Annotated in this window: 96 protein-coding genes, 1 tRNA gene, 4 pseudogenes and 3 other annotated features (2 of these 104 running past the window's edge); of the genes and pseudogenes, 16 read left to right on the top strand and 85 right to left on the bottom strand. The window is 40.6% G+C overall.

Going from position 1 to position 115,343, the window contains the following annotated elements; genetic code table 11:
• The 4 genes from KFE17_01365 to KFE17_01350 all read right to left on the bottom strand — a co-directional run.
• Positions 1 to 609: the 5' portion of an ABC transporter permease gene (locus KFE17_01365; protein QUO32439.1), read on the bottom strand. 276 nt of this gene lie to the left of the window's left edge; the window shows 609 of its 885 coding nt (coding positions 1-609); its start codon is at positions 607 to 609; the stop codon falls past the left edge of the window.
• A complete protein-coding gene (locus KFE17_01360; GenBank protein ID QUO32438.1) occupies positions 606 to 1,577 on the bottom strand; it encodes an ABC transporter permease in 972 nt (323 codons plus the stop codon). The genes KFE17_01365 and KFE17_01360 overlap by 4 nt, the downstream gene beginning before the upstream one ends.
• Positions 1,578 to 1,645: 68 nt before the next feature.
• Positions 1,646 to 3,358, bottom strand: coding sequence for a hypothetical protein (locus tag KFE17_01355; GenBank protein QUO32437.1), 1,713 nt, complete (start codon positions 3,356 to 3,358; stop codon positions 1,646 to 1,648).
• A gap of 588 nt (positions 3,359 to 3,946) precedes the next feature.
• Complete coding sequence (locus tag KFE17_01350; GenBank protein ID QUO32436.1) at positions 3,947 to 5,479, bottom strand: ABC-F family ATP-binding cassette domain-containing protein; 1,533 nt, start codon at positions 5,477 to 5,479, stop codon at positions 3,947 to 3,949.
• 443 nt (positions 5,480 to 5,922) lie between these two features.
• Between KFE17_01350 and KFE17_01345 the strand changes: the two genes are divergently transcribed.
• Complete coding sequence (locus tag KFE17_01345) at positions 5,923 to 6,534, top strand: TetR/AcrR family transcriptional regulator (protein QUO32435.1); 612 nt, start codon at positions 5,923 to 5,925, stop codon at positions 6,532 to 6,534.
• On the opposite strand, the gene KFE17_01340 is transcribed toward KFE17_01345, so the two are convergent.
• The 6 genes from KFE17_01340 to KFE17_01315 all read right to left on the bottom strand — a co-directional run bounded on the left by KFE17_01340 (position 6,531) and on the right by KFE17_01315 (position 13,095).
• A complete protein-coding gene (locus tag KFE17_01340) occupies positions 6,531 to 8,816 on the bottom strand; it encodes a DNA internalization-related competence protein ComEC/Rec2 (protein ID QUO32434.1) in 2,286 nt (761 codons plus the stop codon). The genes KFE17_01345 and KFE17_01340 overlap by 4 nt on opposite strands.
• A gap of 11 nt (positions 8,817 to 8,827) precedes the next feature.
• Complete coding sequence (locus tag KFE17_01335) at positions 8,828 to 9,766, bottom strand: GerMN domain-containing protein (GenBank protein ID QUO32433.1); 939 nt, start codon at positions 9,764 to 9,766, stop codon at positions 8,828 to 8,830.
• Positions 9,767 to 9,780: 14 nt separating this feature from the next.
• On the bottom strand, positions 9,781 to 11,259 hold the full coding sequence (locus KFE17_01330) for a two-component sensor histidine kinase (protein ID QUO32432.1): 1,479 nt from the start codon (positions 11,257 to 11,259) through the stop codon (positions 9,781 to 9,783).
• On the bottom strand, positions 11,216 to 11,902 hold the full coding sequence (locus KFE17_01325; protein QUO32431.1) for a response regulator transcription factor: 687 nt from the start codon (positions 11,900 to 11,902) through the stop codon (positions 11,216 to 11,218). The genes KFE17_01330 and KFE17_01325 overlap by 44 nt, the downstream gene beginning before the upstream one ends.
• Positions 11,903 to 11,922: 20 nt before the next feature.
• Positions 11,923 to 12,555: a helix-hairpin-helix domain-containing protein gene (locus KFE17_01320; protein ID QUO33578.1), complete on the bottom strand. Its 633-nt coding sequence runs from the start codon at positions 12,553 to 12,555 to the stop codon at positions 11,923 to 11,925.
• A 108-nt stretch (positions 12,556 to 12,663) separates the two neighbouring features.
• On the bottom strand, positions 12,664 to 13,095 hold the full coding sequence (locus KFE17_01315) for a DMT family transporter (GenBank protein ID QUO32430.1): 432 nt from the start codon (positions 13,093 to 13,095) through the stop codon (positions 12,664 to 12,666).
• A gap of 239 nt (positions 13,096 to 13,334) precedes the next feature.
• On the opposite strand from KFE17_01315, the gene KFE17_01310 reads away from it, so the two are divergent.
• Entirely contained in the window at positions 13,335 to 14,546 is a 1,212-nt protein-coding gene (locus KFE17_01310; GenBank protein QUO32429.1) for an argininosuccinate synthase, read from the top strand.
• Between the two features lie 93 nt (positions 14,547 to 14,639).
• Here KFE17_01310 and KFE17_01305 read toward each other — a convergent pair whose 3' ends face one another.
• From KFE17_01305 to KFE17_01285, 5 genes are read right to left on the bottom strand one after another with little or no spacing between them, the layout of a single operon-like run.
• Positions 14,640 to 17,534, bottom strand: coding sequence for an SMC family ATPase (locus KFE17_01305; protein ID QUO32428.1), 2,895 nt, complete (start codon positions 17,532 to 17,534; stop codon positions 14,640 to 14,642).
• Entirely contained in the window at positions 17,531 to 18,691 is a 1,161-nt protein-coding gene (locus KFE17_01300; protein ID QUO32427.1) for an exonuclease SbcCD subunit D, read from the bottom strand. The genes KFE17_01305 and KFE17_01300 overlap by 4 nt, the downstream gene beginning before the upstream one ends.
• Positions 18,688 to 20,697 (bottom strand): hypothetical protein, encoded by a 2,010-nt coding sequence (locus KFE17_01295; protein QUO32426.1) that lies wholly within the window; start codon positions 20,695 to 20,697, stop codon positions 18,688 to 18,690. Before KFE17_01295 ends, KFE17_01300 begins: the two co-directional genes overlap by 4 nt.
• Positions 20,672 to 21,574 carry an ABC transporter ATP-binding protein gene (locus KFE17_01290; GenBank protein QUO32425.1) on the bottom strand — a complete coding sequence of 301 codons (903 nt, stop codon included), beginning with the start codon at positions 21,572 to 21,574 and terminating at the stop codon, positions 20,672 to 20,674. The genes KFE17_01295 and KFE17_01290 overlap by 26 nt, the downstream gene beginning before the upstream one ends.
• The gene (locus tag KFE17_01285; GenBank protein QUO32424.1) at positions 21,571 to 21,942 is read right to left on the bottom strand and encodes a GntR family transcriptional regulator; all 372 of its coding nucleotides are present in this window, start codon (positions 21,940 to 21,942) and stop codon (positions 21,571 to 21,573) included. The genes KFE17_01290 and KFE17_01285 overlap by 4 nt, the downstream gene beginning before the upstream one ends.
• A 279-nt stretch (positions 21,943 to 22,221) precedes the next feature.
• Here KFE17_01285 and KFE17_01280 point away from each other — a divergent pair, with 279 nt between their 5' ends.
• Positions 22,222 to 23,778, top strand: a complete 1,557-nt coding sequence (locus tag KFE17_01280) for an ABC-F family ATP-binding cassette domain-containing protein (GenBank protein ID QUO32423.1) — start codon at positions 22,222 to 22,224, stop codon at positions 23,776 to 23,778.
• A gap of 102 nt (positions 23,779 to 23,880) precedes the next feature.
• Here KFE17_01280 and KFE17_01275 read toward each other — a convergent pair whose 3' ends face one another.
• On the bottom strand, positions 23,881 to 24,285 hold the full coding sequence (locus KFE17_01275) for a hypothetical protein (protein ID QUO32422.1): 405 nt from the start codon (positions 24,283 to 24,285) through the stop codon (positions 23,881 to 23,883).
• A complete protein-coding gene (locus KFE17_01270; GenBank protein ID QUO32421.1) occupies positions 24,275 to 25,141 on the bottom strand; it encodes a hypothetical protein in 867 nt (288 codons plus the stop codon). The genes KFE17_01275 and KFE17_01270 overlap by 11 nt, the downstream gene beginning before the upstream one ends.
• 199 nt (positions 25,142 to 25,340) lie before the next feature.
• Here KFE17_01270 and KFE17_01265 point away from each other — a divergent pair, with 199 nt between their 5' ends.
• Together KFE17_01265 and KFE17_01260 are read left to right on the top strand one after the other, a co-directional pair.
• Positions 25,341 to 26,000, top strand: a complete 660-nt coding sequence (locus KFE17_01265; protein QUO32420.1) for a DUF4004 family protein — start codon at positions 25,341 to 25,343, stop codon at positions 25,998 to 26,000.
• An 18-nt stretch (positions 26,001 to 26,018) separates the two neighbouring features.
• On the top strand, positions 26,019 to 26,765 hold the full coding sequence (locus KFE17_01260) for a hypothetical protein (protein ID QUO32419.1): 747 nt from the start codon (positions 26,019 to 26,021) through the stop codon (positions 26,763 to 26,765).
• 105 nt (positions 26,766 to 26,870) lie between these two features.
• Here KFE17_01260 and KFE17_01255 read toward each other — a convergent pair whose 3' ends face one another.
• The 24 genes and pseudogenes from KFE17_01255 to KFE17_01140 all read right to left on the bottom strand — a co-directional run bounded on the left by KFE17_01255 (position 26,871) and on the right by KFE17_01140 (position 47,947).
• Positions 26,871 to 27,356 (bottom strand): adenylate kinase, encoded by a 486-nt coding sequence (locus KFE17_01255; GenBank protein ID QUO32418.1) that lies wholly within the window; start codon positions 27,354 to 27,356, stop codon positions 26,871 to 26,873.
• 22 nt (positions 27,357 to 27,378) lie between these two features.
• Entirely contained in the window at positions 27,379 to 28,311 is a 933-nt protein-coding gene (cysK, locus tag KFE17_01250) for a cysteine synthase A (GenBank protein QUO32417.1), read from the bottom strand.
• A 58-nt stretch (positions 28,312 to 28,369) separates the two neighbouring features.
• Positions 28,370 to 29,419: an FAD:protein FMN transferase gene (locus KFE17_01245; protein ID QUO33577.1), complete on the bottom strand. Its 1,050-nt coding sequence runs from the start codon at positions 29,417 to 29,419 to the stop codon at positions 28,370 to 28,372.
• A 69-nt stretch (positions 29,420 to 29,488) separates the two neighbouring features.
• Positions 29,489 to 30,061 (bottom strand): NUDIX hydrolase, encoded by a 573-nt coding sequence (locus KFE17_01240; GenBank protein ID QUO32416.1) that lies wholly within the window; start codon positions 30,059 to 30,061, stop codon positions 29,489 to 29,491.
• An 8-nt stretch (positions 30,062 to 30,069) separates the two neighbouring features.
• Positions 30,070 to 30,492: a DUF2871 domain-containing protein gene (locus KFE17_01235; GenBank protein ID QUO32415.1), complete on the bottom strand. Its 423-nt coding sequence runs from the start codon at positions 30,490 to 30,492 to the stop codon at positions 30,070 to 30,072.
• A 15-nt stretch (positions 30,493 to 30,507) separates the two neighbouring features.
• Positions 30,508 to 30,927, bottom strand: coding sequence for a hypothetical protein (locus KFE17_01230; GenBank protein ID QUO32414.1), 420 nt, complete (start codon positions 30,925 to 30,927; stop codon positions 30,508 to 30,510).
• A gap of 21 nt (positions 30,928 to 30,948) precedes the next feature.
• Positions 30,949 to 31,512, bottom strand: coding sequence for a TetR/AcrR family transcriptional regulator (locus KFE17_01225; protein QUO32413.1), 564 nt, complete (start codon positions 31,510 to 31,512; stop codon positions 30,949 to 30,951).
• A 4-nt stretch (positions 31,513 to 31,516) separates the two neighbouring features.
• Positions 31,517 to 32,173, bottom strand: a complete 657-nt coding sequence (locus KFE17_01220) for a hypothetical protein (GenBank protein QUO32412.1) — start codon at positions 32,171 to 32,173, stop codon at positions 31,517 to 31,519.
• A 162-nt stretch (positions 32,174 to 32,335) separates the two neighbouring features.
• The gene (locus tag KFE17_01215) at positions 32,336 to 32,689 is read right to left on the bottom strand and encodes a GNAT family N-acetyltransferase (GenBank protein QUO32411.1); all 354 of its coding nucleotides are present in this window, start codon (positions 32,687 to 32,689) and stop codon (positions 32,336 to 32,338) included.
• A gap of 296 nt (positions 32,690 to 32,985) precedes the next feature.
• Positions 32,986 to 33,498 (bottom strand): adenylate kinase, encoded by a 513-nt coding sequence (locus KFE17_01210; protein QUO32410.1) that lies wholly within the window; start codon positions 33,496 to 33,498, stop codon positions 32,986 to 32,988.
• Positions 33,499 to 33,562: 64 nt separating this feature from the next.
• On the bottom strand, positions 33,563 to 35,314 hold the full coding sequence (locus KFE17_01205) for an ABC transporter ATP-binding protein (GenBank protein QUO32409.1): 1,752 nt from the start codon (positions 35,312 to 35,314) through the stop codon (positions 33,563 to 33,565).
• Entirely contained in the window at positions 35,301 to 36,971 is a 1,671-nt protein-coding gene (locus KFE17_01200) for an ABC transporter ATP-binding protein (protein QUO32408.1), read from the bottom strand. Before KFE17_01200 ends, KFE17_01205 begins: the two co-directional genes overlap by 14 nt.
• Positions 36,972 to 36,985: 14 nt before the next feature.
• Positions 36,986 to 37,264 (bottom strand): annotated as a pseudogene (locus tag KFE17_01195) (MerR family transcriptional regulator).
• A 278-nt stretch (positions 37,265 to 37,542) separates the two neighbouring features.
• A complete protein-coding gene (locus tag KFE17_01190) occupies positions 37,543 to 39,339 on the bottom strand; it encodes an ABC transporter ATP-binding protein/permease (GenBank protein QUO32407.1) in 1,797 nt (598 codons plus the stop codon).
• On the bottom strand, positions 39,339 to 41,282 hold the full coding sequence (locus KFE17_01185; GenBank protein ID QUO32406.1) for an ABC transporter ATP-binding protein/permease: 1,944 nt from the start codon (positions 41,280 to 41,282) through the stop codon (positions 39,339 to 39,341). The genes KFE17_01190 and KFE17_01185 overlap by 1 nt, the downstream gene beginning before the upstream one ends.
• Before the next feature lie 106 nt (positions 41,283 to 41,388).
• Entirely contained in the window at positions 41,389 to 42,543 is a 1,155-nt protein-coding gene (locus KFE17_01180; protein QUO32405.1) for a HAMP domain-containing histidine kinase, read from the bottom strand.
• Positions 42,527 to 43,222: a response regulator transcription factor gene (locus KFE17_01175; protein QUO32404.1), complete on the bottom strand. Its 696-nt coding sequence runs from the start codon at positions 43,220 to 43,222 to the stop codon at positions 42,527 to 42,529. The genes KFE17_01180 and KFE17_01175 overlap by 17 nt, the downstream gene beginning before the upstream one ends.
• A 58-nt stretch (positions 43,223 to 43,280) precedes the next feature.
• A pseudogene (locus KFE17_01170) lies at positions 43,281 to 43,409 on the bottom strand (helix-turn-helix transcriptional regulator).
• Positions 43,410 to 43,874: 465 nt separating this feature from the next.
• On the bottom strand, positions 43,875 to 44,330 hold the full coding sequence (locus KFE17_01165; protein ID QUO32403.1) for a helix-turn-helix transcriptional regulator: 456 nt from the start codon (positions 44,328 to 44,330) through the stop codon (positions 43,875 to 43,877).
• Between the two features lie 97 nt (positions 44,331 to 44,427).
• Positions 44,428 to 44,757: pseudogene (locus tag KFE17_01160) on the bottom strand (MerR family transcriptional regulator).
• Positions 44,758 to 44,979: 222 nt separating this feature from the next.
• On the bottom strand, positions 44,980 to 46,182 hold the full coding sequence (locus KFE17_01155; protein ID QUO32402.1) for a tyrosine-type recombinase/integrase: 1,203 nt from the start codon (positions 46,180 to 46,182) through the stop codon (positions 44,980 to 44,982).
• 82 nt (positions 46,183 to 46,264) lie between these two features.
• Positions 46,265 to 46,444 (bottom strand): helix-turn-helix domain-containing protein, encoded by a 180-nt coding sequence (locus KFE17_01150; protein QUO33576.1) that lies wholly within the window; start codon positions 46,442 to 46,444, stop codon positions 46,265 to 46,267.
• A 4-nt stretch (positions 46,445 to 46,448) separates the two neighbouring features.
• Positions 46,449 to 47,531: a replication initiation factor domain-containing protein gene (locus tag KFE17_01145; protein QUO32401.1), complete on the bottom strand. Its 1,083-nt coding sequence runs from the start codon at positions 47,529 to 47,531 to the stop codon at positions 46,449 to 46,451.
• A gap of 86 nt (positions 47,532 to 47,617) precedes the next feature.
• Positions 47,618 to 47,947, bottom strand: coding sequence for a hypothetical protein (locus tag KFE17_01140; protein ID QUO32400.1), 330 nt, complete (start codon positions 47,945 to 47,947; stop codon positions 47,618 to 47,620).
• Positions 47,948 to 48,197: 250 nt separating this feature from the next.
• On the opposite strand from KFE17_01140, the gene KFE17_01135 reads away from it, so the two are divergent.
• A complete protein-coding gene (locus tag KFE17_01135) occupies positions 48,198 to 48,881 on the top strand; it encodes a helix-turn-helix domain-containing protein (protein QUO32399.1) in 684 nt (227 codons plus the stop codon).
• 733 nt (positions 48,882 to 49,614) lie between these two features.
• On the opposite strand, the pseudogene KFE17_01130 reads toward KFE17_01135, so the two are convergent.
• The 3 genes and pseudogenes from KFE17_01130 to leuS form a co-directional block, all read right to left on the bottom strand.
• Positions 49,615 to 49,833: pseudogene (locus KFE17_01130) on the bottom strand (helix-turn-helix transcriptional regulator).
• Between the two features lie 307 nt (positions 49,834 to 50,140).
• Positions 50,141 to 50,386, bottom strand: coding sequence for a hypothetical protein (locus KFE17_01125; protein ID QUO32398.1), 246 nt, complete (start codon positions 50,384 to 50,386; stop codon positions 50,141 to 50,143).
• Positions 50,387 to 50,415: 29 nt separating this feature from the next.
• Positions 50,416 to 52,839, bottom strand: coding sequence for a leucine--tRNA ligase (gene leuS, locus KFE17_01120; GenBank protein ID QUO32397.1), 2,424 nt, complete (start codon positions 52,837 to 52,839; stop codon positions 50,416 to 50,418).
• A gap of 75 nt (positions 52,840 to 52,914) precedes the next feature.
• Positions 52,915 to 53,145, bottom strand: a binding site (T-box leader).
• A 216-nt stretch (positions 53,146 to 53,361) separates the two neighbouring features.
• Between leuS and KFE17_01115 the strand changes: the two genes are divergently transcribed.
• On the top strand, positions 53,362 to 53,784 hold the full coding sequence (locus tag KFE17_01115) for a hypothetical protein (GenBank protein ID QUO32396.1): 423 nt from the start codon (positions 53,362 to 53,364) through the stop codon (positions 53,782 to 53,784).
• A gap of 100 nt (positions 53,785 to 53,884) precedes the next feature.
• Here the strand turns inward: KFE17_01115 and KFE17_01110 are convergent, their stop codons facing one another.
• From KFE17_01110 to KFE17_01045, 14 genes are all read right to left on the bottom strand, one after another.
• Positions 53,885 to 55,411, bottom strand: coding sequence for an LTA synthase family protein (locus KFE17_01110; GenBank protein QUO32395.1), 1,527 nt, complete (start codon positions 55,409 to 55,411; stop codon positions 53,885 to 53,887).
• 43 nt (positions 55,412 to 55,454) lie between these two features.
• Entirely contained in the window at positions 55,455 to 57,050 is a 1,596-nt protein-coding gene (locus KFE17_01105) for a CvpA family protein (protein QUO32394.1), read from the bottom strand.
• Between the two features lie 70 nt (positions 57,051 to 57,120).
• Positions 57,121 to 57,924, bottom strand: a complete 804-nt coding sequence (locus KFE17_01100; protein QUO32393.1) for a shikimate dehydrogenase — start codon at positions 57,922 to 57,924, stop codon at positions 57,121 to 57,123.
• A gap of 82 nt (positions 57,925 to 58,006) precedes the next feature.
• Entirely contained in the window at positions 58,007 to 59,065 is a 1,059-nt protein-coding gene (gene aroB / locus KFE17_01095) for a 3-dehydroquinate synthase (GenBank protein QUO32392.1), read from the bottom strand.
• Positions 59,066 to 59,069: 4 nt separating this feature from the next.
• Positions 59,070 to 60,083: a 3-deoxy-7-phosphoheptulonate synthase gene (gene aroF / locus KFE17_01090; protein ID QUO32391.1), complete on the bottom strand. Its 1,014-nt coding sequence runs from the start codon at positions 60,081 to 60,083 to the stop codon at positions 59,070 to 59,072.
• 87 nt (positions 60,084 to 60,170) lie between these two features.
• Positions 60,171 to 60,427: a binding site (T-box leader), on the bottom strand.
• A gap of 52 nt (positions 60,428 to 60,479) precedes the next feature.
• Positions 60,480 to 61,928 (bottom strand): polysaccharide deacetylase family protein, encoded by a 1,449-nt coding sequence (locus KFE17_01085; GenBank protein ID QUO32390.1) that lies wholly within the window; start codon positions 61,926 to 61,928, stop codon positions 60,480 to 60,482.
• Between the two features lie 167 nt (positions 61,929 to 62,095).
• The gene (gene ilvB / locus KFE17_01080; protein QUO32389.1) at positions 62,096 to 63,775 is read right to left on the bottom strand and encodes a biosynthetic-type acetolactate synthase large subunit; all 1,680 of its coding nucleotides are present in this window, start codon (positions 63,773 to 63,775) and stop codon (positions 62,096 to 62,098) included.
• A 12-nt stretch (positions 63,776 to 63,787) separates the two neighbouring features.
• On the bottom strand, positions 63,788 to 65,455 hold the full coding sequence (gene ilvD, locus KFE17_01075) for a dihydroxy-acid dehydratase (protein ID QUO32388.1): 1,668 nt from the start codon (positions 65,453 to 65,455) through the stop codon (positions 63,788 to 63,790).
• A 30-nt stretch (positions 65,456 to 65,485) separates the two neighbouring features.
• Positions 65,486 to 66,595 (bottom strand): 3-isopropylmalate dehydrogenase, encoded by a 1,110-nt coding sequence (leuB, locus tag KFE17_01070; GenBank protein QUO32387.1) that lies wholly within the window; start codon positions 66,593 to 66,595, stop codon positions 65,486 to 65,488.
• Positions 66,596 to 66,810: 215 nt separating this feature from the next.
• Entirely contained in the window at positions 66,811 to 68,091 is a 1,281-nt protein-coding gene (gene ltrA, locus KFE17_01065; GenBank protein QUO32386.1) for a group II intron reverse transcriptase/maturase, read from the bottom strand.
• Between the two features lie 229 nt (positions 68,092 to 68,320).
• On the bottom strand, positions 68,321 to 69,616 hold the full coding sequence (gene ltrA, locus KFE17_01060) for a group II intron reverse transcriptase/maturase (GenBank protein QUO32385.1): 1,296 nt from the start codon (positions 69,614 to 69,616) through the stop codon (positions 68,321 to 68,323).
• Between the two features lie 1,146 nt (positions 69,617 to 70,762).
• Positions 70,763 to 71,071 carry a preprotein translocase subunit YajC gene (gene yajC / locus KFE17_01055; protein QUO32384.1) on the bottom strand — a complete coding sequence of 103 codons (309 nt, stop codon included), beginning with the start codon at positions 71,069 to 71,071 and terminating at the stop codon, positions 70,763 to 70,765.
• Positions 71,072 to 71,167: 96 nt separating this feature from the next.
• Positions 71,168 to 72,301, bottom strand: a complete 1,134-nt coding sequence (gene tgt / locus KFE17_01050) for a tRNA guanosine(34) transglycosylase Tgt (GenBank protein ID QUO32383.1) — start codon at positions 72,299 to 72,301, stop codon at positions 71,168 to 71,170.
• Between the two features lie 20 nt (positions 72,302 to 72,321).
• A complete protein-coding gene (locus KFE17_01045) occupies positions 72,322 to 74,013 on the bottom strand; it encodes a L,D-transpeptidase/peptidoglycan binding protein (protein ID QUO32382.1) in 1,692 nt (563 codons plus the stop codon).
• A 195-nt stretch (positions 74,014 to 74,208) separates the two neighbouring features.
• Between KFE17_01045 and aroC the strand changes: the two genes are divergently transcribed.
• From aroC to KFE17_01020, 5 genes are all read left to right on the top strand, one after another.
• Entirely contained in the window at positions 74,209 to 75,318 is a 1,110-nt protein-coding gene (gene aroC / locus KFE17_01040; protein QUO32381.1) for a chorismate synthase, read from the top strand.
• Positions 75,319 to 75,411: 93 nt separating this feature from the next.
• Positions 75,412 to 76,485: an ABC transporter ATP-binding protein gene (locus KFE17_01035; protein QUO32380.1), complete on the top strand. Its 1,074-nt coding sequence runs from the start codon at positions 75,412 to 75,414 to the stop codon at positions 76,483 to 76,485.
• Between the two features lie 10 nt (positions 76,486 to 76,495).
• Positions 76,496 to 77,377, top strand: a complete 882-nt coding sequence (locus tag KFE17_01030; GenBank protein QUO33575.1) for an ABC transporter permease — start codon at positions 76,496 to 76,498, stop codon at positions 77,375 to 77,377.
• Positions 77,377 to 79,263, top strand: a complete 1,887-nt coding sequence (locus KFE17_01025) for an extracellular solute-binding protein (protein QUO32379.1) — start codon at positions 77,377 to 77,379, stop codon at positions 79,261 to 79,263. Before KFE17_01030 ends, KFE17_01025 begins: the two co-directional genes overlap by 1 nt.
• Before the next feature lie 15 nt (positions 79,264 to 79,278).
• The gene (locus KFE17_01020) at positions 79,279 to 80,160 is read left to right on the top strand and encodes an RluA family pseudouridine synthase (GenBank protein ID QUO32378.1); all 882 of its coding nucleotides are present in this window, start codon (positions 79,279 to 79,281) and stop codon (positions 80,158 to 80,160) included.
• Between the two features lie 83 nt (positions 80,161 to 80,243).
• Here KFE17_01020 and KFE17_01015 read toward each other — a convergent pair whose 3' ends face one another.
• The 6 genes from KFE17_01015 to KFE17_00990 all read right to left on the bottom strand — a co-directional run bounded on the left by KFE17_01015 (position 80,244) and on the right by KFE17_00990 (position 87,489).
• Positions 80,244 to 81,911 (bottom strand): nucleoside kinase, encoded by a 1,668-nt coding sequence (locus KFE17_01015; GenBank protein QUO32377.1) that lies wholly within the window; start codon positions 81,909 to 81,911, stop codon positions 80,244 to 80,246.
• A 15-nt stretch (positions 81,912 to 81,926) separates the two neighbouring features.
• Positions 81,927 to 82,721, bottom strand: coding sequence for a Nif3-like dinuclear metal center hexameric protein (locus KFE17_01010; GenBank protein QUO32376.1), 795 nt, complete (start codon positions 82,719 to 82,721; stop codon positions 81,927 to 81,929).
• 5 nt (positions 82,722 to 82,726) lie between these two features.
• Positions 82,727 to 83,425 (bottom strand): SAM-dependent methyltransferase, encoded by a 699-nt coding sequence (locus KFE17_01005; protein QUO32375.1) that lies wholly within the window; start codon positions 83,423 to 83,425, stop codon positions 82,727 to 82,729.
• An 8-nt stretch (positions 83,426 to 83,433) separates the two neighbouring features.
• On the bottom strand, positions 83,434 to 84,552 hold the full coding sequence (gene rpoD / locus KFE17_01000) for an RNA polymerase sigma factor RpoD (GenBank protein ID QUO32374.1): 1,119 nt from the start codon (positions 84,550 to 84,552) through the stop codon (positions 83,434 to 83,436).
• A gap of 60 nt (positions 84,553 to 84,612) precedes the next feature.
• Positions 84,613 to 86,388, bottom strand: a complete 1,776-nt coding sequence (gene dnaG, locus KFE17_00995; protein QUO32373.1) for a DNA primase — start codon at positions 86,386 to 86,388, stop codon at positions 84,613 to 84,615.
• A 96-nt stretch (positions 86,389 to 86,484) separates the two neighbouring features.
• On the bottom strand, positions 86,485 to 87,489 hold the full coding sequence (locus KFE17_00990) for a deoxyguanosinetriphosphate triphosphohydrolase (protein QUO32372.1): 1,005 nt from the start codon (positions 87,487 to 87,489) through the stop codon (positions 86,485 to 86,487).
• A 200-nt stretch (positions 87,490 to 87,689) separates the two neighbouring features.
• Between KFE17_00990 and KFE17_00985 the strand changes: the two genes are divergently transcribed.
• On the top strand, positions 87,690 to 89,039 hold the full coding sequence (locus KFE17_00985; GenBank protein QUO32371.1) for an MATE family efflux transporter: 1,350 nt from the start codon (positions 87,690 to 87,692) through the stop codon (positions 89,037 to 89,039).
• 41 nt (positions 89,040 to 89,080) lie between these two features.
• Here KFE17_00985 and pap read toward each other — a convergent pair whose 3' ends face one another.
• From pap to infC, 7 genes are all read right to left on the bottom strand, one after another.
• A complete protein-coding gene (gene pap / locus KFE17_00980; protein QUO32370.1) occupies positions 89,081 to 90,592 on the bottom strand; it encodes a polyphosphate:AMP phosphotransferase in 1,512 nt (503 codons plus the stop codon).
• A gap of 66 nt (positions 90,593 to 90,658) precedes the next feature.
• On the bottom strand, positions 90,659 to 92,488 hold the full coding sequence (locus KFE17_00975; protein QUO32369.1) for an ABC transporter ATP-binding protein: 1,830 nt from the start codon (positions 92,486 to 92,488) through the stop codon (positions 90,659 to 90,661).
• A 6-nt stretch (positions 92,489 to 92,494) separates the two neighbouring features.
• Positions 92,495 to 94,267 carry an ABC transporter ATP-binding protein gene (locus KFE17_00970; GenBank protein QUO32368.1) on the bottom strand — a complete coding sequence of 591 codons (1,773 nt, stop codon included), beginning with the start codon at positions 94,265 to 94,267 and terminating at the stop codon, positions 92,495 to 92,497.
• 149 nt (positions 94,268 to 94,416) lie between these two features.
• Positions 94,417 to 94,501, bottom strand: a tRNA-Leu gene (locus KFE17_00965).
• 193 nt (positions 94,502 to 94,694) lie between these two features.
• The gene (gene rplT, locus KFE17_00960) at positions 94,695 to 95,051 is read right to left on the bottom strand and encodes a 50S ribosomal protein L20 (protein QUO32367.1); all 357 of its coding nucleotides are present in this window, start codon (positions 95,049 to 95,051) and stop codon (positions 94,695 to 94,697) included.
• A gap of 30 nt (positions 95,052 to 95,081) precedes the next feature.
• A complete protein-coding gene (gene rpmI / locus KFE17_00955; GenBank protein QUO32366.1) occupies positions 95,082 to 95,279 on the bottom strand; it encodes a 50S ribosomal protein L35 in 198 nt (65 codons plus the stop codon).
• Positions 95,280 to 95,334: 55 nt separating this feature from the next.
• Complete coding sequence (gene infC, locus KFE17_00950) at positions 95,335 to 95,829, bottom strand: translation initiation factor IF-3 (protein QUO32365.1); 495 nt, start codon at positions 95,827 to 95,829, stop codon at positions 95,335 to 95,337.
• 370 nt (positions 95,830 to 96,199) lie between these two features.
• On the opposite strand from infC, the gene KFE17_00945 reads away from it, so the two are divergent.
• Positions 96,200 to 97,651 carry a L,D-transpeptidase/peptidoglycan binding protein gene (locus tag KFE17_00945; protein QUO32364.1) on the top strand — a complete coding sequence of 484 codons (1,452 nt, stop codon included), beginning with the start codon at positions 96,200 to 96,202 and terminating at the stop codon, positions 97,649 to 97,651.
• Between the two features lie 147 nt (positions 97,652 to 97,798).
• Positions 97,799 to 99,154: a sodium-dependent transporter gene (locus KFE17_00940; GenBank protein QUO32363.1), complete on the top strand. Its 1,356-nt coding sequence runs from the start codon at positions 97,799 to 97,801 to the stop codon at positions 99,152 to 99,154.
• 111 nt (positions 99,155 to 99,265) lie between these two features.
• Here the strand turns inward: KFE17_00940 and KFE17_00935 are convergent, their stop codons facing one another.
• From KFE17_00935 to gltX, 9 genes are all read right to left on the bottom strand, one after another.
• The gene (locus KFE17_00935; protein ID QUO32362.1) at positions 99,266 to 100,129 is read right to left on the bottom strand and encodes a DegV family protein; all 864 of its coding nucleotides are present in this window, start codon (positions 100,127 to 100,129) and stop codon (positions 99,266 to 99,268) included.
• Between the two features lie 80 nt (positions 100,130 to 100,209).
• The gene (locus KFE17_00930; protein QUO32361.1) at positions 100,210 to 101,565 is read right to left on the bottom strand and encodes a spore germination protein; all 1,356 of its coding nucleotides are present in this window, start codon (positions 101,563 to 101,565) and stop codon (positions 100,210 to 100,212) included.
• A gap of 60 nt (positions 101,566 to 101,625) precedes the next feature.
• Positions 101,626 to 102,144, bottom strand: coding sequence for a deoxyuridine 5'-triphosphate nucleotidohydrolase (locus KFE17_00925; protein QUO32360.1), 519 nt, complete (start codon positions 102,142 to 102,144; stop codon positions 101,626 to 101,628).
• A 27-nt stretch (positions 102,145 to 102,171) separates the two neighbouring features.
• Positions 102,172 to 102,660 carry an anaerobic ribonucleoside-triphosphate reductase activating protein gene (gene nrdG / locus KFE17_00920; GenBank protein ID QUO32359.1) on the bottom strand — a complete coding sequence of 163 codons (489 nt, stop codon included), beginning with the start codon at positions 102,658 to 102,660 and terminating at the stop codon, positions 102,172 to 102,174.
• A complete protein-coding gene (nrdD, locus tag KFE17_00915) occupies positions 102,660 to 104,780 on the bottom strand; it encodes an anaerobic ribonucleoside-triphosphate reductase (GenBank protein QUO32358.1) in 2,121 nt (706 codons plus the stop codon). Before nrdD ends, nrdG begins: the two co-directional genes overlap by 1 nt.
• 164 nt (positions 104,781 to 104,944) lie before the next feature.
• A complete protein-coding gene (locus tag KFE17_00910; protein QUO32357.1) occupies positions 104,945 to 105,718 on the bottom strand; it encodes an ATP-binding cassette domain-containing protein in 774 nt (257 codons plus the stop codon).
• Positions 105,705 to 106,592: an ABC transporter permease gene (locus tag KFE17_00905; protein ID QUO32356.1), complete on the bottom strand. Its 888-nt coding sequence runs from the start codon at positions 106,590 to 106,592 to the stop codon at positions 105,705 to 105,707. Before KFE17_00905 ends, KFE17_00910 begins: the two co-directional genes overlap by 14 nt.
• A gap of 50 nt (positions 106,593 to 106,642) precedes the next feature.
• Positions 106,643 to 107,665, bottom strand: coding sequence for an ABC transporter substrate-binding protein (locus tag KFE17_00900; GenBank protein ID QUO32355.1), 1,023 nt, complete (start codon positions 107,663 to 107,665; stop codon positions 106,643 to 106,645).
• 135 nt (positions 107,666 to 107,800) lie between these two features.
• Positions 107,801 to 108,053: a binding site (T-box leader), on the bottom strand.
• Between the two features lie 105 nt (positions 108,054 to 108,158).
• Positions 108,159 to 109,811 (bottom strand): glutamate--tRNA ligase, encoded by a 1,653-nt coding sequence (gene gltX, locus KFE17_00895; GenBank protein ID QUO32354.1) that lies wholly within the window; start codon positions 109,809 to 109,811, stop codon positions 108,159 to 108,161.
• A gap of 195 nt (positions 109,812 to 110,006) precedes the next feature.
• Here gltX and KFE17_00890 point away from each other — a divergent pair, with 195 nt between their 5' ends.
• Positions 110,007 to 110,894 (top strand): methyltransferase domain-containing protein, encoded by an 888-nt coding sequence (locus KFE17_00890; GenBank protein QUO32353.1) that lies wholly within the window; start codon positions 110,007 to 110,009, stop codon positions 110,892 to 110,894.
• A 124-nt stretch (positions 110,895 to 111,018) separates the two neighbouring features.
• Here the strand turns inward: KFE17_00890 and KFE17_00885 are convergent, their stop codons facing one another.
• From KFE17_00885 to KFE17_00865, 5 genes are all read right to left on the bottom strand, one after another.
• Complete coding sequence (locus KFE17_00885) at positions 111,019 to 112,449, bottom strand: cation:proton antiporter (protein QUO32352.1); 1,431 nt, start codon at positions 112,447 to 112,449, stop codon at positions 111,019 to 111,021.
• A gap of 96 nt (positions 112,450 to 112,545) precedes the next feature.
• Positions 112,546 to 113,019: a GNAT family N-acetyltransferase gene (locus KFE17_00880; GenBank protein QUO32351.1), complete on the bottom strand. Its 474-nt coding sequence runs from the start codon at positions 113,017 to 113,019 to the stop codon at positions 112,546 to 112,548.
• Between the two features lie 32 nt (positions 113,020 to 113,051).
• Positions 113,052 to 114,359, bottom strand: coding sequence for a serine dehydratase subunit alpha family protein (locus KFE17_00875; protein QUO33574.1), 1,308 nt, complete (start codon positions 114,357 to 114,359; stop codon positions 113,052 to 113,054).
• Positions 114,360 to 114,428: 69 nt separating this feature from the next.
• Positions 114,429 to 114,842, bottom strand: coding sequence for an EamA family transporter (locus KFE17_00870; protein ID QUO32350.1), 414 nt, complete (start codon positions 114,840 to 114,842; stop codon positions 114,429 to 114,431).
• Between the two features lie 46 nt (positions 114,843 to 114,888).
• On the bottom strand, positions 114,889 to 115,343 hold the end of the coding sequence (locus KFE17_00865; GenBank protein QUO32349.1) for an AI-2E family transporter. The gene runs 949 nt beyond the window's last position; 455 of the gene's 1,404 nt are visible here — the last part of the coding sequence; its start codon lies off the right edge, out of view — the gene reads right to left on this strand; the stop codon is at positions 114,889 to 114,891.

Below are 115,343 nucleotides of genomic sequence, written 5' to 3'. Positions count from 1 at the left end.
AATATGTTTTCGTATGATTTCACTAGATGACATTCCCATTGCTTGAGCAGCCATTATATAATCATTATCTTTCATAGATTTCACTTCTGTTCGAACAATCCGAAACAAATTAGGCCACATCAAACATCCTATCATGACAACAAGTTTAGAGGTTCCTGGTTCCAGCACTGCAATAATAGACAATGCAATTACAAAAAACGGAAGACACATGATAGCATCTGCAATATGTGATAAAATAGAATCAATAATCCCTCCATAATAACCAGATAGTGTTCCTAATAACGTTCCTAGAATCAACTGAATAGTCATAGCACAAATTCCTACCAACAACGATGCTCTACCACCATATAACAAACGTGTTAGAATATCTCTTCCAACATTATCAGTTCCTAGAAGATGTGCTTTTGACGGCTTTTCCCTCATACAAAATAAATCTGTTGCGTCAAACTCATATGGTGCAAGAATAGGAGCGCAAATAGATATTATAATTAGCAGTAGTAAAATGAATATACAAAACATAGCCATTTTATTATGTAAAAATTTATAAACACTTCGGTATTTATAAAAGAACTCCTTATCTATCATCGTATTCTTTTTCATAATAATCATCCTCTATAATTCTTAAGTTTTATGTGTGGATTAAAAATTGCTCCCAAAATATCTGCAAATAAATTCATTCCTACTACCATAATTGCTATGAACATTGTAACTCCCATCACAACAGGATAGTCTTTTGCTAAAATAGCTTCATAGCTAAGTCTTCCAATTCCAGGCCAACTAAATATAGTTTCTGTAAGAACTCCTCCTGAAATTAATGTTGGAAACTGCATTGCAAATAATGTTATCACGGAAACTAATATATTTCTGAATCCATGAATCCAAATAATTCTTGTTTTTCCTAAACCTTTAGATTTAGCAACATACATAAAGTCTTGGTGAAAAATATCATTCATATATGCTCTAACATAACGCATCATTGCAGCTGATTGTATTATTGTTAAAGCACCTACTGGTAATATCATATGCTTCATTATATCAATACACTGCATCCAACCACTATAATGACTTCCTGCGGTAATAATTCCACTTGGTGGTAGTAAACCTAAATCATAACTAAAAATTTTTATCAGCAAAAGTTGTACAAAAAAAGAGGGAATTGAAAATAAAACAAATGATACTCCCATAATTATATAATCAAATAACGTATTTTTTTTGTATGCTGAATATACGCCTACTATACAAGATAAAACGGTACTTAAAATAAATGCAGTTCCCGATAAAATCAAAGAGTTTTTCATTCTACTTTGAATCAAATCTGTAACGCTAACTTTATACTGTAATGAATATCCTAAATCTCCAACAAATACTCTTTTTATCCATTTAATATATTGTTCTGGAATCGGATCATTATACCCCAACTCTTCCATTCTTCTTTCTATATATTCTGGATCTGTATTTGCAGAAATCATTCCATCAAATGGATTACCTGGTTGTAATTGAATAAGAGTAAATATGATAACAGAAACAATTAAAAGAATAATTATCGAAGTACCCATTCTTTTTAAAAAATATAACACTTATTTTCTCCTTAATTAAAGCGTAAAGTAAATTCCCATATATAATATATGGGAATTTACTGGAAAATTTATTTTTCTGGAATAGTCCAATTATACACGTTATAGAAAATGTTAAATGTATATGGGGAAAATCCTTCAGTACCTTTTGGATATGCATACATATTATCTTGCACATATAAGAAAATCATAGGTGCTTCTTCGCTAATGATAGAAGCTACCTTGTTATAATACTCTTTACGTGTATCTTGATCATTTGTCTCATTTGCTTTAATAATTAATTCATCTGCCTCTGGATTCTTAAATGCATCAAAATTGAAACTATACACACCAACCTCATCAGTAGAAGCTGAAGAATGCCACCACATTTCAATATCTGGATCTTCTCCAAATTGGCATCCCATAGTATAAAAATCAAAGTCATGATTTTTTACAGATTCTTCCCAAACAGTCATAAATTCCATAGATTTAATATCAATATGTACACCAATTTCTTTCCATGCTTGTTGTACAATTAAAGCAACTTCCTGTGAAATTGGCTGATTAGACGGTACTTTATATGTAAAGGATAATTCTATCCCGTCTTTATTTTCAAGAATACCATTTTCATCACTATCTTTATATCCAGCATCCTTTAAGAGTGATTTTGCTTTTTCTAAATCATATTTACGATTTACAGTTATGTTTTCATCCGCTTTAGCCCATCCAGATGGTAAAAATGGCGCTTCCAAAGTAGTAGCTCTTCCTTCTAAGATTTTGTCTACAATTTGATCTCTATCTAAAGCATAAATTAAAGCTTCTCTAAGTGCTTTATCTTTGAAAACATCTTTTCTCATGTTAATTCCAATGTACTGGTAACCATGTGATGGAAAACTTTTAACCTCCATTCCAAACTCACTTTTGATGGTTTCTAGTTCATCTGTTTTAACATCTTTTACACCAGCAATATCAATTGTTCCATTTTTATACTCTGCAATAATACTTTCTACAGAAAGTATTTTCATAACTAAATGCTTAGTTTTAGGCTCCCCAAGAAAGAAATCTTCATTTGCAACTAAATTAACATGCTGTCCTTCCACATACTCTTCCATTTTATACGGACCTGATCCAACAGATTGTTTCATTAAATCAACAGCAGCATCAAATTCTCCAACTGGAACTTTTTCCCAAATATGTTTTGGAATAATACCACGTGTTACAAAATCAGAAAATAAAGGTGCATAAGTTTTATCAAAATTAATTTCGATATTATAGTCATCAATAACTTTAACACCTTCCACATGATCTGCAGTCCCATTATGACGTGCTTCTGCTCCTGTAATAGTTGCATAATTGCTGTAACATGTACCTGTAAAATCTGGATTCATAATACAATCAAGTGTAAATGCAACATCTTCTGCTGTTATAGGTGTTCCATCATGCCATTTAGCATTTTCTCTCAATTTAAATGACATCTTTAAGTCACTAACTTCATAAGATTCCGCTAAATACGGTTGAAATTCTCCCTTATCATTCATCTCCAATAAAGATGCATACAACATACCAGCAATATCTTGATCTGTAGATTTAGATGCAATTACAGGATTAAATACTCCTGGCACGTTATCTGCTACTCCTACAACAATCGTATCACTAATACCTTTTGTTTCTTCCTGCTTCGTTTCTTGTTTTACAACTTTTTCTTTTTTTAAAACTTCTCCCTCTTTTGCCGTACCTCCACACCCTACTGTTAATGCGGCAATCATCGCAATACTTAATAGCGATACTACAATTCTCTTTTTCACTTTAGAATCCTCCTATTTTTTATGAAATACTAACAACTGACATATTATCATAATCTTTTTATTTCAACAAATTGATTATAATAATAAAATAGATGTATTTATTTGATATATCTATCTTATTTATAAAAAACTTGAAAAATATATCGTTCTTTTAGAACAGTTTGCAGAGAATGAGCAAAACCTAACGGATCGGCTAAAAAAATCTGAAAAAGAAACATTTACAATAATCAAAAAAGAAGTTATCTTAGAATATAAATAGTACAGTCAAAACGAAAATTCCTTATAAAAAACTTATGGTACAATATAGGTGCCGCACTGAAGGAAGCTCTCATTATGGCGAAGCACTATGAAAAACAATTTAAGCTGAATGCAGTCCCGTATTATCATGATCACAAAACTTAGGACTGCAAGACTGCACTCCAAACTCATGAATTAGTCAGCAGACATTATTACGATGACTGAAAGAGCTACGCGAAGGATACCATTACAAACAAAACGGCTACATAACTCATATTTACTGGGTTTGTAGCCGCTCTTTCATTTTTTAACTGTCAAAGATGGTCTATCTTACACCAGAATCCGCCCTTCTTACAAGCATGTTTTTGAAAGTCCTTCTTCCGTAAGCTCATATACTGTGTCACACACCTCACGAATATATTTCCGATCATGAGAAATGCTGATAATTGCTCCTCCAAATGTTTTCAACGCATTGCGGACCACCGGTCCTGACAGCGGTGAAATATTGCGTGTCGGTTCATCCAGAATCAGCACCTCACTGCCGTCAAGATTCATTTTCATAAACAGTAGTTTTGCTTTCTGACCTCCGGAAAGTTCTGATGTCTGATGTTCCATCTCTTCCCGGGTATATTTCATGCTGCCAAGCCATGAACGTATTCTTGTCTGTTCTTCTTTATCACCGCTTCGGGACAGAAATTCCACCGGCGTCTTTCCATCTTCCAGAAGTTCCTCATATTTTTGCGGCATATAAGAAACCTTCAAATCGGTTCGCTTTTGCAGATGTTCCCAAATCCTTTTAAGAAGTGTTGATTTTCCGACTCCATTCCTGCCTACGATTACCACTTTCTCACTTCCATCTATCCGAAGCTTCACGTCATTTGCAAGTATTCTTTCTCCCACTTGAAGATGCGGAAGTACAAAATCAATCACCGTCTTTCCATTTGGAATAGAAATCTTTCTATCAAAAGCAATTTCAATTGCTTCCTCCTTCTCCGGTATTTCTGTCATCTGCTCTTTCTCCCGCTCAAATCGCCTTCCCATTGACTTTATGGAATGCATTTTCTTCTTCAGCAAACGTCCTCCGGATGGATTCTGACGGCTGATTGCATTCTGCTGATGTTCCACCTTATTATAAATCTGCTGATATCGCTCCATTTGTTTTTGATGATCGCACCGTTCTTTTCTGGCTATCTGCATTTGATGTGCAAATCTCTGCTCTCTGTCCAGACAGTACTTCCGGTAAGACATGCGAGCTACCGTATACACCGGCACTGTCTTCTTTCGCAGTTGCTCGAAATGAATAATTACATTTGCCGTATGCTCAATCAGCATTTCATCATGAGAAATATACATCACCGGACACTTAAGCTCCTGAATAAATTGTTCCAGCCATGCAATTGCATCCAGATCCAAATCATTTGAAGGCTCATCGAGAAAAAACACATCCGGCTGTTCCATCAAAAGTCTCGCAAGCTGTATTTTTACCTTTTCCCCTCCGGACAGCGTTCCCATCTTCTGATCTGAGTAAAAAAGTTCCCCGGACACCCCAAGTCTTCCTGAAAGCCGAGACAACTCTTTTGGCGTCAGTAAAAATAACTGCCCCTCTTCTGCTAAATAGTCGTACACGGTTTTCTCTGCATCTTCTGCTGAAAGTTCCTGCGGGAGATACCCAAGCTTCATTCCTCCTCTGTTAATTTCACCTTCATAACTAACATAATCTGTTTCTTCTTCCCGGCAGATCAGCTTCAGAATTGTAGATTTTCCATTTCCTTCCTCGCCAATCAATACCGCTTTCTCTCCTTCATTTAACACAAAGGAAAAATCTTTTATGATTACTTTTAAATCTTTCTTATGCGTCACGGTCAGTCCTTTTATCTGCAACATTCTACTTGCTCCTTTCTTAACAGCAAAAGAAAGAGTCTGCTCCGCTCCGGAAACAGACTCTTCTGATCTGACACGCATCTTCTGTTATACAGACAGGTGCTTTCACAAACCTGCCTCTTTTGCACTTCCTCTCAGGAAAATACGAAAATAACAATGCGTAAATGACATTCAGATAGTATGGATTCCGGCAACAGAAACAAACTGCATTCTTATGCAGTCATATAACGCTCTTCTGTTTCCTTCATTTGTCATACTATCGAATAATCATCTTCACACCTGCCTTTTCGCACATTTTCCTTTTTGTGCATACTCTTTTTTCATTCTATGAAACTTACTCCCGTTTGTCAAGCAAAAAAGCAGGAAAAGAACTGACTTTTAGTCATTTTCTATTGACTATCGTTCTTTCCGATCTTATAATAGAACACGATAAGGAGGAAATCATCATGGGAAAAATTGAAATGAATAAGCAGGAAAAGGCGTCGCGTCTCTTAAAAAGCGCATACCAGCTTTTTCTCAAACAAGGGATTGAAAAGACAACCGTTTCTGATATCACTCACAATGCCGGTGTAGCAAAGGGAACTTTCTATTTATATTTTCAGGATAAATATCAAGTACGAGACTGCCTGATCGCCCATCATGCCGGCGTCCTTTTTCGTTCTGCCTGTGAGGCTCTGATGAAAGAAGATCTTCCGGAATTTGAAGATCAGATTATCTTTCTCGTTAATTATACATTAGAAGAACTCGGAAAGCATCCGGAACTTTTAAATTTTATTTCCAAAAATCTCAGTTGGGGAATTTTTCATAAAGCGCTGCTTTTTGCCCAGCTTCCACAGCCGGAAGTTGACTGTCTCTCACTGTATGATGCTCTTATACACAGCAATCCTGATATTCATTTAAAAGATCCTGATATCATGCTTTTTATGATCATTGAATTGGCAAGCTCTGTCAGCTACAGTACCATCTTACATAATGATCCGATCCCTTTTGAGAAGCTGCGTCCTTATTTGAACATGAGCATCCGAAGTATCATCCACAATCATCTGATTACAGATTAATTTGGGACAAATACTTCTATCGTAGTTTTTCTTCCATCTGTTTTCACAGTTAATGCGCCCGATTTCGCTGTATTATAGACCGGAATCCCAAATGATTTTAGACGTTTCAACAGCTTTGGATGCGGGTGGCCGTAAACATTTTCAATTCCGGCAGAAATAAGAGCCAATTTGGGCTTTGTCTGTTCGAGAAACTGTTCCGGTGTGGAATGCTCTGATCCGTGATGAGCGGTTTTCAGAACAGTTATTTCCGAAAGCTTTCCTGATTGACAGAGTAATTCTTCGCCTTTTCCTTCCACATCTCCTGTCAACAGCATGGAAAACGTCCCATAGCTCAGATGCATGACAAGCGATGCTTCATTTGTCTCCCACTGACTCTGTTCCATTCCCGGCTGCAGACACAAAAGTCTGCATCTGCCATCTGCAATCCCTCTCCCCGGATGAAATTCGCCTACCGGTATATGTTTCTTGAGCGCTTTCGCCGCCAAATGACTAAGAGCCTCATTTTCCCTCCAGACAGCCGGAAGCATGAACCGTTCTATCTTAACACCTTTCATTTGTCTTTCCATCATTTCTTCCACTCCACTATAATGATCACTATCCCCATGTGTAATCATCACATAATCCAATGCTCTTACTCCCCTGGACAACAAAAACGGTTCTATCCGATATTTTCCTACTTGTTTTAGATCCGTACTCCCACCATCTACTAACAAATGTTTGCCTGAAGGCGTCCGTATATAAATGCAGTCTCCCTGCCCCACATCCAGAAGTGTAACTTCCAAATTCCAATCAAACTTTCTGAAATTCGTTATGCAAAGAATCACTGCTGCCGCAAGTATTACCGCCATTCCTGCTGTCTGCCGGATTGTTTGATTCTTCTTACGTTCACGCCGTTCTATCTTCCCGGATACAAACGAAAGCAGAAATAAAATACTGTAATAACCTATGATTTGCCACATCCCCGGTTTCCCGCAGATCATTCGCGCCCCAGGAAGTTCCATGCACCACTCGCCAAGCAGCTGATAACATTGCAGAATCATCCGACAGACAGACAGGCTAATACTGCTGAGCCACTCACACAGAAAGGCAAATGGAACTATGGAGGCAAATATCTCTCCTGCAAGTTTCAAAATACTTCCTCCAATGGCTCCTCCCATAAGTATCGTCAAGAGTGGGATTACAATTAGATTTAATATTACCGAATATGGTGGAAATTCATAATAAAAATATAACATCACCGGCAAAAGAAATAACTGCAGCCCGAGACCTCCCATAAATGCATTAACACTCTTCCTGTTTCCCCGGTAAATACGTCTAACTACCGGTGTCATTACTAAAATCCCAAGAATTGCTCCATACGACATCAGAAAAGAGGCATCCTTTAAGTAAAGAGGTCTCCAGATGACTGTAACGGCTGCCGCCGCAAAAAGCGCAGTAACAAGATCATAAGAGCGTCCGACAATATCTGCACCAATTCGAATAGAAAGCATCAGCACTGCCCTAATTACAGACACTGAACTGCCCACCATCAGCATATAGAGCACAAGAATTGCCATACTCATTGCACCGGCCAGGGAAAAAGGACATCCAGCCTTTCGCAAAATCTGATACATTCCAAGTCCGATGAAGGAAACATGAAGGCCCGATATCGCCAAAATATGTCCTATTCCATTTTTCTGATAGAGTTCTTTGATGTTTGGATCCAGATTTGTTTTTTCTCCTGTAAGTATCGCAGCAAGAATTCCTCCTGCCTCTTTTCCTGCTTTCTCGATTAACTGCTGATTCCACCTGCTCCTTACACCAGCCAGCCATGTTAAAAGTTTCCCGTATGGTGCAGGCTTTGCTTTTATCTCTATCTTCTTTTCTGCAAAAACAGAACAAAGAATCCCCTGTTTTTCATAATAAAAGTCCTGCGCAAAATTGCCTGGATTGCGCGCACTTTCAAATAACTTTATTTTTCCTTTTCCTTTAATTTTTGCTCCAATTGGAATTTTTGTAAATGATTTGTCATATATGATACAGGCTTTGACCGGAATCTTGAATTGATCCTTCCTTTCCGGATCAGCCTGCAGCTGAACTTGTTTTAGATAAATGATTTGATTTGTTTCTTTTTGTTCGACACGGTATGCCATTCCTGTTACCGTACACGTCTCAAAGGAGGCTAGTTTTCTTAGAGCGATCCAGGAATCCTCCGGGATTCCTGATATCACTCCTGCTTTTACTAATATCCCCGTGACACATAAAAAGATAAGGCATACCATACATAATGGTCTTCCTCGCATAAAACCTCTTTCTATTTCGATCCTTCTACAATATCCAGATCCATAGAAAATGGCCGATCAAGCGGAATCGATCCCTGAAACACCTGATCTCCGGAACCGTTGACCGAAATCTGTACTTGAGATACACTGCCGGAATCTATAATGGAATTTACAATCGACATGATTGCTACCTTAGGCTGGACCTGATAGGTCCCGCTTAGAAACGTCTCGTCCAGATTCACATAACAAACGCCGTCTCGTACCGCCACACTTAAAATCTTCAGTTCCTTCGGCAGCGTTCCTGTCATTTTACTGTTCGACGGTCCTTCCACCAACTGTTCCAACACTACTTTTTCAAGAGAAGTATTGCTGTTATATGGAATCCTTACCCGCTGCTCCACAAGCTGATCTCCATTTTCATTTCCAAAATATAAATTTAATGTTGTTGCTTTATAAGAATGCAGAGCTGAGCCCGTATCCTTCAGAAAGTCTGACGAACGCATCTCGCCAATCTCTTTACCGTATTTATCTTTTAGCGGAACCTGATCTACCGTAAACACAACAGAGTCAATCCCTTCAATCTGCACCATTGTCCGAACAATGGCTTCCCGCATTAAGACTTCTGTCACCGGATCCATTTGCATATATTCGCTGTTAAAATCAAGTCCCAGAATCTTCTGCTCATTCGTAATCCCGGTAATTCCCTGAACCGTAATCATTTCCGGAATTGCAGCCTGATATTCAAGAGAATCCGGGTTTTCCTTCATTTTCTTCAGAATTGTTTCCACTTCCTGTCCGGCAGTTGCTTTTTTTGCTTCATAGGGAACGCTTACAATCCCGGTCTGGTCCATGTTCACATAAAAGATGCTGCGGTCTCCTGTTCTCTGCTTCTCCTCTTTTTTACATCCGACTGCTCCAATTGCAAGCAGAATCCCAAGACACACGGCAGCAAACCGATAATATTTTCTCAAATGTCTCTCTCCTTTTATGATTTCTGCGTAATGTACATCAGCGGAATCCGAACCGTAAACGTAGTTCCCTCGCCAGGCTTACTGTACACCTTAATAGCTCCGCGGTGCATCACAATGGCATTGCGCGTAATTGCAAGACCAAGCCCTGTTCCGCCAATCTTCCGGGAATGAGACTTATCTACCCGGTAGAATCTCTCAAAGATATGATCCTGCGCCTCCTCCGGAATTCCGATACCGCTATCAACTACTTTTACATAAAAATATTTGTGATCCGCATTCAGCGATACATGTACAAATCCTTCATCTATGTTGTATTTGATTGCATTTTCTACCAGATTGGAAAAAGCAAGCGACAGCTTTACCTCATCTACCTCTGCCGTTACCGGACGAAAACTCTCAAAAACTACCTCAATATTTCTTGTTGCCGCAATTGGACGAAGACGTTTCAAAATCCGTTCCAGCAATTCATTGATATTTTCCGGCTTAATATTCAAACCGGAAGCAGTTTTATCCATTTTTACAAGGGAAAGAAGATCATTGATAATCTTATTCTCCCGCTCAATTTCCTCTGCGATATCTCCCATAAATTCCTTGTAGTATTCTACCGGAACATCCTCCTGTGCCAGGAGTGAATCTGCAAGCACTTTCATAGAGGTCAGAGGTGTTTTCAGCTCATGGGAGACATTGGAGACAAATTCCTGTCTGGAATCATCTACCACCTTCTGTCGTCCGATCATTTTATTAAATGCATCCGAGATCAACTCTGTCTCTGTGTAGGCATTTTCATGCAGATTACATGATTCATCATAGCCTTCCGTTACTCCTTCAATTGCCCTGGAAATCCTTCCAAAAGGCCGGACAAGTACAGCTGCAATCAGTACCGCAATCCCAATCAGTAAAATAAATACTGTGATCGCTACGAGATTCGCTCTCCCTTCAAGTATCTCCGCACCATCTAAAATCGCATCAATGGAGACGGTTACCAGCATAACGCCTTCAACAGCCCTTCTGTTGTTCTGCAGAATCGGAGACGTTACTTCAATATATCGATTCTTCATATCATAGCGATTCGTTCCTTTCCCGCGAAAGCACTTAATCACATCACTGGATGCCAGTGTTTTTCCCTGATCTGCCTCATATGTATCTTTGATGATCTGAAAATGATCATCTACGATCATCACACGGCCATTATAAATATTAGAAAACTGCAGTAATTCTGCATTAATCACTTCTGAGTCCATATGTTCCATATAGTCTGCATTGTCAAGCTGATCGCAAAGAATCATGCTTTGATTCTGAAGCTCCGATATTTTTAGTGAAACTGCTCTTTTCTCATAATTGCTGAGAATCGTTGCTTTCAAAATGAGACAAGGAATAATGCCTACCGCTACAAGCATAACAATAATCCGAAAGCGAAGACTCTTTAAAAATCGTTTCCGGAATACAAGCTTATCCCCTAAAATAATAACCAACTCCCCACTTTGTATGTACATATTTTGGTTCACTCGGATTCTTTTCAATCTTTTCTCTCAGTCTCCTGATATGAACGTCCACTGTTCTCGCATCTCCCGGGTACTCATATCCCCACACAAGATTCAAAAGATTCTCGCGGCTGTATACTTTATTCGGATTTGCCGCGAGAAGTTCCAGCAGATCAAATTCTTTTGCCGTCAGATTCATTTCTTTTTCTGCAATAAAGACTCTCCTGCTGTCACGGTCAATCGTCATGTCGCCCTTCACAAGCGTCTTCTCTTCTTTCGTCTGTTCCCGCTTATTCATCCGGCGCATAATCGCTTTCATCCGTGCTTTTACTTCTAATATGTTAAATGGTTTTGTGATATAGTCATCTGCTCCGTATTCCAAGCCGAGAATCTTATCCATATCATCGCCTTTCGCCGTCAGCATAATGATCGGAACATCTGAATATTCCCGGATCGTCTGGCATACTTCAAATCCATCATGCTTTGGAAGCATGACATCTAACAGTATGAGATCATACTCATTTTCTTTTGCATACATCAATGCTTCCTCCCCATCATATGCACAGTCTACTTCCATCCCTTCCTGCTCTAAGCTGAAACGGATTCCCTTCACGATTAACTTTTCATCATCTACCACTAAGATTCTTTTCCCCATAATGCGTCTCCTTTATCTTATTATGTGACTGTAATATCGTCCTTTATCTTTTGGAATACACCTTCTTTAATCCCCTCAATCTTCATCAGTTCTTCGATAGACTGAAAACCTCCCTGTTCCTCGCGGTAACGGATAATGCTTTCTGCTTTTGCATCTCCGATTCCGGGAAGTGTCATAAGCTCATCTTTCGAAGCGTGGTTCAAATCCACTTTTCCATCTTCTGCCTGTCCGGATCCCTCACTCTGTGCAGCAGGCGACATCGCGTTCCCTGTATCCGCTTCCTCTTTTGTCGGCACATACAGCTGCTGCCCATCTGTTACAAGAGCCGCCTGATTCAGATACGCAACTGCTGCAGACGCTGTCATTCCTCCGGCAGCTTCCACCGCATCAAAGATACGGCTTCCTTCCGAAAGTTCATAGACTCCCGGATGATTCACAGCCCCGCACACATGAACAAACACGGTCAGCGGAGCTTTTGCTTCTTCCGCATGTATTTGTGTATCTTTATTTTCCTCTTCTTCAGAAGAGACTCTCTCCTGCTCCTGAGCTTCCTCCTCAATCAAAAACGGCTCCATTCCTTCTTTCTCACTGCCGCACCCAGTGCCTGCCAGCAGACAAAGCGCCAGAACTATCAAACTGCTGATTCTTATCATTTGTTTCTGCATCTTTTTTCCTTTCATTCTCCCGAACGTCCAGATGCCCCTTAGATGCTGTACATTTTATTATAACAACTCTATTACAAAAGCTCAACGGCAACTTCACTATTTCCATTGGAAAATCATAACCCCTGCAATTGCCAGCGCCATTCCTATTGCCTTACGCCATTCAAATTGTGCCTGCTCTACTCCAAACAGCCCAAAAAGCTCTATGAGATGCGCTGCCAAAATCTGCGACACAACTATTAGAAGCACGGCCCTTGCCGGACCAAGCTGTTTCATACTTGCAATAACCGTCCAGGTAATTCCGGCTCCGATTACACCTCCAACCAACATAAAACGAGGCTGTACCTTTGTAAGCGCTGCAATACTGTCTCTTCCGGTAAAGAGCCATACTGCCACACAAGTAAGAAATGCGCTAAACTGTACCCATCCATTACTTACCCACATCCCTGCCGTTTTTGTCACTTCTGTATTAAATACTCCCTGTACACTCATCAACGCTCCTGAAATCAATGCGATAATCCATCCTGCCATATACTGCTCATCCTCCTTTTTTTAAAGTATAACCAATCTTTCTCCTGTTTATCGCATTTGCTTCCCTTAATATTATCCGCAAATCCTTTCGAACTAATTTTTATTCATAATTATTGTGTATTTTTGATTATTTATAAGTTTTTATTATTTTTTTCAAAAATATATTGCATATTTATGAATTAAGTTGTATATTATATTCATCTTTTAAAAAGATTACATTTTGTAGGAGGATATAGATTATGAAAGAAAAAGTTGTACTGGCATATTCCGGCGGATTAGATACAACCGCCATCATTCCATGGTTAAAGGAAAATTTTGACTATGAAGTTATTTGCTGCTGCATTGACTGCGGACAGGGCGAAGAACTGGATGGACTGGAAGAACGCGCAAAGCTCTCCGGCGCATCTAAATTATATATTGAAGATATTACCGATGATTTTTGTGACAATTATATTGTACCGTGTGTGCAGGCTGGCGCTGTTTATGAAAATAAATACTTACTCGGAACTTCTATGGCACGTCCGGGCATCGCTGCCAAGCTTGTAGAAATTGCTAAAAAAGAAGGAGCTACTGCTATTTGCCACGGTGCTACCGGAAAAGGGAATGACCAGATCCGTTTTGAACTTGGCATCAAAGCCCTTGCACCGGAACTAAAGATTATCGCCCCATGGCGTATGACCGATCTATGGACAATGCAGTCCCGTGAAGAAGAAATCGCTTATTGCCAGGAACATGGCATCGATCTTCCATTTGATGCGACACAAAGCTATAGCCGTGACCGTAACTTATGGCATATCAGCCATGAAGGACTGGAACTGGAAGATCCTGCCGCAGAACCAAACTATGATCACTTGCTCGTTCTCGGCGTCACTCCGGAGAAAGCACCTGATGAACCGGAATATGTGACAATGACATTTGAAAAAGGTGTTCCAAAAAGCATCAACGGCGTAGAAATGAAAGTATCTGATATTATACGCAAATTAAACGAACTTGGCGGAAAACACGGCATCGGTATTGTAGACATTGTGGAAAACCGTGTTGTTGGCATGAAATCCCGCGGTGTTTACGAGACTCCTGGCGGAACCATTCTTATGGAGGCACATCAGCAATTGGAAGAACTTGTATTAGACCGTGCAACTTACGAAGTAAAAAAAGAAATGGGCAATAAACTGGCACAGGTTGTTTATGAAGGAAAATGGTTTACACCACTTCGCGAAGCAATTCAGGCTTTCGTCACGACAACTCAGGAATATGTAACAGGAGAAGTAAAATTCAAATTATACAAAGGCAATATCATCAAAGCCGGAACAACTTCTCCATACTCACTGTACAGCGAATCTCTTGCAAGCTTTACAACCGGAGAGCTCTATGATCACCATGATGCAGAAGGCTTTATTAACCTTTTTGGACTTCCATTGAAAGTCAGAGCTATGATGCAGCTGAATCAGTAGTTTCTTTCATCTTACAAAATATAGAACCCCCATCTGATATGGATTCCATACTCCATTTCAAATGGGGGATTCTTTTAGAATCTATCAAGATTTCTACAGTTCCCAGTGCGCCCTGCTTCCATTTTCTCCTTTTTCTATAAAAAGTTTGCGATCAATCTGCTCCTTCAATTCATTGACATGAGAAATAATTCCTACAAGCCTCTCATCTCCTGCCAGCTCATTTAATATCTGAATTGCCTGATTGCGGGATTCATCATCGAGAGAACCAAATCCCTCATCAATAAACATGGTATCCAGCCGTATTGCTCCGGCAGTATTCTGAATGATATCTGCCAGACCAAGCGCCATAGCTAACGCTGCCAAAAAAGATTCTCCGCCGGAAAGCGTCTTGACATCCCGAACCGAATCATTCAGGAAGCTCTTTACATCCAGATCAAGCCCTGACTGCCCTTGATTGCCCAGATTGGAAATTTCCCGGCACTCCAGATAAAACTGTTCAAAATTCATCCTCACAAGACGCTTATTGGCAGCATAGATGACCTGTTTAAAATACTGACGCTGCACATACGTTTCAAAGTCCAGTTTGACACTTCCACTCAGGGTACCATTCGCCGTTTTATTCAAATCCTGCAATAGTTCATATTCTTCTTTCCGGCTGCCGATTTCTTTCCAGTATCGTTCCAACTGCTCAAACGCCTGCTCATTCTGATGATTTTGACTGCACTTCTTTTGGTAAATGCGTTCCTGTATTTTTCTCTGTTCCTGAAGCTGTCGAAGTTCTGCTTGCATTGCTTCTGTATCTGTGATTTGTTTTCCGGAAGCCTGCTCCTGAAGCGAAGTTAACATTCCTTTTCTCTCTGCCTGCTCTTTTTCAAACCGACGCACCCATGCTTCATTTTCCCGAATCTTAGGAATCAGATGCGGCGCCTCTTCTTCATATATGGCTTCTGTTATCTGATACGTTTCCAGAAGCTGTTCATACTCCGCTCTCGCCTCTCCTGCCAGATGTTCATATCGCTCAAGCGCTTTTTTCCCCTGTCCAAAAGCGCCTTCCCTCTCCCGAAGCGTCTTCTCTGTTTTCTGCATCGCTTCTTTCCAGCGCGCTTCCTCTTTCTGAAGCCCTTGAAGCTGATTCTGAAATACTTCTTTCTTCTCCTGCAATTCATCGAATAAGAAACGCATCTGCTGCTTTTGTTCCTGCTCCCGTTCTTTTGCCTGCTTCCACCCGGCATTCAATTCTGTTTGATATGCATGATTCTCCAGTGAGAACTGACCATCCATCAGTTTATTTCCCCGCTCCAGAGCCTCCTGCTTCTTTCCTTCTGTCCGGGATTTGACCTGCAGATACCGATCTGTTGCATCAGATACTTCATGCTCGGCAGCTTCTCTCTGCTTTTTCGCCTGTTCTACCTCTAATTGTGTCGGAGCCTGTGCAGACAGCCTGCATTTGGAAGGATGTTCTTTGGAGCCACAGACCGGACACGGCTCTCCTTCCTTAAGCTTACTTGCAAGAATACCTGCCTGTTCTGCTATAAAATCAGTAAAAACGGAATCATATACGCTTGAAATTCTCCGGTAGCACCAGCTCTTCTCTTCCAAAACCTTCTGTGCCTCTGCTTCCTGTTCTTGAAGTTTTTTCAATGTTTTCAATTCCGCGGCAAAAGCTTCCAGATCCTCTCTCACTTCCTGGCAATGTTTTGCCTCTTCCTCTGCTTTTCTGAGCAGATGATAATAATCCGGAATTTCCTGCTGCAGCTCAAGATCGCTCAGGACGCTTCTGCTGCCATTTTGCCTTATTTCCTTTTGCAAATACTGGAATTCTTTTTCTGTATGCTCCAGTTCGCTGATTCTTTTCAGAAGCTCCGGCTGTTCCTTTTCCAGACGCTCACTCCACATCTTCGCCGTTTGCCTCTGTTCCTGCAGCTCATTCTGAAGGATAACGATTTCTTCTTCCATCGTTTTCAAATGTGCTTTCATCCGGAATACTTCCCGGTCACAGCTTTGTTTTATTTCAGCCTTTCCCTGAATCTTTTCCAGAATCTGTCCCCGATTCCACGCTTTTTTCCGAGATTCACATTCATCCTGCCGCTGCTGCAGCTTTTTGTACGCCTCTAACGCTTCTGATAATTTCCGGCACAGCATATTATCTGCTTCTGCCTGTTTTAACACTCCGCTCTTTTCCATTAGATCAGACTCTAATTTTGCCCGCTCCTTTGCAAGCATTTGCTCTGCTTCTCTTCCCTCTTTCACAATTTTCTTTAACAGCGGTCTAACCATTCCCGGATCATAGATTTTTTGCCGGCACAACTGTACCCAGTCCGCATCCTCACTGTCAATCCGTTCCACTTCCCGGATACATGCATGTTCCACTTCCATCAGTGAATCCCCAAGCTGCTTCGTTTTCCGTTTTAATTCTTCCTGTACCTGATGATAAAGATTCGTACGAAATATTTTAGAGAAAATCGCCTTGCGCTCTTTGGACTCTGCGTACAGCAGACGAAGAAAATCTCCCTGCGCAATCATGGCAATCTGCGTAAACTGATTGACATCCAGGCTAATGAGTTCCTGAATCTTCTCATCTGTCTCCCGCTTTTTGCCGGGAAATATCTGTCCATCCGGAAGCATCAACTCAGCGCTCGCTGCCTCTTTTACGAGTTTCTGACTTCCGTCTGCAGCTCTTCGCTTACTCGCCCGCCAATACTCCGGATTCCTTCGAATCTGATATTTCTGCCCCTGATAGAGAAAATGATATTCTACAAAAGTCTCCGCCGTATCTTCCGCATACAGACTCCTCATCATAGATCCCTGACGCTTCCGTCCGCTTGTTTCCCCATAGAGCGCATAGGTAATCGCATCAAACACAGTCGTTTTTCCTGCGCCGGTATCCCCTGTGATCAGAAAAATTCCATGAGATACTTTCGTAAAATCAATTTCTTCCCGCCCTGCATAAGAGCCGAACGCCGACAGAATCAATTTCAGCGGTTTCATGACCTTTCGTCTCCTTTCGCCTGTTCAAAAATCTCTTCCATAATCTGTTTTTGTTTCTCATTCAATGTTCTTCCGTGCAGCTCTTCATAAAATCCCTGGAAAATTTCAAACGGTCCTGCCATTTTCAATTCTTCTTCAAAGGATTCCAGCGTCCGCTTCGTCCTGCTGTTCTCTATTCGGATTTCCAGCAGATGCGGATAATAAACACTCAGCCGCTCTTTCGGCCGATATGGTTCTGTCTCATCTGTCAATGTCACACTGACGTAGTCTTCCTGCACCTTTCCCTGTGCTTCTTCCAGAAGTTTTACCAATGTTCCTTTTAACCGGCGCACATCTCTAAGCGGATGAAGCGGAAGTACTGTCAGCTCCGGCAAGCTTCCTTTTTCTTTCAGTTCTACCATCAAAAGCCCTTTCTTCTGCTTTTCCTCACTGACAGAATATTTCAGCAGCGTGCCGCAATACCGTATTTTCTCTTCTCCTACCCGCTGCGCCCCATGTAGATGACCAAGCGCTGCATAATCAAAGGCTTTCACTGCATCTGCACAGACATTGTCAATTCCTCCGATGGAAAATGTCTCTGAGTCACAAGTTTCCGGCTGTTCTTCCGAACTCCCTGTAAAAAACTGATGTGCTACAAGCACATTCCTGGCCTCATTAGAAAGCGTTTCCCGCTCCAGAAGCTTTCTGACCGCCGCATCATAACTCTCCGGTATTTCCCCTTGAAAAACTCCTTTTACATATCCCGGTTTCAGAAATGGCAGAAGATAAAAACAGACTTCCCCATAGCAATCCCGAAATGGAACTTTTACAATCCATTCCTCTTCTGACTGCGGAGGCGTTCCAACAAGATAAATCTGATTGTTTCGCAAAATCTCCCCCGCAAATTCCAGTCGTCTGGCAGAATCATGGTTGCCGCTAATTGCAAGCACGGGAATGGATAGTTTCGAAAGTTCCGTCAAAAAATGGTCAAAAACAGTCACCGCCTCTGCGGACGGGACTGTTTTATCATAAATATCTCCGGCAATGACAATTGCATCCGGCCGAAGCTGTCTCGCATATGAGACAACCTCTGCCAAAATCACTTCCTGATCTTCTTTTAGGTTATAAAAATGAAGCTGCTTTCCTATGTGCAGATCGGATAAATGAAAAAATCTCATAGCAAATCCTCTCCTCCTGCCCTTAGTTCATAATTACTTGTATTACCGTCTTTCCATACAACCGATAGCATCTTGTTCTCCACAAATGCATCTGAGTCATACCAGATAGTTCCAAATGCATACTTATTCAAGTATGGGAAAAGCCGATGAATCTGTTCAGAATCTGTAATGATCTCGCGATTTACATTTTCTTCTCCCTCTTCGTAAGTCTCTACCGTTATAGACAGAATTTCCTCCGGCTGGTAAGATTGGTTCAGCTCAAATCCCGCTTTCTTTAAATATTCAATCACACTGTCAAAGCTATCGTAGATTGTAAAATACTCGGTTGTAAAAACATCCTTTTCCGGAGCAGAGGAATACGCAACCGAAAGTTCTCCTACCATATGTTCATGGATCAGCTGGCTAAAATTAGCATTTTGCAATTCTTCTGCATATAATGCAAAAAGTTCATGAAGCTCTTTTTCATCAAACTGCAGCTGAATCTCATTCGTACGAAGATCCTGCACCGTTCCATCCTGCATCGTGCACTTCAGAAAGTCATCCAGATCACAGAGTTTCTGGACATATTCTTCCTGATTCAGCATTTTCTTTGCAAATGCTCTCAGGCGTTCTTCTTTTTCATAGTAAGTACGGTAAATCTTTCGCCCATTTTCCAAATGGTACATAACACTGATCCGAAAAATCTCACTATCGTATTGATCTGTCATTTTTCTTTCTGTCTGCTTAGAGACAATCTGACGAATCTCTTCATACATTTCCGGTGTCACGGCAGTCTCCATATGATCTAACTGAAGCTGTTCTGCATCCCGATAATGCTCTCCTACGCCTCCATAATACTTCAGTATGCCATCAAACTTGACAGCCATTCCTGATAACTGCGATTCTTTCGGGAGATAACTGTCATATCCCGGCAGATCATAGTGAAAGACAGCAAGACAGCCTGCCACAAGCAGCACTGAAATCACTGTTGTCAGCCGAAGCTTAAAAAATTCTGCCGAATCCATATAATAACTGAATGAGACTGCAAAGCTGATGATGACTGCTGCCATCAGACAACTGATCACAAACCACTGATTATTCTCTGCACCGTTCATAAAAACGATCAAACCACAAGCCAGCGCTCCCGGCACCGCAACTGCAATTTTGATGATTCCTTCCATTTTCCTAAATGCAATCACTCGTTCCGCTGCTTCCGCCGGTCGGAATCTGGCACAGATCAACAGCAGAACATAAATTCCAACAATCACTGCAAAAATTCCCAGATACCAGGCAACATCAAATACGTTTTCACGGCCTGCCACTTTCCCTTCCAGCATATAAGCTTTCACTGGTGAGAGAATCGCTCCAATTCCATCCAACGGTAAAAATGTAGCGAAATATTTAATACAGAGCTGCTGAATAACAAAAGATACCAACATTCCATAAGAAAAGAATCCAACTGCCAGAACAGCTCCTGCCAAAAGTTTCCCGGTCAAGAACATCGCAAGCACTGTTAGCGTGTAAAACAGTAGAAAGAATAACATTGTCACTAACATTGTACGTCCATACCACAATCCTGCCTTCGCTATCTGAATCTTATGACGCACACCAACAAGAATGACGAGTCCGTAATTAACGATATATGGAATGATAAACATCAACGCCCCGCTAATGTAGCGCACAGTCATAAAACGACTTCGCTTTACCGGAAGTGCGTAGTAAAAATCTGTTTTTTCCACAGAATGTAAATAAGAAAATCCCGTCATTCCGATGACCAGCGCACAAAATACTGTCACAGCTCCTGTCATCCCATTACCGGCGCCGACCAGTTCCCGAAACCAGATTGCCATGTCTGTTTCTGTAAATGGGGGCAAAATCTCTGATGCCCACTGAATTTTATTCTCTGTCTGAATAAGCACTGATACCGGAAGCGCAATCATCAAAAGCACAGCAGTCAAAAGAGGAACCCATCCTCTTGTCCGGGCATCTCGTTTCATCATCTTAATATAAGAAATCTGTGATTCCATATCCAGCAACCTCCGTCTCGCTAATAAATATCTCCTCAAGAGAAAGCGGCAGGACTTCCGCAAAGAGCGGCTTTCTCGATTCGATACAGTCCAGTATCTCCATACTTGTTCCCCGTGCTACAATCGTCAGAAGAGATCCCCTCTTCTCTGTCTGAAGTACATCCAGCTCTTTCAGTACCTCTTCCTCATCCAGGCTGTTATTCAGCACACACTGCACCTTGTGAATATGAAACTTCATTTCTTCCAGATCTTTCATAAACAGAATTCCACCCTGATGCAGAAGTCCCACATGGTCGCAAATATCCTCAAGCTCTCTCAGATTATGGGATGCGATTACCGGCGTAAAATCTCTCTCCATAACTTCTGAAGCAAACAGACTCTTAACTGCCTGACGCATCACCGGGTCTAAGCCGTCAAATGTCTCATCGCAAAACAGATATTTCGTCTTCGTACATGTTCCAAGCAATACGGAAAGCTGCTTCTTCATTCCCTTTGACAATGTTGTGATCCGCCGTTTCATATCAATATGAAATTTCTCTGCCAGATGATTAAATTCTTCTTTATCAAACTTCTCATACAGTTCTGCATAATAGTCCCGCATAACCGCCGGAGTTGCATTGGGAAGAAAGTAAGCCGTGTCTGCCAGAAAACAAATCTCCGATTTTGCTTTCGGATTTTCAAATACCGGCATTTCATCAATGAAGACGGTTCCACTGTCCGGTTTCAAGACACCGCTTAAAATACGCAAAAATGTACTTTTGCCAGCTCCATTGCTTCCAAGCAATCCAAAAATATGTCCCTCCTGAATGCTTGTCGTTACACTGTCAAGCGCTTGAATTTTATGAAATTTCTTACTCACATCGTTAACCTTAATCATCTCATCCCCTCCTTCCAGCATTCCTCTAACACCTCTTGATACTCTTCTTTTGAGATTCCAATTTCTCTTCCATAAGAGATATACTGCCGGAATTTACAAAATAATTCCTGTTTCTTCTGTTCTCTCAATCCGCTGCAATCTGCAACATAATTTCCACGTCCTTTTACCGAGTAAATAAATCCCTGCTGTTCCAGTGCCGCATACGCTTTCTGGATTGTATTGGGATTGATGGACAGTTCTACCGCAAGAGAACGGACGGAAGGCATCTGTGAATCAGGGGCAAGTATTCCCTTCATGATCAATACCTGAAAGCGATCAATAATCTGTTCATAAATCGGTTTTCGGTTTTGAAAATCAATTGTGATCATGCAAAATGCTCCTTCCCTTTCTCATTTATCACTTTATCGCTTCAACTGTACTATCATTATTAGTACACCATTTCATTTTACTTGAAAACAATTCTTTTGTAAAGAAATATCCCCTGCACTCACAAAATTTTCATTGGAATCACTGAATCTTAACATTCACTTGTATCATACTTGCAAAGCGGCTCCAAATCCTGTACAATATCCACTGAAAATTACCGGTTTCCGGTACTGTCCGGACCAATATTTCTATACAGATATCTATACAAAAGGAGTTTCCAAATGAGTATTTTAAATGTTGAACATCTGACTCACGGTTTTGGCGACCGTGCCATTTTCGAAGACGTTTCCTTCCGTCTTTTAAAAGGAGAACACATTGGTCTGGTAGGAGCCAATGGAGAAGGAAAATCTACCTTTTTCAAAATTGTAACGAACCAACTTCAACCAGATGAAGGAAAGATTGAATGGGCTAAAAATGTCCGTGTAGGTTATCTGGACCAGCATACTGTTCTAACAAAAGGAATGACGATCCGAGAAGTATTAAAATCCGCATTTTCTTACCTGTTTGCGCTCGAAGAAAAAATGAATCAGATCTGCGATGCGCTTGGCGATGCATCGCCGGAAGAGATGGAACTTATGATGGAAGAGCTTGGCACCATTCAGGATACACTGACACTGCATGATTTTTATGTAATCGACTCAAAAGTAGAAGAAGTTGCCAGAGCTCTTGGCATCCTTGATCTTGGACTTGACCGGGATGTTACCGATCTTAGCGGCGGCCAGCGCACAAAGATTCTGTTGGCAAAACTTCTTCTGGAAAAACCGGATATCCTTCTTCTGGACGAGCCGACAAACTATCTGGACGAAGAACATATTGAATGGCTGCGTCGTTATCTGACGGAATATGAGAATGCATTTATTCTCATTTCTCACGACATACCGTTTCTCAATAGCGTTATTAATATTATTTATCACATGGAAAATCAGGAACTGAATCGCTATGTAGGCGATTATGATCATTTTCTTGAAGTTTACGAAGTGAAAAAAGCTCAGCTGGAAGCAGCTTACCGCCGCCAACAGCAGGAAATCAGTGAACTGAAAGATTTCGTTGCCCGCAATAAGGCAAGAGTATCTACCAGAAATATGGCCATGTCCCGCCAGAAAAAACTGGACAAAATGGATCTCATTGAACTTGCCGCCGAACGTCCAAAACCGGAATTTCATTTTAAGATTGGGCGCACACCGGGCAAATATATTTTCGAGACAAAAGATCTTGTCATCGGCTACGATGAAGCATTAAGCAAACCGCTTACACTCTCTATGGAACGTGGTCAAAAGATCGCCCTCGTTGGAGCAAACGGAATCGGAAAAACTACTCTTCTAAAGAGTATTCTTGGACTCATTGAGCCCCTTCGCGGATCTGTGGAGCTTGGAGAAAATCTTCAGATCGGATATTTTGAACAGGAAGTAAAAGGCGACAACAAAACAACCTGTATCGAAGAAATCTGGAGCGAATTTCCTTCCTATACCCAGTACGAAGTCCGTTCTGCTCTTGCAAAATGCGGTCTCACCACAAAGCATATCGAAAGCCAGGTCCGCGTTCTTTCCGGCGGCGAACAGGCAAAAGTCCGCCTCTGCAAAGTCGTTAACCGCGAAACAAATATCCTGCTTCTCGATGAGCCTACAAACCATCTGGATGTAGATGCCAAAGACGCGCTTAAAAAAGCACTTCAGGAATATCGCGGAAGCATCCTTCTGATCTGTCACGAGCCGGAATTTTACCGGGATGTTGTGTCAGAAGTATGGGACTGCACGAAATGGACGACAAAAGTATTTTAATGATTCCTATATTCAATTATTCAACAAAAAAGTGTGCCAGATTGCTTTCATTCCAGCTTGTCTGGCACACGTTTTATTTTTCCCTTCCTGTTTTTAGCCGGATCATTCTATCTGCTTCGGGGCATGCTGCATAACAAATTCTGTCAGAATTCTCGCTGACTCTCTCTTGAGCGGACAAACCCGATTATAGTAAGCGTAATAAATCAGCATAGACCAGTATATCTCGAATCCTCCCTTATCAAATTCCCCCTCCTCAGGGAAATATCCCGCACACCCATTTGTATAACCGCCAAAATAAAAATATTCCCAGTGAAGATTCTGGCTGAGATTCAATGCAAATTCACACATCACTTCATTTGCTACGCCACAAATACAACCTTCTCCCAGAACAAAATACTGCACTTCCGTCACATCAAGCTGCTCTCGTACATTCTCCTCCCGAAGTTTCTTAATTTCTTTCAGCCAGCTCTGTTCTTCTGCTTTGCATCCTTCTTTTTCAAGCTCCAACCCTCATATACTCCGGAATTTCCGAATACAGATGCACTTGTTTGGAATACATCGCCAGCTGCTGAATCGGATGCGGAGTCATGTATGCTATCACCTTCCCTGTCTGTATGTAGATTTCTTCAGCCATATCATTAAGAGCAGTCTCACTTCTGATAAATTCTTCTCCCGCAGCATCTGTCGGTGTCAGCCGGGACTGAAAATACTTAGGAGCAATATTTCCTGATGCTCCCTGTGTAACCATAATCTGGCAATGATATTCTTCTTTCATCCGTTTTCGAACTGCTCCAAAATAATCCGGAGAAATAAGATAATTATCCTGCTTCAGTACATTGGCATGAGCGGTTAAACGAAGCAGTATTAAAAGCGGTTTCCCTGTCAAGTCTGTTACAAGCAAAATGCCTGCCCGCCTGTCTACCGAAAATCCTCCTTTTCTCTGATTGACTCCAATATCTACTATTGCATTTCCCCATACCGCCTGAATCGGGCACATATGATTTAATGTCCGATCAAGACAATTGAGCACCTGAGCAAAAACAAACCTTAAATAGCGTTTCTCCAACATTTCATCCGGAGCGGAATGCGTATGAGAAAAGCAGATCATTACTTTCTCCGGCAAAACTCCAAGTTTGACAGAAACCTTCTCCCGAAGCTCCTGCGCTTTTATTTTCGAAAATCCAATATGGTCAAGTGTAATAAGACAACAGATTTCCTCTTTTGATTTCCACACTGCTGTCTGTACGAGAAGAGGGCTTTCCACTCCCTGAGACCATTCATCCTCTCTTGAAAATCCAAGTGTCCTTACCGGATATGTCGGTGTAATATCAGCTTCTGCACAGCCAAACATAACTTCTTTCATTGCTTTCCTCCTCATTACCTGCTGCTAAATCATCCGTGTACAAAATCATAATGATATTTAATAAATTACAGTATAATACATTTTTCATCACAAACATACTATTTTTCCAAAACGCTCTTTACAACAAAACAATGTTATGCTATTATAATCACATGAATAAAACATTGTTTTATCACATAACATTTCAGGGGGTATGATGATGGAGATTTCAAAAAAAGATTTGCTGCAAGTTACTGGCATCTCCTACGGACAGCTCTATCGCTGGAAACGCGAAGGCCTGATTCCAGAAAACTGGTTCGTAAAGCGCCCAAGCTCTACCGGACAGGAAACTTTTTTTCCAAAAGAATTGATCTTAAAGCGGATTCGGGCAATCCAGAAGCTGAAAGACCATTATTCTCTGGAAGAACTGGCTAATCTTCTCGCGCCGGAAGTAACCAACCGCATATTCAGCGAAGAAGATCTGGAACAATTTCAGGAAGTGGATATTGATGTGGCTGCTGAATTCATGGATCAGCTTGAAAAGGATACTTTTCGTTTCATTGAAGTGCTGATTATGATTATTTTCAGTGACTGGAAGAAAAAAGAACTGTTAGATACTGCTCAGCTTACAAAGCTTATTTCCCACTCTGCTAAAAATGCATCCCAAATCGAGAATGTAGAGCAGGAGCTGCTGCTTCTGAAAATCGGACAAGATTATTACAGCCTATTTGTGGAATGTACCGGGACAGCAAGTCAGTTTCAGTTTGATTCCCGCATTGAAATTGCAGACCGGGTATCGCTTCAGGAACTGAGCAGCAGCATAAAAGTAACTTACAAAGATACATTTTCATTTACTTTCGATGAAGATATTGAAGAATAAATTCAGGAGGACAACACTATGACAAAAGATCTTAAAATCAGTGGAAGCGGAACAATTTTTGCCGGAGAATATGACACCATCGGTATTTCCGGAGGCGCCTCGATCGATGGTGATATTACATTTGACACTCTGAAAGTTTCCGGAGGCTGTCACACAAATGCACCTTGTATCCTGAAAGGTACGGCACTGCGTATCAGCGGATCATTGAAGGCTTCCGGCGAACTTCAAGTGGAAGACTGTCATATATCCGGATCTTGCAAGCTGACCGATTGCGAAGTACACGGAAATACACTTCATGTCAGCGGAAGTCTGACAACTAACCGGAACATAAAAGTAAAAGAATTAAAATCTTCCGGCAGTATCAAGAGTAATAACGCCAAAATTTATGCAGATTCTATTCTCATTTCAGGCTCTTTTGTAAATGATGATGAAATTAATGCAGATGATATAGAATTATACGGATCTTCAACGCTAAACGATGTATTTGGAGAACACGTTCGCATTGGCATTGTGCCAAAGAATTGCCACGTTCTCTCCTTCCGTCTCTTTTCTTCTGAAAAGCGACCGGTTCATCACGTCAAAAATATTGAATGTACACAGCTGGAAGCAGCTTCTCTCCACTGTGAATCTATTAGTGCAGAAACCATCGAACTCAGTAAATATTCTGTAGTAGATCACATCCAATGCGATGGCTCTCTTGTCTATGACAGCACTTGCAAAATCGGTACCGTCGAAGGTACTTGTACGCAGTCTGTAAAAGAGTAACCTCTTTCCTAATTTGTAAAAGTCAGGCATGACATGATGATTCATAACCTCTTTCTTCTCATGCCATGCCTGTTCTTTTTTCATAATAATATTATCGAATTCGAATTAAATGTACGAGAACTTTTCCGCTTCATCCCGCGACTTGAAAACAATAATTTCTTTTTCTGTTTCATATTTCTTTAATAACTCATAGATGACCGGAATCTGATCTTTCGGAAAATCTAAAATCCATTGCCGAAATTCTTCATCAAACTCCGTTTCCACCCACGGCATATCTTCCCGCACTGTTCCAATACGCGCTTTTGCCCCTTCCAGACATATTTCCAACGGATAATCAAGGAAGAACACCGTATCACAGGCATCCAGACGACATTCCATCGTACGGAGATAATTTCCGTCAATGATCCAGCTATCCTGCTGAATAATTTCTCTCAGTTTCGCATCAAACTCTTCTTTCGAAACCGTCGTCCTGTCCGCCTTATGCCAGATCTGATCAAGATAATAAAGAGGAAGTCCTGTCATTTCCTTTAATCTTCTTGCAAAAGTGCTTTTTCCTGCTCCGGGGCACCCAATCACTACTATTTTTTTCATTTTGTCCTCCGTGTGCTGCCTTTTACTTTTCAAACAATTCTGTCGATAAATATCTGTCTCCGGTATCCGGCAAAATCACTACAATCCTCTTACCCTCATTTTCCGGACGTCTGGCAAGCTGAAATGCTGCTGCCGCTGCTGCACCGGAAGAAATTCCCACAAGAATTCCTTCCTGCTTTCCGATTTCTCTTGCCACCGAAAATGCTTCTTCTGCCGTAATACAAATTATCTCATCGCAAATATCTGTATCCAATACTTCCGGAATAAAACCTGCTCCGATTCCTTGAAGTTTATGAGGTCCTGCCACCCTTTTTGTGAAAAACGGCGCTTCTGCCGGTTCTACGCCAACAACTTGAATCTCCGGATTTTGCTGCTTCAAATATGTTCCAGTTCCGGTAATCGTTCCACCGGTTCCAATCCCTGCCACAAAGATATCCACTGTTCCTTCTGTATCTTTATAGATCTCCGGTCCGGTATGTTCAAAATGTGCTTTTGGATTTGCCGGGTTAACGAACTGTCCTGCAATTATTCCACCCGGAATTTCTTCCGCCAATGCCTCAGCCTTGTCAATTGCTCCCTGCATTCCCTTTGCACCTTCTGTCAAAATAACTTCTGCCCCATAAGCCTTCATAATCTGCTGCCGCTCCACAGACATTGTTTCCGGCATCGTAATAATCACCCGATACCCTTTTGCCGCTGCCACCGCTGCCAATCCAATTCCAGTATTTCCAGAAGTCGGTTCAATGATAACAGAATCTTTCGTAAGCTTCCCGCTTGCTTGTGCCTCTTCAATCATCGCCTTCGCAACACGGTCTTTCACAGATCCAGCTGGGTTTAAATATTCCAATTTTGCCAGCACCTTCGCTTTTAAATCTAGTTTTTTCTCCAGATTTGTCAGCTCCAGTAACGGCGTATTTCCAATCAGCTGATCTGCACTTGTATAAATCTTTGTCATATTGTATCACTCTCCTATCTCCTATAACTGGTTTTTGTTATTATAGCATATTTCGGTATTATTTCACATATGTCAACGGTACTGCCTGCTCAAACCCATCACTGAAATGTACTTCCCCGTCTTCTGTGATAAATACTGCCTGTACATTCTCCAAATGATTGACAAGCTCCAACCCTTTTTCCAGTCCCAGCGAAAAACATGTTGTACTTAGTCCATCTCCTTCTGTTGACAAATCTGATATAATGGTTACAGCAACTAAATCATTTTCATACGGATATCCTGTCGCCGGATTTAAAATATGATGATAACGTTTTCCATCTTTTTCAAAACAACGTTCATAAATCCCGGAAGACACAACCGATTTGTCTTTAATAGCCGCAGTCGCAAGTGTTTCATTTCTATCTGCAAATGGTTTTTGAATTCCAATCTGAAACGCATCTCCATTTCTCTTTTCTCCGATGCAGAGAATATTTCCTCCCAGATCAATAATCCCATGTTTTACTCCATGTTCCACGAGAAATGTTTTCATTTTATCGGCAATGTATCCTTTGGCAATTGCTCCCAGTTCAATCCCCATACCTTCCTGTGCAAATCGAATCTTATTTCCATTTAATTCTACTTTTTCATATCCCACCAGTTTTCTTGCTTCTGCCAGATCAGCTTCGCTTGGAACTCTGTGTTCTTCCGAAGTAAAATCCCACAAAGATGAAACTGGTTCGATTGTAATATCAAACGCTCCTTCTGACAACTGACTGTAGTACAATCCTTTTTCAATCAGTTTTGCACATTCTTCTGAAAGCACATAATATCCATCTTCTTTTGGTAATGTCCCTTCATTCAAGCGATAAATTTCGCTGTCTTTTCTTGTCCGGCTGAATATTTTTTCATACCGGTCACAAAGCTCCATAACCTGAGAAAGAAGTGGCTCCTCCTTTGAATCATAAAGTGTTACTTTCACAACCGTATTCAGTTTAAACTCACTTACACTGATCGGTTCCTGCAGCGACTTTTGTGATAAAAAGAAGATAAGAGCAGCTGTTAACAAAACCGCAGCTATCACTCCTGCAAAAACACTTTTTTTCGGCTTTTGATCCCGCCGTCTCTTCATCGCCATACTTGTACCCTCTTTTCATTTTCCTGTCAGCAATCTCTTTCTTCTTATAAATCAACATACATGCTACAGTTCATTTACTTTGTTACATAATTTCGCGTAGATTCTTTCTACAAACCATGGTTCTGTAGATTTTTCTCCTATTTCCTCTATCGCTATCCATCCGATTTGACTGTTTTCATCTTCTTTAATTCGAATCGGGCTATTTGTGTCTGCTTCTAATAAATAGGTCACATTTAAGTGCAAATGTGACGGTACATATTCCCCTCTTTTTTCATGTCCGGAAACGGTCAGAATTTCCAGAGAAAAAATATCATCACAAATAAATCTTGCAGTTTCCAAACCACTTTCTTCTCTGATTTCCTTCAAAACTACTTCTTTTAAATCTGCATTTCCGTCAGCATGACCTCCAAGCCACGCCCAGGAATGATAAATATTATGATATGCCATTAAGACTTTTTTGCGCTCTTGATCTACAATCCAGGCTGAAACTGTCATATGTGCATTTTTATTATCTCTCGTTAAAATATGTTCTGATTGAGAAATGCATCTCAAGATTTCTTCTTTATCTTTTTCCTCTTGCTCATTGAATGGCTGATATGTCTCTATCTCTTTCTTTAAATCTAATAGTGTTCTCACGTTTCCTCCTAATGAGCCTTCTTACACAGCTCTTTTTTTATAGAAAATAATAACATCACAAGCGCAGTCATCATTCCGATATGTGATAATCCGGCAAATCCTGAAAGCATTCCATTTCCCATTTTCCCAAGATCAATCCCAAGTACCTGGACAATTCCTCTCACAAGCATTAAAATCGTCATAGCCGGAAGCACAATGTTATAAAGTATAAAGAATTTTTTAAAAAGTGAATTCTGTTCCAACTCTGTTATCTTTGCAAATACTGCTGCCATAAGAAATACGAACGTTCCCAATACAAGCAAATGCACATGCAGAACACCTAATGTTGTTGGTTTCGTATAACCATTCCATTTTGTAAATTCACGGTAGAAAACACCGCCTGCCATTGCTAAGATAAAATAAATAATAGACGTATTCATTATTTTTTTCATTCGTACATTTCTCCTTTATCTTTTTTTCTTAAATATTTTTATATAATTCCAGGTAAACAAAACTCCTGCCATAAAAAGAGCTGCCCCTAGTCCTGTATAAAACACTGCAATAAAACGATCCGGTAAAAGCCGGAATTTTCGAATGATGATTCCAAAACTAATCATAAAAGCCATAATCAAAAATGACTTCAGATCGAAGAATTTGTAAAACAACTGTAATTCCTCTTCAAATTCATGAATCCGTTTCGTATGCTTTATTGTTAATTTATGAAACACCATAAACCAAAACACAAGAAACACCATAAGCGTTATTGCATAATTAATTATTATACGATATTCCGCATATGTTTCCAAACCGATCCGCAGAACATTAAAGCCCGCAATCATCCATACGATGCCTGCCAAAAGCAAAAGATTCTGTTTCTTTACCTTCATGCCTGCTCCTTTCACAAAAAACTATTTTATCTCATATAAGTAATTTTTTATAAATTCTAAAAATATTTCTTCTTCCTGATTTTCCAGCAGCACTGCCAAAAACAGTTTAAATATGTAATTTACAAAAATTTCCGGAGTCATTTTATCTGTAAATGCCCCTGCCCGTATCTGCTTATCCTGCTCCAAAAGAGATATCATCTGTACTTTCAATTCCAGAAAGTATTTTTCCATGACTCTTCGCCCTTCCGGCTTTTCTCCTGTTGTAAAGTGTAATGCATGCATAGAAAAAAACTGTGGATAACGGTCTCTGCTGTTTTTTACCGCCTGGAGCAACGTCTTCATATACTCCAAAATATCTTCACAATTTTCCAAACAAGTTCCCACCTGAAAAATATCTTTCCACACTGCTTCTACTGCTGCCGACATCAACTCTGATTTTGAAGCAAAATAATTGTACAATGATCCTACTGCGATCCCACATTGTGCAGCAACTGTTCTCATATTAATCGCTGAAACACCTTTCTCTGCGATGATTTCGCGACTCTTATCCAGTATCTCTTCCTTTGATGTTACTGTTTTGTTCATGCTTCTATTTCCTCATATCTTGATATCCGATCAGAACTGTCCATACATACGCACAGGTCTTTGGAATCATCAACATTCCAATTACCGGAATCGTATCTGCCCATAATACAACCGGGATATAAAATCCAAAACTCAGTACGATTGTAAGCCACATAAATCGAAATGCATGATCTTGATTTTCTTTTGCACTTTTATAAAAAATAATAATTACGATAAGTCCTAATAATGCGAATGGAATATTTCTATAGATTCCCCAGGAAAGCGGTGCTTCTGCTGACGTCCATCTATTTTGCGGAAACAAACAAAGAATCACTCTTACCGCTGCCAGTAAATAAACAGCCCATGTCAATTTCTCCCTTCCTTCTATATGATAACGTAAACGCCAAACATAATAAAGCAAAATATAAAAAACTGTCATTGTGATAGAAGTAATAAGCTTTCCAACGCCTAGCGGAACTGTATAATTATCAAGCCCCGTTGTACAAAGTGCAATTGCTCTCGGAACTAAGTGGAAAGAATCACCCACGCCTAATGTCACTGCCATAATTCCAAACAGCTTATACTGCATATTTCCTCTACATTTCTTAATCATCAGTATTCCAATTGTAACAACACTGACTAAATAAACAACATCAAATAATGTCTCTGCGATTGCCTGCATATTTTTTTCCTTCTTTCTATTATTTTTATTATTGAACATTGTTCATTTTAGTGTAACGTAAAAAATTTGTCAAGAATTTCTTGATTTCTTACATAACATAGTTTTTTAAGCTGAGAACATTAACATACAGTGTCTTTCATATGTTTCACACTGCAAAACCTCTTACCTAGTCATAATATAATATGGTTCTCCCGATATTTTGTGAGTGACAGTTCTTTCAATAGAAAATCCCAGTTTTTTATAGAGCGAAATGGCACGTTTATTAAAACAAGCCACCGTTAAACGTAATGATATATCCGGTGTCTGTTCGGTCAAATGTTTTATCCCACATAAAAGAAAATCATATCCCATACCTTTGCCACATAATTCCGGATGCATCCCCAAGCCGATATCTAACTTATCCTTTGAATAGCTAAAGCAATCTTTTGTCGGAATGCGGGCTGATTTTCCTTGACAGAAATATCCTACTAATTTGTTATTTTGATCTGTGCAAGCAATATAATCGCCATTAAGCAATTCCTCAATTGTTTCCGCGTTCTGTTCAAAGCTATATATACTATACTCATTCTCATATGTCCATTGTGATATTCCAAAGCATATTTATGTGTCATTCTAGAAATAGAATATATCATATCTCAAACTCTTTTCATCTTTTTTGTCGGTTGAAACGACTGGAGTTCTCCTATCGCCTGTTTGCATAACAATTTATTCTGCATATAAAGAAATTGAAGCAGAATATAATCAAATTACCAGAACTTCCTCTGCTCTTACAGTCAATCCAAAAACTGTCTGCTAAAAACTTAAATTTGTCTTCATAACTCAATATTTATATTATACTGATCATCAACAAGTACAATATTGGCATTATGCTTTTTTGCAAGTTCCGAAAACTGCACATTATCTTCTAAAACACTTTCCATAGTACACCAATCATCATCTATACGATTTTCTACAGCACTTGCGTATTTTTTTATATCGTCAAAATGATTTTTAATATAGTTTTCACTCATCACAAGACAATAAAATTTGATATTATCAATATACTCCTCTGTAAAATCCTTTTTCCAATCGAAAGGAATATATCCACCTTCAATAACAAGATTTTGCTTGTTTTCTATGGCTGTTTTTATCATTTCACGAATAATAGGCCACATATATGTTTCAAGTTCGGCATCATCTTCAGGTGTGAGTTTCGTGTAACCACTACGAATTAAACCCATTTTCAAATGGTCTATTGAAAAATAGGGATATTTATATTTTTCAAGTAATTTTTGAGCAAGTACTGTTTTGCCTGTATGTGATGCTCCTGTAATTAAAACAATCATCTCTTATCCTCACAAGTTTATATAAATCTGCTTATCAATTATATGCAGTAACTACATAGATAAATTAAGTTAACCTTTCTATATGCATGGCACTATTATCCTTATACTCATACCAACTAAGCTGTGCCTTCCAAAGTTTCTGGTAGAGAGAATCCGGAGTTTCCAACAATTCTTCATGAGTACCCTGCTCAACAATCGTTCCATGATCAAGTACAAACACACGGTCGGCAGCTTTTGCGATGCTGAGTCGGTGTGAAATAACAACAAGCGTATTCTCTTTACCTGCCTGACGGAATATAAAATCATTCAATTCCTTCTCATATAGCGGGTCGATGGCAGAGGTCGGCTCATCCAGCACAAAGAAGTTTCCTCCATGATAAAACGTCCTGGCCATCGCAAGCTTTTGCCACTGACCGCCGGACAGGTCTGTCATTCCAAATTCCCGACCGAGGATCTCATTTTGTGGAATCTGATCAAGATCCATTTCCCTGAGAAGTTCCTCTGCAAGTTTCCTATCCTTCAACTCTAATTCCTGTGGCGCTATATTTTCCAGAAGTGTTAGCTCATAGCGCTGATGTTCCTGGAACATGACAGAAAATGCATCGGAAATTTTCCCTTCTGCTCTTCCCTCTGTGACAGACAGTAATCCTGTCAGCAACTTGGAAAGCGTCGTTTTTCCGGCACCATTTACCCCAACCACTGCTACCTTCTCCCCGGCATGTATTGTAAAGTCCAGATTGTGAAGCACTGCTTCTTTCCCTGTCGGGTAAGTAAATCCTGCATGGTCAAATGCAATCTTTCCGGTCATTTCCGAACAGCGTATTTCATCTTCGCTGTCCATAAATAAGAAAAATGGCTTTACCATCATACGGAACTGCGAGAAATATCCAAGATCTGCAAACAACTGTGCATACTGGTTCTGCAGCTGCAGTGTCGTGGATATCGCGACCATAAATTCAGCATAGTCAATCGAACCATGGAAGAAAAGCCACCCCGCCAGCACATAGACCCCTGCTGTTGCCGAAGCGCGCACAAGCATCAAAAGTGTGCGGATCTTCAGCACCTGTTTCTCCACTTCATATTCTTTTTCTCGCAAAGTATTTGAGGAATCCTTCCATTTATTAATCAAAAACTCGCTGCTCTCATACACAAGCCGTTCCTTTGCATAACGGATATCAAGTACGCAAGCCCTGCGCTCTTTCTCTTCTTTTGCAAGAGATGCAAGTAGTGTACGCCTACGATTTTTCAAAATACCCTCACTGACATTTTCCAGAAGTGCGGGCACTGCCGTCAACACAATAAGAAGAAAAAATATCGGATGGATTGTTGCCGCATAGCCAGACAAAAGTATGATCGACAGCGCTGCGCCAGACAGCGTAATCACACATTCCACAACCCGATAAACATTAATACTGGCGACTTTTGCCTCCCACAATCTATTATAAAATGACGGTGTCTCATAGTAACTCATCGGTATTTTTCCGCATTTTTCGTGAAGCAAAAGCTTCGTCTTCTTCTCAAATTCTAAAAGTCCACCAAACTGGACTGCTACCCGCTCATAATAAATCGTATATCCCTTCATTAGAAACAAATAGACACCGTACAATACAACTGGCAAAAGAAGTTCTGCAACCGGCTGAGTCCCAAATACTGTGTGCTCAGCAAACTGGTAGATGCGACGGCTGATCTGGATACCGATAACCGGAAGGATTGCCAGAAACAGATGTACAAACACCATCCCGGTAAAATGCCGCGGCATCAGTTTTGCTCCCAGACCGATGCATCTTGTTACGGTCTGCTTACTATTTTGTTTCATTCACATACATCTCCTTCTGTGTCTGATAAAGCTTCCGGTAAATACCATCCGCACGCATCAATTCTTCGTGACTTCCGTATTCTGCAAGACGTCCCTGATCCAACACAAGGATCTCATCCATCTGACTGATTGCACCAAGCCGGTGTGTGATAAACAGTGTTGTCTTCTCGCGAAGAACCTTCTGACTCTTCACATAAACATCTCGTTCAGAAATCGGATCGAGGCTTGCAGTCGGTTCATCTAAAATGATAAAGTCCGCATCTGACAGAAACACTCTTGCAACTGCAAGCCGCTGTAACTGTCCTTTTGATAGCAACGTTCCTTCTTCTGTCAGAAGTGTAAGCGGCGTATCAAGACCTTGCTTCAGGCCACCACACTCCAACATATCAAGCACTTCCAAAAGTTTTTCATCCGCCAGTGACAAATCATTTCCCATCAGAAGGTATTCTCTTACTGTCACCGGATAAATTTGAAAGTCCTGAAACAACGCTGTCTTCTTCCATGCGCTGCCATAGAGTATTCCACCGGTCGGCTCATAGAGATCCAAAAGCAATTTTGCAAGCGTTGTCTTCCCAGCTCCGTTCACCCCAACAAGTCCATAATGTTTTCCTCGCTCAAAAGTAAAAGAAATATCTCTTAGTGTATCCTCCTCATTTCCATCGTACCGAAAATGAAGATGAGAAAGAGATAACGAACTGTATTCCTCTTTTGTCCTCTGTTTCTCTCGCGGCACATATGCTAAAAATACTGCTAATTCCTTCTGGAGTCCACGAAATTCTCGAATTGGAAATACACTCTCGGCACACTTGGAAAGCTCATCAAGCACCCGTGCAATCATCTCCGTGATTGCCGTATAAGTGCCAAGAGTCATTGTCGCCAGTGTCTGCGGCAAAGCAAAATAAAACAGAGCAAAAACAGTAATCCCAATTAAAATACTTTCAAGCAAAACCTGGCCACGGAATCTAGCAAGTCCACTCTTTTTATTCACTCTGGCCGCCCGGTCAAATTCTTCTGAAAATCGTGCATCCATCGCCTCTGACGTACCGTAAACACGGCGCTCATAAGCATATTCACGTTTGATCTGCAAATCAGAGATATAATTAAACCGACGCGCAGCCTTCATATAACGCTGCCAGAAACCAAATGTATTTTTTGTGGCACGCACATTAACATAAAATGCGGCACAAATCAGAGCCGCTAACATAAAAATGACCAGAAACGACGTATTTCTCATAAACCATAACAGTACTGCCACAGACAGTCCAAGCTCCATCCAGCATACCAATGCATCTGTATATTCCAACGATTTTTTAAAGTATTCTTCTGATCTTCGGATCTTTTCCTGTGTATCCTGCTGTTCCAAAACACAGAGCGGAAGTTTCTCACAGACACGCATAACTGCCTCCGGCATTTTCGCCTGACAACTTCTCGTCACGCGAAGCCGTACTGCTATCTCAAATATGTGTAACAGATTCTCGATAAAAAATAAGGACACAATCCATATAAAATCTGTCATAATCACTTTGGCAGAAGCGGCATACACAACGTGGTCGATTAAAAAAAACCTACAAAACACTTCTGCCAGAATCACGATGTAAATGCATACATTCATAATAATTAATCTTAAATGCGACTGTTTAAAAAAATTTCTATTCATACTATACACCTTAACAATTGATTCCGTTTCATTTCTAGCATCATTTTCTGTGTTTCAAGAATCTTACGATTATCACTTTCAGAATCCTTCATAATTACTTTTATTTCTGACAATGGAACTTCCAGTTCTCGAAAACACATAATCTGACGTAATTTTTTCAATGAGCTTTCATTATATAAACGGTATCCTGCTTCTGTTACTTTAGCAGGCTTTAACAAATCAATTTCATCCTAGTATCGCAATGTTCTTATGCTAATTCCAGTCAATTCTGATACTTCTTTCACTGTTTTCATAAGTCCTCCTTTTTTTCATCATAAGCGTTACGTTACTGGAGAGTCAAGATGTTTTTTCTATTTTTGAAAAAAAGTAGATTTCCATTCTGATTAATTACCGTACGTGCAAAAGGATTTATAAGAAAATCCTCTTGCTGTTGTTTGACCGATAAAGCAGTCATAGAAAAATTATTTGATAACCATTCAAGAATTTGCTTGAAAATTCGCTCTTCGTTGTCAGAAAATTCAATTACTAATACTTTCCCATAACAAACACCGCCTTTTCATTTGCCACAATCTTATTTCCGTAATGCAATATTGGGACGAGTATTTATCAGCTTTCTGTTTATGACGGCATTGATTAGCAGTATTACAAGACCAGAAATCAGAATCGTTGTAACAAACTCGACAACGCTCAAATTTATAGCGATATGATATAATTGGGCTATAAGTTGCATAGCAATGAGCAAGAGAGAAGAACTAACAGCTACTAAAATTGTTAGCAATATGTTTTCACTCACAATTATTTTAGATACCATATTTTTCTGGAATCCAAATGAATATAATAGCCCAACCATTTTGTAGCGGGTTGACTGCATTTTAATTAAAATAATGATAACAATAAACATTGCAACGAACAAAATCATGCAAGAAACAACCATAAATAAAGTCTGAATTTTTTCAAAAGTGTTTTGCATAGTTTTTACCTGTTCAGAAGCATTTTCACTTTGAATTTTTTCTTTTGCAAGTTCATCACTTACAGCAGCAATATTTTCAAAATCTTTTACATCATAACTGACAGAATAGTATGTTTCATCATCTAACCCTTTGTAAAACTCTTTCTCTATATCTGAACTGACAAAAAAATCATCATAGCCTGCATTGTAAATTCCGCCGACGTTTAAAACATATTTTTTAGATTGATATTCTAAAACGATTTCTTTCCCGATTAACTCATTGATTTTTGAATTAAATTTTTTTGCCAAGCTGGGTGTAAGAGCAATTTCTTTTTTATCATTTTGTGGCATTGTACCATAAGACATAGATTCTTTCGCTTTTGGCATAGGATATTTCTCAGTCATTGTTTCAGAATGAGTTCCCATTGACAAGGTGACATTCTCAATTTTATACTGCTTATATACATTTTCCAGCCTGTCATCCATAGTTAATCTTTTATAAATATCGTTCTTCTCATCGTTTTTAATATATCCATTATTAAAAGCAACATTTTTTTCTTTAAAATCCGAGATTGATTTTTCTATGATATTTCCAGATGATAATGAAAATATCATACATAAAATGCCAATAGAAAATATACATGAAACAAGCAAATACTTTATCCATGATGTTTTAAAATTTTTACAGGCTAATTTAAAGTGAGCGACTTTCTTGGGTGGAGAAAGTGTCATATCCTCTTTTAATGTTCTGTCGGCTTCATCTAAAGTTTTTTGTACACAGATTTTTTTATCCTCAATCGTTATGATTTCATCTGCGTAATCACAAATATGCCGGTCATGAGTAATCACAAGCACAAGTTTTGTTTTGGATATTTCTTTCAATATTTCCATAATTTCTGTTGACGTTTTTCTATCAAGCGCTCCTGTTGGTTCGTCTGCTAAAATTACTTGAGGATTTTTTATCAAAGCCCTAGCAATCGCAACTCTTTGTTTCTGACCGCCAGACAAATTCTGCACTTTTTCATCTGCCTTATCAGATAAACCTATTTTTTGAATCAATTCTTTTGCCTTCTGTATATCCTTTTGCGGATTCTCACTTTTTAGGGCACATGGATATACAATATTCTCTATGACAGAATACCCATTCAAAAGGTGGTAGTCTTGAAAAATAAATCCCGTATAGTCTTTTCTGTAATTGCATAACTCATTTTCGGATAAGGTATTCAGTTCGACATTATCGACTAATATTTTTCCTGCATATTCGCTATCCAGACCAGCAATCAAATTCATTAGGGTTGTTTTTCCACAGCCGGATTCCCCCAGCAGGCATACCAATCCTTTGTTGGGGAAACTATATTCTGCATTTTGAATCACGGTTGTATGCCCGTATATCTTTGTCACATTTTTTAGTTCAATCATTATCGTTCACCTGTCTTAAATGTCTTTAAAATACTTGTTGTTTCGCAAACAATTTCTGTAATAATATAGCTCAAAATGGTTACACCGACAAATAAAAGAATCGTGATTCCTATATTTTCAAATGAAAGAATTGGTGTTTTAAATATCTTATTACTTGCTATATTGATAAGCGGAGAAAGGAGAATCGCTATTGCACAAGAAAATACCATTTGCACGAATGTTTCAAACAGATTCAGCTTTCTAAGGTTTCCATTTGAGAATCCGCTGACTTTAAAAATAGCATATTCTTTTTTCCTGAGCATACTGGTAATCAATGAAATCGCACTGACCATGACAAGGACAAGAGCAATAATCAGAGAGTTTGCTGATGAAGATTGCTCACTTGATTGTGAATTTAAGCGTACTAAATCTTCTATAAGTTCAAAATATCCCGTAGGAACCAACCCAGCTTTATTCAATTCATCTTTTATAGCAATTAAATCTTCTGGTGTCTTTACTCTCATTAAAACATTTAAATTCTGTGTATCTTTTGTACTCTGTGCTAATAATTCTTTCAAAGCTGACTTACTGAAAAAAAAGGAATCATCTATGGAATATTCAGCTCTTTCTCCCTCGTAATTTGTAACCATCGTAGAATCAATTACTCCCACAATTTCCGCTTTTACAGAAACAGGTTTAAATGATGGGGTATCTCCTTGCCACTCTGTTATCTCTCCATGAAAAGTAACTTCTTTTCCAAGAGCTTCCTTTGCTGTAATTCCCATGTTTTTTACTAAACTTTCTGGGACAACAATCTCATTACTTGAGCCAGTTCCCATTCTTCCTGCAATAATCTTGTTTATGACAGGGACATTGCCAGAACTTTGCACGGAATAATTCTTTCCAGAATCATCAATAGTGATATTATCAAACGGCTCAACATACGTAATAAATTCTATTCTATCATCATTTTGGTATTTTTCATAAATTCCATTTACATTTTGGTCCACATCAACATTTGGGTTATCATTTTCTTCGTCTCCTGTCCCTACTGCACCTGTAAACGAATTGTATAATGATATATCCAACACAGAATCTCCATACACATCAAATATTTCATCAAAAGCAGACTCACTTGTCGATTGTATGCTGTCTGTTGCTGTTGTTAACAAAAAACATACTCCAATCATTAAAGAAAGAGCTGAAATCAAGAATCTACCTTTATGTCCAAAGATATTTGATTTCATAATAGAAAAAATATGTTCAAAAGGAAGCACCGTTTTTTCTATGCTGATAGATTGTTTACGGGAATCTTCTCCTGTATTATTCGAAGAAATCAGTTCTCCTTTATCTAATTCAAATACCGTATCTTTTGGAAGAATATGAGAAGTATCATGTGTTACAATAATCACTGTCCGAGTCTTTGAAATTTCTCTCAAAATTTTCATAATATCCTTTGATGTTTGTTTGTCTAAGGCACTGGTTGGTTCATCTGCTAAAATAATCTGCGGATTCTTCATTAACTCTCTTGCAATGGCAACTCTTTGTTTTTGTCCGCCAGAAAGGTTCTTTACCTGTTGGTTGACTACATTTTTCAGTTTTAAATCACAGATAAGTTTTTCAGCCTGTTTTCTGTCGATCACGCTTTTTAACTGTGTCGGTAATAGAATATTGTCCAACACAGTAGAATCTTCTAACAAGTTAAAATCCTGCCATATAAAGCCAAAAGTATTGTTATATAAATAACTTTTTTCTTTTTGGCTTAATTCTCTTATATCCTTTCCGTATATAGACACTTTTCCGCTGTATTCATTATCAAATCCAGACATAATCTTCAACAAAGTAGATTTTCCACTTCCAGAAGCTCCTATGATGAAATTCATTCCGTTTTGGGTTGAAAGTGTTACATTATTTAATGCTGTGTTCTCTCCGTATTTTTTGGAGATATTTTCTAATTGAAACATTTTTTATAGACCTCCTGCTTTACTTTTACACGGACATTATACAATACTGAGTGTTAAGTTCCTGTTAAGAAAAAAGATTTTGAGCAACCTCAAAATCTTTAAAATCTTATTCACATAAAGGAAGTTCTACTGTAAAACAAGTCCCTTGTGGATTATTATTAGAAACGGTTATTGTTCCATCATGTTTTTCAATAATTTTTTTAACAATGGATAGCCCTAAACCAGCACCACCCATTTCACGGGAACGGGACTTATCAACACGAAAAAATGGCTCGAATATTCTTTGCCTGTTTTCTGCTGAAATCCCGATTCCTGTATCACATATCTGAACAGTTGTATGGTGTTGATTTTGCTTGGCAGAAATATAGATACTTCCTTTCTCCTCATTATAGCGAATACTGTTCTGTATCAGATTATAAAAAACACGGTATAATAAATCCACATTTCCATAGATTTCAACATTTTGTAAATCTGTGGAAATATAAATATTCTTTTGAGCAGTCATATTAGAAAAATCCAGTAGGATATTTTCTACCATATCCGATACAAGAAAATATTCTTTTTCCTGTACAATGTCTGTATTAGTAATTTCCAAAATTGTTTGTATAATTTCAGATAAACGTATCAGTTGATTTTTTTGATTCAAAATCAATTCTTTGTATTCTGCCGGTGTATGATTTTCTCTTTTTTCAAATACGTCTATTTTAGTTTTCATTATGGTTAATGGTGTTCTTAATTCATGTGCTACATTTCCAGAAAACTGTTGTTGAAATAAAAATGCTTCCTGTATTCTGTCTGTCATTTTATTGAATGAAACGGTCAGTTCCGCTATTTCATCATCACTGTTTGGAACAGAAAGTTTATCTGAAAGGGTAGAAACAGTACTATTTTTAATCCTATCATTTAATTTGGCAAGAGGTAATAAAATACTTTTAGAAAACAGATACATCATGCTCCCACCAATCATAATGATAAAGAGCATGTATAAAAAACTATTTCTGTAAAAGTTATCAATGATTCGTTGCTGGCTTTCCATATTTTCTATTGATTCACTTATGTCCATTGCTGGTTGTTGGCTTCCTATTTGATTTTCTATTTCATTTATATTTTGAGCAGGTGTTGTAATCTGTGCAACTTGAGAAGCCATTTGCGTTGCGGAATAATTCATAAGCACAGTAAGTCCAATACAGCATATAACTAGAATAAAAACCGTAATACCTACAAGTCTTGTACGGATAGAAAACTTATTCAACCATTTCATTATCCTTTGTCCTCTCTTTCAAATAATAACCTGCCCCCACTTTTGTTTCTATTAAATCATAAGTTAGCAGACTTTTTATTTTCTTCCTTAATGAAGCAATGTGAACTCGAATCGCACCACTAAAGCTGTTTGCATTACTATCCCATACATGGTCTATCAGTTCTTCTTGACTGATAATTTTATGTGGATTCAATAAAAAGTATTGCAGAATAGAAAACTCTTTTTTGGTAAGGTTTACTACCTCATCATTTATATAAACTGTCTGCTTTGATATGTTCATTTTTAATTTGTCATAAATCAAAATATTATTTTGTTGAACAAAATTTCTTCTCAGCAGATTTCTGATTCTTGCTTCAAGTTCTTCAAAATCAAAAGGCTTCGTTAAATAATCATTTGCACCATTATCCAATCCATGAACCTTGTCAGAAACCGTATTTCTGGCACTTAAAATCAAAACCTTTAATTCTAAATCAAATTTTCGAATCTGTTGCAAAACATCTAAACCGTCCATTTCTGGCAAATTTAAGTCTAGGATAACTAAGTCATATTTTTCTACAAAGCATATTTCACAAGCTGTTTTCCCATCATCACAGGTATCTACAGCATAACCATCTAATCTAAGTCCCTCTGCTATTGTCGATTGCAATTCTTTTTCATCTTCTACAATTAAAATTCTCATACAAATCACCTCAAATAATTATTATACAGATATGATGTTAAATTTCAGTTAAGAAACTAGAAACTCCTCGTTCCCATTTGCTTACGGCCTTGTCAGTAATATGTAAATATTCTGCCAGTTCTCTTTGAGACATATTTCTTTCCTTTCTCTTACTTGCAATAAAGCGGCCTGTTTTCATAGCATCCATAAGTCCCCTACTTTCATCTCATAATATATCGTAAACTGATAAATCAGTAAATCAACTGGTAGTTTACTCTTTCGTATGTTTATCATCTGCGATTATTTCATCAACTTCAATAAAACACTTTCCTCTTTCTGTACTTTTAAGAAAAACCAAACCATCTTCAAATCGTTCTGACAACCATGCTTTTTTAAAGATACTTGAATATAGCAAGACCTTGATTTCTGCATATGGAAATACCTATCATAACATCTTCCGGGTCAATTCCCGGCATCAGTCCACCAATAGACACAAACCCAATCCGATCTGCAGAAATGCTGATCAAAGCTTTTCTAAATCAACACCAGCAACTCTTCCATCTCTTTTTCTCCACTAGTAACAGTTGCTGCCGTAATGATTTTTTCTTCTGTCATAGCAATATGAGTCTTATATCTAAAGAAAAAGGTATCGCCTATGCCTTGGTCCTTGACATCACTGCATTTCTCTCAACTTTTTAGAAGCTATGAAATTACAAAAAAATGCTACCGCTACAATAATAAAGCAAATGATTGTACACCATTCAGGTACTCTCATATCTAATTGCACTCTTAGCAAAATCGTGATTGCTAAAAATACAGCTCCCACAATTTGTATAAAGTCTAATATCTTTTTTTGAAGTGTCTGTAAATACTTTTTCTCTTTTATTCTTTCAGATTTCCATATTCCATAATTTTCTTGAATATCATTTACATCTTCATCTGATATGAGTTCGTCCATACTTACATCTAGCTCTAATGCCAGTTTTTTTGCCGTAATCAAATCCGGACATCTTGAACCATTTTCCCAACGACAAACTGTCTGCCTTGAAACATATAACTTATCTGCCAGTTGTTGCTGAGTGAGATTTTTTTCTTCTCTGAATTTTTTGATGTTATCATTTAATGCCATACTCTATACCTCCCTTTCATTCACATCATATAACGATAGAACCAAAAATAAAAGTACCAGTATGTATTTCCTTTGTTTCCATTTTGGTAACATCTGTTTATTCCAAATTTTCTACACCATAATATCGATATATCGCTGAACCAATGTATTTTGTAACCCCTTTTCCGCACTGTTTATCTGTGGCTTCTTCCAACTGAGAATGATTCAAAATTCGTCATCTCCTCCCCTTTCAACACATCAGAAATCCATTCGATAATACCATTCAAATGATTCCGTTTCATTTCTAGCATCATTTTCTGCGTTTCAAGAATCTTACGATTATCACTTTCAGAATCCTTCATAATTGCTTTTATTTCTGACAATGGAACTTCCAGTTCTCAAAAAATATAATCTGACGTAATTTTTTCAATGAGTTTTCATCATATAAAATGTTTTTATCACAAATTCAATAAAACCGTCCTTACTTTTACAAATGAGAAATGACGCAGATAACAAAAAAGATGTCCTTATTCCTGTAAACAGGATAAGTCCATCTTTTCTGTTATCTGCACTGCCTATTTCTGCACAATATTTATATCTACTCAAAAATGTTGATTTTACGCTGTTTTTCTCTATCTATCTTCTGATTTACTCCATTTTTACTCCAATTTTAAGCCAATATTTTCAGTTCGGCTACTTCTTCTTTTTTCTTTTCTTCTGAGACGTGCGTGTATAAATCAGTTGTCATTGCTAATGTGGAGTGCCCTAAGAGTTTCTGCACTACCTGTTGGTCTACTCCATTTTCATAACACCTTGTAGCGTATGTATGTCGCAGAGTGTGACAGGTAAACAGTTCAAATATCTTCGGCTCTCTCTTTTCTTCCTTTGCCAATTCAATCTCTATTACATTGATTTTTGCCACATAGTCTTTGATTGCACTATTGACGTTGTAATAATAAACGGGCGAACCGTCCGAACAGGTAAATACCAAGTTTTGAAATTCTTTATGCTGTTTCCATATCGAGCGTTTCCACATCTTCTGCTCTGTCTGCTTTATCTTCTGATTTTGTAAAATCTCATACACTTCATCTGTCATAGGAATAACACGATTACTGGATATGGTTTTTGCAGTTGTGTAGAAAAACTTTGAACCCTCGACGGGACTGGAAGCCTTTGAATAATGAATTGTCTTATTGATTGTAATTTCTCTTTTTTCAAAGTCACAATCTTCCCATTTCAGCCCAAGCACTTCTCCAATCCGACAACCTGTTGTCACAGCAAATTTCAGAACATTGATATGTATATAAGAAGAAGCAAATGTAAAGAATTTCTTCTGTTCCTCTCTTGTTAATACACGTCTTTCTTTTTTCACTTTTGGGGGCATTTCCACAGCAATACAGGGATTTTTTCTAATATATTCACTCAATACTGCTTTATCAAACATATCACTCAGCATAAATCTGATGTTCGACACCGTTCCATGTGCAAGACCGCTATCTATCAATTCATTTATGAATTTTTGAACATGATATGTTTTAATGTCCTGCAAATACATCTTTCCGATAGAGTTCTTCACTCTTGCGTTATAGTAACTGTGATTTTTATATATCGTAGTCATTTTAACTGTTTTCTTCTTATACAACTCCGTCCACGTTACATACCATGCGTTTAAAGTGATACTTTCGCCGTTGCCATTCAAACCATGTTCATCTTCATAAACCGCTTCTCGCAACTTCCGTTTTAATTCATTCAGTTTAAAATCATAAAGCGTTTTACGTTTTCCTGTTTTACTTGTAAATCTTGCAATATAGCGTCCATCTGCTCTCTGTGAAATTCCCTTACCGAGTTCTTTTCCTTTTAAATCTTTACCCATACCAACTTTCCTTTCTTCTACTGAAAGAAATATGGTAAAGTAAATATTTCAATTTTCATTATATCCACACCCCATTTTCTTTTCAAGCCCTTTTGCATTGATATTCCAGCCATTCATCAAGTAATTTCTTATTTGCATACAACCGATTACCAATGCGTACTGTAAATCTATTTTTCGGATTGTTCAACAGTTCTCTTGCCTTTGTTTTCCCAATCCCCATATACTCACAAAATTCATTTATATTTAGTAATGCTTTCTCGATACGATTACCCCTTTTCCTCTAATTTTCTTGCTTTTATGTAATCATCATACAACTGCTTCTGTGTGATATTCATTTCTCCATTTGCTACGAGATTACCGATATAATCTCTCTGCTCTATCTTCCCAACCTCTGCAAACAGCTTCAAAGACGGGGCAACATACTTTTCCAACCACTCCCATACCTTTTGCAGACTTTTCTTCTGTGGTTGCATGGTAAGTTTCACCTTGCCTATATTTTTCATCAGTTCCGCCCACGCTTGATAGGTTGGATAAAGCCTTTTTCGTGTTGTCATGCTGTCTGTCGGCTTTTCTAAAAATCGTATTTTGCTGTTCAACACTTCCATTGCCAGTCCTGCCACATCTCTATATCTCAATAATTCCTGTACTACACTTACCGCCATTTCCTGCCGAAATCTCAACTCATATCTATTCCAATTTTCGTCTAATTCTGTTCCATACTTTTTATTCTGTTCATATCCCTTTTCATAAAATACCAATCTCAAATTACTGGCTGAACTGCCGAGATAAAGACTGCCACCTTTACTCTGAAACACTTCCTCTTTCAGTTCTCCCGAATCGTGAAAATCTATATCCCTTAGTTTTGTGGAAAGCAATCCCTCTTTTGTCCGCATAATCAAATCGGGAATACTCAAATACGGTTTTCTATCATCTATCGCTAAATCAATCCGAGGAAAATTGATGTGATACTGACAAACTCTGTTTAAGAAATCAAACCATGTTTCCTCATTGAGTTGTAAAAAATTCTCATAGTTACGACAGCCTTTCCCACTCATTAAAATCTGAAATCCTTGATACTGTGCATTTCCTGTTGGTTTTAGTACCTTGATATTATCAAAGATTGCCACAACCTCATGTCCTGCAATCCCTTTTTCATAGCCTGTTACCGTCATAAGTTCCAAAGGTATTCTCAACACATCTTCTATGACTGCTTCTAACGGAACTTCCTTAATGGTTATCTGACACCAATCTATCAAGGCACTTAATTCTTCTTTCTGCCGTATTACTCCCCTGTTAGTGTAGGGGAGTTCTGGAAGAAAACTTCCGCTTCTTTCTTCCAAATTTATCAAACCTCCTTATCTGCAATGGCGTTGCCATTGCCCTGCCCTCAACCTGCCGTTTGGTACGTCAGAACGAGGACAGGAACTTTGACCGCCTACATATTTTTATTTGGAACAGGGCGAATACCCTTACAGGTAATCTTCTCCACTAATACAGGAAAGTTTCCTCTCTGCACATAAGGGGCATAAACTGGTTCTTCCAGTTCCACCACAGCATAAGGCTCAATCTTCGGAAGTTCCGTTGCTTCCAAGCGAATATCCACGCTGTTCCCAAGCTTCATACTTCCAAGATGAAGTTTTAAGGCTTCCACTTCCTCTGTTTTCTTCTTACTGTCTTTATCATAGCGGTAACAGTTATCCGCACCCATAAAACGAAGTTCTCCAAAGGCTTCTTTTACCTGTTCTTTTGTCAATGTTATCTGCATACACGTTCCTTTCTCCCCGTTGAACCGATAGGTCAGTTTCTCATATTTTCATTTTCCTATTACGACGTCGTTTTTTGTTCAGTTATTTCTGAACTTAATCGTATATTAGCACAGTCATATTCGTTTTGCAATAGAAAGTTTAGTTTTTTATAAACTTTTTGTTTTCATTTTTCTGAACTTGTGGTATAGTGTCCTTAGATGATAAGATATGAGAAGTTATAACGAGATATGGAAAGAGAGGGTTTTTCAGATGAATACAATCGCAGAACGGATTAAATTTGCCATGAAAGCAAAAAACAAGAAACAGGTGGATATCGTCAAAGATACCGGTATCAGCAAAGGAGCGTTCAGTTCCTATCTTTCGGGACAGTACAACCCAAAAGCCGATAAAATGGAATTGATTGCAGACTCTTTAGATGTAGACTTGCGGTGGCTTTACGGACAAAATGTGCCTATGGAACACACAAGCCAAAGTGACAACACTCTGCAATATGTCTTTTACAACAACTCCTGTTCCGAATATCTTCTTGATAATTTAGACGATATCTATATTGCCATGATGACCCAATACGCCGCCCTCATTCCACGCTTTTATGTTCTTGTCAATCGTGCTGGAAATGCAATGCACATACTGCCATTATTTTTGAAAGAGGATAGTTCCGAGTTCTATGAATGTCCGTCTGATTTCTTCTATTCCGACAGGCATACTATTTTTACAAGAGATTTTGAAAGCATTCACATGGTATTAACAACAGCCACAATTTACTATTATGGAATTGATACAAAAACCTATGAACCGAAAGTTACCAAACTTTCCTACTCACAGACTGACGATTGCTTCTATATCGACAATGAAGTACATGATTGTCACATAAAAGCATTTGAAAAAGAAGTGGTAAAAGAAGCACTTTACTTAAAACACAACGCCCAATAACAGACAAGAGGACTTGCAAGGCTTCTGACCTTTCAAGTCCTCTGCTGTATCATGGTTCTGTTGTCTATGTCCGTTCCGTCAAGGACTGCCCTACGGCGTATCGGCTTCGCCTTGTTCCTTGACCTCACTACTTTCTCAAAATTATCACTGCCAGTTTCCCAATACTTGATTTTTTTTAGTTTAGTGCTTAAACAGTAAGTGAACAAAAACTATAAATTAAAATCGCTTATTTATTGATAGAGTCCCACAATTCCAATGCTCTATTGATAATCGGAAGAATTTCTTCCTTTCTATTTATCAACAAATTATTCATGTGTGTTTTTTGTACGTCTGTTAATTTTTTAGATGTATCAATTTCATTCCCTTTTTCGTCTATTTCAATTTCTCCCGGATATAATGCCAAAAATATTTTTCTATTCTCATCAATGTTTATAGTAATGTCCATATCCCCTTTACGAGCAGTAAGCCAAAAATTATTAGTATCTAATTCATATTTTCCAATAGATTTAGGCGTTACCAAATAATCAACACCATCTTCTGTCAAAGCATAATTTCCTTGATATTTTTCAACGAAATTTTCATTTAATTCTTTAGTGAAACCAGCACGCTCAACACTTTTATACATATTATTGTGTTGAACTTTACAGATACCGATATATGCACACCCCAAAATCCCAACAGTTAAAACACCTGCTGTCAAACCTATAAATGCCTTTTTGTAAACTTTAAAGTTGTCAATTTTTTTAACCATGACCATATCCTCCTTTAACAAAGTATCTAGCGAAACATCAAATTCATCGCTAATTTGAACAAGCGTTTGTAAATCAGGATAACTTTTTTGATTTTCCCAATTAGAAACCGTTTGTCTTGTTACATGAAAGATTTTTGCAAAATCTTCCTGTGTCATATTTCTTTTTTTCCTTATTTCGATAATTTTTGCACCGATATTCATCTTGTTACCTCCTTCGAGTTATATTATTAGGTCCATAGCAAAAAAAAGCTAGCAACCTACCTTTACACACCTAAAAAAAGTAGCGCAAATAATCTTTGACAGGCGAAAATTCAAGGTTTTTCACATATTTATAATCGATAACAAATAGCAAATCATATTTCACATCTTTTTTCTAATCAGATACTAGAAAAAGCCCTATAAAGAGTTTTATCACTTGCTTACGCTTATACTCTTGATAGGACTTCTTGTTTGTCCACATCTTTTAAATGTTACTTGCCCTGATTTCATTTATATTTTGTTTATCATATCATATTTTGTAATTATTCACACCATCATAATCAGAAAAAATGACGCAGATAATGTTTTCACTACCTACGCCATTCCCCATTACACTTTTGAAATATTTACTCCATTTTCTTTCAACTTTTACTCCAAATTTACTCCATTTTAAAAATCTGTTACGATATTTTGCGGTATTCTGCGATACCTTTTCTTTGAAGAAAAATTTCTGCAAACCTTGATTTTCAGCGAACTTTTCAATATTTCCAAGCACTTTATTCTGTTGTGAGATTTTCTCTCAAATTATTTCTGCACAATGTTGATGATCTTCTTCGGAACATAAATTTCTTTTACAATTGTTCCTGTTAATTTATCTTTGATAGCCTCTTTTCCGGCTGCGATCGCATCTTCTTTAGAAGCATCTGCCGCAATTGTAACGATTGCTCTTGTTTTTCCGTTAATCTGTACCGGAACTTCAATCTCATCGTCTTTCATTGCCTCTTCATCATAGGTCGGCCATCCTGCATGGAATACACTTCCTTCATTTCCAAGCTGCTGCCAGATTTCTTCTGCAAGGTGCGGTGCAAACGGAGCAAGGAGTACTGCAAGTGTATTTAATGTTTCTTTGTCTACTCCGCCCTCTTTCTTCGCAATCTCAATCAGTTTATTATTATATTCCATGAAACCGGAAACAACTGTGTTAAGACTGAAGCTTTCCAGACGTTTTGTGATCTCACATACCATTCTGTGGCGTGTTTTAATCATTTCTTTTGATGCTGTCACATTTTTCTCTTTGCTGTCCATCACGAGGTTCCATACTTTGTTTAAGAAACGATAAACGCCGTCGATTCCTCTGTCATCCCATTCTGCATCTAATTCCGGCGGTCCTACAAACAGCTCGTACATTCTCAAGGAATCACATCCATAATCTCTTACAAGATCATCCGGAGAAACAACATTTCCTTTTGATTTACTCATCTTAATGCCGTTCTTTCCTGTGATCATACCCTGATTAAACAGTTTGTGGAATGGTTCATCAAAGTCAACTACTCCGATGTCATGCAGGAATTTTGTATAGAAACGTGAATACAGTAAGTGAAGTACCGCATGTTCTACACCACCGATGTACATATCAACCGGAAGCATTTCATCTGCTTTTTCTCTGGAAACAAGCTGCTCTTTATTATGCGGATCTACATAACGGAGGAAATACCAGGAAGAACCTGCCCATTGCGGCATTGTGTTTGTCTCGCGTTTTGCAGGAGCTCCACATACCGGACAAGTTGTATTTACCCAGCTGTCGATTGCGGCAAGCGGTGATTCTCCTGTTCCTGTCGGCTCATAGGAATCTACTTCCGGCAATGTCAGCGGAAGCTGATCTTCCGGAACCGGAACATTTCCACAATGCGGACAGTGAATGATCGGAATCGGTTCTCCCCAGTAACGCTGACGTGAGAATACCCAGTCACGAAGCTTAAAGTTCACTGTTGCACGTCCAAATCCACGCTCTTCAATCATATGCGGCGCTTCTTTTTTCAGCACAGCTGATTCCATACCATTCCACTCACCGGAATTAATCATGATTCCGGAAGCTTCTGTGTATGCTTCTTCCATATTTTCAATTTCTTTGCCATCTTTTGCAATTACCTGAATGATCGGAATGTTGAATTTCTTTGCAAATGCAAAGTCACGGTCATCGTGTGCCGGTACACACATAATCGCACCTGTACCATAATCAGCAAGTACATAGTCAGACAGCCAGATTGGTGTTTTTGCTCCGTTTAACGGATTAATTGCATAGCTTCCTGTAAATACACCTGTCTTTTCTTTATCCTGAAGACGATCTACATTTGATTTCATAGAAGCATCGTAAATATACTGTTCTACTGCCTCTCTTGTCTCATCTGTTGCAAGTTCTTTTGCAAGTGCGTGTTCCGGAGCAAGTACCATAAATGTCGCTCCATGCAGTGTATCCGGTCTTGTCGTATAAACTGTAATCTTTTCGTCTCTTCCCTCTACCTGGAAATCTACTTCTGCACCATAGCTCTTGCCGATCCAGTCTGCCTGCATCTTTTTCACTTTTTCCGGCCAGTCAAGCTTATCAAGGTCATTCAGCAAACGATCTGCATATTTTGTAATCCGCAGCATCCACTGACGAAGGTTCTTCTTTGTCACTTCTGAACCACAACGCTCGCATTTTCCATTGACAACTTCTTCATTGGCAAGGCCTGTCTTACAAGACGGGCACCAGTTAATCGGGAATTCTTTCTCATATGCAAGACCATTTTTAAACATCTGCACAAAAATCCACTGTGTCCATTTATAAAATTCAGGATCTGTTGTATTTACTTCTCTGTCCCAGTCATATAATGCTGCGATTTCATTAATCTGGCGTTTAATATTTTTTACATTTTCTGCTGTGGAAATTGCCGGATGAACCCCCATCTTAATTGCATAGTTTTCAGCCGGAAGTCCAAATGCATCCCATCCCATTGGATGAATGATATAATAACCCTGAAGTAATTTATAACGGCTCCATACATCAGAAATCACATATCCTCTCCAATGTCCTACATGAAGACCATTTCCTGACGGATATGGGAACATATCCAGACAATAATATTTTTCACGTTTTCCATTGGCGTCTTCTTTGATATTTACCGGATTCTTTTCCCAGTTTTCACGCCATTTTTTCTCAATTGCCTTATGATTATAAGGTGCTGCCATGATTTTTCCTCCTTCTTCCTTATCCACAACACCGGCGGAGTCCTTTTCCTTAATAAAAAAAGACTCTCATCTCATTCAAGAGACGAAAGTCACAATGATTCCGCGGTACCACTCTAATTTATCTGCACGAAACAGATACACTTACATTTCTATAACGGGAAATCCCGCTTCCGGCTACTGTACATATAGAACGGTTCACCGAAAGAACTCCGAGGTGAGTTCAAAATCTGCCTCTGCTGTCTCACACCTTCCGACAGCTCTCTGAAAGATTAACAGCTCTCTACTATTCCTCTTCAACGTTTATTCGATATATTTTTTGATAAACTATATTTCATTCTAACATATGCCTGCTATTTGTCAAGCACTTGCTTGTAAATTCCTCGTTTTCTGACGTTTCCTCAAAAGTACGCCCAATATTTTTGTTCAGTTTTCTCAAATTTGTGGTTGTTTTAAGCAGACATTTAGTGTATAATATACATATCTTGTAAGAGACGATAAAACAACATAAAGGAGATTACGATTATGGTTAATTTATTAATAGGACCGAAAGGCACTGGAAAAACACAGATTATGATTGATCTCGCTAACAAAGCTGTAAAGGACTGCAATGGTAACGTCGTATTTATCAAGAAGAGCCATCAGGATACTTTCAACTTATCTTTCGACATTCGTGTTATCTGTATGGACGATTATGCAAAGGTTACAGGAGCTGATGCTTATCTCGGATTCATTTACGGTATGCTCAGCGCGAACCATGATATTGAAGCAGTTTTCATTGATGGATTATTAAAACATTCCGGTATTTCATCTGATCACATGCCTGCATTCATTGAAGAATTGAAAAATATTTCTAAGAATGATAACGTTGACTTTTATGTAAGTCTCTCTGCTGAGAAAGACAGTCTTGCCGGAGTTGACATGACAGATTGTACACTTTTGAATTAATTTCAATATTACATAAGATGAGGAAGACATTCATCCCCTGAATCTCTTCCTCATTTTTATTACTGTTTTTCGTACATCTTTTTTCTAAAACTTTCTACTACTACTGCGCTTCTTCCGGCACAACAATCTCCTCTGTAAACCTTCTCCAGAATTCTGATTCATCTTTTGCAGTTTTCAGTGCATTTGATAATTTATGTACTCCTATCTGTTCCGCCAGTGTCTTTTCTCCCGAATACAGATTTGTTCCAAGTCCAAGCTGATTTCCTTCAATTTCTACACCAAGACTCGCCAATGTTGTCGGAAACATATCCATCGCAGTAAATTTGCGGAACGTTGTTTCTTCTGCCTCGATTGGAGAATTTAAAATCGTGTTATATAAAGTACGCCGATAGTCCGGATCAATCGTGCTGCAAAAATCTGCATCCATTGTCCGATGATCTCCTGACAGAATTACTGTTGTATCTTTATAAAATTCCTGCTGTCGAATCCATGCCACAAAATCCGCCACCTGGCGACTTGAACAGGACAACACGGTTCCATACTGATCTGCTCCATATTCCCACCTGCAGAGCGGACATGGCCACCCATTTTCTTTATGTGTGTCTACCGTCAGCATTGTGAAATTAAATGGTTCTTCTTCTGCCGCCAGTTTTGTAAGCTCTTCTTTCGCATATTCAAAAAGCCTCTGATCTTCATATCCCCACCAGACACGGTAATCTATTGGAAATTTCTTATTGATCAGTGCTGTCGAATAATCATAAATTTTGTAATTACCATGCTGTGAAAAATATTGCAGTCTTCCTCCAAAAATCGCATCTGAACCAATAAGTAATTCCTGCTGATAGCCTTCCTGTTCAAGAATATTCCCAAGACTCCATACTTTCGGAAAAAATACTTCCTGCACATTCATAGCATTTCGCGCAATCGGAATCAATAACGGCAGCCCCGATGTTTGTGCAAACATGGATGCAACTGTCCAGCGTATTCCTTCTACTTCGTATGCTCCTCCTACTTGATCTGTATGGGAAAAGTTTAGATTTTCTTCTGCCAGCGCGGTAAGTTCCGGAATATAATTGATATCATATGCCCCTCCATCCAGCTTTGACATATAGGTATTTTCCATTGACTCCAGGAAAATATAGATTAGATTTCTCTTTTTCTTCGGAAAATTAAGCTTTACATTCCTCGGATCCACATAGTTCTCCGCAATCACATCCGGATGCGCTTTTTGTTCCTCCTGATATTGCTCATATGGAAAAATTGTTTTAATTTTACTGCATTCTTCCGGAACAATATAAAATGAACTGCACAAAATACAGATGCCAAGCACACCGGCAATAAACCGATGTGCCCTTATAGAAATCATAATTGTCAGTACAATTATCCCAAAAATAATTACCGGAGGCACCACATATTGAAATAAATTCTGCAATTCTTCTGTCAGAGATGTCTCTAATGGCACTTTTAGTTGAAATACCATCTCTTCTATCGAAACATCTCCCCAGCGCTTTGCAAACCATTTCTGAGTCAGACTGACAGCTCCAATAGCGATTCCCCCACATACTGCCGCTATAGCTGCCATAAAATAGCCAACTCTCTTAATCGCTTCCTTTGTCTTTTTTCTCAAGACAGATTCCTCTCATTTCTCTTCGTTTTAGCGTTTTTTACAACTAATTTATCTTTATTACCGTATGGAGTTCTTCACCTTCTTTGTATTCTATATGAAGTTCATCCCCCACATTATAGCGGATAATTCCAATAAATTCATTTACTGCCACATCAAAAATATCTTCTGAACCTTCCAGCATAATATAGTAATGTGAATTTCCTTCCACAACGCTTTGTGCAATCTTTGTAATCTTTCCGGTAAGCTCTTTTACTTCTCTTGTATCTTCTGTTTCTTCTTTCACTCCATTACTTACAAGAAGCTGATGATACTGTTCCTCACACGCAGAAACCGTATCTCCAATAGCTACAAGCTGATATTTCTGTACATTTACCATCGCATATTTTTTAACAAGTCCTGCATCATCTTTCAATGCGATAAAGTATGTCGGCTCTCCGGAAATGTTTAACAGAAGCGGAAAGGTAGCTCTGTATTTTAAGTTCTGAACCTGACCTTCTGCGGAAGATTGTGCCGATTCCTCTGTGGCGCCTTCCACCGGATAGAATTTTGTCTCCATTGTACGCTGATTCATCAAAACAAATCCAACATTCGACTGGTCTCCGCTGACAGAAGTTACTCCTGTATACACCCATACGTCATCATCAATTGCCAGATAGTTATATCCTGTCGTTGTCTTCAGGCAGTCTTTCTGACCGAGGATACTGTTAAAATAACCGTGTTTTAATGCGCCATAATAATCATACAGACGAATCAAAAGATCTGCAGAATATGCATGGTCAATCCATTGTGGAACCTCGTCAATCTTATAATCTTTTGTTTCTCCCGTTATTGCATTGCAAAGCACAACGCGCCCTATCGTCTCTCCTCCAAAAAGACCGATGTTATATTTCTTTACCGGACATACCCAGTACGGTGTTCCTTCCTCGTCAATCTCGAAACTAAGTTCATCAAAAATATACGTCGGATAGCGGAAACGTAAATGACGGTAAATATTCCGGTTCAAATGTTCACTTGTGGAATACTTCATTCCCTCGTCCAGCTTTACAAGTTCTGTCGTCTGGCTGGCCATATCAATTTTAATATATGCCGGGATTCCTGTTTTCCAGTTGGTAAACCATTTAATAGTATTGGCATAACGAAGCGGCGATACTCTGACCGGACGGTTATTATAATTAATCTGGCTATAGATCTCATCTACTTCGTACTGAGATACCATGTCTACCATACTTCCCATCTTACGGTTTCCGAGCAGTTTAGCAGAATCTTTGTCAAGAATTGGAATCTGGTCAAAAGAAAGTTCTTCGATATCTTTCGTAAATTTTCCTTCCTCCACGTTCAAAAGCTTCTGATACTTCTTCGCATTAATAATCGGTGAAGACAAAAGGCTTCCGACAAGAAAAACAACCACAACAGCTCCGATCAAACCGATCATCAATTTCATCATTTTTGACTGTTTCACTTCTGAAGGGCTAATACGCTTACGGACAGCATAAATTACCGTCACGACTGCGATTCCAAAGATAATAAAATACCAGAAATCAACAGAATGAATATTTACTGCCGGAAGACTGACATAGTAATATACAAATCCGGCTATCAGAAGTGCAAGCACACTTAAGATCTTTGTTTTTAGTTTCATATTTCATTTCCTCCCTTATATGAGGCAATTATACAAGATAATCCTATGAAAATCTACGGTCACACCGAAACTAAAACCGTTTTTCTAAAAATTTAATAATTTCCTCCCCTGCCTCGGAGCAGATCTCTGTTTCCAACCAGATTTCTTCTGACCGGATTGCCTGATCAACTAACATTGACAGACCGGATACTGTCTGCAGCCCGGCTTCTTTTGCAAGGCGCAAAAATTCCGTCTCCAGCGGATTGTATACCATATCTGCTGCAACACGATATGCTTTTATCTGTGATGCTTCAACAACACTTTGACCGGTATTTGGATACATCCCCACCGGCGTCGTATTCAAGATGATATCCCCTCCCGGAAGATCTTCCAGCGTACAGATATCCACTTCCGGAAAATATGCTTTGATTGCTTCTGCCTTCTTTGGATTACGCACCGCCAGCGTTACCGATGCCGCTTCGCCCTGTAAAAAAGCATATACCGCAGCTTTGGCAGCTCCACCGGCTCCAAGCAGCGTCACATTTGCTCCCTTTAATGCAACACCGGCACGTTTGAACATATATAAGACACCTATATAATCTGTATTATATGCATATACCTGACTGTCTTTTTGTTTCAGCGTATTCAATGCCCCAATATTTTTCACATCTTTATCCGCAATCACATAAGGCAGTAACGTTTCTTTATAGGGAATTGTCACATTCAGTCCAAGATAGTCTTCCCGGAGCATTCGGGGAATTATCTGATCGGTCTCCTCTTCCGGCACTTCCAGAAGTTCATATGTTCCCGTCATTTCTTGTTCCTTTAGTAAGTATTCATGAATTTCCGGAGACAAGGAATGCCCCAGCTTCTTTCCAATTAATCCCAGTTTCATTTTTTCACCTTTCCCCTGACTGTCTTTTCAAAAGCACTGTCTCATTTGTCACATTTTACCATTCCTCTTCGGAGTCATTTTGCTAGATCACTCCTGCCTCATGAAAGAATTCTGCCTCTGTCGGATAGACGAAGCTTTCTCCGATTTCTTTCAAAAGTACTAAGTTCAAACAATGATTCAAATTCTTTTTATCATGTTTTACTGCTGCCAACAACGCTTTCATCTCGATTCCACATTCTGTCGGAAGCCCATATTGCTTAAGCGCATCTCGGATCTGCTCTGCACAGCCTTGCTTTGTCATACCTCTTTCTTCAGATAATTTCGTAATCTGATACATCCCAATTGCCACCGCTTCTCCATGACTTTCCCGCTCATAATGGTAATATTGCTCAATTGCATGCGCCAGCGTATGACCAAAGTTCAAAAGCATTCTTTCTCCTACATCAAATTGATCTTGCTCAACTACTTGACGTTTAATATCTACACAGCGGAAAATAATCTCCGTCATATATGGCTTCAATCCTTCAAAAGATCCCGCTTTCCGGATGGTATGAAATAACTGACAGTCCTTAATACAGCCGTATTTGATAACTTCTCCCATTCCATCAATCAAGTAACGTTCCGGCAATGTATCAAGCACATCCGGATCGATCAAAACAAGTTTCGGATGATAAAAAGCTCCCACAAGATTTTTTCCTTCCGCCAGATCCACTGCTGTCTTTCCTCCTACAGAAGAATCCACCTGTGCCAAAAGTGAAGTCGGAATCTGCACATACGGTACGCCCCTCATATAAGTTGCTGCTGCAAATCCGGTTAAATCACCCACAACGCCTCCTCCAAGCGCAATCACAAGATCGCTTCTTGACATTTTTGCTTCCAACATCGAACTGTAGATACCTGGAAGCGTCTGAAAGCTTTTGGACGGTTCTCCATGTGGAATAATTGTCTGAAAACATTCATAATGCTCTCTTAATCCCCGGAGCAGTTTTTCTCCATAAAGTGCAAATACCGAATCATCAGACACTACCATAATCTTTCCTTTTGGAAATATCTCCGCAATATACTTTGATGCTTTTTCCAAAATTCCACGCTCTATTTCAATCGGATAACTCTGTTCTCCAAGATGAACTTTTAACTGCATTTTACTACACCTGCTTTCCTACTACCGGAGCAATCTTTGTGATTGCCTGAATCAGTGCATCATATTTCTCTGGTTTCAATGACTGTGCGCCATCGCAGAGCGCATTCGCCGGATCATTATGCACTTCAATCATCAGTCCGTCTGCTCCTGCTGCTACAGCTGCCTTTGCCATTGGTTCCACCAGCCACCATTTGCCTCCCGCATGACTCGGATCAATAATAATCGGAAGATGAGTCATGCTTTTGATTACCGGAATCGCCTGCAGATCTAACGTATTTCTTGTATAAGACTCAAATGTCCGAATTCCACGTTCACAAAGGATTACATTTTCATTTCCCGCAGCCATTATATATTCTGCTGCCATAATCCACTCTTCATAAGTTGCATTTAATCCTCGTTTCAAAAGAATTGGACGTTTTGTCTGTCCAAGATGTTTCAACATATCGAAATTCTGCATATTTCTTGCACCAATCTGGATTAAATCTACTTTTTCATCGAACAACTCTAAATGTTCCAGCGACATCAGCTCTGTCACAATCGGAAGTCCGGTTTCCTTTCTTGCAGTACAGAGGATTTCTAACCCTCGCTCACCCATTCCCTGGAATGCATACGGACTTGTGCGCGGTTTAAATGCCCCGCCTCGCAGTAAATTCGCTCCTGACTTCTTCGCTGCTCTCGCAATCTCAATTACCTGTTCTTCAGATTCTACGGAACATGGACCTGCAATCAGCGCCAGATGATTGCCTCCTACTTTGACTCCACTGACATCAATCACAGAATCCTCCGGATGAAAAGCTCTGTTTACTAATTTATATGGTTCCTGCACATGCATAACCTTTTCCACACAAGGTTCTACTTCAAACAGTCTGGAATCCACACTTGTCGTATCTCCAATACATCCGATAATCGTCATTCCTTCTCCGATTACTGTATGTGTTTTCAAACCTTTTGCTAACACTAACTGTTCTACATGTTTTACTTCTTTTTCTCCTGTCCCCGGTCTTAATACAATAATCATTTTTATCTTCTCCTTTGCTTTGAAAATTTTATACAAGTTTCTGTCAACTCTCTCAAATGCGAAAAAACTCCCGCCCTCCTGGTTAAACCAGAGGGCGAGAGTCATAAATCCTTCGCGGTTCCACCTCTTTTTACAGATTCTTCACAAAATCTGCCTCATGAAGTACGCTGTTGATTCACAGATAATACTTCTGCAAGATAACGGCTGCAGCCGGAGATGCCTACTGTTGTTTCAGCACTCTACTCCAAGAGGAATTCGATATCGTCTGCTGTGTCCCGCTTCCACCACCCGGAACTCTCTGTATCAGCCTCTCAATATCTACTATTTCTTTTCATCGTATTTGAGAGCGGATATATTATTTTTTACAATAGTACATTGTTTTGAGCCATTTGTCAACTACTCTTCATTCGGATAGAATGAGTAATATTCTTCGCCATTCTGAAGTGTGATTCCTCTCGCTTCTGCCAATTCCTCAATTGTCACAAGCTGGTATCCTTTATCCACCAGCTGTGGAATGGCTGCAATCGCTGCATCAATCGATTCTGTATGAATATCATGCATCAGAACAATATCTCCATCCCCGGCCTCGTTCATAATGCAGGCAACCGTCTGATCCACATTTCTTGTCTTCCAGTCAAGTGTATCAATAGACCACATTCCAAGCGGCATTCCGGCATTCGCACGAACTTCGTCATTCTTCGCTCCATAAGGCGGGCGGAGAATCGTAGCCCCATGCCCAATATAGCTCGTCAACAGATCATTCACTCCGCCAATCTCTGCCTGAATTCCTGCTGCATCTAAATGTGTCAGCTGTGGATGAGACATTGTGTGGTTGCCAATCTGACACCCTATCGCTTCCATCTTCTGAACCGTCGCCGCAACATCAACTCTGCTGTTCTGAAGTCCTGTTCCTGTCATAAAGAATGTTGCTTTTGAATTATACTGTTCCAGCACATTCAAAAGTTCCATTGTGCGTTCTCCTGGGCCGTCATCAAATGTCAGCGCCATCATTGGCCTTGTCAGATCAAGGGAACTCTCTTTTGATTTAAGCTTTCCGTCTTTTGCAAAAACACAGTCGCTTGCACCAATATGTTTCTCCCCTGTTACCATCTTGGCTTCTCTGTCAAAATAGTATGTATCTTCTCCAAGCTTAACCCAGCCGACAGCTGCTTTTCCATCCTCCTGAAGATAGTACTTTGCTCCGTCGCGTTCCTGCCAGCCTGTCTGCATCACACCTTCTTTATCAAACAGGTATTGTGCATTCTGAATCGTCTGCCAGCCTGTCACTTTATTTCCTTCTGTATCAAAATAATACATCTTGCCTTTAGAAGGAATAAAACTGTCGGTTACATACGCTCCTTCAAGATTCTTAAACTTATCGCCGTCCCACTCGCCATATTTATTCTTTACCGTCAGAAGTCCATCTTTTGTATACACTTGAACTTTTCCAAGCCATTTGTTGATTAGTGCGTTCTCTAACTCTTTCGAAAGCTTAACATCTACCGGAAATTCTCCTTCTGTTACGCCATCGGCATCACACTTCAATTCAATTCCTTCACCGCTTTTCAGCTGTTCCGCCAGATCCTTCACAGTCATATGTGTCTTCTCGTCAAGTACAGTATCTCCGTCTCCTTCAATCTCTACCTGAACTCCAAGCGCAGGCATCTCTGCTTCCTGAAGCATGGATTCCGCAGGTCCTGTTACTTTAACTCTGGTAAACTTTTCCTTGCTTGCAGCTGCTGCCGTATTGCACAGCAAAATTACCAGTACCAGTAATGCTGCAAGGCCCATCTGGCGTCTGCGTAAAAAGCGTTGTCTCCTTCTGTTTCTAATCTGACTTTCCATCTGACTGTATCTCCTTCTATAAAAATCCTCATCTCCTTTTTTATTATATCGAATCTTGTCAGATTAAGCAATTACTCTAATTCTTAAAACTCTGTCAAATCCCTTAATATCTTCTTCAAAATTTCTTAACATTTTTCAGCAATGACCATACATAGCTGACAACACATTTATAGCTGTTCCATATCTTCTTCACTAAACACTTCACTGATTGCCGCGCCCGGAGCTACCATAGGCCATACTTTCTCATCTGCATCAATCTGACAGTCAATCACTACCGGCCGTCCAAGTGTCAGCGCCTTCTGAAACGCTTCCTGAAATTCTTCTCGCGTCGCCGCACGCATTCCTTCTGCTCCCATTGCCTCTGCAAGCTTTACAAAGTCTACCGCATCATTCAGTACAGTTGCCGAATAGCGTTTTTCATAGAATAAATTCTGCCATTGACGTACCATCCCAAGTACATGATTATTCAGTACAACTTGAATAATCGGAATATGATATCTTGCGGCCGTAGCAATCTCGTTCATATTCATTCGAAAACACCCATCTCCTGCAATATTGACAACAATCTTCTCTTTCACACCAAGTTTGGCGCCGATTGATGCCCCAAGTCCGTATCCCATTGTTCCCAGTCCGCCGGAAGTCAAAAATGTGTGTGGTTTCGAATATTTATAAAACTGCGCCGCCCACATTTGATTTTGTCCGACTTCTGTCGTAATAACAGCCTCTCCCTTTGTCTGTCGGTAAATCTCTTCCACAACATACGGACCGCTCAATACTTCCGGATGATATGTCAGCGGATATTTCTTTTGATACATCTGAATCCGCTCAATCCATTCATGATGATCCTGCTGTTCAAACCGTTCATTTAATAATCTCAGAACTTCTTTTAAATCCCCTGAAATACTGGCATCGGTAATAATATTTTTATCCACTTCCACCGGATCTACATCTATTTGAAGAATCTTCGCTTTATCTGCAAATTTAGCTGCATTTCCGGTAACACGGTCACTAAATCTGGCTCCTGCAACTACAAGCAGGTCACACTCACTCACACCATGGTTAGAGGTTTTTGTGCCATGCATTCCAAGCATTCCCGTATAGAGTGGATCTGTTCCCGGAAAACCGCCCTTTCCCATCAGCGAATCACAAACAGGCGCATCCAGTTTATGTGCAAATTCCAAAAGCTCCTCAGAAGCTCCTGACAGAATTGCCCCGCCTCCCACGAAAATGTACGGTCTTTTGCTATCCTTCAGCATCCGGATTGCTATATTGATATCTTCTTCTGTAATATGTTCCGTTACCGGCTTAATCTCTTTTCTTTCTGCTTTCACATATTCTGCTGTCTGAGCTGTTATATCCTTTGGAATATCAATCAATACCGGACCCGGACGGCCGGTTCTTGCGATCTCAAAGGCTCTTCGGATCGTATCTGCCAATTTCGCCACGTCTTTGACAATATAATTATGTTTTGTGATCGGCATTGTAATCCCTGCAATGTCAATTTCCTGGAAACTATCTTTTCCAAGCAGACTCACTCCTACATTACAAGTAATCGCAACGACTGGGATGGAGTCCATATAAGCTGTTGCAATTCCTGTTACCAGATTTGTAGCGCCCGGTCCACTTGTGGCAAAACATACGCCAACTCTTCCTGTTGCCCTTGCATAACCGTCGGCAGCATGAGCCGCTCCCTGCTCATGCGACGTTAAAATATGAGTGATTTCATCACTGTGTTGATAGAGGGCGTCATAGACATTCAAAATTGCTCCTCCCGGATACCCGAAGACCGTATCCACCCCCTGTTCTTTCAGACATTCTATTACTATTTCAGCTCCTGTCAGCTTCATAAACCTTTCCTCCTACTTTGGTATTTCAAGCACTGCTCCGCGGTTTCCGCTTGTCACAAGCGCGGCATATCTTGCCAGATAGCCGGTTGTTACCTTTGGTTCTCTCGGCTTCCATTCTCTTTTTCTTCGCTCCAGTTCTTCTTCTGTGACATCCAATGTAATGCAAAGTCCCGGAATATCAATGCGAATCATATCTCCTTCTTCCACAAGTGCGATCGGTCCTCCGACTGCCGCCTCCGGAGAAACATGTCCGATGGATGCTCCTCTTGATGCCCCGCTAAAACGTCCGTCTGTAATCAATGCCACACTGGAGCCAAGTCCCATACCCGCAATTGCAGATGTTGGATTCAGCATTTCTCTCATCCCCGGTCCGCCTTTTGGTCCTTCATAGCGGATCACTACCACATCTCCAGGTACGATCTTTCCGCTCTTGATTGCAGAAATTGCATCCTCTTCACAGTCAAATACTCTTGCCGGACCTTCATGTACCATCATTTCTTCTACAACAGCAGAGCGCTTCACAACACTGCCGTCCGGAGCCAGATTTCCTTTTAATACAGCAAGCCCTCCCGTCTTACTGTACGGATGTTCCACCGGCCGAATGACTTCAGGATTTTTATTAATGCATCCTGCAATATTTTCTCCGACAGTCTTCCCTGTCACTGTCATACATTCTGTATGAAGCAGCTGCAGTTTATTCAATTCATTCATAACTGCATACACACCACCTGCCTCATTTAAGTCCTCCATATACGTCGGACCTGCCGGTGCAAGATGACATAAATTCGGTGTACGCTCACTGATCGGATTCGCAAAATCAATTTCAAAATCCATTCCAATCTCATGGGCAATTGCCGGAAGATGCAGCATACTATTCGTTGAGCATCCAAGCGCCATATCTACTGTCAATGCATTTAAAATTGCTTCTTTTGTCATAATATCTCTCGGACGGATCTGCTTACGGTAAAGTTCCATTACCTGCATTCCGGCGTGCTTTGCCAGACGGATTCTCTCTGAATACACCGCAGGAATCGTTCCATTTCCTTTCAGTCCCATACCAAGCACTTCTGTTAGACAATTCATACTGTTAGCCGTATACATTCCAGAGCAGGAACCACACGTCGGGCATACTTTACATTCAAATTCTTCCAGCTCTTCATCATTTATCGCACCTGCCGCATGTGCTCCTACTGCTTCAAACATGCTGGACAGACTTCTCTTCTCTCCCTTTACACGACCTGCAAGCATCGGACCGCCGCTGACAAAGATGGTTGGTATATTAATTCTGGCTGCAGCCATCAAAAGTCCCGGCACATTTTTATCACAATTCGGCACCATAACAAGTGCATCAAACTGATGTGCCATCGCCATCGCCTCTGTGGAATCTGCGATCAGGTCGCGTGTTACAAGGGAATATTTCATTCCGGTATGTCCCATGGCAATTCCGTCACAAACAGCAATCGCCGGAAAAACAACCGGTGTTCCTCCTGCCATAGCGACGCCCATCTTCACGGCCTCCACAATCTTATCCAGATTCATATGACCTGGTACAATTTCATTATAGGAACTTACAATCCCGACAAGCGGTCTTTCTAATTCTTCTTTCGTATATCCTAATGCATTAAATAAAGAACGGTGCGGCGCCTGCTGCACTCCCTTTGTTACAGTATCACTTCTCATTGATATCTTCTCCTCACTCTGTATCTATTTCTATTCAAACGATTGCTGTTTTATTTGACTGATCTCATCACAGATCAAATCTCCCATTTTTCTCGTTGAAACCTGCTCTTTGCCTTCTGACATAATGTCAATCGTCCGATAACCCTTCTGAAGTACACGCTCTACCGCATGCTCAATTGCTGCTGCCTCTCTGTCAAGATCAAAACTGAAACGCAGCATTAACGCAGCTGAAAGGATTGTCGCAATTGGATTGGCAATGCCTTTTCCTGCAATATCCGGTGCAGAACCGCCACTCGGTTCATATAAACCGAACTTTGTCTCATTCAGGCTTGCGCTTGCAAGCATACCGATCGAACCTGTAATCATACTTGCCTCGTCAGATAAAATGTCTCCAAACATATTCTCGGTCAGGATCACATCAAATTGCTTTGGATCTTTGACAAGCTGCATAGCACAATTATCTACAAGCATATGTTCCAGCGTCACATCCGGATATGCGGCAGCAACTTCTTCCACGATGTTTCTCCAGAGTCTGGAAGAATCCAGTACATTGGCTTTGTCCACGCTTGTAACTTTCTTCCGCCGCTTCTGCGCCACTTCAAAGGCTCTGTGTGCGATTCTTCGTATCTCATACGCATGGTAGGTTAACGTATCATGTGCCGTCAGCTCCCCATCTTCCATCTGTGTTGCACGCGCTCCAAAGTAAAGGCCTCCTGTTAATTCGCGCATAATCATCAGATCAAAGCCGCCTGCTGTAATTTCTTCTTTCAGCGGACATGCTTCTTTTAATTCATCATAAAGCACAGCCGGTCTGAGATTTGCGAAAAGATTCAAAGCCTTTCGAATTCCAAGAAGTCCCGCTTCCGGGCGTTTTGACGGTTCCAATTTGTACCACGGCGATGTTTTCGCGTCCCCTCCGATCGATCCCATTAACAGTGCATCACACTGCTTTGCACAATGAACCGTCTCTTCTGTCAATGGTATGCCATATGCATCAATAGCGGCTCCTCCCAGCAACAGTTCTTCATACTGCAGTTCATGTCCAAATACTGTTCCAATTATCTCAAGCACTTTCACTGCCTCTGCAACGATCTCAGGACCGATTCCATCTCCTCGAATAATACCAATATGTAACTTCATTTCACTCATCCCTCCTGCTGTTGTCTGATTATTATTTTATAATGATACTCTATTCTTATATGAAATTCAAGCTTTTATCCGCGAAAAATAGAGTGCGTTCGGTATTTTTATTTTTCCGGAAAATATAATCGAGTAGGAGAAATTTCTCATAAATGAGAAATTTCGACCTCTCACACCACCGTGCGTACGGTTCCGTACACGGCGGTTCAATCAACTTAACATGTAACACACCTTTCGGTGTAATAATCTAACATAGAGATTAGTCCAAATGAGGCTAGTCTCTTATTGCTTATTGCTTGGCTTACATCAGATGCACGACAGACTCTTGCATAGCCTTTGGCATATGCCGTCCTCCACGCTGCCCATCTGGGCACTCCAAGTTTTATTAGGTTCTTTGCACGATTCTGTGGTGTTTTCCAATGTTTCCAAATACATATGCGAAGTCTGTATCTGATATTTCCATCTAACTTTTTGCATAAGGTTTTCATACTACCTATCTTGTAATAGTTAATCCACCCTCTAATAAGCTGATTCAGTTTCTCTACTTTGTAACTGTTGCTAACGCTCCAACTACGGCAAGTGAGTTCCTTCATTCTCTTCTTGAACTTCGCAACTGATTTTGCATGTGGTTTCGCCTTAAACTGATGTGCTCTTGTATCAAAGTAGAATCCAAACCCAAGGTATTTAAGCCCCCTTGGTCTATCTATTTTGCTCTTGGTCATGTTGACCTTAAGCCCTAGTTTCTCTTCAATAAATCGTGAGATATTTCTCATAACTCTTTTGGCGGACATTTCACTTCCAACCATGATGATACAGTCATCTGCGTATCTTACAAAGTTAAGTCCTCTCTTTTCCATTTCTTTGTCCAGTTCATTTAACATGATGTTTGCCAGCAGTGGTGAAAGGTTTCCCCCTTGTGGTGTTCCCATAATAGAATCCTCATACTCATCGTCAATCATGATTCCACTGACAAGGTATTTTCTGACAATAGAGATTACATCTCCATCTTTAATGGTTCTGCCTATGATAGTCATAAGCTTGTCATGGTTTACTGTATCAAAGAACTTTTCCAAGTCAATGTCTATAATCCAGTCGTTACCGTCATTCACCATGTCTAATGCTGTCAGAATTGCCTGCTGTGCACACCTATTTGGTCTGAATCCATAACTATGATCATGGAACTGTTCTTCATAGATTGGTGTTAAAACCTGTGCAATAGCTTGTTGTATAAATCTATCTGTTACTGTTGGTATTCCCAGATTTCTGACACCGCCATCAGATTTTGGTATCTCCACTCTTCGTACTGGTTGAGGTTTATATTTTCTTGTCCTCAATTGCTCCTTAATGATTTCGCCGTTCTTTGCAAGGTGTTCTTTAAGTTCTGTGTACTCCATTCCGTCCACTCCCTCTGCACCTTTATTTCGTACGACTTGCTGATACGCTCTATTGAGGTTCTCACTAGAAAGTATCTGCTCCATTAGACTACTTTTGTCCATGCGTTCTTTCCTTTCCGCCTCGCTTGATTTGACCACCCTTTCCCCGATTGGTTACGGCAGATGTTGTCATTTCTGCAACACGAGACATACTCAAACTGATTGATTGTTCGCCCCTTTGCTCCATCTCCATTACAGAGACTTCCTCACTGTCGGATAGGAAAAGTGCTTTGCAACACTTCTCCCTCCTAAGAACGGAGCGTGCGACTTTCACCGCACTCCGCTCACGCATTTATAACGCATAATAACCTATTTGCGCGGCTTTATTGGAACGTATGGCTTTGCGTCTTTTACTGTCCCTATTCTTTTTTCTGTTTTCAAAATATTCAGCGTCCAGAAACGGATTAGTATTCAATCTCAACTGAGGATAGCGAATGATTGGCATGTCGTTCATGTAAAAGAGTACATTTCTGTCTGATTTAAAACTCCAATCCCTCCCTTTATGGTGCTTCCAGTATTTATTGACAATCCAGCTTTTACATTTATTCGGATGTCTCCTTTTCGCCCATTTCCACAGCATCTCCCATGTAGTGTGGTCTATTTGACTAAAGGTTTTTTTGGAACATGCTGAATGGTGGTACTCAGCCCATCCTCTTATTATCTGATTTAATTGATAGATCAGACTTTCTTGTGTACTGGTTTTGTTTTCCTTGATTACTTCACTGATTGTTTTCCTAATCTTGCGAATAGACTTATTTGATGGTTTAATAATTAGCTTCCCATTGTATTTTCTAAAGTTCCATCCTAGAAAGTCGAATCCCTCGTGGATTGATGTCAGTTTTGTCTTTTCTTCTGATAGAATCAACCCTCTTTTACCAAGAAATATCTTCAGCATCTCTTTTATGTCCTTCAATGTTTCTCTGTCCGATGCCGTCACAATGAAATCATCTGCATACTTTATTAGATGTACCTTTTTTTCATTATTCTTGACACTAATGGTTCCCTTTGTATTGCTCCAATACTTTTGTTTAATCAGATTTTCCATTCCGTCAAGCGTCATATTCGCCAAAGTTGGCGAGATGATTCCTCCCTGTGGGGTTCCGTCTGTAGTAGGATACAATTCTTTATCATACACATATCCACACTTCATGAATTGTTTGAGTATTTTTGCATCCATCGGAATGTTTTCCTCTAGCCATTTATGACTGATGTTGTCAAAACATCCTTTTATATCTCCCTCAAGTATCCATTGTGGTGAATCCTTTCGGCATAAAATGCTAAACCCATACGCCATTGCATCTTGAGTACCTCTGTATTTTCGGAATCCGAATGATACTGTATCTGCAAGCGTCTCTGCGACTGGCTCTAATCCCAGTAACTGCAATGCCTGCATCGCCCTGTCTTTCATGGTGGGGATTCCTAGTGGACGTTTCTCCTTTTTCCCAAACTTTTCTATGTAGATTCTTCGCAATGCTGATGCTCTGTAACCATTAGTCTGCAACGTTGTAATAGCATCCCCTTTTTCCTTTTCTGTTTTCCACACTTTTCCGTCAATACCTGGCGTATTCTTCCCTTTGTTTGAAATCACACGTTTGACTGCTAACGCCTTTCCATAGAATGAATGTGTAATCAAGTATTGTAATCTTCTGACTAAACGCCATTTGTTCTCTTGCACAGCCTTTACAATCCGAATCTGCAATCTATTAATGTATGTTTCCGCCTGTTCCCAGTTTATCTGTTTCCATTTGACTTTCTGCATCAGTATCGTCCTCACTTGTGTGTCATTGAACCTAATACTTTCATAAATATCAGATTTTTCATGTAATTAAATACGTGTTGGAAGTCTGCCACCTTTCGGTTAGGACAAATCTTGAATCCCTATTTCGTACATTACATACGAACTTTCGCTTTTTCCAACATCCTCTGCCTCCTACGTATTGTATCTTTCTCTCAATTGACCTACCCTTAAAGGGAACGTATGAGGTTTACCTTGTTTCGCTACTTTAATAATTATGATGTACTTAGATTCTGTCTATAGACCGGAGGTTCTCTGTCTTTCTCTCTGTAGCACCATAGTAATTACCACAGCCTTGACCTCACGCCTTTTGGCTCAGGTGTTTCAACCACTTTCACCTGTTCATGAGTGACGACCCTTACAACAGTTCACATTTGTTAATCATATACATCTTTCCCTCGCAATAGAGCAGATGTGGTTTCCACTTTTCTCACTTTGTCTCGGTTGCTTCACACCGTTCATTTCTTACTAGGCATTTACCGATAGGGATACTACGAGAAAGAAGTAGCAGCATTTCTGCAATTAAAGTAACGACTTTCAAGTCGCACACTATGGGCTCGGCTGACTTCTCACAGTTCGTTGTTACTAGGCTAATGAAACCTCTGTGAGACCTCCACGCTTAAGGTGCACGCTCTTTCCTCTCATCTATCCGCCACATTTACTCGTACTTCCAGCAACTTTTGGACTTCATCTTCTTTCGCAGACTTATCCGTATTTCCGAGCCTTATATGTGATTTCTGTCCGTCGGATCAAGAGTTTGCCTACTGCTTCCTTCAGATTCCACCTCACGATGGACACCCTTGCTGTTCAGCTATACACTTCCTCGTTACCTAGGCGTGTTCGGGACTTACACCCGTTAGAGCGCGCCCATGGCGCGCAAACGAAAAGAGCCTGTCCCTGATCGGTACAGACTCTCATCTTCTTAAGTATTCTTTTTTCCTATGCTCCCGGTTTCTCCACCTGCATAATTGCAGCCTTCTGCATCGGGATACGGCAGTTCTTGTTGTTACCGAATTCTACGATGACATCTGTTTCAGAAATATCAATTACAACACCATAAAATCCGCTTGTAGTCAATACTGTATCGCCTACTTCCATATCAGCGATCATCGCTGCCAGTCTCTTTTTCTCTTTTTTCTGTGGACGCATCAATAAGAAATACATGATTCCGAAAATAGCAACATACATTAAAATAATCGGAAATAATCCCATTGTTCCTCCCTGTCCTGAAGCTAATATACCTTTCATTTTTCTTCCTCCTAATTGGCTTTAAAATTGGCATTACTACTAATATACACAAGTTTTACTGTTTCATCAAGCAATTATTATGACTTTATAGAAAATTTATGCTTCTTTCTGTTCAAACCCTGCTAATTTTGCCTTTTTATAAGACTGATACCGTCCTTCTTCAATCGCCTGACGTATTTCTTCCATCATATGATTATAGAAATATAAATTATGAAGAACGCAAAGACGCATTCCAAGCATTTCTCCCGCCTTCAAAAGATGTCTGATATAGGCTCTTGTATAGCTTCTGCACGCCGGACACTGACAGCCTTCCTCGATCGGCCGTTCATCCAGTTCATATTTCTTATTAAACAAGTTCATCTTTCCATGATTTGTATAAACGTGTCCATGCCTTCCATTTCTGCTAGGATACACACAGTCAAAGAAATCTACGCCTCTTTCTACTGCTTCTAAAATATTTGCCGGAGTTCCCACTCCCATCAGATAAGTAGGCTTATCCGATGGTAAATACGGTACAACTGACTCTAAAATGCGGTACATTTCTTCATGTGTTTCTCCTACTGCGAGTCCTCCGACAGCATATCCATCCAGATCAAGTTCTGAAATCTGCTTCGCATGTTCAATGCGAATATCATCATAAATCCCCCCCTGATTAATACCAAAGAGAAGCTGATTTTTATTAATGGTGTCTTCCAGTGAGTTCAGACGCTGCATCTCTGCTTTACATCTTGCAAGCCACCTTGTTGTACGGGCAACTGAATTCTCCATGTATTCTCTTGTCGCCACGCTGGACGGACATTCATCAAATGCCATTGCAATCGTAGATGCCAGATTAGACTGAATCTGCATGCTCTGCTCCGGACCCATAAAAATCTTCCGGCCATCCACATGAGAATTAAAATAAACACCTTCTTCTTTAATTTTACGAAGTTTTGCCAGAGAAAATACTTGAAATCCGCCGGAATCTGTCAGAATCGGACGATCCCAATTCATGAACTTATGAAGACCGCCAAGTTGTTTGACAATTTCATCTCCCGGACGCACATGCAGATGATACGTATTTGATAATTCCACCTGCGTCCCAATCTGACGGAGATCATCTGTAGAAACAGCGCCTTTAATTGCTGCAATCGTTCCTACATTCATAAATACCGGAGTTTCAATCACTCCATGAACTGTCTCAAGACGTCCTCGCTTTGCAAGACCGTCTTTTTTCAATAAATGATACATAAATTACTTAACCTCTTTTTCTAATAGTGCATGATTACCGGAACACCCACATAAATCATATCATACAAGGTAGCTGCCCCGTTATATGTCATGTTAATGCATCCGTGAGAACCATAACCGTCTTTATACCGGGTGCCGCCAAAGGAAGACTGCCATGTGGCATCATGAAAGCCGATTCCCGTCCATGTGACACGCATCCAGTAACTTACCGGCGTCTCATATTCCGGTTTCCCATTTTCCTGTATCTCGCCTTTTAATACTTTATTTCTCATCTTTTCTAAAATAGAAAAAATTCCAGCCGGCGTCGCATGTTTTGGATCCGGTTTTCCCGTAACTACATCAGCCTCAAACGCACTTGCGCCATCGACAATATACCACATATGCTGTGCAGACAAATCCACTTCAATAAATGTATTTCCCCAGTCATTTGCTGCATGTATCACAGCTCTCTGACTATATTCCGGCTCTCTTGTTACCTGTTCACTTCTTGTAATATTCCCAATCAACGCCTCTATCTCTGCTTCCTGGTTGATTTCCCAACCATAAGAACCACCTGATACCTGAGCTGTCTTTCCTGCCGGCGTCTGAATTGTTCGTGTTGTGCCTACTGTATTATATCTTGCCGCCAGATCAGCGACATAAGCTGCTACCTGTTCTCTGTTTACCGCAACTGCCATATTCGCATCGGCAGCAAGCCACTGTGAGATCAGGGTTCGATCCACAACTTCTGTATTCGGGTTCAAGTCATAAGTGATTGCTGCATTCAAATAGCTGTTCATCGTATCTTTCGCCGCTACAACCTCCTGAGACTGTGATGTAAACTGCGGTTTTGCATAACATCCTTCTGATTCCATTTCAAGCATCGGCTGAAACTGATGAATCGCCTCTGCCACTTTTGTACGGAATACTTCATCATTGACCTGTGTTCCATATGTTTCAGGCTGAATTACATATTCTGTTCCATTAAATACCGGCACAGCTGAAACAGGCGGTGTCTGATTCTCCGGCTGCATGATCGTCAGTGATGTAATCTTCTCATTCAGAGCATTTTCATCATATTTTACCCCGATGCTGGTCTGAACTTTATCTTTCTTCCAAAATGCCTGCGGCCATAGAAATGGATTCTGTTTCTCAAGATACTTTTTCAGTTCTGTGCCCGGCTGATATTTCAGACCGATTTCGGAACCTAAAATCTGTTCCTGTCCTCCATCCAGTTCTTTCAATGTCAATGTGTAACCACTTACCTGAGATTCCATATACTTTTCCACATCTGCAACCGTTTTCCCGGAAAAATCTTTTCCGTTGATCTCTGTAAAAAAGTAGTAGTGCTCCTGAAAATAAAAAGCAGCTCCAAAATAAACTGCCAGAAGCACACCCAAAATACTTCCTACAGTAATCCCGATAATCTTACGCCGTTTTTTTCGTTTTTTATAATTTTCAAGCTCTTCTTCATATGATTCTTCTTCGTCTGAAAACTCATCATCTTCCTCAGAATCATCATAATCCTCTTCATATTCTTCTTCCTCAGAATCATCGTACTCGTCTTCATACTCATCTTCCTCAGAATCATCGTACTCGTCTTCATACGCATCTTCCTCAGAAGCATCGTATTCGTCTTCATACGCTTCCTCAGAATTGTCGTAATCATCTTCATGGGCACGCCAATTCTGATCTATATCTTCTTGAGATTTTATATCTTTCTTCTTGCTCATGCGGTACTCTCCTTACTATTTCTGTCCATATGCGGTCATTATAATACGAAAAAAACGAAAAGTACAGTCCAAAATAAGGATTGCCTGTTTTTTTATCATCTTATATAATGAATGTAACATTTTGTTACAAACATGTCATTTACATACAATATTTGTCAATTATTCGAAAAATATTACTTCAGAAAGGATGATTTTATGTCTGGATCAATTTACGGACAACTTTTTACAATTACAACATGGGGAGAATCCCACGGAGCCGGCATTGGCGTCGTTATTGACGGCTGTCCTGCCGGACTTCTGCTGGAAGCCAGCGATATTCAACACTATTTAAATAGGAGAAAACCCGGTCAAAGTCGTTTTACTACTGCAAGAAAAGAAAATGATTCTGTAGAAATCCTCTCCGGCGTTTTTGAAGGCCGCACAACCGGAACTCCCATCTCTCTTCTTGTCAGAAACACAGATCAACATTCCAAAGATTACGGCAATTTAAAAAACTGCTATCGGCCCGGACACGCTGATTACACCTTTGACAGCAAGTTTGGATTCCGGGACTATCGCGGCGGTGGACGTTCTTCCGGACGGGAAACAATCGGTCGTGTCGCTGCCGGCGCTATTGCCGCCAAAATTCTTAAAGAATTGAATATCCACGTTTGTGCATATACGAAAGCAATTGGTCCTGTTGTGATCAAAACATCCGAGTATGATTTCTCACAGCTTGGAGAAAATCCTCTTTATATGCCGCATAAGGAAAAAGCTATCCTGGCATCGGAATATCTTTCCGACTGTATTTCCCGTCAAGATTCCTGTAGCGGAATTATTGAATGCCAGATTACCGGAATGCCTTCCGGTATTGGCGATCCTGTATTTGAAAAACTGGATGCGAATCTGGCTAAGGCAGTTCTCTCTGTCGGGGCGGTAAAAGGATTTGAAATCGGAGACGGCTTTACAGCAGCCTGTGCAATGGGAAGTGAACATAACGATTCTTTCTGCTCTGAACCGACAGAATCCGGACCAAAAATTTCCAAACGGACAAACCATTCCGGAGGAGTGCTTGGCGGAATGAGCGATGGCAGTACCATTTGTTTCCGGGCTGCTGTAAAACCGACGCCATCGATTTCACATCCGCAGAAGACAGTCACTGCATCCGGTGAAGAAATAGAGCTGAGTATTCATGGAAGACATGATCCGATTATCGTTCCAAGAGCTGTTGTCGTCATAGAATCTATGGCCGCTATTACTGTTCTTGATGCGCTTTTGAAAAATATGAGCTCCCGCATGGATTCTTTGCTTCGTTTCTATCAGTAATGCTTGCATTTTTCGACAAAACATATATAATTTAAGAAGATTATTCAGAACAGTCAGACATTTGACATATTATCATGTACAGGAGGGTATCACGTGGCGAATAAATTAATTGACATTGTTAATATTTCTAAATCTTATGGGGATAATCTTGTCCTCGATGAATTGAATCTCTACATCCGGGAGAATGAATTTCTGACTCTGCTTGGACCGAGTGGATGTGGAAAAACAACTTTACTTCGAATTCTTGGCGGATTTGAAACTCCGGACTCCGGAAAAGTTATTTTCGATGGCAAAGACATTACGAATCTTGCTCCGAATAAACGTCAGCTGAATACCGTATTTCAGAAATATGCACTCTTCACACATATGACAATTGCTGAAAATATTGCTTTTGGATTAAAGATTAAAGGCAAATCGAAAGCCTATATTCAGGATAAGATTAAATATGCATTGAAACTTGTAAACCTGGATGGATTTGAAAACCGCTCTGCCGACTCTCTAAGCGGCGGACAGCAGCAGCGAATCGCCATTGCAAGAGCGATTGTCAATGAACCAAAGGTACTCCTTCTTGACGAACCTCTCGGCGCTCTTGACTTAAAACTTCGCCAAGATATGCAGTACGAGTTGATCCGACTGAAAAATGAACTTGGAATCACTTTTATTTATGTTACCCATGATCAGGAAGAAGCCCTTACCATGTCCGACACCATTGTTGTCATGAATCAGGGCTATATTCAGCAGATCGGTACACCGGAAGATATTTACAATGAACCGGAAAATGCTTTCGTGGCAGACTTCATCGGTGACAGTAATATTATTTCAGGACGCATGATCCGAGACCGCCTTGTTAACATCCTCGGCGCAGATTTCGAGTGTGTTGATACCGGATTTGGACGCAACCGTCCGGTCGATGTTGTAATTCGCCCGGAAGATATTGATCTCGTCAAACCAAACGAAGGCGTTATTAACGGAATTGTCACACACCTGATTTTCAAAGGTGTCCACTATGAGATGGAAGTCTCTGCGAACAATTATGAACTGCTCGTCCACAGTACCGATATGTTTCCGGTTGGTACAGAAGTTGGAATCCGAGTAGATCCATTTGATATCCAGATTATGAACAAACCGGAATCTGAAGATGAGGAGGCTGTAAACATTGAAGAATAACGAAACCGCTATGAAAAAAGATTTTTTTTCCGATCGGGTTCGGGAGATTTTTCTTCGCTGGAAAAATGAATGCGGAAAAAACAAAAAGAAATATCTCGCCGGCCCATATCTGTTCTGGTCTGTCTCTTTTACGATCATCCCGTTGTTGATGATCTTCTATTACGGACTGACCGATGCAGACGGTGCATTTACGTTCGCAAATATTGCTGAGATCACGACTCCGGAGAACTTGAAAGCGCTCGGTCTTGCGCTCCTGCTCTCTCTTATCAGTACCTTGATCTGCCTGATCCTTGCCTATCCGTTGGCAATGATTCTTGCGAATTCCAACGTAAATCATACAAATTTTCTTGTGTTGATCTTCATCCTCCCAATGTGGATGAATTTTCTTTTGCGTACGCTTGCATGGCAGACACTGCTTGAGAAAAACGGTGTCATCAACAGCATCCTCGGATTCTTCCACCTTCCGGCGCTGGAAATTATTAATACGCCTTATGCAATCATTCTCGGTATGGTATATAATTTCCTGCCGTTCATGGTATTGCCAATCTACAATGTTCTCGTAAAGATTGACAAAGATGTTATCCACGCCGCAAAAGATCTTGGCGCCAATAACGTACAGACATTTTTCAAAATCATTGTACCCCTCAGCCTCCCGGGCATCATCAGCGGAGTTACAATGGTATTTATTCCTGCACTGACAACTTTCGTCATCTCCGATCTTCTTGGCGGAAGTAAAATTCTGCTCATCGGCAATGTCATTGAACAGGAATTTAAGCAGAGCAGTAACTGGAACGTGGGAAGCGGACTTTCCATTGTACTGATGATCTTCATCCTCATCAGTATGGCCATCATCGGCAAATACGATAAAGACGGGGAGGGTACGGCATTCTAATGAAAAAAATATTACAGAAAACTTATTTAGGAATTATTTTCTTTCTTTTATATGCACCAATCGTCACATTGATGATTCTTTCATTTAATAATTCCAAAACCCGCGCAAAATGGGGCGGCTTTACCGGGAAATGGTACGTTCAGCTCTTTCAGAATGAACAGATCATGAATGCGCTCTATACCACACTCATCATTGCCGTACTGGCAGCCGCAATTGCCACAGTTCTCGGAACAATGGCTGCCATTGGAATCCAGGCTATGAAGCAGCGGAGCAAAACGATTACACTTGGTATCACAAACATTCCAATGCTTAACGGTGAAATCGTAATGGGAATTTCTCTCATGCTGCTTTTTATTGCGGGACGTATCAATCTCGGATTCGGTACAATCTTAATGTCACATATTACTTTTTGTGTTCCTTATGTTGTACTTAATGTGCTTCCGAAATTAAAACAGACAAGCCGTTATACTTACGAAGCCGCACTGGATCTCGGTGCGTCACCGCTCTACGCATTTTTTAAAGTAGTATTCCCGGATATCCTTCCAGGAGTTATTTCCGGCTTTCTGTTAGCGTTTACAATGTCCCTTGATGATTTTGTGATTACACACTTCACGAAAGGTCCCGGAATTGATACATTATCTACGAAGATCTACAGCGAAGTGCGAAAAGGAATCAAACCGGAAATGTATGCGCTGTCCACCCTTTTATTCGGTACTGTTTTAATTCTCTTACTGCTTGTGAATATGGAACCGGATACAACTGCAAAATCGTCTAAAACCTCTCGCAGATTTTCTCATTTTCTGCAGAAAAAACCGGTGCGGATCTTCTTACGCCGCGTTGTTCCTGCTGTGATGGCACTTGTTATCATCGCCGGCGGATTTTTCTATGGTTCAAAAGAAACGATTACAGGCGATAACCAGGTTGTTGTATACAACTGGGGTGAATACCTGGATCCGGAAACAATCACACTCTTTGAAGAAGAAACCGGAATCAATGTTGTTTACGAAGAGTTTGAAACAAATGAGATTATGTATCCAAAGGTACAGTCCGGCGCCATTGCCTATGATGTTGTCTGCCCTTCGGATTACATGATCCAGCGCATGATTGAAAATGATCTGCTGGCAGAAATTAACTTCGACAACATTCCAAATATCAAAAATATCGGTTCTACCTATATGAAAACTTCACAGCAGTTTGATCCGGAAAATAAGTATTCTGTTCCTTACTGCTGGGGTACTATCGGTATTCTCTACAATAAAACAATGGTAGATGAACCAATTGACAGCTGGTCTGTTCTTTGGGATGAGAAATACAGAGATAACATTCTGATGCAGGACAGCGTCCGGGATGCTTTCGCCGTTGCATTAAAGCTCTCCGGTCACTCTTTAAATTCTGCAGACCTTGATGAACTGACTGCTGCCAGAGATCTTTTGATTGAACAAAAGCCGCTTGTACAGGCCTATGTCATTGACCAGGTGCGCGATAAAATGATCGGAAATGAAGCAGCGATTGGCGTCATTTATTCCGGAGAAGCGATTTATACACAGAATGAAAATAAGGATTTGGAATATGTAGTTCCAAAAGAAGGCTCTAATGTCTGGATCGATTCCTGGGTTATCCCAAAAAATGCAAAACATAAGGAAAATGCAGAAGCATTTATCAATTTCCTCTGCCGTCCTGACATTGCGAAAATGAACTTTGACTACATTACCTACTCTACGCCAAATGAAGCCGCTCGTGCACTGATTGAAGATGAAGCTCTTCGAAATAACACGATTGCTTTCCCTGGCCCGGAGATTTTAGACCGCTGTGAAACCTTTTCTTATCTCGGCGATGAAACAAATGATATTTACAATGAACTCTGGAGAGAGGTAAAATCCAATTAATACGGGAGTTTCCAAATGAAGCGAATATTTTACTACACGATTCCACTGAAATTTAATAATACCCCTCTGCTTGACTTCCTAAAAGCAGAGGGGTACTCCCATCAGGTTATTACGCACCTGAAACGAACGATGAACGGAATCCTTCTGAACGGAGTCTGGGCACATACATGGGATATTCTTCACACGAATGACTATCTGACCATTCAGCTTGTGGAAAATGTCTCTTCTGAAAATATCGTTCCTGCAGACCTTCCTCTGAATATCATCTATGAAGACGAAGATCTCCTTGTGATCAATAAGCCTGCAGGCATGCCAATTCACCCCTCTCAGGGAAATTATGACAATACACTGGCCAATGCACTGGCATGGCACTATCGCTCACTTGGCGAACCTTTTACTTACCGGTGTATCAATCGACTGGACAAAGACACAACAGGACTTCTCATCGTAGCAAAACATATGTACAGTGCTTCTTTGCTCTATCATATGTCTGCTGAGCGAAAGATCAGCCGGACTTATCTTGCAATTGCCGAAGGAGAAGTTCCGGAAGAGGGAACCATTACTGCTCCGATTGCCCGGGCAGAAGGCTCTACCATTGAACGCTGTGTTGACGAAGAACGAGGGGAAACTGCCTGTACTCATTTCAAACGTATTTCCTATAAAGATGGATATTCTCTCGTCTCATTAAAGCTTGAGACAGGAAGAACCCATCAGATCCGTGTCCATATGAAATATATCGGGCACCCTCTTCCGGGCGATTTTCTCTATCATCCGGACTATTCACGGATTCACCGGCAGGCACTTCATTCTTTTAAACTGTCCTTCCAACATCCTATTACAGGAGAACCAATGGCATTTCAGGCGCCAATTCCTGATGATATGAAAGTTTTCTTATAAACGATTGGAAATGTTCATAAAAATACCGCTGACTTCCGGAAACATAAGTTCCGATGCAGCGGTATTTTTGTATTTTCACTTTTCTATGCCTCGAAGCAGCTTCCGCCAATGAATTCACGGATGAGAGAATTGGTTGGCACAATCTCACTTCGACATCCCACAAAATAATCCAGAAACTTCAAAAGGCGTTTCGCCTCCGGATACTCTTTACAGTGCTTATCAATTCCAAAAAGAATCGGTTCGGCATATTGTTTCAGTACAGCCAGTTCATAGATTAGCGCAGAATTAAACATCACATCTGCCTCTTCCTGATACGGAAAGATATTCTCTTCCTCTCCCCGTCTGACGGAAGGCCACATAGCAATGGTCTGCTGTGCGGTTGTTCCTCTTGTTCTTGCATCTCTTACCATACGCCGGATCAAACGTCCGTCTGTTGTCGGAATCCGGTTATGCTCATCAATATTTAACTGCGTCAGCGCACTGATATAGATTTTGAATTTATTCTCTTTTGGAAGCTCATATGTCAGTGCATCATTCAGACAATGAATTCCTTCAATAATCAGAACATCATTCTTACCTAATTTCATCGTATTGCCCCGATATTCTCGTTTGCCTGTCTTAAAATTAAAGGTCGGCATGGCAACTTCTTTCCCTTTCAGCAATTCATTCAAATCCCGATTCAACAATTCGGTATCGATTGCTTCAATACATTCAAAATTATAGTTCCCATCTGCATCCAACGGAGTATCTTCCCGATTGTGGAAATAGTCATCCGCACTGATCGCATGCGGGATCAAACCATTCACACGGAGCTGAATCGCCAGACGTTTGGCAAAAGTAGTCTTTCCGGAGGAGGAAGGTCCTGCAATCAGAACAAATTTCACTTGAGACCTCTCTGCGATCATTGTTGCAATTTCAGCTATTTTCTTTTCCTGCAGCGCTTCCTGCACGAGAATCGCTTCATGCTCGTCACCTTTTGTAATACGTTCATTGAGATCTCCTACATTTTCAATGTTCTGCATGTCTCCCCATCTGGTAGATTCTTTCAATACTTGAAAAAGCTTCATTTGAGGTTCAAAATCCAGTACCTTTTTCGGAGATGATGCTTCCGGCATCTGGAGTACAAATCCCTCTTCCAGCAAATATAACTTGAAATAGTTCAGATATCCGGCATCCGGCACCATATATCCATAGTAGTAATCCTCGAATTCGTTCATACGGTAAATGTTCACACTGGAACTTCTGCGGTATTCAAATAACTTTGCTTTATCTGTCATGCCGTACTTTTCAAATAAATCCACCGCATTGTCCGTACTGATGGAACGCTTTTTGATCGGCATCCGCTGTTCGACCATATGTTGCATATATTCTTCTACCTGATCAAGAAATGCCTGATCCAGTTTCAGATTGCCTTCTACGGTACAATAGTATCCTTTGCTGACCGAGTAATGGATTCTCACTTTCTTTACCTGATCCTGGCCGCCAACATCATGTACCGCTTTTACAAGCATCAGACACATACTTCTGCGGTATGTTTGAATTCCGATTTCCTCTGATGTTGTCACAAAGGAAATGGCACAGTTTCTTTTTACATTTTTCCGCAGTTCCCGGAGCTTTCCATCCGCAAATACGAGTACAATATCATTCTCATATCTGTCCTGGAACTCCTCTGCAATTTGCTGATATGTGGTTCCCGCCTCATATTGTCTCTCTTCCCCGTCTACAATGACTGTATAAAGCTCCATCTGCAACTACCTCCTTACGGTCTATAAACTCCAAAATGGATGTGTAATCGGCTCTTTCCTAATCTCAAACTCAGACCAGTTCCTTTTAAAAAACTGTTCCATTTCATCCATGAAAATATGTTCCAGTCCATAGTGCCCTGCGTCAATGACTGCAAGTCCTCTGGCTACTGCATCAATCCCGTCATGATGGCCAATATCTCCAGTAATCAGCACATCAGCGCCTTTTTCAACCGCTTCGCTAATTTCATCTTTCCCTGATCCCGGAACGACTGCAACCTTTTTTATCTGCTTTTGCCGATCTCCAAAACTTCTTACATCGGGCAATGCAAAGATTTTCTTTACCTGTGCTGCACACCTTTCTAAAGACATACGCTCCGGCAGCATCCCTATGCAGCCGATTCCTTTCTCTTTCACACTGCCTTTTTCTTCCATCTGCAGCGTCACCTCTAACGGTTCTGTATCTGTCAGCAAAAGTCTCTCTGCCGCTGCTTCCCCCATTCTCATAACATCATAATTCGTGTGCATGGCGTAATAGGAAATATCTTCCCGGATTAAACGCAGTAATCGTCTTCCGATAAAATCATCATCGGTAATCCGTTTGATTGAAGAAAACAAAAGCGGGTGATGTGTCACAAGCAGATCAGCCTTCCACGCTGCTGCATGTTCGATCACCTCATCTGTCGCATCCAACGCCAAATACAGTCTTTTCACTTCTTTTTCTTTCCGGCCTGCCAGCAATCCCACATTATCCCAGGAACATGCTGCTGTTTTTGGAAAGGTTTCTTCAATCTTCGCTGTAATTTCTCTGCAAAGCATCTCTTCTACTCCTGTTCATACATTCGGCAGGCATTCTCTATGACGAGAATCTCATGCTGTAATACTTCTATTCTTGTTTTCACATGCTCTCCCGGAAGTTTCTGAAGCTCCTGAAGAATCTCTTGTTTTGTACGGCGTTCTTTTTCAAGAAATTCACGCAGCACCGGATGTTTTTCCTTTAATAATAAACGTCCATAGCAATACTCTTCCTCACGATAAGGTTCTTCACAGCCTTTTCTTACTTTCATCATCGGATAATATTTTCCGTCTTCTTTTACCATATTCTCAGCCACGCTGCAATATCCATGTTCGCAGAGATATTTCCGAACTTTCGCAAGCTCCGACTGCGGCTGCAAAATACAAGTATTCATCTCTTCCAGTACACTGCAGCCTTCTTCCAGAATCTTTATGATAAGATTGCCGCCCATTCCGGCGGCAATCATACAGTCAGCCTCCCCCGGCGCAAGCGCTCCCAGTCCGTCTGACAATCTTGTTTCTATGTAATTACCAAGTCCATGACCGGTAATGTGTTCTCTTGCACGCTCAAGAGGTCCTTTTCCAACATCCATAGCGAATGCTTTCTGACAGATTCCCTCTTCTACAAGCCAGATTGGAATGTATGCATGATCTGTTCCAATATCTGCCGGCCTGCTTCCGGCGTCTACAAGCGCCGCTACTGCGGCTAATCGTTTTGACAGTTCCATTGTTTCCTCTAATCCAGATAATCCCGAAGCTTACGGCTGCGGCTCGGATGACGGAGCTTTCTAAGCGCCTTTGCCTCAATCTGACGAATTCGTTCACGGGTAACATCAAATTCCTTGCCGACTTCTTCCAGTGTTCTGGCGCGTCCGTCATTCATTCCAAAGCGAAGACGTAATACTTTCTGCTCACGTTCTGTCAATGTGTTGAGTACTTCGCTGAGCTGTTCTTTCAGAAGTGTGGCTGCCGCTGCCTCTGCCGGCACCGGTACATTATCATCCTGAATAAAGTCTCCAAGATGGCTGTCTTCTTCTTCACCGATCGGTGTCTCAAGAGATACCGGTTCCTGTGAGATCTTCAGAATTTCTCTGACACGTTCCACCGGCATATCCATCTCTTCTGCAATTTCCTCCGGCGTAGGTTCTCTTCCGAGTTCCTGAAGTAACTGACGGGAAACACGGATTAATTTATTAATCGTCTCCACCATATGCACCGGAATACGGATTGTTCTTGCCTGATCAGCAATCGCACGGGTAATTGCCTGACGAATCCACCATGTCGCATAAGTACTGAACTTAAATCCTTTCTGATAATCAAACTTTTCTACTGCCTTAATCAGACCAAGATTTCCCTCCTGGATCAAATCAAGAAACAGCATTCCACGCCCTACATAACGCTTTGCAATACTTACAACAAGACGAAGATTGGCCTCTGCAAGACGTTTTTTCGCATCTTCATCTCCATCTGCCATACGTTTTGCAAGCTCAATTTCTTCCTCGGCACTCAGAAGCGGTACTTTACCGATTTCTTTCAGATACATACGGACCGGATCTTCAATACTGATTCCATCCGGAACAGACAGATCAATCTTCTCCATATCTACGTCATCTTCTTCTGACAGCACCATATCAAGATCGTCTACATCCAGATCATCTGTATCATCGCTGATACGCAGTACATCAATATTCTTTGCTTCCAGATATTCAAAAATCTTCTCCATCTGGTCCGAATTCAATTCCATATCTGCAAAGAAATCATTCACTTCCTGCAGTTCCAGAATTCCTTTCTTCTTTTTGCCGAGTGCAAGAAGTTCTTTTAGTTTTTCCTGCAGTTTTACGGTATTCTCCTCCATGTGTTCCTTCCTCTCTGCTTTCTTCGGAACTCCGAAAAAAGCTCTGTTTATATTTTATCCTCAATTAATAGAAATATGCAGTCTTGAAAGGTCTTGAAGCGCCTTCTTTTCTTCCATTAAACGCTGAAGTCCTCCGATATCAGTAGGCGCAAGATGCTGTGTCGCATACTCTACGCTATGTTGTTTTACACGAATGATTGTTTCCTTCAGAGCTTTTTCCTGCTCTTCTTTCGTAGTAAGTTCCCGAATTTTTGTGTGGAATAAAGCCGCCACTTGCCGGTGTTCTTCCTCATCTGTAAAATGATTCATGATCCTTGCCGGATTCACTTCACCGGCATCATGCTGCTCATACAGAAGTTCTGCCACTGTATGATACAATTCGGTTGTAAAATCTCCCGGCTGGATATAACGTCCAATCTGCTCAAACAGACTTTCATCCTCTATCAGCCATGTCAATAATAACTTCTGAGAAGTCATATTTCCATCTTCCCGCATATGGTCTTTTCCCTGTGCTGTTAATGGCTTTTTGACGGGTGCGGCAAGTCCGCTCTGAATCGCCATCTTCGCCACAAGCTTTCGAAGTTCCTCATAACCGGTATGATAAATTCCGGCTACCGCCTCGATATAGTTATTGCGCTCAATCTCTTCTTCAAACTCGCCAAGACGCCTTGCAGCTTCCCTTATAAATTCCGTTTTCCCTTCAGGAGAATTCATATCATAACTGCGTTCCAATACTTCCAGCGAAAACAGGAAGCCATTTCGCGCTTTCTGGATTCTCTCTTCAAATGCCTGTGCACCGAGATGTTTGATAAATTCATCCGGATCTTTATAAGGATCCATTCGGATCACTTTCGCTGTAATTCCCGCTTCTTTTAAAATCGGGACTGCCCGCAATGCAGCCTTTGTACCGGCTTCATCGCTGTCGTAAGTCAGATAGACTTCATTGACATACCGTTTGATCAGCTGTGCATGTCCTGCCGTCAGTGACGTTCCAAGTGATGCCACCGCATTACTAAATCCTGCCTGATGCAGCGAGATCACATCCATATACCCCTCACAGATCAGAAAATACGGCTTTCTTGATGTTCTGGCGCGGTTCAGTCCATACAGATTCCGGCTTTTATCAAAAATCGGCGTCTCCGGGGAGTTAAGATATTTTGGCTTTGCATCTCCCATGACTCTGCCGCCAAATCCAATTACTTTATTATTCACATCCATGATCGGAAACATAACACGATTCCAAAACTTATCATAAACGCCATTTCGTTCATCGATCGTAATGAGTCCCGCCTGTTGGAGCAATGTATCCGAATAGCCTTTCATTTTCAGATAGCGGTACAGATCATCGCTGTATTTGTTAGAATAACCAAGCCCAAATGCAACAATTGTCTCATCACTCAGCTCCCGATCTTTCAGATAGCGGTACGCCTGCTGTCCATGTTCTGATTTTAATTGTGCATAATAATACTTGGCAGCCAGCTTATTGATCTCCAGAAGCTGCATTCGCAGATCTGCCTTTGCTTTCGCCTCCTGAGAATACTCTACTTCCGGAAGATCGATTCCTGCCCGCTCGGCAAGCATTTTCAGAGCTTCCACAAAAGTAAAATTCTCATACTCCATAATAAAGGTAAATACGTTTCCACCTGCTCCACATCCGAAGCAGTAATACATCTGCTTCTCCCGGCTCACAGAAAATGACGGAGATTTCTCATTATGGAATGGACACAGCCCAAAATATGAACTTCCTTTTTTCTGAAGTTTTACATATCCGGAAATCACATCTACAATATCATTTCTGGATCGCACTTCTTCAATAATCTCATCAGAATAGTACACCACTGTCTCCTTTCCGCTTATTTACGCTGAATTTTGAGAAGATCCTGATAAAAATCCCCTCTATATATTATATTCGACAAAAGTTCGTGATTTCCTTTAAAAATTCCAAGATTCTGGAATAAAATTTTCCTGAAAGATTTTAATCGCATAAGTGTCCGTCATACCTGCGATATAATCACAGATCACCCGCTCCCGATGCTCCCCCGCATCGATCATGGCCAGATATTTATCCGGAAGCTTTTCGATATGCGTCTCATAGAAATGATACAGACTTTGAATCATATGAACTGCCTTTTCTTCTTCTCCCTTTGCCACCGGATTTTGATACACATGCTGAAACATAAATTTTCTCAGCCCCATCGTTGCTTCCTCAATATCCGGGGACATTCTGATAAATGGGCGGTTCATACTGTTGACAATCACATTATGTACCATCGTATTTAACCGTTCAGAAGATGTTTCGCCAAGCACACGCCTGTACATTTCCGGTATATCTGCTTCCACAAGAACCCCGCCCCGGACTGCATCATCAATATCATGATTGATGTAAGCAATCTTATCTGACAGACGTACAATCTGTCCCTCCAGCGTGTGAGGAGTTCCGCTTGTCTTATGATTTAGTATTCCATCCAGCACTTCATAAGTCAAATTCAGCCCCTGTCCCTGCTTTTCAAGCTTTTCTACCACTCGGATACTCTGCTTATTGTGCGAAAAGCCTTCCCGACAGACTGCATTCAGCGCACGCTCTCCTGCATGCCCAAACGGTGTGTGCCCAAGATCATGTCCCAGTGCGATTGCTTCTGCCAGATCTTCGTTAAGCCGCAATGCCTTGGCAATCGTTCGCGCATTCTGCGATACTTCCAGTGTATGCGTCAGCCGTGTTCGGTAGTGATCTCCTTTCGGCTGAAGAAATACCTGTGTTTTCTGCTTCAGCCTGCGAAATGCCTTTGAGTGAAGAATCCGGTCACGATCCCGTTGAAACACCGGTCGGATATCGCACTGTGGCTCCTCCCGTTTTCTTCCCTGTGAGTCTTTGCTTTTCATAGCATAAAGACTCAAGTATTCATATTCTCTTTTTTCAAGCTGTTCCCGGATCGTCATACACTCGCTCCTTTCCGTACGTTTCTTTTTACACGATACTCTCCCATTACTCTTATTATAGCGAAATTCCTTCTTTATGCAAATGATCCCCTCTTTATTTTTTTTATTTTTCCCCAAAAAAATCTTGAATCTATGAACCATTTTCCTTTATAATAGCTTCTGGAATTTTTATACAAAATAAATTTAAGAAGGGTGATACTATGGAAAAAGATATGACTGCCGGAAGCCCGGCAAAGATGATACTGAATTTTACAATCCCTTTATTTCTCGGAAATGTATTTCAACAGTTTTACAGTATGGCAGATACCGTCATCGTCGGTAAGTTCGTAGGTACAAAAGCGTTGGCTGCCGTTGGTTCCACCGGTACGATCATGTTTCTCATTGTAACCAGCCTGATTGGTATGACTGCCGGTTTTACTGTCCTGACTGCCCAGCGCTTTGGAGCCGGTGATCTTGCCGGAATGCGAAAATCTGTAGCCATGTCCGGGATTCTCTCTGCCATCATTTCAATTCTTATTACAATCATCAGTATGGCGGGAATGAAATCCCTTTTGACAGTAATGAATACACCGCAAGACATTTTCCATGATGCATATGTATATATTATGATCATCTGCGGCGGGATTGTAGCACAGATTCTCTATAATCTGCTCTCCAGTATTTTAAGAGCCCTTGGAAACAGCAAGGTTCCTCTTTACTTTTTGATTTTTGCAGCCCTTATGAATATTGTCCTGGATCTTGTCTTCATTATCGGCTTTCATCTGGGTGCAGCCGGAGCAGCCTACGCCACCGTCATCTCCCAGGGGCTTTCCGGCGTTCTTTGCCTGATTTATATTATTAAGAAAGTACCTATTCTGAAGATGACAAAAGATGACTGGCGTATAGACTGGATTGTTGTAAAATTTCAGCTGACCATTGGACTTCCGATGGCTTTCCAGTATTCAATCACAGCCATCGGTACGCTTATGGTACAGTCTGCTCTTAATATTCTTGGCTCTACTATGGTTGCCGCTTTCACAGCTGCATGTAAGATTGAACAGGTTGTAACACAGGCGTTTATCGCTATGGGAACTACTCTTTCTGTCTATTCTGCCCAGAACATGGGAGCCGGCAAAGTCAAACGAATCCGGCAGGGATTTCGCGCTGCTACCTGGATGAGTTTTGTTTACGCCATCCTCAGCGGACTTCTCATCATGACTGTCGGCAAATATATGACGGTTTTCTTTGTCTCAGGAAATATTGGAGAAATTATGGATGCAGTAGATATTTATCTGAAATGTGTCGGCATCTTCTTCATTCCATTAGCGGTAGTCAATCTCTACCGGAACGGAATTCAGGGAATGGGATTTGGACTTCTTCCGATGATGGCGGGAATTGCCGAATTGATTGGACGAGGCGTTACTGCCGTCATTGCTTCCCGCCATGCAAGTTATCTCGGCATCTGTCTTGCAAGTCCTGCCGCCTGGATTCTTGCCGGAGCACTTCTTATTGTCATGTATTTTTATATCATGAAACATAAAATGCCAATCTCAGAAGAAACTGCTCCTTAACGAAAAAGCTTCCCTCCGCATCTTGGAAGGAAGCTTTTTTATTATGATTCTTTATTTTTCTCTTTGGCAATACGCTTTTCGATTGCATCTGCCACTGTCTCCAGCACCTTGATTCTTGCAAAACGCTTGTCATTGCCTTCTACAACAATCCACGGCGCATATGGCGTAGAAGTGCGGATCAGCATTTCATTTACTGCTTCTTCGTAGGCATCCCATTTCTCACGGTTACGCCAGTCTTCTTCCGTAATCTTCCACTGTTTTTCCGGATTCTCCTGACGCTCACGGAAGCGCTTTGCCTGTTCTTCCTGATCAATATGCATCCAGAACTTCAGCACAATTGCACCTGCGTCTGCCAGGTCTTTCTCCATATCATTAATTTCCCGATAAGCGCGTTTCCATTCCTGTTCGGTGCAGAATCCTTCAATCCTTTCTACCATAACCCGCCCATACCATGTCCGGTCATAGATTGCAATGTGTCCGGCTTTTGGCATTGTTTTCCAAAATCTCCAAAGATAATGATGTACTTTCTCGATATCATTCGGCGCACAGACCGGATTGACAACAAATCCTCTCGGATCCATCTTCGCTGTCAACCTCCGGATAGCCCCTCCTTTTCCTCCGGCATCCCATCCTTCAAATCCAATCACAACCGGAATCCTTCTGCGATATAATTCATTATGAAGCAATGAGATTTTTTTCTGAAGTTTTTTTAATTTCTTTTTATATGTCTCCCTCGGACAAGTCAGTGACAGATCTGTTTTTGAAAGCGTGGATACTTCCAGCTCTTTCCACAGGCTGTCTTCCGCTTTCTGATGTTCTTCTTCCTGAATGCGTTCTTTCTGAACTCTTTTTGCCGCTGTTTCCAACGCTTTATTCACAATTGTTAAGATCTTTACCTCTGCAAATCTCTTATCAACTGCTTCTACAATATTCCACGGTGCATAATCGGTATCTGTTTTCTGCAGCATCTCTTCATTCAGCGCTTCATATTGTTCAAAAGCTCTGTTCCGCTTCCAGTCTTCTTTCGTCACACGCCAGGCAGTCTCTTTAGATTTTTCCAACTTCTCAAACCGTTGTTTCTGCTCTTTCTTATCAATATCCAAAAACAATTTAATCAATACCATACCGCCATCTGTAATCTGACGTTCAAATGACAGTATGGAACGAAAAGCATTCTCTACCGTATGCTCATCTGACTTTTTTTCAAAGCGTTCTGCCAATACTTTCTGATACCAGCTGCTGTCAAAAATGCTTATATTGCCATTCGCCGGCATCTTATCCCAGAATCTCCACAAAAACGGATGCATCCGTTCTTCTTCCGTCTCATTTTTTACTGCATAAACCCGAAAACCTCTTGGATCCAGATTCTGAATCATCCGACCAATCTGAACTCCTTTTCCGGAAGCATCATAGCCCTCAAATACAATCATGACCGGGATATCAAGCTGTCTGCACAAGCGCTGCAGTTCACCGAGCCGCTGTCCAAGCTGTGATACCCGCTTTTGATAGTCATCTTTGTCCATTTTCTTTGTTAAGTCAATTTTCTCCAGCATAATATCCTCCTGTCTTTATTCATCTGCATCTTTGAGGATAATTATACGCTTTTTTCAGAAAATTTTCTATGAATTCTTAACGGAATCTTTTTCCAGTTCTTTTCTGAACTGGTGCGTATACAGATCATAATAATGGCCTCTCTTTGCCATTAATTCTTCGTGGCTTCCCCGCTCAATAATATCTCCGTCTTGAACGACAAGAATAATGTCTGCCTGCCTGATCGTGGAAAGGCGGTGTGCAATGATAAAAGAAGTCCGATCCTGAAGCAGATAGTCAACTGCTTCCTGAATTAACTGCTCTGTCTCTGTATCGATAGAAGCTGTAGCCTCATCAAGAATGAAAATATCCGGATCTGCCAATACTGCGCGGGCAAAAGAAACAAGCTGCTTTTCTCCTGTAGAAAGGGAATCTCCGCCTTCTCCAACATCACTATTCCACCCCTGTTCCAAATGTCGCACGACTTTATCCGCAGATACTCTTGCTGCCGCCGCTTTTACTTCTTCATCTGTTGCTTCCAAACGTCCATAACGAATATTTTCCATGACACTTCCGGAAAACAGATGTGGATTCTGAAGTACATATCCAATATGGCTGTGAAGCCATAGCTGACTTCGTTCCCGGTAGTCTCGTCCATCAATTAAGATTCTGCCCTTTGTCGGTTCAAAAAATCTGCAGACAAGATTTACAATGGTACTCTTTCCGGCTCCTGTTTCTCCAACAATTGCCACTGTTGTTCCTGCCGGTACCTTTAGATTAAAATCTTTCAAAATATATTCGTTTCCATCCGGATATTTGAAAGATACATGTTCAAACTCAATCTCCCCGCGGATTGGCTCAAAATTTTCTGTTTTCGGTTCAAACACATCTCCATAAGTCTCTGTAACTTCTTTTGTATCGCGGATCTGTGGTTCCTCATCGAGAAGTCCCATTACCCGCTCAATATTCGCCTGAGCTGAAATTAATTCGGACAGGTTTCGGGCAATCTGCTGGATAGGCTCAAACAAATTGACCGCGTACGCCGTAAAAGCCGACAGTGTTCCGATCTCAAGCGCATGATCAAGCACCATCATTCCTCCATTCTTAAGAATGATTGCTGTAGCCACCGATCCAAAGAGTACGATCAGGGAAATATAGACCGCATTTAGTCTTGCCCCGCGGATACCGCTCATTCTCATATCCGCTGTTACTTCCCGGAATTCCCGCGTGTTTTTCCCCTCAATCACAAGCGTTTTGGACGTCTTTGCTCCCATAATCCCTTCATTATAGGCACTGGTAATTTTCGAATTCTGTTTTCGTATTCTTCTGTTCCAGTGCAGAATCCGTTTCTGAAAATATCCGGTCAGGAACACAATAAACGGAACAATCAGAATTACCCAGAGCGCCAATTTGAAATTCAAAAATGACATAGCGATCAGTACGCCGATCACATAAGTCAGCGCCCATAAAATATCTACAAGATTCCATGCAATTAATCCGCTGATTCTTCCCGTATCGCTCATAACGCGGGCCAGAATATATCCTACCGGCGTCACATTATAATAAGAAAATGACAATGTCTGCAAATGTTTAAAACATGCAAATCTCATATCTCTTAAGAGATTCAGCTCAATCCTTGTAGAACCCCTTGTAAATACAATTACGCTCAGCGACTGTATTAGAATTACAACGCCATAAACAGCGGCGAATCTCCATATATGTTCTACCGTACCTGCTTCAATAAATTCATCTACTGCATACCGCTGAAACAGCGGCAGCATAATATCGATAAGCGCACATACAAGATTAAAAAACAATACGATCGCAAATGTTTTATAAAATGGTTTAAAAAACGGAAGCAATCGTTTCCAGATTTTTAAATCAAATTCACTGCTGTATTCTTTTTCTTCTATCTTCATTGTTAATTACCTCCCTTCTTCCTGCTGTCCCATCTGAATATCATGGATCTTCCGATAAGTTCCTCCAAGTTCCATTAATTCTTCATGAGATCCCATTTCTGTAATTTTTCCATCCGAAAGTACCATAATCTTATCTGCCTGCATCAGCGTAGTAATTCGATGAGAGATCAAAATTACCGTCGCCTGATTCATCCGTTCTTTCAGCGCTGTACGAATCTTAATATCTGTCTCTGTGTCCACTGCTGAAAGCGAATCGTCAAAAATCATAATATCTGCATTTTGCATCAGCATCCGGGCAATCGCAACTCTCTGCTTCTGACCTCCGGAAAGTGTTACTCCCCTCTCTCCTACAATGGTGTCATAACCATCTGTAAAACTGTCGATGGCGCTGTCTACACATGCAATCTCACAAGCTTTCTTAATTTCTCCCAGAGTCGCTTCCTCCAATGTAATACTGATATTTTCCTGAATTGTCCGGGAATAGAGAAACGGTTCCTGCAGTACAAGTCCCACATGTTTTCTAAGATAACTTTTCTGAATATTTCGGATATCGGTATCTCCGATTAAAATCCTTCCTTCTCCTTCTTTCAATTCATATAAACTGTTAATCAAATGTACAAGCGTACTTTTACCGCTTCCTGTCGTTCCCAGGATGGCAAATGTTTTGCCTGCTTCAATAGTAAAATTCAAGTCTTTTACAATTGGCTGCCCCTCTTCGTATCCAAATGTCACATGTTCAAAATGAATATCCTGATTCATCGGAGGTGTGCATGCGCCCGGAGCATCTTTCTCTGATTCACTGTCTAATATGTATGCCAGACGGTCAATAGAAACTCCTGCTTTACTCATTTCCGAAAGTACACGGCCGAGACTTCTTACCGGCCAGATCAATGTCGCATTGTAAGACACCAACGCCAAAAATTCTCCCAGCGTAATATTTCCATTCACTGTTGAAATTGTTCCCAGTGTGATAATCAACATCACCTGAAGACCAGTAATCAAATCTCCTGTTCCCCAGTACAGACTCATAATCTTCCCAAGACGGATCCACATATTAGAAAAATCAATATTTTTTTCCTGAAACCGTTCCGTTTCATAACGCTCCCGTCCAAAAGCCCGAACGACACGGACACCAGTAAGGTTTTCCTGCACTTGTGTAGAAAGCCGTCCTTCCGCCTCATCTGCATCCAGAAATTTATTTCCGATCTTTCCATAAAAATAGCCGGAATAAAGCACAATAACCGGAATAAATATAATTGCGATCATCGTAATCTTCACACTCATTGAAAGCATTACACTGACTGAGAATAAAATCAAAAAGCAAATACGAAATACTTCCAGCAGCTGATTCGTGATAAAGTTTTTAACCACTTCTACATCCGAAGTACATCTCTGAATAATCTCTCCGGTCTGGTGCTTTGTATGCCACTCAAAGGGCAGCGTCTGGATATGTGCAAACAACGTATCTCTAAAATCTTTCACAAAATGCTCAGATCCTTTTGCGGTAAATGTTCTCGCCCAATAATTGCAAAGCATATTCAGACATGCGATGATAATAACCGCTGTTGCTGCGGCAGTCAGCATTGTCCCTGGATCAGCAAACACTTTCAGGCTCTGCGGAAGCGGCTCACTTCCGAGAATAGAATCTACACTCGTTCGAATGATCTGTGGAATAATCGCATTCAATACTGTATTGCCCATTGAAAATATAAGGGCTAATACAAAAAAATGTGTATTTCCTTTTAAAAAACGTAAGATAACTTTTGCCTTCCCCTTCATGATATCCTCCTTTTCACTTACCTTTTCTTATATATCATTTTTACATAATATTTTTTGGATGCCAGCTGATCTTGACACGCAAAAGAATATTTATGTTTCATAAATGCACGAAAAAAGAGTATTGCATATGCAATACTCTTTTCATATAGTGCGGAAGATGGGACTTGAACCCACACGATCGCATTGATCACAAGATCCTTAGTCTTGCTCGTCTGCCAGTTCCGACACTTCCGCGTGCCTCATCGGTACTTGTATATAATACTATATATTCTTGCATATGTCAACTACTTTTTTAATTTTTTTATTTTTTTATTTTTTTCTGTAGCTGCTGTATGCAAAGGTTTGGGGCAATCCAACGACTCCCCGAAAGGGAGTCGCCCTCAAAACAATTTGACGTAAATCAAACCCCTATGAAGTTAAACTTCAATTAAGCTAATTTTGATTTTGCAGTCTCTGCTAAAGCTGCAAATCCCTGTGCATCATTTACTGCTAATTCAGCAAGCATTTTTCTGTTGATTTCAACACCTGCTAATTTTAATCCATGCATCATCTTGCTGTAAGATAATCCATTCATTCTAGCTGCAGCATTGATACGGGCAATCCATAACTGTCTCATCTGACGTTTACGCTGTTTTCTTCCTGCGTATGCACTTGTAAGTGCTCTCATTACAGACTGTTTTGCAACTCTATACTGTTTTGATCTGGCTCCTCTGTAACCTTTTGCCAGCTTTAATGTTCTATTGTGTTTCTTCTTTGCGTTCATTCCGCCTTTAATTCTTGCCATCTCTTAATCCTCCTTCAATCTTTCCATTACCTACAGATATGGTAAAATCTTCTTCATGTTCTTTACGTTAGTAGCATCTGTGATTGTTGCATGTCTAAGATTTCTTTTTCTCTTAGCTGATTTCTTTGTTAAGATATGGCTCTTATAAGCTTTGTTTCTTTTTAATTTTCCTGTACCTGTTACTTTGAAACGTTTTGCAGCAGCTCTGCTTGTTTTTATTTTTGGCATAATGTGTTCCTCCTTCATTTTGGTTCACTTTTGTAAACCTGTAAATAATTTATTTTTAACGTTTTTCAGTTAAAACCATACTCATGCTTCTGCCTTCAAGCTTAGCAGGTTTTTCAATAGATGCAACATCTTTCAACAATTCTGCGAAATCATCAAGAATATGCTTACTTGTCTGCATATGCGCCATCTCTCTTCCACGGAAACGAAGTGTAACTTTTACCTTATTTCCTTTTTCGAGGAATTTTCTCGCATTGTTCACCTTTGTGTTTAAGTCATTTCCTTCGATGTTTGGTGACAGACGCACTTCCTTTACTTCGACAGTCTTCTGTTTTTTCTTTGCTTCCTTTTCTTTTCTCGCCTGTTCATAACGATACTTTCCGTAATCAATAATTTTGCAAACCGGCGGTTTTGCTGTCGGAGCAATTTTAACCAGATCCAGTTCCGCTTCCTGCGCAAGCTTCATAGCTTCTCTCGCAGACATAATCCCAAGCTGGTCTCCATTTTCTCCAATAAGACGGACTTCTTTGTCTCTGATTTGTTCGTTGATCATTAATTCGCTAATTGTAGTGCACCCCCATCATAATCTCTATGCTTTCATTACCAGGCATAAAAAAAGCGGATAGACAAACTATCCACATATACTTCCATAATACTATCCTTCTGTTCAGATACTATTATATCAATATCAAACCATTAGTCACTCACTTGTGCTAAGGTGAGAGTGGATACTCTGCTTTCTTTTCTCATGCACGTCATATGTTATCACATACATATATAACTGTCAAGTGTTTTTCTAATTTTATATGAAATATTTTTTTAATCTTATTGAGATAATTGTGTGATAAATATATGTTATCGTAGATTATTATAAAGTACCTCTAATCAAAAATCAATTACATTCTATAATAGGAGATATTCTTATGAAACACTGTGCAAGAAAAAAAGCTTTACACCGCAAGCCTATGAAAAGAACAGCTAAACACCGTCAGCCTCATCCGGCTTATATGATTCTTTTTATACTGACTGCTGTTTTTTATTTCGGGATGGCAATCTATTTTTCTTTTCATCTTCTTCCAGGTACAACAATTAACAACATTCCATTTTCTAACAATACATGCGAAAACGTCACAAAATATTTCCGTAATCAGATTCGTGATTATCAATTAACACTTCAGCTTGCAGATGGAAGCACCACAGTGATTGACAGCGCTTCCATTTCTCTTGCTTATGATGGCAACAAGGCTATTCAGACGATCTTTGATGAACAGCCGGTATTCGCCTGGCCAGCTTATCTGTGGCGCACGCAGCATCTGACAGTCCCTTTAAATGTTACATATAATATAGAAGCAATGGATTCTGTGCTGCTCTCTTTCGTACCTCCGAGTCCGGAAACACTCATCCCTTCTGCATCTGCTGAACCAGAATTTAACGGTGACACTTTCGTGATCAAACCGGAAGTCTATGGCAATGAGATAAATCCGGAACAACTCCGTAAAACGATTGACCATGCAGTTACCACGCTCACTCCAACGGTTAATCTGCTCGAACAGCATTGTTATCAGAAGCCGAAATATACCGCTAACTCAAAAGCTGTACAGGAAGCCTGTCGTATTTTAAATCAATACTGCAGCACTTCTATTACATACCAGATTGGCAATCAGACAGAAGTGATCGACAAATCTGTTATTTCCTCCTGGCTGACTTGGGATGAAAACATGAACGTCTCTGTGAACCGTGATGCAGTGACCGCATTTTATCGCGATTTTGGTACACGGTATGATACACTTCGTTCTGAACGTACTTTTACAACACCGACCGGCAAAAATGCAGTTGTCTCCGGAGGAACTTATGGCTGGTCTGTAGATGAGGCCGCTGAAATAGAATATATCCTCTCCATTCTTGAGAGCGGTCAATCTGTCACGAAAGAGCCCGCTTATGTGCAGACGGCTGCTGCCCATGCCAATCCGGACTGGGGTAATACTTATATCGAGGTAGATCTGACTGAACAGCATATGTGGTATCTTCAGAACAATACTGTTGTCTTTGAGTGTGATGTTGTAACCGGTGAACCCATTCCTGAAAAAGAAACACCGACAGGCGTTTTCTTTATCATGGAAAAACTCCGCAACAAAACGTTGATCGGCGCTCCGGATCCTATTACCAACGAGCCTTCTTACCGGCAGCCTGTTAAATACTGGGCAAGAGTTACCGGAACCGGCATCGGATTCCATGATGCCGACTGGCAGACAGCTTTCGGAGGCTCCAGATATCTTTATTACGGTTCTCACGGATGTATTAATATGCGTCCTTCCGATGCTGCCGCCTTTTATGATATGATTTCTGTAGGAGATCCCGTCATTATTCATAACTGATGATGCGTGACGAATTCTCTGTAACTGATAATCACAATCCAAAACCAGAGCGAATTTAACATAACAAGATAAATTTGTCACTTGTTTGAACTTTCTTTTACTGTCATAATTATGTATTAGTACTAAATGAATGGGGGAAACATTATTATGAAAGAAAGAAGTAATTTTTCCAGCAAGATCGGCTTTGTTCTGGCAGCAGCCGGTTCTGCTGTCGGACTGGGGAATTTGTGGCGGTTCCCATATCTCGCCGCCCAATATGGCGGAGGCACGTTCCTTCTTGTTTATGTTATATTGGCGCTTACGTTTGGATTCACACTCATGATTGCAGAAATTGCAATCGGACGTAAGACAGGGCTCAGCGCAATCGGCGCTTTCAAAGCACTTGATAAACGATTTAATTTTCTTGGAATCCTGGCTTCCATCGTTCCGATCATCATATTCCCATACTACTCTGTTATTGGAGGCTGGGTAATTAAGTATCTCGTGACATTTGCTCAGGGACAGGCGAACGCCGCCGCACAGAACGATTACTTTACAGGATTTGTGTCAACAGCCACTGAACCGGTTGTCTGGTTTTCCATTTTCCTTGGCATTACAGCAATTGTTGTTATGTTCGGTGTGGAAAAGGGTGTCGAAAATGTCAGCAAATTCATGATGCCAGTTCTTGTCCTGCTTACAATTGGAATCGCTGCCTATACTTGTACGATCGATGGCGCAGGCGAAGGCATCAAATACTACCTTCAGCCACATATGAAAGATTTTTCAGCGAAAACAATCCTCGCTGCTATGGGACAGTTGTTCTATTCTATGTCACTTGCAATGGGCATTATGGTTACATATGGTTCTTACATGAAGAAAGACAACAACCTGGAACGCTCTGTTCATCAAATTGAAATTTTTGATACCGGAATCGCATTTTTCGCAGGATTAATGATTATCCCTGCAGTATTTGCATTCTCAAACGGAGATACTTCCAATTTAAAGGCTGGTCCAAGCTTAATGTTCGTTACACTTCCAAAGGTATTCGACAGCATGAAAGCCGGCAATCTGATTGGATTCGTTTTCTTTCTGCTTGTATTATTTGCAGCATTAACCTCTTCGATTTCATTGATGGAGACTATCGTTTCTATCTTAATGGATAAATTCCACCTGAAACGCCGCACAACCTGTGCCGGTGTCGCAATCGGAGCATTAATCCTCGGTATCCCTTCTTCTCTTGGATTTGGCGTACTGAGTCATATTTCCTGGAGAAATATGACCATTCTTGATATCATGGACTTCATCAGCAACAGTATCCTGATGCCGATCGTTGCCTTCTTTACATGTATTTTTGTTGGATTTGTGATTTCACCGAAAGTCATTTCCGATGAGATCAAAGCAACCAATGGACGCTTCAAATTAGAAAAAATGTTCACAATCATTATCAAATGGGTTGCGCCTATTATTCTGGTATTGATTTTAGTAAGTTCTATCTTGAACGCACTTGGAATTTATACACTTTAATAGATATACTTTTTCAATATAATCAACAAAAGGCCGAAGATACAGTTCCTTTCATCTTTCAACATTCTAACTGTATCTTCGGCTTTCATTAATTTCTCATATAAAATCTATTTATCTCTTCTCACCCATACAGAATACAGCAACTACCCCCGGTCCTGTATGTGTTCCGATCACAGTACCGATTCCGTTGATTACAACATCCTGAATTCCATATTTCTTTTGAATCTGTGTTTTTACATATTCTGCATCCTCCAGACAGTCCCCATGAGTTACCATTACAAGATCATTCTCATATCCTTCCATCTGTTTTCCCATCATATCTACAATCGTATTCAGGGCTTTCTTTCTTCCGCGCTCTTTACCAATTACAATAAGTTTCCCCTCATCATTCATATGAATAATCGGTTTAATCTGGACAAGTGTTCCAAGCACTGCTGTCGTTTTAGAAATGCGTCCTCCTCGATATAAATGATTTAAATCATCCACTGTTACATTATGACAAATATGAAGCTTATTCTCTTCCAGCCACTGTGCCAATTCCTCCAGTGTCATTCCTTCTCGCTGTTTCTTCAGCGCTTTCACCAGAAGCAGTCCCTGCCCCATACTTGCACAGAGTGAATCTATCACGATAATCTTAGCATCCGGATATTCTTCTGACAGCTCTTCTGCTGCAATTCGTTCACTATTATACGTTCCGCTTAATCCTGAACTAAATCCAATACAAAGAATATTCTTTCCTGCTTTTACAAATGGTTCAAAAAATTCTTTTGCCTGTTCCGGATTTACCTGGGAAGTCGTAGGCATGGATCCTTCCCGAAGCTTATCAAAAAACTCTTTTCCGGAAAGTCCCTTTCTGTCTTCATAAGTCTTGCCATCTAATACATAATTTAACTGGAGCACCGGAATTCCCTGCTCTTCCAGCATATGTTCCGGCAGATCTACTGTACTATCTGTTACGATGATAAAATCTCTCATGTTATTCCTCCCTGTATATATCTATGCACATTATACACGAAAACAAAGAGCTGGTACAGTTTTTCTTTTAATTCACTTTACTAATTCAACTTAATATTTAGATAATTGCGCCCTGACAGTGTTTTATTAAATGCAAGCGAACAAAAAATAATCACACATCCTATTCCAAAGCCTGCCACATTGAACATCGCTGTCAGTACGAGCAATAACAATCGCATAAACTTAAGCGCATAACCAAGTTCAAAATTAGGCTGCGTATAATTTGAAACTGCTACAAACGCCATATAAAGCATCACTTCTGAATTAAACCAACCGGATTTTACGGAAAACTCTCCCATCACAATACCGGCAATCACACTGAGCGGCGTGCTTAACATACTCGGCGTATTCATCGCCGCTAACCTTAATCCATCAATCCCAAGTTCCAGCATCAACATCTGATAAATAAGCGGAATATTAATCTCATCCTGCACTTGAATAAATGCGAACATATCGGGAATCCACTCCGGGTTCTGCATAAACAACAAGAACAGCGGCGTAAAAAATACCGTCAGAATTGTTATAATTGCCCTTGAAATCTTCAGATAAATTCCTGTCAACGTTGGAAAATAATAATCATTCGCCTCTTCAATCATATCGAGAATTGACGTTGGCAAAATCATTGCAGAGGGTGAATTGTCAACAAGAATCGCAACCTTTCCTTCCAGAAGGCAGGCTGCCGCTGTATCCGGCCGTTCAGTAAACTTGAATTTTGGAAAAGGATTAAACCATTTCCGTTTAAACAATGCTTCTGCTAAACTCTGCTGGTTCATCCGAAGATCATCAATTTCAAGAGATTCGATCCGATTCAGGAGATTTTTCAATAACTCCTGATCCACTCTGTCTTCCATATAGCTTACTACAACGTCAGAACGGGAACTTTTTCCTACTTCCAGCATTTTCATCACAAGATGCGGATCTCTGATTCTTCTTCTCATTAATGCGGTATTAAATACAATTGTTTCTACAAACCCATCTCTTGATCCCCGGAGCGATTTGTCCTTGTCAGGTTCATCCACTCCTCTTGCCGGATAGGTGCGTGTGTCGATGGCAATACATTCTTCATAGCCGTCAATAAAAAGGCAGGTGACTCCTGAAAGAATATTGCGTATAATATCATCAAAATCATTTATAATATCTACTTCCACATAAGAAACAACCTTTTCTGAAAATGCTCTTGCAGAATCAGGCATATTTTTCTCTGTCACCGCAAAAAATGATGCCATAATCTTGACCATCGCTTCATCTTTCATAAAACCATCAATAAAATAAAAAGAAGACGCCCTGCCTCCGATCTCAATATCTCTTTGCAGCACGTCAAAACTTTCCTCAATTGGAAGCTGCATTGATAAATAGCGCCGGTTCTCTTCTATAAGTCTGCTAACTTTCTTCGCCATAGAACTCCTCCTCGAACTGTTGCTACTTATCATGCCCGCTTCTTTTCATTTTCATTCTCTTTATTTTGTTGTACTTCCGAATCCGCCGTTTCGGATCTCGTCTGCATCATCATCTACTGTGATACCATACTCTACAAAAATTCCCTGCATAAATCCGGTTCCTTCCGGAATCTCGACCGTCTTGCCTTCCTTTGTATCATTTGTAATCTTAGCAAAAATATGCCCTTCATTATCTGAATAAAAATAATCACTGTCAATGATTCCGACGGTGTTGTTCAACTGTAAACGATACTTAAATCCAAGTCCGCTCCTCGGATAACATTTCAGCACCCAGTCATACTCCATTTCTACCCGGATCCCTGTTGGAATCTTAACTGTCTCGCCCGGTTTTAATGTGAAAGCAGCCGGCGCAAAAAAATCATATCCCGCGCTGCCTTTCGTAGCACGTTTCGGAAGCCGGATTGCCTCATAAATTTCACCAATCGGCTTCTGCCCTTCCACAGCTTCTCCAAATGTATCCGTCCAGTCGGATTCAAACCGTTCTTTACTTACTTTATGAAATCTCGCAATTCTTCTCATGTCTGTTCTTTCCTCTTCTTCTATTGGTTATGCATGCAGTACGACTGTTCCGGCTTTCAGCGTTGCAGGAACATCTATTACCCGCTGATTCGCACTTCCCTTCCAATGCAGGTTTGCATCAAACTTCTCGATCTGGAACTCCCCGTCTACAATTACATCTACATACTTAACAATTTCCATCGTTCTAATCTCTTCCCATGTACACCCGGTATAAAGCCAGATTGTTTTCTCCGGAAATTTTGTACGGATTTCTTTTGCCAGTTCTTTGATTTCATATATATTGTTTGCGTGAAGCGGATCTCCGCCGCTGAATGTAATTCCACTGACATAACTTTTCTCTAATTCATCAAAAAGTTCTTTCTTTGCAGACTCATCAAAAATAAGTCCGCTGTTCGGATCCCATGTGATCGGATTCTGACATTCTTTACAGCAATGATCACATCCGGATACCCACAGTACTACCCGGAGTCCGTCTCCATTTAACATATCATCCTTTGTGATATTATGATAACGCATTACATACTTTTCCTTTCCGCAATTTCTGCCATTTTCGCGTCATTCAGACGAGTATCGCCCTTTACGCGGGAATAGGATAAATATCCGTTCATCCGGTCAATTTTTGTTAGATTTGAACTTCCACAAACCGGACATACATCCATCGAAAGCTCTTCATGACCACAGTCATCACAGTAAGCCAATGACAGATTCACACCTTCATAAAATCCAAGTTCCATTGCACGGCGTACAAGTGATTTGATCGCCTCTTTATTATAATTGATCGGATATTTTACATACTGAATTTTCCCGCCATTGAGAAGATCCCAGAATCTTCCTTCCAAATTCTGTTTTTCAATCGGCGTAATCTCTTCTGTTACATGACAGTGGAAACTGTTACTTACATATGGACGGTCAGAAACATTTTCAATGATCCCATATTTCTTGCGGAACTGCTGAACCTGAACACCACAGAGATTCTCTGCCGGAGTGCCGTAAATTGCATACAGATGTCCGTCTTCTTCTTTAAATTCATTAATGCGCTTGTTAATGTATTCCATTGTCTCAAGTGCAAAAGCACCGTCCTCCACAAGAGATTTCTTATTGTGAAGCTGCTGCAGCTCATTCAGCGCTGTGATCCCAAAGGATGCTGTTGCGGATTTTAAAAGCGGTTTAATCTTATCATACAGTCCAAGATTACCACCGTAGAATCCTCCTTCACAATAAGCCAGCGGATTCGTTGACGCTTTCATTTCTCCAAGATATTCATAAGTACGAATATGGAGCTGGCGGATCAATTCCAGATAATAGTCAAGCACTTTGAAGAAATCTTTGCTCTCCTGTTTCGCTTTCGCATAAATCATCGGAAGGTGAAGACTGATCGCACCAATATTAAATCTTCCAACAAAAACCGGTTTATCATTATCATCTGCCGGACTCATGCCGCCTCTCTCATACCACGGAGAAAGGAATGCACGGCATCCCATTGGGCTGATGACTTTTCCATAGCGTTTGTACATACTTGCCACATATCCCTTACCGGTCAGACTTAACCAGTCCGGATACATTGTCTTACTGGAGCACTCAATTCCTGCTTCAAATACATCTTCCAGTTCTTTCCCCGGTCCGTGAAGGTTCTCATCATACAGAAATACAATCTTCGGGAATAATACCGGTTTTTTATGTCCCGGTTTGCCCTGCCCGTTTTGGCGCACTCTCAGCATCGTAATCGTTGCCAGCTTACCATACCTGGAAGTATTGATTCCGGCTGTTACCGTAATAAATGGATAATCACCACGACTTGAAGATACGGAGTTAAATTTATACTCCCATCCCTGGAAGCCCTGTTCCATTTCTTTCTCGAGATCTTTCCATGCTATCTGCTGTACGACTTCTTCATCCAATCCCAGGCTTCTGTATTTTTCAATATATTTTTCATGAGATTTTCTCGCATACGGTTCAAGAATATCATCTACGCTCGGAACAGTAAATCCGCCATATTGCTGACTTGCAGCGCTCAGTACGATATCCCCGATAACATCAAATGCCGTATCCAGTGTCTTCGGTTCGTTATACCAGAGATTTCCCATCTCAAATCCGCCGGACAGTACATTCTGCACATCAAACAGACAGCAGTTCATTGTATCGCGTCTTGCAGACATATCATGAATATAAATATAACCGTCACGGATCGCCTGAACTTCCTCAACTGTCAGGAAGAACTTCTTGTAGAGCTCTTTATTCAGCTCATTAAAGATCAGACTCCGTTTTGTAGAAACAAGGGCGCTGTCCGTATTACTGTTTTCTTTGTCTCCGATATACATAATCGACTGACTCTTCTTGTACACTTCATCCAGCATCTGAACAAAATCCTGCTTATAGTTGCGATAATCCCGATAACTCTTCGCCACAAGCGGATTCACCCGCTCAAGCGCACCTTCGACAATATTATGCATCTGCGGAATATGTACTTCATCTACACCCATCTCTTTTACTTTTTCTTCCACAAAACGACAGATATCCTGTAATTCTTCTTCTGTAAATTTTACAAGTACACGATAGGCAGACTTATTGACTGCCACAACAACCTTCTGTACATTAAACTCTTCTGCAGTACCGTCTTTCTTGATTACTTTCAGCATTGCCTTACTCCTTCCTCTCCTATAATCAAATCTATGATTCGTATATATTGTATACATTTCTACCTTTTAAACACAATATAGTGTATAAAGACCATGTAATATAGTACCTTATACACTATAGGAAAGTCAATATACAAATGCACCAAAAATTTCACTGCTTCTGTCTAATTCCCGCATTCTATACTGATCTCATTAAATTGTTTTAGAATATCATCAATCGTAAGAACTGCCTTTTCCTTACCTTTTTTATCCAACACACACTGCCCCTGATGCATCATCAAAAGGCGGCTTCCATATTCCACCGCATAACGAAGATTATGAGTAACCATTATCGTTGTGATATGCTTCTCCTTCACAATCTGATCTGTCAACTCCATAATTAAGTCTGCTGTCTTTGGATCTAATGCTGCCGTATGCTCATCTAAAATCAGAAAATCAATCGGCGTCATAGTAGACATTAAAAGTGCCATTGCCTGACGCTGTCCCCCGGAAAGCGCTCCTACTTTTGTATCCAGTTTTTGTTCCAGTCCAAGATTTAACTGGCGAAGCAATTCCCGGTAATGTTCTATCTGCTTTCGGTTTGTTCCTCTTTGCAGTCCAAAAAAACTTCCTTTATGATCTGCCAACGACATATTTTCCAAAATCGTCATGTCCGGACAAGTTCCAAGCGCCGGATTCTGGTACACTCTTCCAATTCTGCGGCTGCGCCGGAACTCCTTTTCCTTTGTAATATCTTTCCCATTTATAAAAATTTTACCGGATTCCACCGGAATACTTCCACAGATAATGTTTAACATAGATGTTTTACCGGAACCGTTACTTCCGACAACCGAAACAAATTCTCCATCCTCAATCTGCAGATTAAAATGTTCAAAAAGGCACATCTCATTTAATGTTCCCGGATTATAATATTTGTCAATTTCTTTAAGCTCCAGCATGTTTCTTTACCCTCTTCTTTCTGTCCATACTAATGATTAAAATCACAAGAAACAGTACCGCCGTGATCAATTTCATATCCTGCGGCTCAAAATTCCGGATTGCCAGCGCCGCACAGGCTTTATAGATCACTGCACCGATCAGAACCGTTGTTGTTGTCTGAAGTAACGATATATTTTTAAACAGGCTTGTTCCGATAATCACACTTGCCAGACCGATCACAATTGCACCGGTACCCATAGAAATTTCAAAAACTCTTTCCTCCTGACAGAAAATACAGCCAGCCATTGACACAAGTCCATTGGCAATCGCAAGTCCAAGAATCTTCACATTGCCTGCATCTTTTGCAAGGGATGTAACAAGTGTTTCATTGTTACCAACCGCCCGCAGAAGGTATCCGGAACGGGTTTTCATATACAGATCAAGCAGGATTTTTGCAAGCACTGCGATAATAACAATGATAAGCAATGTGCGATACGGAAGTAATCCTTTCGGAACAATCTTGTTCAGCAATGCATTGGAAAAAATGGTTTTCTGCGAAAACAGCGGAACATTTGACGTCCCTGCAATTCTGAGATTGATCGTCCAGAGCGCTGTCATCATAATAATTCCGGACAGCAGATCCCGCACTTTGCATTTCACATGGATCAGTCCCGTACAGATTCCTGCGGCTGCTCCTGCTGCAAAAGATATGAATAGTGTCAAAAATGGATTAAGGCCCCGCGTAAGCATTGCCGCACTAATGGCAGCGCCAAGCGGAAAGCTTCCGTCTACTGTCAGATCCGGAAAATCCAGTATTTTGTATGTGATATAAACTCCCAGCGCCAGAATTCCGTAAATGAATCCCTGCTCCAGAATTGATATGATCAGATTCATGTTGATTGTCCCCCATTCCTTCGATATCTGTTTTTCTACAAGTTTCCCTTCTATTGGGAAATTGTCTCGAACACTTCTGCTGCTCTTTCATTCAGTGACTCCGGAATCTGAATACCAAGCGCTTCTGCTGCTTCTGTGTTGATATAAAGACTGCTTCCTTCGATGACTTCTGCCGTCATTTCACTTGCTTTTGCTTCACCTTTCAACACTTTGGCTGCCATACGTCCTGTCTGCTTGCCAAGTTCCACATAATCCAGTCCCTCTGCTGCCAGGCATCCAAGTTTTACCTGTTCAATCTCACTTCCAAATACCGGAATACTTTTCTTCGTTGCTTTTTCTAAAATTGTGGTAAGCGAGTTTACTACTGTATTGTCTGTCAGATTTGTCATGCAGTCTACTTTTGATAACAGACTTTCCGCTGCCAGAGGAATATCTGCTGTTGCTGTAATACCTGCCTTTTCAATCGTAAATCCATACTCCGGCGCCAGTTTTTCATAAGTTTCAATGGCTGAAATAGAGTTCGCTTCACTTGTTGTATACATAATTCCAATGGTCTTCGCCTCCGGAAGCATCTCCCGGATCATTTTCAATTGTTCTTCAATCGGAAGCTGATCGCTCGTTCCTGTCACTTCTCCAACCGGATTTCCTTCCTCATCTGTCAACTGCGCTGCTGCTGTATCTGTCACAGCAGTATAGATTACCGGAATTCCCATATCCATGGCTGCATTATAGGCTGTCTGAGCGCTCGGTGTTGCTATGGCGCAGATCAGATCTGCCTGATCAGATACAAACGTATCTGCAATCTGTCCTGCCGTTCCCATATCTGCTGCTGCATTTTTATAAGTAACGGTAAGATTCTTTCCCTCTTCAATTCCTTCTTCTTTCAGACCTTCCAAAAAGCCTTCCCGACAATTATCAAGAGAACCATGCTCTGCAAACTGTGAAATTCCGATCTGATATTCTTCTGCCTTGCTTTGACTGCCCTTTGCTTCATTTTTTGCATTTCCGCATCCTGTGAATACTCCCATTGTGAATGCTGCTGCCAGTAAAATTGCTGTTACTTTTCTCTTCATAATTCATTCTCCTTCTTTATTCTGCATTTTCGCGTTTTGCCAACCAAAGAGTTCTATGCCTCACTCTCTGATCCATGTCAGTTCAGAAGGGGCTGTCAATGGTCGATACAACGAAAAAACCGCCCCAGGCTATTCGCCTGAGACGGTAATAAAATCTTATTATCGCGGTACCACTCAACTTGACAATCTGTCCACTCTCTCATGTACTAACATACATTCCTAATTGGTAACGGGTTCGGTTCCCGTCAGCGTCTACTTAAATGAAAATTCATCTGTTCAAGCTGCCCTCGAAAGTCCATTCAGTCATCTGCTCCATACAGCAATCCCACCATCTGCTGCTCTCTGTGATATCGCCTGATCACTTACTCCTCTTTCTCAACGGTTTTTCTATGTTCTACACTTTACCACGGTAAATTATATTTGTCAATATATCTTATGCAATTTTCTGAAAAATGTGTATCTGCACAGCAATTTTTTCAAAACAACATCTCAATTATTTTAATTTCTCAATGCAGGCACGCACGCGGGCTTCAAAAATGTCTTTGCCGACAAACTGAATAATGGAATACAGATCCGGCGTATTTTTATGTCCTGTTACCGCAACGCGGAGCATACCGCAGGCATCTGCAATCATTCCTTTATACGCTTCCGGATTCGCCTTATATTCTTTCTTATTTGCACAGTAGTTTTTCGCTCCTGCAATTACTTTCACATCTTCAAACCATTTTTCCGCATCTGTATCAAACTCATACCCTTCCAGATAAGCGTCCAGAAGCTCAATAATGTCTTCTTTCGGTCTTGTCTCGTCAAATTCATAGGCATCAATCGTCTTCTCCAGATTGTAGAGGTATGGATACATTTCTGACAGATCAGACCATTTCCCAACGTCACGGCGCACTTTGTTGCCATTATATTTCCAAAGCTTAATGCTGCCTTTGAACTTTTCCTCATCGGCTTCAATGATTGCTGAAAGTTTCTCATCGTAGTTTGCTGCCCAGGCTTTGATTTCTTCAAATAACTGCTCTTCTGTCTTCTCTGCAATGACGCGCTTGCTGATATCATTTAATTTCACAATGTCAAACAGCGCTCCGCTGACACTCATTTTGGAAAGTCGGAATTCAAATTCAGAATTATCTGCCTCCGGATTATCACGTCTCCACTCTTCATAGTCAGAGTTGGCAATCGTCAGCATATATTCTATCAGAGATTCCTTCGGATATCCCTGCTCACTGTAATAGCTCACTGCTGCTTCCGGATCTTTTCTCTTACTGAGTTTTCTCTTAGAACCATTCTCGCTCTTCATAATCGGAGCAATATGCGCATAAGCCGGAAGCGGGAAGCCAAACGCTGCAAATAACTGTTCGTGGATCGGATAAGAAGAAATCCACTCATCTCCGCGGATAACGTGTGTTGTTCCCATCAGGTAATCGTCGATAGCATGGGCTGCATGGTAAGTCGGAATCCCATCTGTCTTTAAGAGCACAACATCATTGATGTTCTCCGGCAGTTCAATATCTCCTTTGATCAGGTCATGGCAAACTGCTTTCTTCTCTTTATCCCCATTGGAACGAAGACGCACAACAAACTTATCCCCACGTTTTACTCTCTCATAAGCTTCTTCCGGAGATAACTTTCTGCATGCGGCGTATTCTCCGTAATAACCCATATCTTCTTTCTTCTCTTCCTGCTCCTTACGGATTGCAGCAAGCGCTTCTTCTGTACAGAAGCACGGGTATGCTCCGCCTTCTTCCATCAGACGTTTCACATAGGCACGATAAATCTGTTTTCTGTGACTCTGAATATACGGACCATAAACACCTCTTTCCGGTTCAAAAGGTCCCTCGTCAAACTCAATCCCATACTGATGTAAAGCAGAAACAATCTGTCCGATTCCGTCTTCAATCTCACGCTTCGCATCGGTATCTTCAATTCTTAAGTAAAACACACCGTCAGACTGCGCTGCCATTCTCCATGAAACAAGTGCTGCATACAGTCCTCCTACATGCATATATCCTGTCGGGCTTGGTGCAAATCTTGTCACACATGCCCCCTCTTTTAAGTTTCTTCTTGGATAAGCAGCTTCAATCTCTGCTGCCTCTTTCTCTACATCGTCAAAAATCAACGCTGCAACTTCTTTCCATTCCATTTATCTTCCTCCTAAAAATGATTTTACTCATTGCTATTCACTTCTGTTATTGTAGCAAATATCGTTCCGATTTAAAAGGATTTTTTCGGAAACATGTAAAAGGCTTTTTATTAAATTGCATTCTCACCGCTCTATAGTATAATAATCATATACATTATTTCAAAAGAAACAAAAATATGACAAGGAGATTTACTTATGTATCAAGAACTGCTTAACCTGATCGAATGTCCGCTTTGCAGGTCAAAACTGACGCTAAGCACTGCAAAGATGTCAGAAGAGGAAATCATCGAAGGCACGCTTACCTGCAATGAAGGTCATAGATTTTCTATACGCAATGGCGTCGTAGACTTCTGTTCTGAAGAACAGTCTCTCATAAATCAATGGAGTGAAGCATACAAAGAAATGGATTATGAGGCATATGATGCCCACATTGAACAACTGAAATCTTCCCGTGAAAAAGAACTTCAGCAACTTGTGCTCAATCAGTTTATCCGGGAAATTTGTCCTCTGAAAGATAAAGTAGTTGTTGATATTGCCTCCGGAAGAGGAATGCTGCTCACTGCGCTCGCGGCATGCGCGGACGCCTCCTTACGCCTCATCGCCACAGACCTGAGCTTTGAGGTGCTCATGTACGACCGCCTGAAATTAAAAAAGAGGAATCCTAAACTTCGGGCGAATTTTATCGCATGCGATGCAGCGAATCTGCCCCTGAAGTCTCACTGTGCAGACCGCACCGTATCATTTTTCGGTATCGCTAATATGCTTGACAGTACAGAACACGGAATCCGTGAGGCAGCACGCATCTTAAAAACAGATGGCGCACTCTTCAATGCATTTCTGCACATCCAAGAAGCGTCTCAAGGGTTCGAGGCTGTCCGGAAGTTTTATGCAGAACATCAGAACCCCGGAGCCGAGACAGTGTATTTGCCGGAAATTGCAGCTCGTATGCACGAAAACCATTTTGCAAACGTACAGTGTGAAACCGTCTGTGAAGATATTAAAGATTCCGAAGAAAGCGCTCTGGATCTTCTTCCTTATCCCGGAGAATGGTTTGCATATGTCATTTATCAGTGCTCCATTTAGAATGCTTGATCACCGCAAGCTGAAACTTTCTCTTACCGAAGAAAAAGCTCCTGCTTTCAGATCTGACCAATCTGTCTGCAAGAGCTCTTTTTGTTACAGCTTTTTGCTTATCGCCGCTTTTTGCTTAATGATTTTTCTTTTGATTCTGTGATTCTTCTTTCCTGCCATGCCGTTCCATCTGCGCGATCCTCTTCTGTTCAGCTGCCCAGGCTTTTGCTTCTTCTTTCATCTCTTCTTCCGCAAGCGCTTCTGCTTCCGCTGCCTCCGGCGAGCCAACCGCTGCAAGTTTATTTGCACGGCGCTTAATTACTTCTTCCGATTTTGGCTTAATATCTCCTGCAGCTGCCAGAGCTTCTCTTGTCATAAGCGGTCCGACAATTTCATAAACAAGCACTGCAAACAGTGTAATGTTTCTGATCAGAGCGCCTTCCTCCCCTAATTGCATCGCTGTTGCACACATTCCAAGCGCAACTCCTGCCTGCGGGAACAGCGTAATACCAAGATACTTACAGATCTGCGGCGCACACTTCGTCGCGCGCGCACTGATATATGTACCAAAATATTTTCCAATGCAGCGAAAGACAATATATACGATTCCAATTGCAACAATCGCCCAATCTCCAAATACACCAAGTTCCAGTTCAGAACCACTGATAACAAAAAATACTGCAAATAGCGGGGAAGTCCATTTATCTGCCGCTTTCATAAGATCTTCCGACAGATCACATGTATTGCAGAAAACAGTTCCAAGCATCATGCAGACTAACAGTGAAGAAAATCCAACATGTACCGGTCCAATCTCAAATTGAATCATGGAAATGGAAACCGTCAGAAACACAAATGCAATTGTCATATTCAAACGGTTTGTATTTGAATAGAACATTTTTTCCATCTGTGTCAGAATCCATCCCATAACTGCTCCAAACAAAATCGACAGTGTAATCTCAACAAGCGGGTTAATAAAAATTGAAACAAAATCCAAAACTCCGCTCATAAGTGTCTTTGCTATTCCAAAGCTGACAGCAAATACAATTAGACCAACCGCATCGTCAAGTGCAACAATTGGGAGCAGCAGATCTGTCAAAGGTCCCTTCGCTTTATACTGACGCACAACCATCAAAGTAGCTGCCGGAGCCGTTGCTGTTGCAATTGCCCCAAGTACAATGACCTGTGGAAGTGTCAGCTTATCCGGCATCATGAAATGCACCGCAAATAGCGCTGCATCAACACAGATCGTTGCGCCGATTGCCTGAATAATCCCAATGGAAAACGCCTGTTTTCCAATCTGTTTGATCTCCCCAAGCCGAAATTCATTTCCAATAGAAAATGCAATAAATCCAAGCGCTACTTCTGATAAAAGTGACAGCATTTCTACCTCATGCATAGAAGTAAAACCAAGCCCGTGAATTCCAAGCCCTCCCAGACAGTAAGGTCCAATCAATACACCTGCAATCAAATACGCTGTCACATCCGGCAGTCTCATTTTCGTAAATACTCGCGTCATCAGAAGACCTGCCAACAACGCAATTGATACATTCAATAATACATAACTCATTTTTCTCATTCCTTTATTTCTATACTTCGTGTCTGAATCACAAGTATACGCCTGAACACACAAAAACACAAGGAAGAAAAATTATTTTATTTACCGCTATTCTAAAATCAGTTCCATGTGCGTTTTCTTTGGTTTCATTCCCATTTTTTCATAAAAATGCTTCGCACTCTCATTGCCTTCCCACACATTTAATGTCACTTCATAACATTTCAGGCGTTTTGCCTCCTGTTTGACAAATTCAAACAACTGTCTGCCAATATGTTTTCCCCGAATTGTACTGTCTACACAGAGATCATCCACATACAAAATCCGGAACGGAATCATATTATTAGACTGTATCGGTTCCTGAATTTTACAAAGTGCATATCCAAGCACCTCATCATTCTCATCAACTGCCACATAAACAGGTTTTTGCTCATCCGCAATTTTTACTTTTAATTCTTCATCAGTATATTTGGTTGTCCCCGGAATGAAAATATCCGGACGCAGATTTGCATGGATATCCAACACCTGACTTAGTAACTCTTTTATTTTTTTAATATCTTTTTCTTCTGCTCTTCTGATTTCCATAGTCGTTTTCCTTTTTTATCCATATATAATTGCTATGACTTCGCTTCCATAATTTCCAAAATTACAGTATCCGTATCTGCCATACCTTTTTTCCCAATAAGCGCCATGTTAGAAATGCATTCTTCCGGAGTATTTCCGCAAATACCATCACTTGCCCTGAGTGGTGCATCATAAACCGCGGTAATTGCTGACATGAGCGCTGCCGTCGATCCTGTTGCTACTTTCATGGAACATCCTACCTTTCCACCGTCGCAGAGCATTCCGGTTACCGTTCCTGTCATATTGCGAACCGCATATCCGATCTGCTCATTTGTTCCTCCGAAAAGATATGCCATTCCTGCCGCCGCTGCTGTTGACGCTGCCATTACACAAGTACACATCGGCGATAATTTTCCAATCTTTGCATTGATATAACGATTCACAAGATGAGAAAGCGCAAGTGCGCGCACCTCCTGCTCCGGTGATGCTCCAACCGCCATCGCCGTCTCACTTACCGGCAGAATTGCAACCAGACCTTTTGTTCCCGCACCGGAACTACTCATCGTAGGAAGCGGGCAGCCATCGAGACGACTCTCTGCCGCTGAAGCAACTTTCGTAATGATCCGCGCCATCAGGTCATTCCCCAGAAGAGCTTTTCCTGATATGTTTTCAGTTCCCGTTTCTTCTGAGCGAAATGCATCTGCAATCCCGACACCTGTTTTCTTTGTCTCAGAATATTTTGCAAGCTTTTCATTCATTTCCACACCATCAAGCAAAAAATGCAGTTCTTCTTCCGTTACCGTGTCAACCAGATCCCGCATGTCTGAAATCCGCATCTGACAGAGCTTCTCCACAAGTGGATGCTCTCCCCCTGTACTTCCATTCATTGCCTGTTCCAGAATTGATCTGCCATTTTTCGCAAGGTACACTACGTTTGTATGTGCACCTCGTATTTCGCAGCTGGATGTTTCTTTTCCGGAAGTCATTTCACAACACACAAAAATACTCTTCTCCTCCTTGGCAACTTTAACATGCACCTGATCTTTTTCAATCAGTTCAAATGCCTGTTTCAGTGTATCATTCGTGACATCTTCTAATAATTCCAGTCCCTTTTCCGGATTTTTCAGAACTGCTCCCAGTGCCGCCGCATAGGGAAGTCCCACTTCTTCGCAGTTTGGAATTCCTGCTGACATGCCGTTCTTGTAAATCCCTGCGTTTACCCTGATTTCTATCTGATCCGGCATTTCTCCCAGAACTTTTCCGGCATTTGCCGCACAGAGCGCAACACAAACCGGCTCTGTACAACCAAGAGCCGGTATCACATCTCCTTTAAGTAAGGTCAGCATTTCTTCTTTTGTCATTTGAATCTGTCTTTTCATATTTTATTACCTCATCTGTTCCTGCTCGCATTTATGCGTTATTTCATTTGTTTATAACACCATGAGCAATGTTCCGGCACAAATCAGTACACAGCCAATCAACGATTTTGCTGTGAATGTTTCATGCAAAAAGACAAATGCCAGAACCAGTGTAATTACAATACTTAATTTGTCAATGGGCACAACTTTTGACACTTCGCCAATCTGAAGCGCCCTATAATAACATAGCCAGGATGCCCCTGTTGCCAAACCGGATAAAATCAGAAACATCCAGCTCTTCTTGCTGATTTCTGAAATTCCGCTCTGCGCATTCGTTAGGAACACCATTCCCCATGCCATAAATACCACTACTACTGTTCGGATTGCTGTGGCAAGATTGGAATCGACTCCATTAATACCAATCTTTGCCAATATCGACGTGAGCGCCGCAAATACTGCTGACAAGAGAGCAAATAAAAACCACATTCTACCACATCCTTATTTCTTTTGCATAACAAGCTCTATTTCATGCTTAATTTCTTTCCTGTTCCTGCTGTACTTCTTCCTGCTCTTCTACCGGTACATATGTCCCGTCATCTGTTACATAACTCTTATTATCATAACACTGCGTTCTTGTCGGCAGATTCCGTTTCTCTAATTTGTAATTAATCAACATCTCGACAATATAGTAAATTACTGCAAATGTCGGAACACCCATCACCATTCCGATAAATCCAAAAAGTCCTCCGCCAAGCAAGATAGAAAAAATAACCCAAAAAGCTGACAAACCTGTAGAATCTCCGAGAATTTTCGGTCCGATCACATTCCCATCCAACTGCTGCAGCAGCAAAATAAAAATAGCAAAATACAGTCCTTCTAACGGATCTGCTAACCCGATCAGAATAATACAAGGAATTGCTCCGATATATGGTCCAAAGAATGGAATCACATTTGTTACACCTACGATCACACTGACAAGCAATGCAT

Source organism: Faecalicatena sp. Marseille-Q4148, from assembly GCA_018228665.1.
Taxonomy (GTDB): Bacteria; Bacillota; Clostridia; order Lachnospirales; family Lachnospiraceae; genus UBA9414.
This window is presented reverse-complemented; position numbering and strand designations above follow the sequence as displayed.

Coding starts and splice junctions, on each gene's coding strand:
- KFE17_01350 (QUO32436.1), bottom strand. CDS start 5,479: ATGTTGCAGATAAAAGGACTGACCGTGACGCATAAGAAAGATTTAAAA.
- KFE17_01345 (QUO32435.1), top strand. CDS start 5,923: ATGGGAAAAATTGAAATGAATAAGCAGGAAAAGGCGTCGCGTCTCTTA.
- KFE17_01340 (QUO32434.1), bottom strand. CDS start 8,816: ATGCGAGGAAGACCATTATGTATGGTATGCCTTATCTTTTTATGTGTC.
- KFE17_01330 (QUO32432.1), bottom strand. CDS start 11,259: ATGTACATACAAAGTGGGGAGTTGGTTATTATTTTAGGGGATAAGCTT.
- KFE17_01325 (QUO32431.1), bottom strand. CDS start 11,902: ATGGGGAAAAGAATCTTAGTGGTAGATGATGAAAAGTTAATCGTGAAG.
- KFE17_01320 (QUO33578.1), bottom strand. CDS start 12,555: ATGATAAGAATCAGCAGTTTGATAGTTCTGGCGCTTTGTCTGCTGGCA.
- KFE17_01315 (QUO32430.1), bottom strand. CDS start 13,095: ATGGCAGGATGGATTATCGCATTGATTTCAGGAGCGTTGATGAGTGTA.
- KFE17_01310 (QUO32429.1), top strand. CDS start 13,335: ATGAAAGAAAAAGTTGTACTGGCATATTCCGGCGGATTAGATACAACC.
- KFE17_01305 (QUO32428.1), bottom strand. CDS start 17,534: ATGAAACCGCTGAAATTGATTCTGTCGGCGTTCGGCTCTTATGCAGGG.
- KFE17_01300 (QUO32427.1), bottom strand. CDS start 18,691: ATGAGATTTTTTCATTTATCCGATCTGCACATAGGAAAGCAGCTTCAT.
- KFE17_01295 (QUO32426.1), bottom strand. CDS start 20,697: ATGGAATCACAGATTTCTTATATTAAGATGATGAAACGAGATGCCCGG.
- KFE17_01290 (QUO32425.1), bottom strand. CDS start 21,574: ATGATTAAGGTTAACGATGTGAGTAAGAAATTTCATAAAATTCAAGCG.
- KFE17_01285 (QUO32424.1), bottom strand. CDS start 21,942: ATGATCACAATTGATTTTCAAAACCGAAAACCGATTTATGAACAGATT.
- KFE17_01280 (QUO32423.1), top strand. CDS start 22,222: ATGAGTATTTTAAATGTTGAACATCTGACTCACGGTTTTGGCGACCGT.
- KFE17_01270 (QUO32421.1), bottom strand. CDS start 25,141: ATGAAAGAAGTTATGTTTGGCTGTGCAGAAGCTGATATTACACCGACA.
- KFE17_01265 (QUO32420.1), top strand. CDS start 25,341: ATGGAGATTTCAAAAAAAGATTTGCTGCAAGTTACTGGCATCTCCTAC.
- KFE17_01260 (QUO32419.1), top strand. CDS start 26,019: ATGACAAAAGATCTTAAAATCAGTGGAAGCGGAACAATTTTTGCCGGA.
- KFE17_01255 (QUO32418.1), bottom strand. CDS start 27,356: ATGAAAAAAATAGTAGTGATTGGGTGCCCCGGAGCAGGAAAAAGCACT.
- cysK (QUO32417.1), bottom strand. CDS start 28,311: ATGACAAAGATTTATACAAGTGCAGATCAGCTGATTGGAAATACGCCG.
- KFE17_01245 (QUO33577.1), bottom strand. CDS start 29,419: ATGAAGAGACGGCGGGATCAAAAGCCGAAAAAAAGTGTTTTTGCAGGA.
- KFE17_01235 (QUO32415.1), bottom strand. CDS start 30,492: ATGAAAAAAATAATGAATACGTCTATTATTTATTTTATCTTAGCAATG.
- KFE17_01230 (QUO32414.1), bottom strand. CDS start 30,927: ATGAAGGTAAAGAAACAGAATCTTTTGCTTTTGGCAGGCATCGTATGG.
- KFE17_01225 (QUO32413.1), bottom strand. CDS start 31,512: ATGAACAAAACAGTAACATCAAAGGAAGAGATACTGGATAAGAGTCGC.
- KFE17_01220 (QUO32412.1), bottom strand. CDS start 32,173: ATGCAGGCAATCGCAGAGACATTATTTGATGTTGTTTATTTAGTCAGT.
- KFE17_01210 (QUO32410.1), bottom strand. CDS start 33,498: ATGATTGTTTTAATTACAGGAGCATCACATACAGGCAAAACAGTACTT.
- KFE17_01205 (QUO32409.1), bottom strand. CDS start 35,314: ATGAAACAAAATAGTAAGCAGACCGTAACAAGATGCATCGGTCTGGGA.
- KFE17_01200 (QUO32408.1), bottom strand. CDS start 36,971: ATGAATAGAAATTTTTTTAAACAGTCGCATTTAAGATTAATTATTATG.
- KFE17_01190 (QUO32407.1), bottom strand. CDS start 39,339: ATGATTGAACTAAAAAATGTGACAAAGATATACGGGCATACAACCGTG.
- KFE17_01185 (QUO32406.1), bottom strand. CDS start 41,282: ATGTTTCAATTAGAAAATATCTCCAAAAAATACGGAGAGAACACAGCA.
- KFE17_01180 (QUO32405.1), bottom strand. CDS start 42,543: ATGAAATGGTTGAATAAGTTTTCTATCCGTACAAGACTTGTAGGTATT.
- KFE17_01175 (QUO32404.1), bottom strand. CDS start 43,222: ATGAGAATTTTAATTGTAGAAGATGAAAAAGAATTGCAATCGACAATA.
- KFE17_01165 (QUO32403.1), bottom strand. CDS start 44,330: ATGGCATTAAATGATAACATCAAAAAATTCAGAGAAGAAAAAAATCTC.
- KFE17_01155 (QUO32402.1), bottom strand. CDS start 46,182: ATGGGTAAAGATTTAAAAGGAAAAGAACTCGGTAAGGGAATTTCACAG.
- KFE17_01140 (QUO32400.1), bottom strand. CDS start 47,947: ATGCAGATAACATTGACAAAAGAACAGGTAAAAGAAGCCTTTGGAGAA.
- KFE17_01135 (QUO32399.1), top strand. CDS start 48,198: ATGAATACAATCGCAGAACGGATTAAATTTGCCATGAAAGCAAAAAAC.
- leuS (QUO32397.1), bottom strand. CDS start 52,839: ATGGCAGCACCTTATAATCATAAGGCAATTGAGAAAAAATGGCGTGAA.
- KFE17_01115 (QUO32396.1), top strand. CDS start 53,362: ATGGTTAATTTATTAATAGGACCGAAAGGCACTGGAAAAACACAGATT.
- KFE17_01105 (QUO32394.1), bottom strand. CDS start 57,050: ATGAAACTAAAAACAAAGATCTTAAGTGTGCTTGCACTTCTGATAGCC.
- KFE17_01100 (QUO32393.1), bottom strand. CDS start 57,924: ATGAAACTGGGATTAATTGGAAAGAAGCTGGGGCATTCCTTGTCTCCG.
- aroB (QUO32392.1), bottom strand. CDS start 59,065: ATGCAGTTAAAAGTTCATCTTGGAGAACAGAGTTATCCGATTGAAATA.
- aroF (QUO32391.1), bottom strand. CDS start 60,083: ATGATTATTGTATTAAGACCGGGGACAGGAGAAAAAGAAGTAAAACAT.
- KFE17_01085 (QUO32390.1), bottom strand. CDS start 61,928: ATGGAAAGTCAGATTAGAAACAGAAGGAGACAACGCTTTTTACGCAGA.
- ilvB (QUO32389.1), bottom strand. CDS start 63,775: ATGAAGCTGACAGGAGCTGAAATAGTAATAGAATGTCTGAAAGAACAG.
- ilvD (QUO32388.1), bottom strand. CDS start 65,455: ATGAGAAGTGATACTGTAACAAAGGGAGTGCAGCAGGCGCCGCACCGT.
- leuB (QUO32387.1), bottom strand. CDS start 66,595: ATGAAGTTACATATTGGTATTATTCGAGGAGATGGAATCGGTCCTGAG.
- ltrA (QUO32386.1), bottom strand. CDS start 68,091: ATGGACAAAAGTAGTCTAATGGAGCAGATACTTTCTAGTGAGAACCTC.
- yajC (QUO32384.1), bottom strand. CDS start 71,071: ATGAAAGGTATATTAGCTTCAGGACAGGGAGGAACAATGGGATTATTT.
- tgt (QUO32383.1), bottom strand. CDS start 72,301: ATGTATCATTTATTGAAAAAAGACGGTCTTGCAAAGCGAGGACGTCTT.
- KFE17_01045 (QUO32382.1), bottom strand. CDS start 74,013: ATGAGCAAGAAGAAAGATATAAAATCTCAAGAAGATATAGATCAGAAT.
- aroC (QUO32381.1), top strand. CDS start 74,209: ATGTCTGGATCAATTTACGGACAACTTTTTACAATTACAACATGGGGA.
- KFE17_01030 (QUO33575.1), top strand. CDS start 76,496: ATGAAAAAAGATTTTTTTTCCGATCGGGTTCGGGAGATTTTTCTTCGC.
- KFE17_01025 (QUO32379.1), top strand. CDS start 77,377: ATGAAAAAAATATTACAGAAAACTTATTTAGGAATTATTTTCTTTCTT.
- KFE17_01020 (QUO32378.1), top strand. CDS start 79,279: ATGAAGCGAATATTTTACTACACGATTCCACTGAAATTTAATAATACC.
- KFE17_01010 (QUO32376.1), bottom strand. CDS start 82,721: ATGCTTTGCAGAGAAATTACAGCGAAGATTGAAGAAACCTTTCCAAAA.
- KFE17_01005 (QUO32375.1), bottom strand. CDS start 83,425: ATGGAACTGTCAAAACGATTAGCCGCAGTAGCGGCGCTTGTAGACGCC.
- rpoD (QUO32374.1), bottom strand. CDS start 84,552: ATGGAGGAGAATACCGTAAAACTGCAGGAAAAACTAAAAGAACTTCTT.
- KFE17_00990 (QUO32372.1), bottom strand. CDS start 87,489: ATGACGATCCGGGAACAGCTTGAAAAAAGAGAATATGAATACTTGAGT.
- KFE17_00985 (QUO32371.1), top strand. CDS start 87,690: ATGGAAAAAGATATGACTGCCGGAAGCCCGGCAAAGATGATACTGAAT.
- pap (QUO32370.1), bottom strand. CDS start 90,592: ATGCTGGAGAAAATTGACTTAACAAAGAAAATGGACAAAGATGACTAT.
- KFE17_00975 (QUO32369.1), bottom strand. CDS start 92,488: ATGAAGATAGAAGAAAAAGAATACAGCAGTGAATTTGATTTAAAAATC.
- KFE17_00970 (QUO32368.1), bottom strand. CDS start 94,267: ATGAAGGGGAAGGCAAAAGTTATCTTACGTTTTTTAAAAGGAAATACA.
- rplT (QUO32367.1), bottom strand. CDS start 95,051: ATGGCAAGAATTAAAGGCGGAATGAACGCAAAGAAGAAACACAATAGA.
- rpmI (QUO32366.1), bottom strand. CDS start 95,279: ATGCCAAAAATAAAAACAAGCAGAGCTGCTGCAAAACGTTTCAAAGTA.
- infC (QUO32365.1), bottom strand. CDS start 95,829: ATGATCAACGAACAAATCAGAGACAAAGAAGTCCGTCTTATTGGAGAA.
- KFE17_00945 (QUO32364.1), top strand. CDS start 96,200: ATGAAACACTGTGCAAGAAAAAAAGCTTTACACCGCAAGCCTATGAAA.
- KFE17_00940 (QUO32363.1), top strand. CDS start 97,799: ATGAAAGAAAGAAGTAATTTTTCCAGCAAGATCGGCTTTGTTCTGGCA.
- KFE17_00935 (QUO32362.1), bottom strand. CDS start 100,129: ATGAGAGATTTTATCATCGTAACAGATAGTACAGTAGATCTGCCGGAA.
- KFE17_00930 (QUO32361.1), bottom strand. CDS start 101,565: ATGGCGAAGAAAGTTAGCAGACTTATAGAAGAGAACCGGCGCTATTTA.
- KFE17_00925 (QUO32360.1), bottom strand. CDS start 102,144: ATGAGAAGAATTGCGAGATTTCATAAAGTAAGTAAAGAACGGTTTGAA.
- nrdG (QUO32359.1), bottom strand. CDS start 102,660: ATGCGTTATCATAATATCACAAAGGATGATATGTTAAATGGAGACGGA.
- nrdD (QUO32358.1), bottom strand. CDS start 104,780: ATGCTGAAAGTAATCAAGAAAGACGGTACTGCAGAAGAGTTTAATGTA.
- KFE17_00910 (QUO32357.1), bottom strand. CDS start 105,718: ATGCTGGAGCTTAAAGAAATTGACAAATATTATAATCCGGGAACATTA.
- KFE17_00905 (QUO32356.1), bottom strand. CDS start 106,592: ATGAATCTGATCATATCAATTCTGGAGCAGGGATTCATTTACGGAATT.
- KFE17_00900 (QUO32355.1), bottom strand. CDS start 107,665: ATGAAGAGAAAAGTAACAGCAATTTTACTGGCAGCAGCATTCACAATG.
- gltX (QUO32354.1), bottom strand. CDS start 109,811: ATGGAATGGAAAGAAGTTGCAGCGTTGATTTTTGACGATGTAGAGAAA.
- KFE17_00890 (QUO32353.1), top strand. CDS start 110,007: ATGTATCAAGAACTGCTTAACCTGATCGAATGTCCGCTTTGCAGGTCA.
- KFE17_00885 (QUO32352.1), bottom strand. CDS start 112,449: ATGAGTTATGTATTATTGAATGTATCAATTGCGTTGTTGGCAGGTCTT.
- KFE17_00880 (QUO32351.1), bottom strand. CDS start 113,019: ATGGAAATCAGAAGAGCAGAAGAAAAAGATATTAAAAAAATAAAAGAG.
- KFE17_00875 (QUO33574.1), bottom strand. CDS start 114,359: ATGACAAAAGAAGAAATGCTGACCTTACTTAAAGGAGATGTGATACCG.
- KFE17_00870 (QUO32350.1), bottom strand. CDS start 114,842: ATGTGGTTTTTATTTGCTCTCTTGTCAGCAGTATTTGCGGCGCTCACG.